This is a genomic window from Streptomyces sp. NPDC002619, assembly GCF_042889305.1.
In the GTDB taxonomy this organism is placed as follows: domain Bacteria; phylum Actinomycetota; class Actinomycetes; order Streptomycetales; family Streptomycetaceae; genus Streptomyces.
The window spans coordinates 5,377-119,191 of the sequence record NZ_JBIAQV010000005.1 but is presented as its reverse complement, the minus strand read 5'-3'; the positions used below and the strand labels follow the sequence as shown (position 1 = coordinate 119,191).

106 protein-coding genes and 1 pseudogene (1 of these 107 cut by a window edge) are annotated in these 113,815 nt (G+C 70.2%); 68 read left to right on the top strand and 39 right to left on the bottom strand.

Annotated elements, in window-relative coordinates:
- A protein-coding gene (locus ACFYXB_RS11610; RefSeq protein WP_389580485.1) for an FdhF/YdeP family oxidoreductase crosses the window boundary here: on the bottom strand, positions 1-231 show its beginning. 2,049 nt of this gene lie to the left of the window's left edge; 231 of the gene's 2,280 nt are visible here — the first part of the coding sequence; its start codon is at positions 229-231; its stop codon lies off the left edge, out of view.
- Positions 232-465: 234 nt separating this feature from the next.
- On the opposite strand from ACFYXB_RS11610, the gene polA reads away from it, so the two are divergent.
- A complete protein-coding gene (gene polA / locus ACFYXB_RS11605; protein WP_389580482.1) occupies positions 466-3,192 on the top strand; it encodes a DNA polymerase I in 2,727 nt (908 codons plus the stop codon).
- A 244-nt stretch (positions 3,193-3,436) separates the two neighbouring features.
- A complete protein-coding gene (locus ACFYXB_RS11600; RefSeq protein ID WP_389580480.1) occupies positions 3,437-3,844 on the top strand; it encodes a hypothetical protein in 408 nt (135 codons plus the stop codon).
- Here ACFYXB_RS11600 and ACFYXB_RS11595 read toward each other — a convergent pair.
- Positions 3,765-4,616, bottom strand: a complete 852-nt coding sequence (locus ACFYXB_RS11595; protein WP_389580478.1) for a DUF4184 family protein — start codon at positions 4,614-4,616, stop codon at positions 3,765-3,767. The two genes, ACFYXB_RS11600 and ACFYXB_RS11595, sit on opposite strands and share 80 nt — an antisense overlap.
- A 308-nt stretch (positions 4,617-4,924) precedes the next feature.
- Here ACFYXB_RS11595 and ACFYXB_RS11590 point away from each other — a divergent pair, with 308 nt between their 5' ends.
- The 3 genes from ACFYXB_RS11590 to ACFYXB_RS11580 all read left to right on the top strand — a co-directional run bounded on the left by ACFYXB_RS11590 (position 4,925) and on the right by ACFYXB_RS11580 (position 7,934).
- Entirely contained in the window at positions 4,925-6,625 is a 1,701-nt protein-coding gene (locus ACFYXB_RS11590; RefSeq protein WP_389580476.1) for a lytic transglycosylase domain-containing protein, read from the top strand.
- 156 nt (positions 6,626-6,781) lie between these two features.
- Positions 6,782-6,916 carry an SPW_0924 family protein gene (locus ACFYXB_RS11585; protein WP_389580474.1) on the top strand — a complete coding sequence of 45 codons (135 nt, stop codon included), beginning with the start codon at positions 6,782-6,784 and terminating at the stop codon, positions 6,914-6,916.
- Positions 6,917-6,941: 25 nt separating this feature from the next.
- Complete coding sequence (locus tag ACFYXB_RS11580; protein ID WP_389580471.1) at positions 6,942-7,934, top strand: DUF3068 domain-containing protein; 993 nt, start codon at positions 6,942-6,944, stop codon at positions 7,932-7,934.
- Here the strand turns inward: ACFYXB_RS11580 and hrpB are convergent.
- Positions 7,924-10,464 carry an ATP-dependent helicase HrpB gene (gene hrpB, locus ACFYXB_RS11575; protein WP_389580468.1) on the bottom strand — a complete coding sequence of 847 codons (2,541 nt, stop codon included), beginning with the start codon at positions 10,462-10,464 and terminating at the stop codon, positions 7,924-7,926. The two genes, ACFYXB_RS11580 and hrpB, sit on opposite strands and share 11 nt — an antisense overlap.
- 57 nt (positions 10,465-10,521) lie before the next feature.
- A complete protein-coding gene (locus ACFYXB_RS11570) occupies positions 10,522-11,331 on the bottom strand; it encodes a class I SAM-dependent methyltransferase (protein WP_389580926.1) in 810 nt (269 codons plus the stop codon).
- 369 nt (positions 11,332-11,700) lie between these two features.
- Here ACFYXB_RS11570 and rpsA point away from each other — a divergent pair, with 369 nt between their 5' ends.
- The 5 genes from rpsA (at position 11,701) to ACFYXB_RS11545 (ending at position 17,209) form a co-directional block, all read left to right on the top strand.
- Positions 11,701-13,194, top strand: a complete 1,494-nt coding sequence (gene rpsA, locus ACFYXB_RS11565) for a 30S ribosomal protein S1 (protein ID WP_351347025.1) — start codon at positions 11,701-11,703, stop codon at positions 13,192-13,194.
- A 198-nt stretch (positions 13,195-13,392) separates the two neighbouring features.
- On the top strand, positions 13,393-15,009 hold the full coding sequence (locus ACFYXB_RS11560) for an NAD(P)/FAD-dependent oxidoreductase (protein ID WP_389580465.1): 1,617 nt from the start codon (positions 13,393-13,395) through the stop codon (positions 15,007-15,009).
- A 134-nt stretch (positions 15,010-15,143) separates the two neighbouring features.
- Complete coding sequence (locus tag ACFYXB_RS11555; RefSeq protein WP_351347022.1) at positions 15,144-16,082, top strand: PAC2 family protein; 939 nt, start codon at positions 15,144-15,146, stop codon at positions 16,080-16,082.
- Between the two features lie 60 nt (positions 16,083-16,142).
- Positions 16,143-16,778 (top strand): dephospho-CoA kinase, encoded by a 636-nt coding sequence (gene coaE, locus ACFYXB_RS11550; RefSeq protein WP_389580462.1) that lies wholly within the window; start codon positions 16,143-16,145, stop codon positions 16,776-16,778.
- Positions 16,779-16,828: 50 nt separating this feature from the next.
- Entirely contained in the window at positions 16,829-17,209 is a 381-nt protein-coding gene (locus ACFYXB_RS11545; protein ID WP_351347018.1) for a tetratricopeptide repeat protein, read from the top strand.
- Positions 17,210-17,320: 111 nt separating this feature from the next.
- Here ACFYXB_RS11545 and ACFYXB_RS11540 read toward each other — a convergent pair.
- Positions 17,321-17,581: pseudogene (locus ACFYXB_RS11540) on the bottom strand (DUF6343 family protein); the annotation flags it as partial.
- Between the two features lie 86 nt (positions 17,582-17,667).
- Between ACFYXB_RS11540 and ACFYXB_RS11535 the strand changes: the two are divergent.
- The 3 genes from ACFYXB_RS11535 to ACFYXB_RS11525 all read left to right on the top strand — a co-directional run bounded on the left by ACFYXB_RS11535 (position 17,668) and on the right by ACFYXB_RS11525 (position 19,843).
- Entirely contained in the window at positions 17,668-18,531 is an 864-nt protein-coding gene (locus ACFYXB_RS11535; protein WP_389580458.1) for an acyltransferase domain-containing protein, read from the top strand.
- A 77-nt stretch (positions 18,532-18,608) separates the two neighbouring features.
- Positions 18,609-19,289 carry a class I SAM-dependent methyltransferase gene (locus tag ACFYXB_RS11530; protein ID WP_389580923.1) on the top strand — a complete coding sequence of 227 codons (681 nt, stop codon included), beginning with the start codon at positions 18,609-18,611 and terminating at the stop codon, positions 19,287-19,289.
- 107 nt (positions 19,290-19,396) lie between these two features.
- Complete coding sequence (locus ACFYXB_RS11525; protein WP_388496696.1) at positions 19,397-19,843, top strand: DoxX family protein; 447 nt, start codon at positions 19,397-19,399, stop codon at positions 19,841-19,843.
- Between the two features lie 88 nt (positions 19,844-19,931).
- On the opposite strand, the gene ACFYXB_RS11520 is transcribed toward ACFYXB_RS11525, so the two are convergent.
- The gene (locus ACFYXB_RS11520; protein ID WP_389580456.1) at positions 19,932-20,519 is read right to left on the bottom strand and encodes an RNA-binding S4 domain-containing protein; all 588 of its coding nucleotides are present in this window, start codon (positions 20,517-20,519) and stop codon (positions 19,932-19,934) included.
- Positions 20,520-20,614: 95 nt separating this feature from the next.
- Here ACFYXB_RS11520 and ACFYXB_RS11515 point away from each other — a divergent pair, with 95 nt between their 5' ends.
- Positions 20,615-21,316 carry a uracil-DNA glycosylase gene (locus ACFYXB_RS11515; RefSeq protein ID WP_389580453.1) on the top strand — a complete coding sequence of 234 codons (702 nt, stop codon included), beginning with the start codon at positions 20,615-20,617 and terminating at the stop codon, positions 21,314-21,316.
- Between the two features lie 25 nt (positions 21,317-21,341).
- Here ACFYXB_RS11515 and ACFYXB_RS11510 read toward each other — a convergent pair whose 3' ends face one another.
- Positions 21,342-21,824 carry a GNAT family N-acetyltransferase gene (locus tag ACFYXB_RS11510; protein ID WP_389580452.1) on the bottom strand — a complete coding sequence of 161 codons (483 nt, stop codon included), beginning with the start codon at positions 21,822-21,824 and terminating at the stop codon, positions 21,342-21,344.
- Entirely contained in the window at positions 21,821-22,234 is a 414-nt protein-coding gene (locus tag ACFYXB_RS11505; protein WP_389580450.1) for a RidA family protein, read from the bottom strand. Before ACFYXB_RS11505 ends, ACFYXB_RS11510 begins: the two co-directional genes overlap by 4 nt.
- Positions 22,235-22,626: 392 nt before the next feature.
- On the opposite strand from ACFYXB_RS11505, the gene ACFYXB_RS11500 reads away from it, so the two are divergent.
- A complete protein-coding gene (locus ACFYXB_RS11500; RefSeq protein WP_389580448.1) occupies positions 22,627-23,106 on the top strand; it encodes a hypothetical protein in 480 nt (159 codons plus the stop codon).
- Positions 23,107-23,110: 4 nt separating this feature from the next.
- Positions 23,111-24,331, top strand: coding sequence for a hypothetical protein (locus tag ACFYXB_RS11495; protein ID WP_389580445.1), 1,221 nt, complete (start codon positions 23,111-23,113; stop codon positions 24,329-24,331).
- 409 nt (positions 24,332-24,740) lie between these two features.
- Here ACFYXB_RS11495 and ACFYXB_RS11490 read toward each other — a convergent pair whose 3' ends face one another.
- Complete coding sequence (locus tag ACFYXB_RS11490) at positions 24,741-25,586, bottom strand: transporter substrate-binding domain-containing protein (RefSeq protein ID WP_389580443.1); 846 nt, start codon at positions 25,584-25,586, stop codon at positions 24,741-24,743.
- A gap of 373 nt (positions 25,587-25,959) precedes the next feature.
- Entirely contained in the window at positions 25,960-26,130 is a 171-nt protein-coding gene (locus ACFYXB_RS11485; protein WP_389580441.1) for an MbtH family protein, read from the bottom strand.
- A gap of 121 nt (positions 26,131-26,251) precedes the next feature.
- Here ACFYXB_RS11485 and ACFYXB_RS11480 point away from each other — a divergent pair, with 121 nt between their 5' ends.
- The 6 genes from ACFYXB_RS11480 to ACFYXB_RS11455 all read left to right on the top strand — a co-directional run bounded on the left by ACFYXB_RS11480 (position 26,252) and on the right by ACFYXB_RS11455 (position 32,897).
- Positions 26,252-26,383 carry a hypothetical protein gene (locus ACFYXB_RS11480; protein WP_389580438.1) on the top strand — a complete coding sequence of 44 codons (132 nt, stop codon included), beginning with the start codon at positions 26,252-26,254 and terminating at the stop codon, positions 26,381-26,383.
- 85 nt (positions 26,384-26,468) lie between these two features.
- Entirely contained in the window at positions 26,469-26,777 is a 309-nt protein-coding gene (locus tag ACFYXB_RS11475) for a trypco2 family protein (RefSeq protein ID WP_351346990.1), read from the top strand.
- Positions 26,778-26,792: 15 nt separating this feature from the next.
- Positions 26,793-30,761, top strand: coding sequence for a trypsin-like peptidase domain-containing protein (locus ACFYXB_RS11470; RefSeq protein WP_389580435.1), 3,969 nt, complete (start codon positions 26,793-26,795; stop codon positions 30,759-30,761).
- Positions 30,762-30,774: 13 nt separating this feature from the next.
- Entirely contained in the window at positions 30,775-31,230 is a 456-nt protein-coding gene (locus ACFYXB_RS11465; protein WP_389580432.1) for a DUF4913 domain-containing protein, read from the top strand.
- A gap of 41 nt (positions 31,231-31,271) precedes the next feature.
- Positions 31,272-32,015, top strand: a complete 744-nt coding sequence (locus ACFYXB_RS11460; RefSeq protein WP_389580430.1) for a hypothetical protein — start codon at positions 31,272-31,274, stop codon at positions 32,013-32,015.
- A 519-nt stretch (positions 32,016-32,534) separates the two neighbouring features.
- A complete protein-coding gene (locus tag ACFYXB_RS11455) occupies positions 32,535-32,897 on the top strand; it encodes a hypothetical protein (protein ID WP_389580428.1) in 363 nt (120 codons plus the stop codon).
- 6 nt (positions 32,898-32,903) lie between these two features.
- Here ACFYXB_RS11455 and ACFYXB_RS11450 read toward each other — a convergent pair whose 3' ends face one another.
- Positions 32,904-33,854, bottom strand: a complete 951-nt coding sequence (locus tag ACFYXB_RS11450; protein ID WP_389580426.1) for an endonuclease/exonuclease/phosphatase family protein — start codon at positions 33,852-33,854, stop codon at positions 32,904-32,906.
- A gap of 184 nt (positions 33,855-34,038) precedes the next feature.
- On the opposite strand from ACFYXB_RS11450, the gene ACFYXB_RS11445 reads away from it, so the two are divergent.
- The 3 genes from ACFYXB_RS11445 to ACFYXB_RS11435 all read left to right on the top strand — a co-directional run bounded on the left by ACFYXB_RS11445 (position 34,039) and on the right by ACFYXB_RS11435 (position 36,505).
- Positions 34,039-35,391, top strand: coding sequence for an amidohydrolase (locus ACFYXB_RS11445; RefSeq protein WP_389580423.1), 1,353 nt, complete (start codon positions 34,039-34,041; stop codon positions 35,389-35,391).
- A 118-nt stretch (positions 35,392-35,509) separates the two neighbouring features.
- The gene (locus ACFYXB_RS11440; RefSeq protein WP_389580420.1) at positions 35,510-36,154 is read left to right on the top strand and encodes a DUF899 domain-containing protein; all 645 of its coding nucleotides are present in this window, start codon (positions 35,510-35,512) and stop codon (positions 36,152-36,154) included.
- Positions 36,155-36,328: 174 nt separating this feature from the next.
- The gene (locus ACFYXB_RS11435) at positions 36,329-36,505 is read left to right on the top strand and encodes a hypothetical protein (RefSeq protein ID WP_351346975.1); all 177 of its coding nucleotides are present in this window, start codon (positions 36,329-36,331) and stop codon (positions 36,503-36,505) included.
- 6 nt (positions 36,506-36,511) lie between these two features.
- Here the strand turns inward: ACFYXB_RS11435 and ACFYXB_RS11430 are convergent, their stop codons facing one another.
- From ACFYXB_RS11430 to ACFYXB_RS11420, 3 genes are all read right to left on the bottom strand, one after another.
- Positions 36,512-38,458 (bottom strand): ABC transporter ATP-binding protein, encoded by a 1,947-nt coding sequence (locus tag ACFYXB_RS11430; RefSeq protein ID WP_388496670.1) that lies wholly within the window; start codon positions 38,456-38,458, stop codon positions 36,512-36,514.
- 208 nt (positions 38,459-38,666) lie between these two features.
- Positions 38,667-39,101: a hypothetical protein gene (locus ACFYXB_RS11425; RefSeq protein ID WP_351346971.1), complete on the bottom strand. Its 435-nt coding sequence runs from the start codon at positions 39,099-39,101 to the stop codon at positions 38,667-38,669.
- Positions 39,092-39,760, bottom strand: a complete 669-nt coding sequence (locus ACFYXB_RS11420) for an ATP-binding protein (protein ID WP_389580416.1) — start codon at positions 39,758-39,760, stop codon at positions 39,092-39,094. The genes ACFYXB_RS11425 and ACFYXB_RS11420 overlap by 10 nt, the downstream gene beginning before the upstream one ends.
- 372 nt (positions 39,761-40,132) lie before the next feature.
- Between ACFYXB_RS11420 and ACFYXB_RS11415 the strand changes: the two genes are divergently transcribed.
- The 3 genes from ACFYXB_RS11415 (at position 40,133) to ACFYXB_RS11405 (ending at position 42,181) form a co-directional block, all read left to right on the top strand.
- Positions 40,133-40,993 (top strand): helix-turn-helix transcriptional regulator, encoded by an 861-nt coding sequence (locus ACFYXB_RS11415; protein ID WP_351346967.1) that lies wholly within the window; start codon positions 40,133-40,135, stop codon positions 40,991-40,993.
- The gene (locus tag ACFYXB_RS11410) at positions 40,994-41,269 is read left to right on the top strand and encodes a DUF397 domain-containing protein (protein ID WP_351346965.1); all 276 of its coding nucleotides are present in this window, start codon (positions 40,994-40,996) and stop codon (positions 41,267-41,269) included. It begins immediately after the preceding gene.
- 99 nt (positions 41,270-41,368) lie between these two features.
- Complete coding sequence (locus ACFYXB_RS11405; protein WP_389580413.1) at positions 41,369-42,181, top strand: SAM-dependent methyltransferase; 813 nt, start codon at positions 41,369-41,371, stop codon at positions 42,179-42,181.
- Between the two features lie 27 nt (positions 42,182-42,208).
- Here the strand turns inward: ACFYXB_RS11405 and ACFYXB_RS11400 are convergent, their stop codons facing one another.
- Positions 42,209-43,645, bottom strand: coding sequence for a PLP-dependent aminotransferase family protein (locus tag ACFYXB_RS11400; protein WP_389580410.1), 1,437 nt, complete (start codon positions 43,643-43,645; stop codon positions 42,209-42,211).
- 41 nt (positions 43,646-43,686) lie between these two features.
- Here ACFYXB_RS11400 and ACFYXB_RS11395 point away from each other — a divergent pair, with 41 nt between their 5' ends.
- Complete coding sequence (locus ACFYXB_RS11395) at positions 43,687-44,169, top strand: carboxymuconolactone decarboxylase family protein (RefSeq protein ID WP_389580407.1); 483 nt, start codon at positions 43,687-43,689, stop codon at positions 44,167-44,169.
- Positions 44,170-44,233: 64 nt separating this feature from the next.
- Here ACFYXB_RS11395 and ACFYXB_RS11390 read toward each other — a convergent pair whose 3' ends face one another.
- The 3 genes from ACFYXB_RS11390 to ACFYXB_RS11380 all read right to left on the bottom strand — a co-directional run bounded on the left by ACFYXB_RS11390 (position 44,234) and on the right by ACFYXB_RS11380 (position 47,183).
- On the bottom strand, positions 44,234-45,721 hold the full coding sequence (locus ACFYXB_RS11390; RefSeq protein ID WP_351346957.1) for a glutamate synthase subunit beta: 1,488 nt from the start codon (positions 45,719-45,721) through the stop codon (positions 44,234-44,236).
- Between the two features lie 136 nt (positions 45,722-45,857).
- The gene (locus ACFYXB_RS11385) at positions 45,858-46,337 is read right to left on the bottom strand and encodes a DUF1772 domain-containing protein (protein ID WP_389580920.1); all 480 of its coding nucleotides are present in this window, start codon (positions 46,335-46,337) and stop codon (positions 45,858-45,860) included.
- A gap of 147 nt (positions 46,338-46,484) precedes the next feature.
- Positions 46,485-47,183, bottom strand: a complete 699-nt coding sequence (locus ACFYXB_RS11380) for a DUF2293 domain-containing protein (RefSeq protein ID WP_389580403.1) — start codon at positions 47,181-47,183, stop codon at positions 46,485-46,487.
- 403 nt (positions 47,184-47,586) lie between these two features.
- Here ACFYXB_RS11380 and ACFYXB_RS11375 point away from each other — a divergent pair, with 403 nt between their 5' ends.
- The 3 genes from ACFYXB_RS11375 to ACFYXB_RS11365 all read left to right on the top strand — a co-directional run bounded on the left by ACFYXB_RS11375 (position 47,587) and on the right by ACFYXB_RS11365 (position 49,270).
- Positions 47,587-48,219, top strand: a complete 633-nt coding sequence (locus ACFYXB_RS11375) for a uridine kinase (protein WP_389580400.1) — start codon at positions 47,587-47,589, stop codon at positions 48,217-48,219.
- Positions 48,220-48,301: 82 nt separating this feature from the next.
- The gene (locus ACFYXB_RS11370; protein WP_389580397.1) at positions 48,302-48,736 is read left to right on the top strand and encodes a PPOX class F420-dependent oxidoreductase; all 435 of its coding nucleotides are present in this window, start codon (positions 48,302-48,304) and stop codon (positions 48,734-48,736) included.
- A gap of 99 nt (positions 48,737-48,835) precedes the next feature.
- Positions 48,836-49,270, top strand: coding sequence for a CBS domain-containing protein (locus tag ACFYXB_RS11365; RefSeq protein ID WP_389580394.1), 435 nt, complete (start codon positions 48,836-48,838; stop codon positions 49,268-49,270).
- A 39-nt stretch (positions 49,271-49,309) separates the two neighbouring features.
- On the opposite strand, the gene ACFYXB_RS11360 is transcribed toward ACFYXB_RS11365, so the two are convergent.
- Positions 49,310-50,437, bottom strand: a complete 1,128-nt coding sequence (locus ACFYXB_RS11360) for a magnesium and cobalt transport protein CorA (protein WP_389580391.1) — start codon at positions 50,435-50,437, stop codon at positions 49,310-49,312.
- Between the two features lie 216 nt (positions 50,438-50,653).
- Between ACFYXB_RS11360 and ACFYXB_RS11355 the strand changes: the two genes are divergently transcribed.
- Positions 50,654-51,448, top strand: a complete 795-nt coding sequence (locus ACFYXB_RS11355; RefSeq protein ID WP_389580390.1) for a methyltransferase — start codon at positions 50,654-50,656, stop codon at positions 51,446-51,448.
- A 160-nt stretch (positions 51,449-51,608) separates the two neighbouring features.
- Here the strand turns inward: ACFYXB_RS11355 and ACFYXB_RS11350 are convergent, their stop codons facing one another.
- The 4 genes from ACFYXB_RS11350 to ACFYXB_RS11335 form a co-directional block, all read right to left on the bottom strand.
- The gene (locus ACFYXB_RS11350; RefSeq protein ID WP_389580387.1) at positions 51,609-52,565 is read right to left on the bottom strand and encodes a carbohydrate kinase family protein; all 957 of its coding nucleotides are present in this window, start codon (positions 52,563-52,565) and stop codon (positions 51,609-51,611) included.
- Positions 52,550-53,458 (bottom strand): pseudouridine-5'-phosphate glycosidase, encoded by a 909-nt coding sequence (locus tag ACFYXB_RS11345; protein WP_389580383.1) that lies wholly within the window; start codon positions 53,456-53,458, stop codon positions 52,550-52,552. The genes ACFYXB_RS11350 and ACFYXB_RS11345 overlap by 16 nt, the downstream gene beginning before the upstream one ends.
- Before the next feature lie 92 nt (positions 53,459-53,550).
- The gene (locus ACFYXB_RS11340; protein ID WP_351346940.1) at positions 53,551-54,105 is read right to left on the bottom strand and encodes a methylated-DNA--[protein]-cysteine S-methyltransferase; all 555 of its coding nucleotides are present in this window, start codon (positions 54,103-54,105) and stop codon (positions 53,551-53,553) included.
- A gap of 123 nt (positions 54,106-54,228) precedes the next feature.
- Complete coding sequence (locus tag ACFYXB_RS11335; RefSeq protein ID WP_351346938.1) at positions 54,229-55,101, bottom strand: glycerophosphodiester phosphodiesterase family protein; 873 nt, start codon at positions 55,099-55,101, stop codon at positions 54,229-54,231.
- A 277-nt stretch (positions 55,102-55,378) separates the two neighbouring features.
- On the opposite strand from ACFYXB_RS11335, the gene ACFYXB_RS11330 reads away from it, so the two are divergent.
- The 7 genes from ACFYXB_RS11330 to ACFYXB_RS11300 all read left to right on the top strand — a co-directional run bounded on the left by ACFYXB_RS11330 (position 55,379) and on the right by ACFYXB_RS11300 (position 64,097).
- Positions 55,379-56,227, top strand: a complete 849-nt coding sequence (locus ACFYXB_RS11330; protein WP_389580379.1) for an MHYT domain-containing protein — start codon at positions 55,379-55,381, stop codon at positions 56,225-56,227.
- Positions 56,228-56,276: 49 nt separating this feature from the next.
- On the top strand, positions 56,277-58,412 hold the full coding sequence (gene uvrB, locus ACFYXB_RS11325) for an excinuclease ABC subunit UvrB (RefSeq protein ID WP_351346934.1): 2,136 nt from the start codon (positions 56,277-56,279) through the stop codon (positions 58,410-58,412).
- Positions 58,413-58,570: 158 nt separating this feature from the next.
- Complete coding sequence (locus tag ACFYXB_RS11320; protein WP_351346933.1) at positions 58,571-59,149, top strand: TerD family protein; 579 nt, start codon at positions 58,571-58,573, stop codon at positions 59,147-59,149.
- Positions 59,150-59,205: 56 nt separating this feature from the next.
- Positions 59,206-61,215 carry a TerD family protein gene (locus tag ACFYXB_RS11315; RefSeq protein WP_389580375.1) on the top strand — a complete coding sequence of 670 codons (2,010 nt, stop codon included), beginning with the start codon at positions 59,206-59,208 and terminating at the stop codon, positions 61,213-61,215.
- A gap of 221 nt (positions 61,216-61,436) precedes the next feature.
- Positions 61,437-62,444: a TerC family protein gene (locus tag ACFYXB_RS11310; RefSeq protein WP_351346929.1), complete on the top strand. Its 1,008-nt coding sequence runs from the start codon at positions 61,437-61,439 to the stop codon at positions 62,442-62,444.
- A gap of 127 nt (positions 62,445-62,571) precedes the next feature.
- Positions 62,572-62,886, top strand: a complete 315-nt coding sequence (locus ACFYXB_RS11305; RefSeq protein WP_389580372.1) for a hypothetical protein — start codon at positions 62,572-62,574, stop codon at positions 62,884-62,886.
- 110 nt (positions 62,887-62,996) lie between these two features.
- Entirely contained in the window at positions 62,997-64,097 is a 1,101-nt protein-coding gene (locus ACFYXB_RS11300; RefSeq protein ID WP_389580370.1) for a calcium:proton antiporter, read from the top strand.
- Positions 64,098-64,126: 29 nt separating this feature from the next.
- Here the strand turns inward: ACFYXB_RS11300 and ACFYXB_RS11295 are convergent, their stop codons facing one another.
- Positions 64,127-65,431: an MFS transporter gene (locus tag ACFYXB_RS11295; RefSeq protein WP_389580368.1), complete on the bottom strand. Its 1,305-nt coding sequence runs from the start codon at positions 65,429-65,431 to the stop codon at positions 64,127-64,129.
- Positions 65,432-65,491: 60 nt separating this feature from the next.
- Complete coding sequence (locus ACFYXB_RS11290) at positions 65,492-66,538, bottom strand: S66 peptidase family protein (protein ID WP_389580365.1); 1,047 nt, start codon at positions 66,536-66,538, stop codon at positions 65,492-65,494.
- A 99-nt stretch (positions 66,539-66,637) separates the two neighbouring features.
- Here ACFYXB_RS11290 and aroQ point away from each other — a divergent pair, with 99 nt between their 5' ends.
- Entirely contained in the window at positions 66,638-67,111 is a 474-nt protein-coding gene (gene aroQ, locus ACFYXB_RS11285) for a type II 3-dehydroquinate dehydratase (RefSeq protein WP_351346921.1), read from the top strand.
- A gap of 643 nt (positions 67,112-67,754) precedes the next feature.
- Here the strand turns inward: aroQ and ACFYXB_RS11280 are convergent.
- Positions 67,755-68,411 (bottom strand): MBL fold metallo-hydrolase, encoded by a 657-nt coding sequence (locus ACFYXB_RS11280; protein ID WP_389580363.1) that lies wholly within the window; start codon positions 68,409-68,411, stop codon positions 67,755-67,757.
- Positions 68,412-68,456: 45 nt separating this feature from the next.
- A complete protein-coding gene (locus ACFYXB_RS11275) occupies positions 68,457-69,146 on the bottom strand; it encodes a maleylpyruvate isomerase family mycothiol-dependent enzyme (protein ID WP_351346917.1) in 690 nt (229 codons plus the stop codon).
- A gap of 223 nt (positions 69,147-69,369) precedes the next feature.
- Here ACFYXB_RS11275 and uvrA point away from each other — a divergent pair, with 223 nt between their 5' ends.
- Complete coding sequence (gene uvrA / locus ACFYXB_RS11270; RefSeq protein WP_389580359.1) at positions 69,370-72,408, top strand: excinuclease ABC subunit UvrA; 3,039 nt, start codon at positions 69,370-69,372, stop codon at positions 72,406-72,408.
- 212 nt (positions 72,409-72,620) lie between these two features.
- Here uvrA and ACFYXB_RS11265 read toward each other — a convergent pair whose 3' ends face one another.
- Together ACFYXB_RS11265 and ACFYXB_RS11260 are read right to left on the bottom strand one after the other, a co-directional pair.
- A complete protein-coding gene (locus tag ACFYXB_RS11265) occupies positions 72,621-73,532 on the bottom strand; it encodes a carbohydrate kinase (RefSeq protein ID WP_389580356.1) in 912 nt (303 codons plus the stop codon).
- Complete coding sequence (locus ACFYXB_RS11260) at positions 73,513-74,727, bottom strand: LacI family DNA-binding transcriptional regulator (RefSeq protein WP_389580354.1); 1,215 nt, start codon at positions 74,725-74,727, stop codon at positions 73,513-73,515. The genes ACFYXB_RS11265 and ACFYXB_RS11260 overlap by 20 nt, the downstream gene beginning before the upstream one ends.
- A gap of 278 nt (positions 74,728-75,005) precedes the next feature.
- Here ACFYXB_RS11260 and ACFYXB_RS11255 point away from each other — a divergent pair, with 278 nt between their 5' ends.
- Complete coding sequence (locus ACFYXB_RS11255; RefSeq protein ID WP_389580352.1) at positions 75,006-75,437, top strand: Rieske (2Fe-2S) protein; 432 nt, start codon at positions 75,006-75,008, stop codon at positions 75,435-75,437.
- Between the two features lie 25 nt (positions 75,438-75,462).
- Here ACFYXB_RS11255 and ACFYXB_RS11250 read toward each other — a convergent pair whose 3' ends face one another.
- Positions 75,463-76,416: a hypothetical protein gene (locus ACFYXB_RS11250; RefSeq protein ID WP_389580349.1), complete on the bottom strand. Its 954-nt coding sequence runs from the start codon at positions 76,414-76,416 to the stop codon at positions 75,463-75,465.
- A 318-nt stretch (positions 76,417-76,734) separates the two neighbouring features.
- Between ACFYXB_RS11250 and ACFYXB_RS11245 the strand changes: the two genes are divergently transcribed.
- The 14 genes from ACFYXB_RS11245 to ACFYXB_RS11180 all read left to right on the top strand — a co-directional run bounded on the left by ACFYXB_RS11245 (position 76,735) and on the right by ACFYXB_RS11180 (position 93,607).
- Positions 76,735-77,109, top strand: a complete 375-nt coding sequence (locus ACFYXB_RS11245; RefSeq protein WP_389580347.1) for a hypothetical protein — start codon at positions 76,735-76,737, stop codon at positions 77,107-77,109.
- Between the two features lie 67 nt (positions 77,110-77,176).
- Positions 77,177-79,225, top strand: a complete 2,049-nt coding sequence (gene uvrC, locus ACFYXB_RS11240; RefSeq protein WP_389580345.1) for an excinuclease ABC subunit UvrC — start codon at positions 77,177-77,179, stop codon at positions 79,223-79,225.
- Positions 79,222-80,220 carry an RNase adapter RapZ gene (gene rapZ / locus ACFYXB_RS11235; protein WP_389580342.1) on the top strand — a complete coding sequence of 333 codons (999 nt, stop codon included), beginning with the start codon at positions 79,222-79,224 and terminating at the stop codon, positions 80,218-80,220. Before uvrC ends, rapZ begins: the two co-directional genes overlap by 4 nt.
- Positions 80,217-81,308 carry a uridine diphosphate-N-acetylglucosamine-binding protein YvcK gene (yvcK, locus tag ACFYXB_RS11230; RefSeq protein WP_351346899.1) on the top strand — a complete coding sequence of 364 codons (1,092 nt, stop codon included), beginning with the start codon at positions 80,217-80,219 and terminating at the stop codon, positions 81,306-81,308. Before rapZ ends, yvcK begins: the two co-directional genes overlap by 4 nt.
- Positions 81,299-82,288 (top strand): DNA-binding protein WhiA, encoded by a 990-nt coding sequence (gene whiA, locus ACFYXB_RS11225; RefSeq protein ID WP_351326300.1) that lies wholly within the window; start codon positions 81,299-81,301, stop codon positions 82,286-82,288. The genes yvcK and whiA overlap by 10 nt, the downstream gene beginning before the upstream one ends.
- A gap of 149 nt (positions 82,289-82,437) precedes the next feature.
- A complete protein-coding gene (locus ACFYXB_RS11220; protein ID WP_389580338.1) occupies positions 82,438-85,392 on the top strand; it encodes a M14 family zinc carboxypeptidase in 2,955 nt (984 codons plus the stop codon).
- Positions 85,393-85,642: 250 nt separating this feature from the next.
- On the top strand, positions 85,643-86,650 hold the full coding sequence (gap, locus tag ACFYXB_RS11215) for a type I glyceraldehyde-3-phosphate dehydrogenase (RefSeq protein ID WP_389580335.1): 1,008 nt from the start codon (positions 85,643-85,645) through the stop codon (positions 86,648-86,650).
- Between the two features lie 138 nt (positions 86,651-86,788).
- Complete coding sequence (locus ACFYXB_RS11210; RefSeq protein WP_389580332.1) at positions 86,789-88,000, top strand: phosphoglycerate kinase; 1,212 nt, start codon at positions 86,789-86,791, stop codon at positions 87,998-88,000.
- Between the two features lie 5 nt (positions 88,001-88,005).
- On the top strand, positions 88,006-88,782 hold the full coding sequence (gene tpiA / locus ACFYXB_RS11205; RefSeq protein ID WP_389580329.1) for a triose-phosphate isomerase: 777 nt from the start codon (positions 88,006-88,008) through the stop codon (positions 88,780-88,782).
- A gap of 99 nt (positions 88,783-88,881) precedes the next feature.
- Positions 88,882-89,118: a preprotein translocase subunit SecG gene (secG, locus tag ACFYXB_RS11200; RefSeq protein WP_351346887.1), complete on the top strand. Its 237-nt coding sequence runs from the start codon at positions 88,882-88,884 to the stop codon at positions 89,116-89,118.
- 227 nt (positions 89,119-89,345) lie between these two features.
- On the top strand, positions 89,346-89,681 hold the full coding sequence (locus ACFYXB_RS11195) for an RNA polymerase-binding protein RbpA (protein WP_003957010.1): 336 nt from the start codon (positions 89,346-89,348) through the stop codon (positions 89,679-89,681).
- Between the two features lie 121 nt (positions 89,682-89,802).
- Positions 89,803-91,071, top strand: coding sequence for an MFS transporter (locus ACFYXB_RS11190; RefSeq protein WP_389580324.1), 1,269 nt, complete (start codon positions 89,803-89,805; stop codon positions 91,069-91,071).
- A 73-nt stretch (positions 91,072-91,144) separates the two neighbouring features.
- Positions 91,145-92,800, top strand: coding sequence for a glucose-6-phosphate isomerase (gene pgi, locus ACFYXB_RS11185; protein ID WP_389580321.1), 1,656 nt, complete (start codon positions 91,145-91,147; stop codon positions 92,798-92,800).
- 48 nt (positions 92,801-92,848) lie between these two features.
- On the top strand, positions 92,849-93,607 hold the full coding sequence (locus ACFYXB_RS11180; RefSeq protein WP_389580318.1) for a thioredoxin domain-containing protein: 759 nt from the start codon (positions 92,849-92,851) through the stop codon (positions 93,605-93,607).
- 58 nt (positions 93,608-93,665) lie between these two features.
- Here ACFYXB_RS11180 and pgl read toward each other — a convergent pair whose 3' ends face one another.
- Genes pgl through tkt form a run of 5 tightly spaced genes read right to left on the bottom strand, consistent with a single transcriptional unit; the run spans position 93,666 to position 100,247 of the window.
- Positions 93,666-94,448, bottom strand: coding sequence for a 6-phosphogluconolactonase (pgl, locus tag ACFYXB_RS11175; protein ID WP_351346880.1), 783 nt, complete (start codon positions 94,446-94,448; stop codon positions 93,666-93,668).
- Complete coding sequence (gene opcA, locus ACFYXB_RS11170; protein WP_389580315.1) at positions 94,445-95,467, bottom strand: glucose-6-phosphate dehydrogenase assembly protein OpcA; 1,023 nt, start codon at positions 95,465-95,467, stop codon at positions 94,445-94,447. Before opcA ends, pgl begins: the two co-directional genes overlap by 4 nt.
- Positions 95,464-96,987 carry a glucose-6-phosphate dehydrogenase gene (gene zwf, locus ACFYXB_RS11165; RefSeq protein ID WP_351346877.1) on the bottom strand — a complete coding sequence of 508 codons (1,524 nt, stop codon included), beginning with the start codon at positions 96,985-96,987 and terminating at the stop codon, positions 95,464-95,466. The genes opcA and zwf overlap by 4 nt, the downstream gene beginning before the upstream one ends.
- Before the next feature lie 4 nt (positions 96,988-96,991).
- A complete protein-coding gene (gene tal, locus ACFYXB_RS11160) occupies positions 96,992-98,110 on the bottom strand; it encodes a transaldolase (protein WP_351346875.1) in 1,119 nt (372 codons plus the stop codon).
- 34 nt (positions 98,111-98,144) lie between these two features.
- Entirely contained in the window at positions 98,145-100,247 is a 2,103-nt protein-coding gene (gene tkt / locus ACFYXB_RS11155) for a transketolase (protein ID WP_389580310.1), read from the bottom strand.
- Positions 100,248-100,595: 348 nt separating this feature from the next.
- Between tkt and ACFYXB_RS11150 the strand changes: the two genes are divergently transcribed.
- The 3 genes from ACFYXB_RS11150 (at position 100,596) to ACFYXB_RS11140 (ending at position 103,235) form a co-directional block, all read left to right on the top strand.
- Positions 100,596-101,549 (top strand): heme o synthase, encoded by a 954-nt coding sequence (locus ACFYXB_RS11150; RefSeq protein WP_351347062.1) that lies wholly within the window; start codon positions 100,596-100,598, stop codon positions 101,547-101,549.
- Between the two features lie 58 nt (positions 101,550-101,607).
- Positions 101,608-101,928: a hypothetical protein gene (locus tag ACFYXB_RS11145; RefSeq protein WP_351346871.1), complete on the top strand. Its 321-nt coding sequence runs from the start codon at positions 101,608-101,610 to the stop codon at positions 101,926-101,928.
- Positions 101,929-102,128: 200 nt separating this feature from the next.
- Positions 102,129-103,235: an amidohydrolase family protein gene (locus ACFYXB_RS11140; protein ID WP_389580307.1), complete on the top strand. Its 1,107-nt coding sequence runs from the start codon at positions 102,129-102,131 to the stop codon at positions 103,233-103,235.
- 40 nt (positions 103,236-103,275) lie between these two features.
- Here ACFYXB_RS11140 and ACFYXB_RS11135 read toward each other — a convergent pair whose 3' ends face one another.
- The 4 genes from ACFYXB_RS11135 to ACFYXB_RS11120 all read right to left on the bottom strand — a co-directional run bounded on the left by ACFYXB_RS11135 (position 103,276) and on the right by ACFYXB_RS11120 (position 106,892).
- The gene (locus ACFYXB_RS11135; protein ID WP_389580304.1) at positions 103,276-104,286 is read right to left on the bottom strand and encodes a heme A synthase; all 1,011 of its coding nucleotides are present in this window, start codon (positions 104,284-104,286) and stop codon (positions 103,276-103,278) included.
- Positions 104,287-104,333: 47 nt separating this feature from the next.
- Entirely contained in the window at positions 104,334-105,050 is a 717-nt protein-coding gene (locus ACFYXB_RS11130; protein ID WP_389580917.1) for an ABC transporter permease, read from the bottom strand.
- Positions 105,051-105,121: 71 nt separating this feature from the next.
- The gene (locus ACFYXB_RS11125; protein WP_389580302.1) at positions 105,122-106,045 is read right to left on the bottom strand and encodes an ABC transporter ATP-binding protein; all 924 of its coding nucleotides are present in this window, start codon (positions 106,043-106,045) and stop codon (positions 105,122-105,124) included.
- Positions 106,046-106,076: 31 nt separating this feature from the next.
- Entirely contained in the window at positions 106,077-106,892 is an 816-nt protein-coding gene (locus tag ACFYXB_RS11120) for an aminoglycoside N(3)-acetyltransferase (RefSeq protein WP_389580299.1), read from the bottom strand.
- A 172-nt stretch (positions 106,893-107,064) separates the two neighbouring features.
- On the opposite strand from ACFYXB_RS11120, the gene ACFYXB_RS11115 reads away from it, so the two are divergent.
- Genes ACFYXB_RS11115 through ACFYXB_RS11080 form a run of 8 tightly spaced genes read left to right on the top strand, consistent with a single transcriptional unit; the run spans position 107,065 to position 113,680 of the window.
- Positions 107,065-107,808 carry a helix-turn-helix transcriptional regulator gene (locus ACFYXB_RS11115; RefSeq protein WP_389580296.1) on the top strand — a complete coding sequence of 248 codons (744 nt, stop codon included), beginning with the start codon at positions 107,065-107,067 and terminating at the stop codon, positions 107,806-107,808.
- Complete coding sequence (sufB, locus tag ACFYXB_RS11110; protein WP_351346860.1) at positions 107,805-109,226, top strand: Fe-S cluster assembly protein SufB; 1,422 nt, start codon at positions 107,805-107,807, stop codon at positions 109,224-109,226. The genes ACFYXB_RS11115 and sufB overlap by 4 nt, the downstream gene beginning before the upstream one ends.
- Positions 109,227-109,284: 58 nt before the next feature.
- Positions 109,285-110,505 carry a Fe-S cluster assembly protein SufD gene (gene sufD, locus ACFYXB_RS11105; RefSeq protein ID WP_351346858.1) on the top strand — a complete coding sequence of 407 codons (1,221 nt, stop codon included), beginning with the start codon at positions 109,285-109,287 and terminating at the stop codon, positions 110,503-110,505.
- Complete coding sequence (locus tag ACFYXB_RS11100) at positions 110,502-110,837, top strand: non-heme iron oxygenase ferredoxin subunit (RefSeq protein WP_351346856.1); 336 nt, start codon at positions 110,502-110,504, stop codon at positions 110,835-110,837. The genes sufD and ACFYXB_RS11100 overlap by 4 nt, the downstream gene beginning before the upstream one ends.
- Positions 110,838-110,844: 7 nt before the next feature.
- A complete protein-coding gene (gene sufC, locus ACFYXB_RS11095) occupies positions 110,845-111,609 on the top strand; it encodes a Fe-S cluster assembly ATPase SufC (RefSeq protein ID WP_351346854.1) in 765 nt (254 codons plus the stop codon).
- Positions 111,606-112,862 (top strand): cysteine desulfurase, encoded by a 1,257-nt coding sequence (locus tag ACFYXB_RS11090; protein ID WP_389580291.1) that lies wholly within the window; start codon positions 111,606-111,608, stop codon positions 112,860-112,862. The genes sufC and ACFYXB_RS11090 overlap by 4 nt, the downstream gene beginning before the upstream one ends.
- An 18-nt stretch (positions 112,863-112,880) precedes the next feature.
- Positions 112,881-113,348, top strand: coding sequence for a Fe-S cluster assembly sulfur transfer protein SufU (gene sufU, locus ACFYXB_RS11085; RefSeq protein WP_351346850.1), 468 nt, complete (start codon positions 112,881-112,883; stop codon positions 113,346-113,348).
- A complete protein-coding gene (locus ACFYXB_RS11080; protein ID WP_351346848.1) occupies positions 113,345-113,680 on the top strand; it encodes a metal-sulfur cluster assembly factor in 336 nt (111 codons plus the stop codon). Before sufU ends, ACFYXB_RS11080 begins: the two co-directional genes overlap by 4 nt.
- Positions 113,681-113,815: the final 135 nt, after the last annotated feature.

Genomic DNA, 113,815 nt, shown 5'->3' with positions numbered 1-113,815 from the left:
GAACTCCGCCGTGTGCCGGTGGTCCGGCTCCGGCCAGGCGCAGCCCGGGCAGTCGAAGCCGTCCTTCTGGTTGACGCTCAGCAGTGTCAGCATGGTCCGCTTCACGCCCATCTGCTGCTGGGCCATGCGCAGCGTGTGACCGATCGCGGGCAGTCCCGCGGCAGCGTGCTTCGGCTCCGCGACCTGCGGCGCGTCCTGAACCGGATCGCCCTTGGGCGCCTTGCTGGCCATCGCCCGCTCTCCTTACGACGGCGTGTGTGAACTACATCGCCGATCCTCGCACGCGCAGGTGACAACCCTCGAAGACGGCCAGTCGATCTTCGCTCTCGGCCTTGAAAATCTCTCCTCCGCAACGGCGATCAACCACGACGGCGCTGCCCGGCGGTGCCGAACCGACCGCACTGCAAACAGCGGCCAAGCCGCCGGAGGCATCCGCTGTCAGTGGTCCGTGGCAGGATCGGGGACGTGGCAGAGACAGCAGCGAAGAAGACCGACAAGACCCCCGGCGGGACCCGTCCCCGGCTGATGCTCATGGACGGGCACTCCCTGGCCTACCGCGCGTTCTTCGCGCTGCCCGCGGAGAACTTCACGACCGCGACGGGCCAGCCGACGAACGCGATCTACGGCTTCGCGTCGATGCTGGCCAACACGCTGCGCGACGAGGCACCCACGCACTTCGCGGTGGCCTTCGACGTCTCCCGCAAGACCTGGCGCTCCGAGGAGTTCACCGAGTACAAGGCGAACCGCTCCAAGACCCCGGACGAGTTCAAGGGCCAGGTCGAGCTGATCGGCGAGCTGCTCGACGCGATGCACGCCCCGCGCTTCGCCGTCGAGGGCTTCGAGGCGGACGACATCATCGCCACGCTCGCCACCCAGGCCGAGGCCGAGGGCTTCGAGGTGCTGATCGTCACCGGCGACCGCGACTCCTTCCAGCTGGTCACCGAGAACACCACGGTGCTCTACCCGACGAAGGGCGTCTCCGAGCTGACCCGCTTCACCCCGGAGAAGGTGTTCGAGAAGTACGGCCTGACGCCCGCCCAGTACCCCGACTTCGCGGCGCTGCGCGGCGACCCGTCGGACAATCTTCCGGGCATTCCCGGTGTCGGTGAGAAGACCGCCGCGAAGTGGATCAACCAGTTCGGTTCGTTCGCGGAGCTGGTCGAGCGTGCCGACGAGGTCAAGGGCAAGGCCGGGCAGAACCTCCGCGACCACCTGGAGGCCGTCAAGCTCAACCGCCGGCTCACCGAGCTGGAGCGCCGGGTGGAGCTGCCCAGGGCGGTCGCCGACCTGGGGCGGGCGCCGTACGACCGCAAGACCGTCGCGATGGTCCTCGACACCCTGGAGATCCGCAATCCGTCCCTGCGTGAGCGGCTCTTCGCGGTCGACCCCGGCGCCGAGGAGGCCGAGACCACCCCGGTCGCGGCGGACGGCGTGGAGCTGGACGGCACCGTGCTCGGCACGGGCGAGCTGACCGCCTGGCTCGCCGAGCACGGCACCGAGGTGCTGGGCGTCGCCACCGTCGACACCTGGGCGCTCGGTACCGGCTCGGTCGCCGAGGTCGCGCTCGCCGCGTCCGACGGGGCGGCGGCCTGGTTCGACCCGTCGGAGCTGGACGAGTCCGACGAGAACGCGTTCGCGGCGTGGCTCGCCGACGTGGACCGGCCGAAGGTGTTCCACAACGCCAAGGGCGCCATGCGGGTCTTCGCCGAGCACGGCTGGCGCATCGAGGGCGTCGCCATGGACACGGCACTCGCCGCCTATCTGGTCAAGCCGGGCCGCCGCTCCTTCGACCTGGACGCCCTGTCGCTGGAGTACCTGCACCGCGAACTGGCCCCCGCCGCGGCGGCCGACGGACAGCTGGCGTTCGGCGCGGACGACGGCGCCGAGGCCGAGGTCCTGATGATCCAGGCCCGGGCGATCCTCGACCTGGGGGAGGCCTTCGAGGGCCGCCTGGCGGAAGTGGGCGCCGCGGACCTGCTGCGGGACGTGGAGCTGCCCACCTCCGCGCTGCTGGCCCGCATGGAGCGGCACGGCATCGCCGCCGACCGGGCCCACCTGGAGGCCATGGAGCAGATGTTCGCGGGCGCCGTGCAGCAGGCCGTGAAGGAGGCGCACGCGGCGGCCGGGCACGAGTTCAACCTGGGCTCGCCCAAGCAGCTTCAGGAGGTCCTCTTCGGCGAGCTGGCCCTGCCGAAGACGAAGAAGACCAAGACGGGCTACACGACCGACGCCGACGCTCTCGCCTGGCTCGCCACCCAGACCGACAACGAACTGCCGGTCATCATGCTCCGCCACCGCGAGCAGGCGAAGCTGCGCGTCACGGTCGAGGGCCTGATCAAGACGGTCGCCGGGGACGGCCGTATCCACACCACGTTCAACCAGACGGTGGCGGCGACCGGCCGGCTCTCCTCCACGGACCCGAACCTGCAGAACATCCCGGTCCGCACGGACGAGGGCCGCGCGATCCGCCGCGGGTTCGTCGTCGGCGAGGGCTTCGAGTCGCTGATGACCGCCGACTACAGCCAGATCGAACTGCGCGTGATGGCCCACCTCTCCGAGGACGAGGGCCTGATCGAGGCGTTCAACTCCGGCGAGGACCTGCACAACACGGTCGCCTCACACGTGTTCTCCGTCGAGCACTCCGCCGTGGACGCGGAGATGCGCCGCAAGATCAAGGCGATGTCGTACGGCCTGGCGTACGGACTGTCGGCCTTCGGTCTCTCCCAGCAGCTGAACATCGAGGCGGCCGAGGCCCGCGGTCTGATGGACACGTACTTCGAGCGGTTCGGCGGCGTACGGGACTATCTGCGCCGGGCGGTCGACGAGGCACGGGCGACGGGCTACACCGCGACGCTCTTCGGGCGCCGCCGCTATCTCCCCGACCTCAACAGCGACAACCGGCAGCGCCGCGAGGCGGCCGAGCGCATGGCCCTCAACGCCCCGATCCAGGGGACGGCGGCCGACATCGTCAAGATCGCCATGCTGAACGTCGACCGGGCGCTGCGGGAGGCGGACCTCAGGTCCCGGATGCTCCTCCAGGTCCACGACGAAATCGTCCTGGAGATCGCCCCCGGCGAGCGCGACGCGACGGAGGAGATCGTCCGCCGCGAAATGGCGAACGCGGTCTCCCTGAGCGCCCCCTTGGATGTGTCGGTGGGCGTGGGCCCGGACTGGGAGTCGGCGGCCCACTGACGCTTCGCCGCAACGGCTGCCGATCCCGGCAAAAACATCTTCGCCGCAACGGCGAGCAACCACCACGGCGCATCTGGGGGTCCCTCCACGCCCTTGAAGCAGTGGGGGAGGTGCCGAACCGGCCGAAACCATTGGCCCCCGGCACCGCCGCCCCCCCCGTGCCGAACCGGCCCAAAGCCTGAACGCCAGCCAAATGGCCCCCGCCAAAACGCCCCCGGCGCTCCCCAGGGGCAAGGATGCGGGCATGGGTATACGCATGCTCCACCACCGGACGGCCCAGGCACGGACCACCGCACCGGCGGACACCGCCGCGGCCCCGTCCCTGTCGTCCCCGCTGGTCCCGGCCCTCGCGGCCGACGCAAGCACCGCCCGCATCCCCACCGACCCGGCGACGACGGTGCGCACAACCATGGCGGGCCTCGGCCGACGCCTCACCGGCCACGTCACCCGACCCGGCCTGGCCCGCGCCTACCGGCACTGGGCGGAACTCGGCCGCAGCTATCTCGCGCTGCTGCTCACCCTGGTCCCGCGCTCACGCCCGCAGCGCACCATCACCGTGTTCACGGTGACCCTCACCGAGCGACCGGACGGCTCCGCAAGGCCTCGTCCTGGCCGTTATGGGCAGGGACCGGGGCCGGGCGCCACACCCTGACACCCACGGTGTACCCGAGCAGCCCCAGCAGCAGCCCCGCGCCCGCCCCGAAGCACACCGTCGGCGCCAGCTCCCAGGGCTTCGCGTCGGCTCCCCGGTACGCCCACCAGCGCGCCACCCGCTGCGCGGCCCCGACCGCCACGCAGCCGCCGATCACCGCACCGGCCCACCAGCGGTCCCGGACGGACGGCGCAGGCACCGCCACCGTCCGCGCGGGCGCCCGCCGCACCGCGTAGACCAGGAACGCGATGATCACGACGGCGGCGACCGCCGAGCCGCCGTACTGCAGGTACCAGTACAGCGGCGAGCCCGCCACCTCCCGGCCCAGGACCGGGAACAGCCGCATCCCCCAGCGGTCGAAGTGGGTGAACGCGTCCCACACGATGTGCGTCAGCGCGCCGAGGGCGGCCGAGACGTACCACCGGGCCATCGCACCGAGCCGTACACGCGCGCGTGGTGCCCCGCACCGCGTGAGGGCCGCGATCCGCCCCCGCCGGCCGCGTGGCAGCAGCGCCACCAGTGGTTCGCGCACCAGCAGCCACAGCCCGACCAGCGCCCAGGCGATCGCCACGTCGACGGTGAAGACACCGGCGAACGAGTGCGTGATCGTCCCGAACTCCATCGCGACCGGCAGAACACTTGCCGCGTAGTAGGTCATGTCGGGGGAGAACGAACCCGCGACGAGCACCGCGGGCACCAGCCGCCCCCGGCCGGACCCGTCGCCGCGCACGGCGGGCAGCACGGCGGCAGCGTGGCTGAGGGTGAACGGCAACTGGCCTCCATGGAACGGCTGTCGGCCGTGCCGCCGACCCGGTGATCGCGTCCGTCAAGTATGGGGTACGGATCGGGACGACAACGGGACATGGCCAATCGGTGAAAACCGGGCGGCAACGGGTGTCCGTGCAAAGCAAGTTGTCGTAGGGTCGCCTGGGTCACCGGGCCCGGGGCGCGGTCGAACACAAGACCGTACGACTCGAAAGACGCAACGGGGGCAACCGCCGTTACGGGTCCATCGTCACAACAGGACGAGGCAGGCAGACGGAGACGGGCGCCACGGCGTCCAGGGGAGGGATTCACTCTATGGCGGCGCATTTCGGCAGGCGGCTGCGCAACGGAGCGGCGACGACCGCCCTGGCCGCGGCAGCGGTCGCGGCTCTCTCCGCGTCCCAGGCCCCAAGCCTCACGTCCGACGGCCACCACGGCACACCGGCCACCGCCGGTGCCGGCACCACGTCGCCGGAGCCCGGCACCGAGGGCAGCGCCACCGGCAACTCGCCGTACTTCACGGACCTGCCGCCGCTGAACAGCCCCAACCCCAGCCCGTCGACGAGCATCGGCACCCCCGTCTCCCAGGGCGCCGCCGAGGCGGGCATACCGGCCACCGTGCTGGACGCGTACAAGAAGGCCGAGGCGGAGTTGCGCGACTCCAAGCCGGAGTGCAACCTGCCCTGGCAACTCCTCGCCGCCATCGGCAAGGTCGAGTCGGGCCAGGCCCGCGGCGGCCGCGTCGACGCCAACGGCACCACGATCAGCCCGATCCTCGGTCCGGAGCTCGACGGCAACGGCTTCGCGCTCATCAAGGACACCGACAACGGCCAGTACGACGGCAACACCGCGTACGACCAGGCGGTCGGGCCCATGCAGTTCATCCCGTCCACCTGGGCCTGGGCCGGCCGCGACGGCAACGGCGACGGTCTGCGGGACCCCAACAACGTCTACGACGCCGCACTCGCCGCCGGGCACTACCTGTGCCGTTACGGCTGGGACCTGTCCACCGAGAGCGACCTGCACAGCGCGATCCTCAGCTACAACAACTCGCAGGACTACCTGAACCTGGTCCTGTCGTGGCTGGAGTACTACCGCAAGGGCACCCACTCGATCCCGGACGGCACGGGCACGCTGCCGCGCAACCGCAGCGACCACCACGGCGGTGCCTCTCCGTCGCCGAAGCCGCCGCACCCGGCGAAGCCGAGCCCCGAGCCGGGCACGAACTCGCCGAGCCCCGGCTCGCCCGGGTCACTCCCGCCGAGCACGCAGAACCCCAGCACGCCCACCGACACGGTGGACCACCTGGCGGACGCGGGTACCACTGGGCTCACCGCGATGGCGGGCGACGCGTTCACCCAGCAGATCAGCACGCGCGCCGAGACCAAGGCGGACAAGGCCGTCGGCAAGGTCCGGGTCCGGTTCACCGTCGTCGGCGACACGGACGCCACCTTCACGGGTGGCGAGACCGTCGCCACGGTCCTCACGGACAGCACGGGCGTGGCCGTCGCGCCGACGCTCCAGGCGGGCGAGAAGACCGGCGACTTCACGGTCCGCGCCACCGTCGTGGGCCGCACGCTCCCGGGCCTCGACTACACGGTGAGCGTCACCCCGCGCTCCGCCGACGCCCTCGCCCGCACCAGCACCACGGCGCTCACCTGCACGCCGGGCGGCGAGTTCGCCGACCAGGTCGAGGTGAAGGCGACGTACGAGGGCGCGGTCGCGGACAAGGTCGCGGCCACCGCCACGCTCATCAAGTCGGCGGACGACACGACCGAGAACGACAAGGGCCCCTACTTCAAGGACGCCGACGGCAATGCCGTACGCACCCTGACCGGCCTCGTGACGGACGCGAACGGCCTGCTCCAGCTGCCCAAGCTGTACGCGGACGACACCACCGGCACCTTCCTGCTCCGCATCACCACCACCGGCGGCGCGACGCTGACCGTCGAGCTGAACGTCGCCGCGGCCGACTCCTCGGCCAGTCCGTCGCCGAGCTCTTCCCCGACGGCGTAACGGCACCTGCGACGACGCTCCGACGAGGGCGCCCCTCCGCTTCGGCGGACGGGCGCCCTCGTCCGTGTGTGCAACGTGTTCTCATCTCGCCCGCCCGTTGCTACGGTGCCGGACCTGACGATGCATCAGTTCCCGACCGTCGGGGGGAGGTCTCGTATGCGTGCCCTGATCGCCGCCGCCATCGGCCTCGCCGTCGCGCTCGCCCTGGTCCTCACCATCACCGCCATGGGCTCGCCGGCCGGCAGCACGTCCCCGAAACCACTGCTGACGACCGTGCCCGCACACCCGTAACCGCCCGTCCGGGAGGGAGGCCGAGATGCGCCGCAAGGCCGGCCTGATCCTGCTCGCCCTCGCCGTGTTCTTCGCGGCGCTGTCCCCGCTGCTGCGCTGGTACGCCTTTCCGTGCCTGGCCAAGGTCCCCCCGAACACGTACCAGGCCATGGTTCTGGAGGCGAAGGACGCCACCCTCCTCGACTACGGCACGATGACGGCGAAGAAGGTCCCCAAGGTCACCATCGTGCAGACCCTCAAGGGCAACGTGCAGGCCTCGGAGAAGATCGAGCGGACGGCGGGCCGCGACGTGGTCGTCTGGGACGGCCTGTCCTATGTGCAGGGACCAGACGGCAAGATGGTCTCCGAGATCCCCGAGCGCTACATCTTCGACGCCCACAGCCAGGAACCCGTCCACGCCACCGGCGAGATCGTCGACGGCGACCCGGTCTCGCGCGACGGCATCGAGTTCAAGTGGCCGTTCCTGACTCAGAAGCGGGACTACGAGTACTTCGACGCACAGGCCCGCACCACCAGCCCCATCCACTACAAGGGCACCCAGGACTTCCGCGGCGTGAAGGTCTACTACTTCGAACAGACCGTCCCCTGGACCAAGGTCCCCTTCCCCAAGGCCATGCCCGTCCAGGGGATCACCCCCGAATCGGTCGCCAGGACGGGCACGACCCGCTGGTACACCACGGTCCGCAGGTTCTGGGTCGAGCCCGTCACCGGGGCGCCCGTCTACGGCGAGGAGATCCACAAGGAGGAACTGCGCGGCGGCACCCTGCTGGGCGGCCGGGACAAGGTGACGGCGTTCGCGGGCCACGTGAAGATGCGGGAGGACTACATCGAGCACACCGTGAACCTCGTCAAGTCCCAGCGCCAGCTCGTCCTCCTGATGACGTCGTACCTTCCGTGGGGCTTCCTGATCCTGGCCGTCCTGCTGCTGTCGCTCGCCCTGTACCTGGAGGCACGCGGCAGGCGGCCGGGCGACCCGGCACCGGCCCGTGCCGCCGAACCCGAGCCGGTCAGCGCCTGAGCCGGGCGTTGGTGTGCCGGGTGGGCTCGGCCGTGGCCGGGTCCTCGGGCCACGGATGCTTCGGATAGCGGCCGCGCAGCTCCGCCCGTACGCCCTTGTAGCCGTCCTGCCAGAAGGAGGCGAGGTCGGCGGTGACGGCGGCGGGCCGGCCGGCGGGGGAGAGGAGATGCACGAGCAGCGGCACGCCCGCCACTGTGGGCGACTCCCGCAGGCCGAACATCTCCTGCAACTTGACGGCGAGAACGGGCTGCTCCGGGTTCCCGTAGTCGATCCGGATTCTGGACCCACTCGGTACGGCGATCCGCTCGGGCGCGAGTTCGTCGAGCCGGGCGGCGTCGCCACTGGCCCAGGGCAGCAGCCGCGCGAGCGCCTGCCCGGCGTCGATCCGGCCGAGATCGGCCCGCCGGCGGGCCCGCCCGAGCTCCGGTTCCAGCCACTCGTCCACGCGCGCGTGGAGGGCCTCGTCCGACGCGTCCGGCCAGGGCTCACCGAGCCGCGTCCGCAAAAACGCCAGCCGCTGCCGCAGGACGCCCGCCTCCGCCGACCACCGCAACAGCCCGAACCCCTCCTGCCGCAGCCCTTCGAGCAGCGCGTCACGCACGGCACCGGGATCGGCGTCCTTCAACGGCCGCACCGCCAACTCGACGGCCCCGAGCCGCGAGACGCGCCGCGCGACGACGTCACCTTCGGCCCAGCGGACCTCGTCCTGCTCCTCGTACAGGGATCCTGCTGCGACCCGGGCAAGCCCCTCGTCGACCACGGCACCGAGCCGTACGCGCGCGTGCCCCTTGCCGAGCGGCCGGTCGGCCACGGCGACGGCGATCCAGCCGGCCCCGCGCAACGGCGAGCCGTCGGGAAGCTCGGCCCGCGTCCCGGAAACCATGCGGTACGACCCACCGTCCAGCCTGGCGACCCGCTCCGGGAAGGCGAGAGCGGCGACGAGCCCGGCGACCTTGTCGTCTCGGGTGGCTGGTCCCACTTCGACGCTCACTGTTGGCTGAGAGTCACGGATGGGCGGATGGGAAACATCGGCGACGACCGCCTGTAGTCGGCGTACTTCCGCGAGCCACCGTTTGGCGTAGGCGTCACCCCCACGCCGGGCAGCCCGCAACGCACCAGCAAGGTCATCGCCGTACTCCCGCGGAACTTCCTCACTGAGCAGCGCAACGACCTCGGCCGCCCCTTCGGAGGAAGCCGCGTCGAGCAGCGCCCGCCCCAGCCGGGGGTGCAACCCCAACCGAGCCAGACGCACACCCCGCGACGTGGCCGAACCGACGGAGTCCACCGCTCCGACGGCCGTCAAGACGTCCCGTGCCGCCGCCATCGCCCCACCCGGCGGCGGATCGAGCAACGCCAGCCCGGACGCGTCCGGATCGCCCCAGCACGCCACCTGGAGCGCGAACGCCGTCAGATCGGCGACCTTGATCTCCGGGGACGGGAAGCGCGGCAGTACCACGTCCTCCGCCTGAGACCAGCACCGGTACACCGCCCCCGGCGCCTCACGCCCGGCCCGCCCCGCCCGCTGCGCTCCCGCCGCCCGCGAGGCCCGTACCGTCGTCAGTGCGCTCAGCCCGCGCGCGTGATCCACCCGAGGCTCCCGCGCCAGCCCCGCGTCGACCACCACCCGTGTCCCGGGAACCGTCAGCGACGACTCCGCGACGGACGTGGCAAGCACCACCCGGCGCCGCCGCCCGGGTGCCAGCACCGCGTCCTGTACGGCGGCCGGCGCCCGCCCGTGCACCTGGAGCACGTCGACATCGCCGAGATGGCTCAGATCCCCCAGCTGTCCGGCCACCCGCGCGATCTCGCCCACGCCCGGAAGGAAACACAGCACGTCCCCCGGCCGCTCGGCCAGCGCCCGCCGGACCACCGACGCCACGTGCGCCAGCAGCGCCGGATCGACCCACATGCCGTGCGACGGCCGTACCGGACGCGCGGGCGGAGCCCAGACCACCTCGACCCCGTGGGCGGCACCCCGGGCCTCGACCACCGGCGCCCCGCCCAGCAGCCGCGCCCATCCCTCGGCGTCCGTTGTCGCCGACGCGGCCACCAGCCGCAGCTCCGGCCGCAGGGTCTCCCGTACGTCCCACAGGAACGCCGCCACCGTGTCCGCGTCCAGATGGCGCTCGTGACACTCGTCGAGCACGACGACGTCGACGCCGGTCAGCTCCTGGTCCCGCTGGAGCCGCTGCAGCAGCACGCCGGTCGTGACGACCTCCACGCGCGTGTGCCGGCCCACGACCCGCTCTCCGCGCACGGTGTAGCCGACGCTCTGGCCGACCTTCTCACCCAGCAGCCACGCGATCCGCCGGGCCGCCGCCCGCGCCGCGATCCGCCGGGGCTCGGCCACGACCACCCGCCGCGCCGGCCCCTCGCCCAGCAGCCCGGCCAGCGCCGGCGGCACCAGCGTCGTCTTGCCGGTGCCGGGCGGCGCCACGAGGACGGCGGTGCCGTGTCCCTCCAGGGCGTCGGTCAGCGCGGGCAGGGCACCGCGTACGGGCAGCGCGTCCAGGGCGTCGTAACGGATCACGCCCCTAGTGTCGTACGGCCCCCCGAACCGCCCTCACGCGCGCGTGCCCGACCGGCCTCAGTCCCGCTCGCACACGAAGATCGCCGTTCCCGGGATCAGATTCCCGCGCAGCGGTGACCAGCCGCCCCACTCGGCGGTGTTCCAGGCCGGCCACTGCGGTTCCACCAGGTCCACAAGGCGGAAGCCCGACGCGACCACGTCTCGCACGCGGTCACCGATGGTCCGGTGGTGCTCGACGTACACCGCCCGGCCGTCCTCGTCCTGCTCGACGTACGGCGTGCGGTCGAAGTACGAGGCCGAGACGCTCAGCCCCTCCGGGCCGGGTTCGTCGGGGAACGCCCAGCGGATCGGGTGCGTCACCGAGAACACGAACCGGCCGCCCGGCCGCAGCACGCGCCGCACCTCCCGCAGTACCAGCACCGGGTCCGCCACGAACGGCAGCGCTCCGTACGCCGAACACGCCAGGTCGAAGGAGGCGTCCGCGAAAGGCAGCGCACCGGCGTCGGCACAGACAAGGGGAAACGATCCGCCGATGCGCAGCGCGTGCTGCAGCTGACGGTGGGAGAGGTCCAGGGCCACCGGACGGGCGCCCTGCGCGGCCAGCCAGCGCGCGCACTGGGCCGCGCCGGCGCCGATCTCCAGGGCGTTCCTGCCCTTCAGCTCCTCCACCGGGCCGAGCAGTTCCGCCTCCACCTCGTCGAGGCCCTCGGGGCCCCATACGAAACGGTCGTCGCCGAGGAACGTGCCGTGCTCGGTCTGGTACTCGTCCGCGTTCCGGTCCCACCAGCCCCGATTGGCCCGCGAGCTCTCCGTGACATCGGCGTCACGCCGGGTGGCTTCCGGTTCGAACGGCTCTGGCTCTTGGATGATCGGCTCCCTCGTCGTACTCTTCCGTGCAACCCGTTCAGGGGAGTGTCACGAATGGGGTCCCTCAGGCCTGCGTGGCCTGGTGGGACGGTTCTTGTGCCGGGTATGCGACGATCCGCCCCGGCTGTGCGCCTTCGCGCATTGACCCTGTCCGGCTGCCCCCGTATGCTACAAGTTGCGCTGCGGGCCTGCGCACCTCAGACGTAGCAGGCTGCGCTCGCATCTGTTGTATGTCCCCTCGGTTCTCGAGGCGCCAACACCAGTCACTGGTGGGGCGCTTCCTTGGCTGTCCGGCTTCATCAGAGCGATACGGGCTCCCGGCGTAGCAGTACCTACGACTTCAATGTCCGTACCGGAGCCCTTTCCCACATGACGAGCAGCACCGAGACCACCGCCACCACCCCGCAGGTTGCGGTCAACGACATCGGTAACGAGGAAGCCTTCCTCGCCGCTATCGACGAGACGATCAAGTACTTCAACGATGGTGACATCGTCGACGGCGTCATCGTCAAGGTTGACCGGGACGAGGTTCTCCTCGACATCGGTTACAAGACCGAAGGTGTCATTCCGAGCCGCGAGCTCTCGATCAAGCACGACGTCGACCCGAACGAGGTCGTCGCCGTCGGTGACGAGATCGAAGCCCTTGTTCTCCAGAAGGAGGACAAGGAAGGCCGCCTGATCCTCTCGAAGAAGCGCGCCCAGTACGAGCGTGCCTGGGGCACCATCGAGAAGATCAAGGAAGAGGACGGCATCGTCACCGGTACCGTCATCGAGGTCGTCAAGGGTGGTCTCATCCTCGACATCGGCCTCCGCGGCTTCCTCCCGGCCTCCCTGGTCGAGATGCGCCGTGTTCGCGACCTCCAGCCCTACGTGGGCAAGGAGCTCGAGGCCAAGATCATCGAGCTGGACAAGAACCGCAACAACGTGGTTCTGTCCCGCCGTGCCTGGCTGGAGCAGACCCAGTCCGAGGTCCGCCAGACGTTCCTCACGACCCTGCAGAAGGGTCAGGTCCGCTCCGGTGTGGTCTCCTCGATCGTCAACTTCGGTGCCTTCGTGGACCTGGGTGGCGTCGACGGTCTGGTCCACGTCTCCGAGCTGTCCTGGAAGCACATCGACCACCCCTCCGAGGTCGTCGAGGTCGGCCAGGAGGTCACGGTCGAGGTCCTGGACGTCGACATGGACCGCGAGCGTGTCTCCCTGTCGCTGAAGGCGACCCAGGAAGACCCGTGGCAGCAGTTCGCCCGCACCCACCAGATCGGCCAGGTCGTGCCCGGCAAGGTCACGAAGCTGGTTCCGTTCGGTGCGTTCGTCCGCGTGGACGAGGGCATCGAGGGTCTGGTCCACATCTCCGAGCTGGCCGAGCGCCACGTGGAGATCCCGGAGCAGGTCGTCCAGGTCAACGACGAGATCTTCGTCAAGGTCATCGACATCGATCTCGAGCGCCGTCGCATCAGCCTCTCGCTGAAGCAGGCCAACGAGTCCTTCGGTGCCGACCCGGCCTCGGTCGAGTTCGACCCGACCCTGTACGGCATGGCCGCGTCGTACGACGACCAGGGCAACTACATCTACCCCGAGGGCTTCGACCCCGAGACCAACGACTGGCTCGAGGGCTACGAGAAGCAGCGCGAGGAGTGGGAGCGCCAGTACGCCGAGGCGCAGACCCGCTTCGAGCAGCACCAGCAGCAGGTCATCAAGTCCCGCGAGGCCGACGCGGCTGCTGCCGCCGAGGGTGGCGAGGCTGCGGCTCCGGCCGCGACCGGTGGCGGTTCGTACTCCTCCGAGGGCCCGGACAACTCCGGCGCGCTGGCCTCGGACGAGGCGCTCGCCGCGCTGCGGGAGAAGCTGGCCGGTGGCCAGAGCTGACGTTCGCCTCAATAACTGGGGTTAGTTAGCAGCTGAGGGACCGCACCTTTCCAGGTGCGGTCCCTTGGTGTTTTGGGGGGTGTGCGCTGCAGCTGAGGTTGTAGAAACGTGTGGGTTACACCAATAACCGATGGGCCGTAACCGGCCATTGGGAGGCTTCCCCGGTCTTCGTTCAAGATCGGAAGGGGAGCCCATCTCATGGCACAGCCTCAGTACGGGTCGGGAACGAGCCGGCGGGTATTCCTCCGTAACGTCGGTATCGCTGGCGGCGCCGGAGCCATGTTCGCCACCATGGGGGCCCTCGGGCTCGCGCCCACGGCCGCCTACGCGGCGGAGAAGGAGGCGCCCTTCCAGGCGCCCCGTCGCAGCGACTTCACCCTTCAGGGACGCGGCCGCAAGCCCGCCGACGTGGTCATCATCGGAGGCGGCCTCGCCGGCCTCACGTCCGCGTTCGAACTGGGCAAGGCGGGCTACGACTGTACGGTCCTCGAGGCCCGGGACCGCGTCGGCGGCCGAAACCTCACCATCCGCGGCGGCGACAGCCTCACGGACATCAACGGTGTCGGCCAGACGGCGAGATTCAGCAAGGGCCAGTACATGAACGCGGGCCCGGCCCGCCTCGCCCAGTGGATGGTCACCCTCGACTACTGCCGCGAACTCGGCGTCCCGATCGAGGTGTTCACCAACACCAATGCCAGTGCGCTCATCTACAACCCGGGCAAGGGCATGACGAAGCCGGTCCAGTACCGGACCGCGAAGGCCGACGTCTACGGCTATGTCTCCGAGCTGCTCTCCAAGGCCACCAACTCCGGTGCCCTCGACGGCGAGTTGACGGCCGACGACAAGGAGCGGCTGCTCACCTTCCTCAAGAGCTACGGCTCCCTCGGCTCGGACTACACGTACACCGGCACCGAACACCGCGGCTTCACGAGCGACCCCGGGGCCGCCGGCACGCCCGGTGAGGAACTCGGCCTCGTTCCCTCCCTGTCCGACGTCTTCGCCTCCAACGTCGGTCGCTACTTCTCCTTCGAATTCGGCTACGACCAGGCCATGCTGATGTTCCAGCCGGTCGGCGGCATGGACCAGATACCCAAGGCCTTCGCGCGCGCCATCGGCCAGGAGAAGATCCGCACCGGCGCGGCCGTGACCGACATCAAGAACACCGGCGACGGCGTCGTCGTGAGGTACACCCAGGACGGCCGCACCCGGGTGATCACGGCCGACTACTGCATCGCCACCCTGGCACCACACCTCCTCGCCAGGACCCCGCACAACCTCGGTTCCGAGGTGCAGAAGGCGCTCCTCGCCGTGAAGCCCTCGTACGCCTCCAAGATCGGCCTCGAGTACAAGAGCCGCTGGTGGGAGAAGGACTTCAAGATATTCGGCGGCATCACCGAGACCGACATGGACCTGGACCACATCTGGTACCCGTCCTACGGCCACCTCGGCGACCGCGGTCTCCTCATCGGGTACTACAACACCGGCGCCCACTCCGACGTGTACTCGGCGCTCACCCCGGCCGAACGCCTGGAGCGCGCCGTGGCCCAGGGCGTCATGATCCATGGCGACAAGTACCGCACCGAACTGGCCGCTTCCTTCTCCCACCAGTGGAAGCTCGCCCCGTACCTCGAGGGCGCCTGGCACTCCATGCCCGGTGGCCCCGACGCGCCGGCGTACGCGCCGCTCAACACGGCGCAGGGCAACGTGTACTTCGCCGGTGACTACCTCAGCTACCTGGACGCCTGGCAGCACGGGGCCATCACCTCCGCGCGCAAGATCGTCACGGAGCTCCACGCGCGCGTGCTCGCTTCCTGACACCAGGTGTGACCCCGGCGGTTCAGCCGAGCCCCAGTGACGCTCGGGTGCCGTCGTGGACGGTCCCGGGGGAGCGGGAATGCCCACGTCCCCCGGGGCGTTCATCAAGGGGAACACGAGGAGGAGCGGTCACAGTGCTTGATCCGCAGGGTTTGTACGCATGGGAGCCGAAGGGGCTGGCCGTCGTCGACATGGCGCTCGCCCAGGAATCGGCCGGACTAGTCATGCTCTACCACTTCGACGGATACATCGACGCGGGCGAGACCGGCGACCAGATCGTCGAGCGGCTTCTCGACTCGCTTCCCCACCAGGTCGTGGCCCGTTTCGACCACGACCGGCTCGTGGACTACCGGGCCCGCCGCCCGCTGCTGACGTTCAAGCGCGACCGCTGGACGGAGTACGAGGAGCCCACCATCGAGGTGCGCCTCGTCCAGGACGCCACCGGAGCACCCTTCCTGCTGCTGTCCGGCCCCGAACCGGACGTGGAGTGGGAGCGATTCGCCGCCGCCGTACGGCAGATCATCGAGCGGCTCGGCGTCCGCCTCTCCGTGACCTTCCACGGCATCCCCATGGGCGTCCCGCACACCCGCCCCGTGGGTGTCACCCCGCACGGCAACCGCACCGACCTCGTCCCGGGTCACACCAGCCCCTTCGACGAGGCGCAGGTGCCCGGCAGCGCCGAGGCGCTCCTCGAGTACCGCCTCATGGAGTCCGGGCACGACGTGCTGGGCGTCGCCGCGCACGTTCCGCACTACATCGCCCGCTCCCCGTACCCGGACGCGGCGCTGACCGTCCTGGAGGCCATCACGGCCGCCACCGGGCTGGTCCTCCCCGGCATCGCGCACGCTCTGCGCACGGACGCGCACCGCACGCAGACCGAGATCGACCGGCAGATCCAGGAGGGCGACGAGGAGCTCACCGCCCTCGTCCAGGGCCTCGAGCACCAGTACGACGCCGTTGCGGGCGCCGAGACCCGGGGCAACATGCTCGCCGAACCGGTCGACATCCCGTCGGCGGACGAGATCGGCCGCGAATTCGAACGCTTCCTGGCGGAGCGCGAGGGCGACAACTAGAACCCGGGGGGTTGCAGGCCGCCGGGCGCCTCGTCGGCGGCAGGGCCTAGGCTGGCGCCCATGCTGAAAGTTGGTCTCACCGGCGGGATCGGCGCCGGCAAGAGCGAGGTGTCGCGGCTGCTCGTGGAACGCGGTGCCGTCCTGATCGACGCGGACCGGATCGCGCGCGAGGTCGTGGCGCCGGGCACTGCCGGTCTCGCGGCGGTGGTCGAGGCCTTCGGCAAGGGGATCCTCGCCCGGGACGGCAGTCTCGACCGGCCGAAACTGGGCTCGATCGTCTTCGCCGACCCGGAGAAGCTGGCCGTCCTGAACTCGATCGTCCACCCCCTGGTGGGCGCCCGCTCCCGTGAACTGGAGAGCGCGGCGGCCGACGACTCCGTGGTGATCCACGACGTCCCTCTCCTCGCCGAGAACGGCCTCGCGCCGCTCTACGACCTCGTGGTGGTCGTCGACGCGAGCCCCGAGACCCAGATCGACCGGCTCGTACGGCTGCGGGGCATGGCCGAGGAGGACGCACGCGCGCGTATGGCCGCGCAGGCGACCCGGGAGAAGCGGCTCGAGATCGCCGACGTCGTCATCGACAACGACGTACTCCTGGACGCCCTGGAACGGCGCGTGGACGACGTATGGGCCGACCTGGTGCGCAGGGCGCGCTCGGCGACCCAGAAGGCGTCGCAGGAGGTGTCCCAGGAATAGCGGGCCTTCGACGGGGCGTTGAACGGGTTCATGGAGGGAAGGATTTCCCCGTGCCCGAGATCAGTGGTTCGAACGGACGTACGCCGGAGACGCATGTCATCGACTTCCGTGCCGCCGAGCAACTGCTCAACGCACGGGACCCGAGGGGCGCGGTGAAATTGCTCGACGGAGTCATCGCCGCGCATCCCGAGAACACCGCAGCCCGGCTGCTACGCGCGCGTGCCTTCTTCGCGGCCGCGCAACTGCGGCCCGCCGAGCTGGAGTTCACCATCGTCCTGGAACGCGAGCCGGACAACGCGTTCGCGCACTTCGCGCTCGCCCGCACCTACGAGCGCCAGGGACGTCACGATCAGGCCAAGCGTCACTTCCGCCTGGCGGCCGCACTGGACCCGAACCCGCAGTACCTGAAGGCGGCGCGGTTCGACTCCTGAGCGCCGGCCCGGTGGACCGGTGGGGCAGCACGGACGGCGTTCGGTTGGTCACGGGTGCCGGTGCCGTGGCGGGAAACGATGCGGCGGGCGGGTCCCCGGTGGGCGGTAGGGCGGACGGCCGTCCGGCGGGGAGTACGGCGGGACGTCCCGGCCCGGCTGGTAGTGCGGGCCCTGCCGGATGTGTCTGAGGATCATGGTCATGTCGATGGTGGCCACCAGCCACAGCGCCCCGCAGGCGGCCGCCCAGCCCGGCCGTCCGACCAGCGCGAACGCCGCCGTGCCGAAGATCGCCCAGACCAGCCCCCACAGGCTCAGCCAGAACCGGGCGCGCAGTGCACTGCGCGCCGTCGACGGCTCACTGCCCGTACGCATCGGGATCACTACTCCTCCCTGCAACGTACTCTTCGACGGAGCCGTTCACCAAAGGGTTCAGCCGCTCATCGAAGGGGGACCGCGCCGTGCTGCCCGACGCCGACGACCTGCCCGAACTGCTTCTCGACCTCGCCATACCCCACGACGACATCAACGAACTCGTCGCCCTGCGGCGCGCGGTGACCGGCGACCCCGGCACTTCCCGGCTCCTGGCGGAGTGCGTCGAGGAGCTGGTCAGGGACCTGGGAGAGCCCGGCCGGGACTCCCACCTCGCGGCTCGGGCCGCGGAGGCTCCGGCCGCGCTCGGCGCCTACTTCGCCGTGTACGTCTTCGTGGCCGCGCTTCCGTGCACGCGCGCTTACCACGACGAGCGCGGCATCCCGGCCGAGGTCTCCCGGCGCACCCTCGCCGACCTGGGCCGCAACATGGCCGTGTACCGCAGACGGCACGGCGCGGGCGGCATCCAGGCGGTGCGCTGGCTCACCCACCACTTCCGTGGGGAGCTGTACCAGCTGGGCCGGCTGCAGTTCGAGCGGGCGCGGCCGGGGGAGCGTTCGCCTGGTCTGAACCTGCACATTCCCGATTTCCACGGACCGCTGACACCGAGCGCCTGTGACCGGTCCCTGGCCCTGGCACGGGAGTTCTTCGCGCGGCACTTTCCCGAGGAGCGGTACGAGACCGCCGTCTGCCACTCCTGGCTGCTCGATCCGCAGCTGAAGCAATACCTGTCCACGGACTCCAACATCGTGCGGTTCCAGGAGCGGTTCCGCGTTGTTCGCGAGGACACGGAACCCACCGACAGCGAGCCCGTGCAGTTCGTGTTCGGGGATCCCGAGTTGGCGGTGGCGGACCTGCCGCGGCGCACGTCCGTAGAGCGGGCCGTGGGGGACCATCTGCGGGCGGGCGGCCACTGGTACATCGGGCACGGGTGGTTTCCGTTCGGGGAGTAATTACTCGAACGAGTGAACCGCTGCGATGGGGGAACGGCCGTGCGGAGGCGGGCCGTTGTTCGGGCATGACGGTTGAAATGCGTGAGGGGTACGAGGGGACAGGACCCGGTGCGATCACACCGGACGGCTGCGCGGTGGAGCTGTACTCGCGGTTGCCGGTGCGGGACGAGCCGGAGGTCATCGCGGCGGCAGTGCCGGCCGGTGCGCACGTCCTGGAGCTGGGCAGCGGAGTGGGGCGGGTGACCCACCCTCTGCTGGAGCGCGGGTTCAGGGTCACGGCGGTGGACGAGTCGGCCGAGATGCTGGAGCGCGTCCGAGGGGCGCGCACGATATGCAGCCCGATCGAGGATCTCGACCTGGGCGAGACCTTCGACGTGGTGATGCTTGCGTCGTTCCTGGTGCACGCAGGGGACGTCGAGGTGCGGCGGGGGCTGCTGCGCACCTGCGCCCGGCATGTCGCTGACGGCGGCTGTGTGCTGATCCAGCGGGAGGGCGAGGACTACCACACGAACCTGCCGCGCGAGCGTGTCGACCCGAGCGGCTTCACCCTGCGGATGGTGTCCGCGGAGCCGGTCGGGGACGGGGTGAACTCGGTGCGTGCGGAGTATGTGTTCCCGGACGCGGTCTGGACACAGACGTTCCTGGCCCGGCCCCTGACGAAGGAGGAGTTCGAGGAGGCGCTGGCGGAGGCGGGGCTGGAGGTGGACGAGTATCTGACACCGGACCGGGTGTGGGTGCGGGCGCTGCGGGCGGCGTGACAAATCCCGACGGCATCACAAATCCCGGCGGACGGCGATGAGTTCTCGGGCAGGGACCGGTCTACCTCTGTGACAGCAACAGGGACCGCCTCACCCAGGAGAACCCCATGTCCGAGACCACCGCTCCCGTCACCTCCGCCGCCTCCGTCGCCGAGTCCGCGACCGCCCGTGGCCGTCGTGCCCGCATCGCCCTGCGCGGCCTGCAGGTGCTGCTCGCCCTCTTCTACGGGATCGCGAGCGCGCTGCCCAAGCTGATCGCGCACTCTTCCGCCGTCGAGTCCTTCGACAAGATCGGCTGGGGCAGTGCGGGCATGTACACCATCGGCGCGCTCGAACTCGCCGGTGCGGTCGCCCTGTTGGTGCCGCGCCTGCAGTCGGTGGCGGCGATCGCGCTGAGCGCGCTGATGGTGGGGGCGTTCATCGTGCAGCTCGCCGTGTTCGACGGCCAGTACGCGGCGACGCCGCTCATCCTTATCGTCCCGCTGGCCCTGATCGCCTGGGCCCGGCGCGGACAGAACGTGGAGCTGCTGCGACTGGTGCGACGGCGGCCGTGACCCACAGGACGCGGAGACGTCCGGCGGGCCACGGGGGGCCGGCCGGGCGTTTCCGCTGCACGTTCGCGGGCGCCGAGGCCGGTGTGGGTCACCTGCTCCTGGGGCGCCCGTCCGGGCCGAGCCCGCGCAGGGCCCGGAGGCGTTCCAGCTCACGGCGGTCACGCTTGGTGGGGCGGCCGGTGCCGCGGTCACGGAGGCCGGCGGGGGCCACGTTCTCGCGGGGCGGGGGCGGCGGGGAGTTGTCGATGTAGCACTGGACGGCCACGGGGGCGCCGACGCGCTTGCGGATGAGGCGTTTGACGATGACGACCCGCTCCCGGCCCTCGTGCCGCAGGCGCACCTCGTCACCTACGCGCACGGAGTACGCGGCCTTCACGCGCTCCCCGTTCACGTGCACGTGCCCGCCACGGCAGGCGGTGGCACCGAGGGACCGGGTCTTGATCAGCCGCACGGCCCAGATCCAGCTGTCGATGCGGACGGTCCCCCCGCTCCCCGGCCCGGCGGCTTCGGCGGCAGCAACGGCAGCGGCGACCTTCGGGTCCACGGCGTCGGAGGCGTCGGCGGTTCCGACGGTCTCGCCGTCGGACGCCCGCTCCCGGAGTGCGTCGGCCCGCTCCGGGGGCGCCGGGGTGCCGGTTCCGCGGTTGCCGTGCTCGTCCGTGTCATCCGAAGCCATGTCTTCGACCTTAGCTCTCCGAGCCGGGTGACCCGGAGGAGTTTTCGGCGCCCACCGCCCCCGGACGCGTCCCCGCCCGGGCATACCGTGGGGCCATGAACAGCCGCAGTGGCCTCGCCGAGCTCGACCGGTGTGTCGCCGGGTGCCGGGCCTGTCCGCGGCTGGTGGCCTGGCGGGAGGAGGTGGCCCGTACCAAGCGGGGCGCCTTCGCCGACTGGACCTACTGGGGTCGCCCAGTGCCCGGCTTCGGCCCGCCCGACGCACCCCTGCTGATCATCGGCCTCGCCCCGGCCGCGCACGGCGGCAACCGCACGGGCCGTATGTTCACCGGTGACCGGTCGGGGGACGTGCTGTACCGGGCGATGTACGACGTCGGACTCGCCTCGCAGCCCACGTCCGTCAGCGAGGGCGACGGGCTGGAACTGTACGGGGTGCGTGTCACCTCGCCCGTGCACTGCGCGCCGCCCGACAACAAACCGACCCCCGGGGAGCGCGACACCTGTCGCCCCTGGCTGGTGCGGGAGCTGGAGCTGCTGCGCCCGACCCTCCGGGCCGCCGTCGTGCTCGGTGCCTTCGGCTGGCAGGCCGCGCTCCCTGCGTTCGCCGAGGCGGGCTGGCCGGTCCCGCGCCCCCGGCCCGCCTTCGCCCACGGAGCCCGGGTGTCCCTTGGCGACGACCTCACCCTCTTCGGCTGCTTCCACGTCAGCCAGCGCAACACCTTCACCGGCAAGCTGACTCCCGAGATGCTGAGGGAGGTCCTGTGGACGGCGGCGGAGACGGCGGGACTGGGGAAATGACGGCGAGGACGCCGTCGTACGGACGTTACGGTGCTCCGGTGTCCTGTGCTGAGGGCCGCCACACGTACCGGACGTCCGGCTCCCGCTCCTCGTTTCCGCTGCCGTCCGTGAACTCGGCGGCGACGAAGCCGTGTCGTTCGTAGAAGCGGTGGGCGGGCTTGTTGACCTGGAAGGTCCACAGGGTGAGGCCTTCCGGGCTGCGCTCCTTGGCCAGGGCGACGAAGCGGCCGCCGATGCCGCGGCCGCGCCAGTCCGGGGCGAGGTAGAGCTGGGAGAGCAGATCGCCGTTGAGGACCATCAGTCCTACGACCCCGGCTCCGCCGGCCGCGTCGGCCACCCAGGCCTCCCGGTGCGGCACCACCACGTCCCGGATGTAGTCACGTACCTCGTCGTCGGTCCGTGGCCGTACGACCGTGGGCAACGCGGCGGCGAAAGACCGAAGATAGACGTCGGCGACGCGGGCGGCGTCGGAGGCGACCGCGCGACGGAGGGCTATGGCGGCGCTCATGACCCCGACTCCTCGGGGACGACCGCCGTTGCGGTGATCTCCACCAGCTGGCCGGTGTACCCGAGACAGGCCACCCCGAGCAGTGTCGAGGCGTGCGGCCCGGTACTGAGCCCGGACGCCTCCACCACCTCCCACACCTCGGAGAGCACGGCGGGATCACTGCTCACGACGTACACGTCCGTCGTCAGGACATCCGCCAAGTCGCTTCCCACGGCCTTGAGTTGCTCGCCCAGATTCGCGAGCACCTGCTCGGTCTGCCGCACCGGGTCCCCCGGCCCGACGATCTCCCCCTTCGCGTCCAGCGGCACGGCCCCGGCCAGGAACGCGAGCTTCGTGCCCGCCTCCACCACGGAGGCGTGGGAGTAGGTCGGGGGCGGGAAGAGGGCGGGAGCGGTGACGCGCTGGATCACGGGGACTCCTGGCGTGGACGGCGGGCAACCCACCGATCATCCGGGCCGTCGCTTCCGCCCGCATCCCTATTTCCACTTCCGCCCGCATCTCCGATTGCTACGAGCGCGTCGCGGCGACAAACAGCAGGGACCCGGAAGATCCCGCTCTCCGGGCGCCCGAGGAACAGCTCCAGGGCGAGGCGGGTGTCGGAGTCGGTGAGGGCGCAGGTCGTCGTGACGTACTGCGTCGGACTGCCGCGCACCTGCACGGCGGCCGGGGTGGTGATCAGCGAGTTGTCCGGAAGCAGGGAATCCGGCTGAAGCGGGAGGATCCCGGCGATACACTCCCGTGCGTCCGGCGCAGCGCGCCGAGGGGGCCGACACGCGCGCGATGCGCGTGACAAGGGGGGACCATGCACAGCTCGAACGCCATTGATGTCGAACGGATCCTCGCCATGGTCGACGCGTCGGCCGCCGTGGTGGCTCCGGAGGACCGGGAGGACCTGTTCGAGGAATTCGCCGAGGACCTGCGGGAGACCGGCCGTGTTCCGGGGGACGAGTCGGCCCCGCTCGACGACGCCGATGCCGGCATCGCCGACACCCATGTGTTCCTCGGGATCGGGCTCACCCTCCTTGGACAGCTCGCGGTCAAAGTCGTGTCCGTGGTCACCGACATGGCTGTCGAGCGCGGTATCAGGGAGGCCGTGGCCTTCGTGGTGAAGCTGCTCCGCGGGGACGAGCCGGGGCAGCCCTCCGTGGACGACGTCGCCGACGCGATCGCGCCTCGGCTGCCCGCGTCGGCCGCACTCGACGAGGAGACGCTGCGCGTCATCGTGCGGTCCCAACTGGAGGCGTGGGCCAGGGCCGAGAGCCGTCAGACCGACCAGGCGTAGGAGCATGGAGACGGCAGCCGGCCGCACCACTGGTGCGATCGGACCGGTCGCCCATGGCCGGTCGCGCCAGGCGCGCTCGCTCACTCACGCTCTCCGCCTGCTGTGGGCAGTTCTGTTCGCACCCTTCGTACTCTTCGCCCTGGCCGTGGTGACCATCGGCCAGGAGGACGATCACCCGGTCTCCAACCGCTTCGCTGTCCTGCTGTACGGCATCGCGGCCGGCTTCCTGCCCGTTGCGGTCGTGCTGCTGGGGATGCTCCAGGCCTGGGCCAGGCATTCGTACAACCATCGCTTCAGTGGCACGAAATACCGCCCCGTGGTGTGGTCCGATCCGGGATGGGCGCGGGTGCGCGCCGTGTTCGTCTCGGCCGGGCTGGATCCGGAGCGCCTGCGTGCCGTGAGTGTCTGGGACCCGAAGGGGAACCTGCGGGCGCGTCATATAGCCCGCCCGGCACCGGGACGGATGGGCCGGATGAACGACTGGACCGTCCCTCGCTACAGGGTGCTGTTCGCTGTGGGCGGCGTCGCCGGGATCGCCCTGGCGGTCTTCCAGGACAGGATCTCGGAGTTCACCGACACCGCGGTGTTCACCGTGTTCCTCGTCTGTGCCGTGATCGCCATGCTCCCCTTCGCCTGGATACACGGTTCCCGGCAGGTCCGGCTGAATCTGCGGGACCCGGACACCGTCGTGGTCATTCCCATGGAATGGCGGCCACGGCTGCGCCGCGACCCGAAGACCACGGTCCGGCTGCTGCACGAGGTCTCGCATGTACGGCACGACGACCCGGGCAAACGGCGTGTCCTGGCCATATGCCCGGGTGTCGGGCAGTGCTTGGCGTTCCTCAATGTCGCGCCGGTCTCCTCGCTGGTGGGGAACCTGCTGGTCGTCGGCGTCAGCGCCATCGGCGTCGTCACACTGGGGGTCATGAGCGTACGGCGTGCGGCACGGCTCATCCCGCTCGTTCAGGAGCTGCGCGCGGATGCCGAGGCGTGCGGGGACGCCGAAACCACCTCTCATATGGCGGAGTTTCTCCAGGACTTGCAGGCCAAGCACCCGAGCGAGGAGAAGCGGCTCCGGCTCGCGTCACTCGCCGACGACTCGCTGGTTCTTCCACTGAAACGGCGGCTGATACGTACGACCGTGATGGCGGCGGGCTACGTTCTGCCCGTCGTCGTCACTGCGGTCTGTGAATTGGCGGGCGTTTTGACGATTTCGATTCAGTAGGGCTGCGGGGTCGGGTGTTTTTCGGTGCGGGCGCCGTCCGGTCGGCCCTGCGCGGCTGGCATCACCCCGAAGTACTGGCCGCAAGCCCCCTGGCCGCCTTCGTCACTGGCACCGCCCCGTCCGACCGCGGGGACGCGTTGCGGCGCGCACTGCTGGACGTACTGGAGTCACTGGGCGGCGACCTCACCACCCTCAAGTATCAGCGGGCACTGACCGCCACCTGCACCGACGACCGGCCCGGCACCCAACGCGGCGCCACGCCCGGCTCGGAGTCCCCTTCAGCACCTACCGTCGCCACCTGGACCAGGGCACCGCCGAGGTCACCGCCCGGCTCCGCCGGACCCTGGGCGCGGGGGAGTCCACGGCTTCGGGCGGCGGCTGAAGCTCATGCGGAAGCGGGCGCGGACGGTCAGTCGAAGGGCTTGTCGGTCGGGGTGTCGAACAGGGTCTTGTTCTCCGTGGTCAGGGGCAGGCCGACCGGGGTGTTCCTCGGCGGGACGGGGTGCTCGAACCACTTCTCGTACAGGCTGGCCATCGTGCCGTCGGTCTGCGCGGTCGCGACCGTCTCGTTGACGAGGGCCGCGAACGCGTCGTCCTCCTTGCGCAGCATGAACGCGTGCGCCACCCGCCGCAGGGGCTTCTCGACGACCACCCAGTCCGCGGGCTTCCTGACCCTCGTGGCGCGGAGCGCCTCCAGGACCATGCCGTCCTCCACGTGGGCCGCCGCCCGGCCCAGCTCCAGCATCTGGCAGGCCTCGCCCACGTCCTGCGCGACGATGACGTTGATGCCGAGCTGCTGCTCGGCGTTGGCTGCCTTCACCAGCCGTTCGGCGACGGTGCCGGCGGTGACCACCACGTTCCGGCCCGTCAGATCAGCGATCGCTCCGCCCGCACCGGGCGAGCCCGCCTTGGCCATCACGCGTACGTCGTCCAGGAGCAGGGTGGTCGAGAATCCGGCCTGACTGGCGTGATCCGAGGTGTGCGCGGTGGTGCCGCACTCCAGATCGACCGTCCCGTTCTGGACCAGCGTGATGCGGCTCTGCGGCGTCACCGCCGCGTACCTGACGGTCAGATCGGGCAAGCCCAGGCGGGTCTTCACCGCCTCGACGACCAGCAGCCCCACCTCGTGCGAGAAGCCCACCGGCCGTCCCGAGCCGTCCGCGACGTACGAGAACGGCACCGAACTGCTGCGATGCCCCAGAACGATGATGCCCGTCTCCCTGGCCTTCCGCAGCGTTCCCGTGAGTTCGGTCATCGCTCCCTCTCCTCATCGACTACCAAGTGTGTTTACCTGATTACGTAATGTGAGTATACCTGTGTGTGATCACTCCTGGGGGTTCGGCTGCGCGAGCGGCTTGTCCGGCGAGTCGGCGGGGGTGAAGTCGACCGGCTCCTGGAGCTGGCGGACGAAATGTTCGCGTAGAACGAGCCGGTCGAGTGAGGTGCCGGTCTTCTCGACCGGGTGCGGATCCCACCCTTGAAGTCGAGCGTCACGACGCCCACCCCGTCGATCTCGGCGGGGGCGTCGACGGCGTAGCCGACGAGTGGGACGGAAGCGTGATCATCGCCCGAAGTGGTGAATCGGCGCACGTCGGGGTTTGGCCGTGACCACGGCGGAGCCAGCGGACCTACGCCGGCCCCTCCAGTTGGCGGCGCACGCTGGGTGGCCGCATGTCCGTCCAGACCTTCCTGATGTACTCCATGCACTCCTCCTTGGTGCCCGTCTTCCCCTCGTCCCGCCAACCGAGCGCGTTCTCCCGGTCGTTCGGCCAGATCGAGTACTGCTCCTCGTCGTTCACGACGACCGCTTACGCCAAGGCCAACCGCGCCCCGCACGGCCGCCTCACCGAGGTCGCCGGAGCGCTGGCGGTGGCCGCCGCGGAGCCCGCCCACGCAGTGCTCGCGGCACGTGGGGAGTGGGTGACGAACGAGAAACTGCTGCTGCAGCGGGCCGGGTTGCGGCAGATCGACACGGTCATCGGGGGGCTGTCGGCCCGACCGGAAGCGTTGATCCGTGGTGTGTCGGAGGCGGAGAGACTCTTCGACTTCTGATCACCCAAGCGCTGTGCACGAGCGGGTGCCGCGGGTGACAATGAAGCGCGTTGGGATCATTCCCTTGGGCAACGGAGGCTGGGGCATGGCGCGCGGGGGCAACGACGAGGACTGGCTGGACCTGGCCGATGCCATCGACGTGCTGCGAGACCAGCTGTCCGAGGCGCAGCGTCGGGGCCAGGACTCCCAACTGCGCTTCGTGCTGGGCGAGATCACCGCGGAGTTCGAGATCGAGCTGGTGCGGACGCGGAACGGCGGCGGGGCGCTGCGGTTCGGCGTCGTGGAGGCCAACGCCCGCGGGGAGCGCTCGGTACGGTCGGCTCAGCGCGTGACCCTGCGCCTGAACCCGGAGCAACGCGGGGGCGGGAACGTGGCCGTGGGCGACGTCGAGTAGTCCGGGGGCTGGCTGATGGAGGAGAAGCGGGTCGTCCAGGTTCGCGGCGCGAGCTTCGGCAGCGGGTATCTGATCGCGCCGCGGCTGGTCCTGACCGCCGCGCATCTGCTGCCGGAGCCCGACACACCGGGGGAGATCACCGTCGCGTTACCGGAGTCGGCCGCGCGTTTCCCCGTCGTGGAGCGGTGGCGACGCCTCGACAAGACCGTGGACGCCGCCCTGTTGGAGATCCCGGCCGAGGTCCGGGACTGGGAGGCGCCCGAGACGCTGCGCGGTGCCCGAGGCCGCCGCCCGCAGCGCTGGGGTCGCTGTGTGACGAGCGGGGCCGAAGTGCCGGTCGCCGCCGTGGGATTCCCGCGGCAGCAGCGGACGGAGACCGGCCAGGGCCCGGAGAAGGAGATCAGCCGGGGCAGGGTGAAGCTGACCGGCCGGGTCAGGCCGCACGGTGGTCGTGAGGCCTTCGAGATCCTCGACAACGCCGGCCTGCTGGCGTACGACACCACGGGGCTCGACCCCGAGACCGCCCGGAACACCACCCACTGGTCCGGGATGTCGGGCGCCGCCGTCCTCCTGGCCGACGAGAAGCTGCTGCTCGGCGTGGTCTGGGAGGACCGTCGACCGGACGTGGGCACGCGGTTGACGTACACCCGCAGCGAGGACCTGCTGGCCTGCCCCGAATTCCGTGCGGTGGTCCGCGAGGCGACCTCCGCCGACCCGCAGCCCGAACCCGCCGAACTCGTCCGCCTGTTGGAGCCCGCGCCGCCCAAGCGGGAGCTGACCTCCCCCACCATGCTGCTGCGGGCCGACGCCGAGGTGGTGTCGTTCCACGGAAGGGAGGACACCCTTGCCGAGCTGGAGCGGTGGTGCCTGACGGATCCGGACGGTGCCCCCTCGGCCCGCGTGCTGACCGCCCCCGGCGGTCAGGGCAAGACCCGGCTGGCGCGGCAGCTGATGGCGCGGATGCGGGACCAGGGCTGGGTGGCCGGTCAGGTGCTCCGCAAACCGGAGGGCCTGCGCGCGCTGCGCATGGTCCAGCATCCGCTGCTGCTCGTCGTCGACTATGCCGAGACCCGGCCCGAACTGGTCAGGGAGCTGCGGGAGCAGACCGAGGAGTCCGGGTATCCGGTGCGTCTGTTGCTGCTCGCCCGCTCGCTCGGCTCCTGGGGAATCAGGGCGACCGGCGCCCTCCCCGAGATCAGGCTGCACGCGCTCAGCCCCGGCGCCGACGGCCGGGAGCGGGCGTTCCGGGCGGCGGCCCGGGATCTCTCCCGCCGCCTCGCGGAGGTGACCGGCGATTCGGACATCGACTGGCCCGGGCTCGTGGATGCCCTTCCGTCCGCCCAGCCCAGGGAGGGCTCGAGGGGCGAGACGGCGCTGACCGTGCAGATGGCGGCCCTGGCCGCGCTGCTGCGCCACGTCCGGATCCCCGAGCGGGACGAGGACGCGCTGGAGGCCAAACTCCTGAAGCACGAGGAGACGTACTGGCTGGACACCGCCGGTGGGCGGGGCATGGGGGCTCGGGAGCAGGAACTGCTCGACGCGGTGGCGGCGGCCGTGCTGTGTCCCGCGCGGGACGAGCGGGAGGCGCGGGCGACCATCGACCGGCTGCTGCCCGACGGGCCGCCGCGGCTGGTCGCGGACGTCGTCGCCTGGCTGCGCGACCTGTATCCACCGCCCGAGGGCCGTTACTGGGGCCGGCTCGAGCCGGACCGGCTGGCGGAGTTCCACGCCTCCGAACAGATCATCAGCGAGACGGGGCCGCTCGGGCGACTGTTCGCTCTGGCCCCGGATCACCAGCGGGTGCAGACCCTCACCGTGCTGGCCCGGTCCGCCGTGGCACACGCCAACGAGAACCGCAAGGACAAAGCGCGCGACGTGGTCGACAGGCTGCGCGAGGCCCTGCGCACGGTCCCCGCCGAGGCGCCGCTGACCGCCGCCATGCTCCGCGCACACTCCGACGCGCTGCCCGAACAGACCCATGTGCTGCGCGAGTACGCACTCGACGTCGCCCGCGAACTGAGCCGGCTGTGCCACGCCACCGGCGACGACTCGCAGGCGCTCCGCGACCGCGCGTGGGCACTGCACAACCTCGCCGAGCGACAACTGGCGGTCGGCGGCTGGGCGGACGCCAGGGCGGCGGCCGGGGAAGCGGCGGCGATCCGGCAACGGCTGGCGGACGACGGGTCGGTGACCCACCGCACGGAGTGGGCCGACTCGCTGCTGACTCTGTCGTACGCCTCGCGCATGACCGGGCGCCTGACGGACGCGCACGAGTCCGGCCGGCGGGCGCTGGACCTCTTCCGCGCGCTGGCGGACGCGGACGGTGAGGAGTGGGAGAAACGCGAGCGCGGCTTGGTGCGAGCACTCGTCAACCTGTCACGGGTGGTCTGGTGGCTCGATCCGAGCACGATCCGCTTCGACCAGGTTGCCAAGTCCGACGAGTACACGGACGAGGCCCTCCAGCGTGCCCGCAAGCTGGCCGCCGACCACCCCGATCTGGACCCGATCCTGCTCACCGCGGCGCTGACGGAGCGGGGCACGAGCCTCTGGCGCCTTCAGCGCCACGCGGAGGCGTTGCCGCTGAGCGAGGAGGCGGTCGAGGCGTCTCGCCGGTTGGCGATGGAGAACCAGGACGCCTACGCCGCGGACCTCGCGCAGGCACTGAAGGGCCTGGAGGTCGAACTCAGCAACGCCTCCGCACCTGTCGGCGCGTCGATGGCTTTGGCACAGGAGGCCATAGCCCTGATGCGCCCGCTGGCCGAGGAGCTTCCCGAGGTCCACCGCTCCAACCTGGCTCAGCTGCTGCACAACCTGGCCTGGGAGCAGTTCGACGACGGTGATCACGAGGCTGCGCTGGAATCCATCGAGGAGGCCATCGGGCATCGCAGGGCTCTGGCGCGCGATCCGTACGGGATCACCGTGCCCAGCCTGGCCGATTCGGTGAGCACGCTCGCCACGTTCCAGGCGCGTGCCGGACACGACCGGGCAGCGGCGGAGGGATACGAGGAGGCCCTTCGGATCTACGCGGGCTCCGAACTGCCGCTCAATGCAAGGGACTTGAACTCCCAGTCCGGAATTGCCCTCAAACTCGCCCAGTCCTACGACGCCTTGGGCCGCTCGGCGGACGCGCTCGCCGCCCTGAACCAGGCCCTCGCCATCCGGAGCCGACTCAGCAGGTACGCCCCCAGCCTCTACTCGGAGAGCCATGCGTTCGGCCTCCACGACGGCTCCGACCTGTACCAGAGGCACGACCGTCAGGTCGCGGCGCGCATCCTGCTGCGTCAGGCTCTGCCCGAGTACCGCCGACGGTCCCGCGTCAACGCGGAAGGGCGCGAGGGGCTGGCCTACTGCCTGCACGACCTGGGCGCCAGCTACCTGAGGTCCCGGTCGACGGTCTACCGGGCGGTTCCCGTGCTCCGGGAGGCGTACGAACTGCGTGTGGAGCTGTCGGCCGGCGACGCGAGACATGAGGCGGGACTGGCCGACACTTGTGCGGAATTGTGCCGTGCGTTGCTGCAGACGAGCAGCTACCGCGACGCCGTCCGCATCGCGGAGCACGAGGTGCCCCTTCGGCGCCGACTGCTCGGCACGGACCGGGAAGAGCAGGTGCGCTACCTCTGCTTCGCTCTCCTGCGACTGGCCGACGGGCGGGCGATGGCAGGGGAGACGGCCGCGGCCTGGCGCACCGCGCTCGAGGCGGAGGAGCTCTGCCGGACGCTGACCGGGCGCCCCGGCGAAGCGCCGGACCGGAGCGCCTACCTCCTCTCCCGACTGGCCGGAACGCTGAGCCTGAGTGCTCGGCACGATGTGCGCCGGGGCGCCCGAGCGGTGGGGCCCGCGCGCCGGGCCGTCCGCCTCTATCAGGACGTGGTGGACCGGGATCCGAGCAGGCAGGCCAACCTGAGATGGGCTGTCACCAGGCTCGCGATGGTTCTGGACCGCATCGGCCACCACGCCGAGGCCGATGACTTACGACTGCGATGAGGAGCATGACGCCATGACATCACCACTCCACGAGGAGGAGCGGGACGAGTCGGTGGAGGACATCCGACGGGACGAGGAGAGCGCCGCCCGCCCGTCGGAATTGTTCTATCCGAATGTCGCCGAATTCGTCGAGGACCGGTTCATCTATTTCGTCCCGAGTCCCACTCCCCAATCCGGGCGAGTGTGGTGCACGGAGTGGTACCGCCACGCCGAGGCGCTCTCTCGGCTGGACTCCGTATGGCGGGCCTGGGAGGCGTTGCGCTGGGACGCGGGACTGGGTATGTCGAACTGGTGGACCCACCACGTCGATCCGCATGTGCGTGCCCTGATGGACCCGATCACCGGACCGTTCGCCCGATGCGCCGACGGCCACCAGGGCCACGAGCCCCTGCCGATCGAGCAACCGCCGGAGGGGCTTTTCTCCGACCAGAGGCAGACACTGCCCGGGGACCCGTTCACCCTCGAATAATCCTTCGGGACAAGGCGGTTACCGCTGCTACGGTCCTTGTCGTGGCGAAACTCAATCAGATCATCGCAGTCGAGAAGGGCATCAAGTCCAAGGCTCATCAGGACCTGACGGCGGCCCATCACGGTCTGCAGAAGCCCGCGTTGCTGGCCGGTATCTCGCGGACCTACCAGCCGAAGGACGAGGAGGGCGAGCAGTTGCCGCCCGAGTCCACGCGGGTGCAGGTCAAGGCCGAGGACGTGCTGCGGGACACCGCGGCGACGCTGACGCGGCTGTTCGACGTGACCGCCACGAAGGACTGGGCCAACTGCACCGCGCGGGCCGACGTGAAGGTGGACGGCCGGGTGCTCGTGGCCGAAGTGCCCGTGTCCTACCTGCTGTTCCTCGAGAAGCAGCTCGTCGACCTCCACACCTTCGTGCGGAAGCTGCCGATCCTCGACGCCTCCGAGTCCTGGATGCAGGACCCCTCCACCGACGCGTGGAAGACGGAGCCGGTGCGGACGGTGCGGACCAAGAAGGTGCCGCGCAACCATGTGAAGGCCGAGGCGACCGAGAAGCACCCGGCGCAGGTCGATGTCTACTACGAGGACATCCCGGTGGGGCACTGGACCACCGTGAAGTTCTCCGGCTCCCTCCCCGCCCGCCGTGTCAACGAACTCCTCGACCGCGTCGAGAAGTTGCAGCAGGCCGTGAAGTTCGCCCGCGAGGAGGCGAACGGCGCGGATGTCGTCGACCAGCGGGTCGGTGACACCGTGTTCGGGTACCTCTTCGGACAGCGGGGCGCGTAGCGTTCACGTGCCCTTACAGACTCCCCGGCCCTGGTGACCGGGGTGCGCGAGGAGCGCAAGCTGAAGCTGAAGCTTGTCGTGATGAGCGGCCGTACCCACCAAGGAAGTACGGGACGGACCGCGGTGAATCTCAGACTCTCGCTCCAGACTCAGCATTCGCCGCCGATCGCCGGATCGACCGGGCTCGGGCCCCAGCACGTCGAAATGCAGGTTCAAGTCCTGCCCGCGCAGCTCGATGCGCGGTGGTCCAAAGGCAGGACGCGACGACTTCATGACTGACCCGGGTCCTCAAGCGCGCCGGCGTGTGAAGATGGGTGGCATTCCAGGACCCGGGGGCAGGCTACGCCCTCGGGTCCGCTCGCGTTCACCGTGAACATAAAGAACGTGTATCTCCCGCCGACTGTCACGCCACGGAAATACGCCCGCCGCGTCCCCTCCGCACAACTCGCCTACGCTGGAACACGACCCCGGCCACCATCGCCCGAAGGCATACCTCGCCCTCGTCCGGACAGGAGCCCCGTGTCCCGCGCCCTCCCTGCACCACCCCCCTGGTTCGCCCACGCCCTACGCGCCCAGCGCTCCGGCGACCGGGCCGAGCGGTGGGCCCTGCGCCGTGAGGCCTACAGCACGCTCGCCGCCGCCCGAGCCGCCATCGCCCTCTCCGCCGCCGAACTACCCAACCTCGCCCGGCACACCGAGGGCACGGACACCGTCGCGGCCACCCTCGAACGCCTCGTCGACACGACCACGGCCTGCGCGGTCCACCTCGACGACACGGGCCGCCTCACCGCGCGCCACACCCGGCAACTTGAGGAATTGATCGGGAAATTGGAGCTGGAGAGGGAGCGGCTCGGGCTCAGCGTGCTGCCGGTCTCGGTGTGAGGACCGTCACCCGATCCGCACCCACACCGGCGCATGATCCGACCCCGGTGCCCCGCGCCGGGCCGCCGGGTCCGCCCCCACGGACGGCAACGCCGGCGCGCCCGCCCCCGGCAGCCCGGTGCCCGCCTCCGTCACCCTGTGCGCCAGGTGGTGGCTGACCATTACGTGGTCGATGAGTTCGCGGCGCCCGGAGTTGACGCGGGAGTAACGCTCGGCTGCCGGTATCAGCAGGGCCGCGTCCCACAGCCGTACCGCGTCGCCCTGGTCCGGGCGGTCGTAGCCGGGGGTGCCGAATTCGGAGCCGGGTGAGCCGAGCAGGATCTGGGTGGTCGCGGCCTGCACCTCGTCGTTGAGGTCGCCGAGGACGGCCACGTCCCGCGAACGGCCCTCCTCGTCGAGCAGATCGTCCGCGAGCGCCCGCAGCGCCGTCGCCTCTGCGGCCCGCCGATAGAGGGCGTACGCCCCGAAGCGCGCCCGCTCGCCCTCGTCGCGCGGCACGAAGCGGTCGCCCGGGTACGACAGCAGCTTGGACTTGAGGTGCGCCACGGCCACTGTCAGCGGTCCGGCAGGGGTTTCCGTGGCTACCGCCAGGAAGCCGCGCCCAGCCTGCGCCACCGCCTGCCCCGAGTCGTCCGCCTGCACAGGCCGCAGCTTCGCCGGGAACGCTGCCGTGTCGGACGCCACCCGCAGCTCCGACCGGGAGAGGAAGCCGACCCTTATGCCCCGGCCGTCGGGATGTTCCGACAGCGCCAGATGCCAGGTCCCGTTCAGCAGGCCGGCCAGGTCCTCGAGGGCGCCGGGCTCGCCGACCTCCTGGACGCCGAGCAGCGCCGGGTCGAGCTCGGTGATCACGCCGGCGAGGTCGGCGAGCTTCGTCTCGTACGCGGCCTTGTCCTTGGGGCCGTACGGGCCACCGGGACGGTAGAGGTTCTCGAGGTTCCAGGTGCCGACGATCATGCCGGGCTCCTTCCCGAAGTTCCCGAAGCCGGACGGAAGTTCCCGAAGCGGGACCGAAGTTCCGAAGCCGGACGCGGGCTGTGGTGTGCCCAGAGTGCTCGCCCGGACCGGCCTCGCGACAGAGCCAGGGCCGGATGCGCGGTTCGGCTCACGCGGCCTGCCGACACTGCCGTACGTTGGCGCAATGAGTCCCGCTCCCGCCGATCTCATCATCACGGGGTGCACCGCCCTTGTGCACGACGATCAAGAACGCATCGGATTCCGAGAGGACGCGGCGATCGTCGTACGGGACGGTGCCGTCGAGTCCGTGACCGATACCGAGGCCGTACGGGAACTGCCCGCCGTCGACCGTATCGACGCCCGGGGACAGGTCGCGATGCCCGGCCTGATCAACTGCCACACGCACGCGCCGATGGTCGCCCTGCGCGGTCTCGCCGAGGACCTGCCGACCGAGGAGTGGTTCAACGACGTCGTCTGGCCCGTCGAGTCCAACCTCACCGAGAAGGACGTCGAGTTGGGCGCGCGACTCGCCTGTGCCGAGATGATCCGGGGTGGCGTCACCTGCTTCGCCGACCACTACTTCGCGATGGACGCGGTCGCCGCCGTCGTCGCCGAGTGCGGGATCCGGGCACACCTCGGCCAGGCCTACTTCTCCTCGCAGGGACCCCAAGGGCGGGAAAAATCACTGGAGTTCGCGCTGCGCCACCGGGGCGGCGCCGACGGCCGCATCACCACCGCCCTCGCCCCGCACGCCCCCTACACCGTCACCGACGCCGACCTCACCGCCACCGCCGAACTCGCCCGCGAGCACGGACTGCCCGTGCATCTCCACGCCGCCGAGAACCGCGACCAGACCGACACCAGCCTCGCCCGGCACGGCGTCACCCCGATCGAGGTCCTGGACCGCACCGGGCTCCTGGACACCGACCTGCTCATCGCCCACGGCGCCGGCATTCTCGACCGCGACCTGCCGCTCCTGGCCCGCACGGGCGGCCGTACGGCGGTGGCGACCGCGCCCCGCGGCTACCTCAAGTTCGCCTGGCCCACAACGACTCCGATCCGGGCGCTGCGCGACGCCGGCGTGCCCGTCGGACTCGCCACGGACGGCGCCGCCTCCAACAACTCCCTCGACGTGTGGGAGTCGATGGCCCTGACCTCCCTCGTCCAGAAGGCAGTCGCAGGCGACCCCCGCTGGCTGACGTCCCGTCAAGCGCTGCACCACGCCGGCCTGCAGAGCGCGCGGGCAATCGGTCTCCGCGGCCGGATCGGCGCCCTCGCTCCCGGACACCGGGCCGACATCGTCCTCGTCGACCTCACCGGGCCCCACACCCGGCCCGTCCACGACCTGGCCGCCACACTCGTCCACAGCGCCCGCTCCTCCGACGTGCGCACCACCGTCGTCGACGGCCGCATCCTGATGCGCGACCGCGAACTGCTGACCATCGATGTGCCCGATGTCGTAGGGGAGTTGGAGTCACGGCTGCCCGCGCTCGTCGACCGGAGCCACGGCCGGCGAATCCAGGAGTACGACACCTGAGCCGACGCACGCTCTGTGGCCTCGCGAAAAAAAATCTACCTCCCGACCGATGACTTCCCCCCTCGCCCTCGGTCACCACCCACAACGTGTCGCCGTGACCGCCGTACAGGAGGGACCCATGCCGCAACCGGAGATCGTCTCGCGTGAACAGTGGCGCGCCGCACGCGCGGAACTGCTCGTCAAGGAGGAGGCGGTCAGGCACGCGCGTGACGTGCTCGACGAGGAGCGGCGCCGGCTGCCCATGGTCGAGGTCGACACGGAGTACGTCTTCGAGGGCGGCGACGGGAAGGCCGGCCTGCTGGACCTCTTCGAGGGACGCAGCCAACTCGTCGTCTACCACTTCATGTTCGCGCCCGAGTGGGAAGCCGGGTGCCCCAACTGCTCGGCGTTCCTGGACCAGATCGGACACCTCGCGCACCTGTATGCGCGCGACACGTCCTTCGCGGCCGTCTCCCGGGCGCCGTTCACGAAGATCCTGCCGTTCAAGGCGCGCATGGGCTGGACGGTGCCCTGGCTCTCGTCGTACGACAACGACTTCAACCGCGACTTCGAGGTGACCCTCGAGCAGGACGGGCGACTCGTCGAGCGGCCGGGCCTCAGCTGCTTCCTGCGCGAACACGACCGCGTGTTCCACACGTACTCGGCGTCCGAGGGCGTACTCGAAGGGCTCGGTTCCATCGGCGGGCTGCTGGACCTGACGGCACTGGGGCGCACGCCGGACGGCAGTGACCGCGTGCGCTATCACGACGAGTACGAATACTGACACGGCGAGTACGAGTACTGACACGGACGGTTCCCGAAGTGTCGGAAAGTCAACAGACTCTCACCCTCCGCGTCGAGTCGATGTCGACTAGGTCTCAGTCCCGTGACCGGGCGAGGCGTTTTTCCCCTCCAGAGCGTTAACTCCTACAAGAACGACGCTTACTGGAGGAGGAGGATGGTGTACGGGCGAACGGTGCTCGAGCGCTTTCCCGCCGGTGGACCGCGAGGCTCGTGGCCGGCCGAGGAGTTCGCGCACGCGCGACGCCTCGAAGGCCTGCCCGCCGAGGTCGTGATGGACCTCGCGACGGACACGTTTCTGGTGATAGTCCGGGGTGGCGACGTCAGTGACTGAGACGGCTCAACTTGCCTTCGGTTCGGGGAGCTTCGTCGTGAACTGTTCCGCCTGGAGGGCGTACAGCTCCGCGTAGACGCCACCCGTGGCCAGGAGTTCGTCCGGGGTGCCGGACTCCACCAGGTGGCCGTGCTCCAGGACATGTACCAGATCGGCATGACGCACCGAAGCCAGCCGGTGCGTGATCAGGACGACCGTCTGCCCGCTGCCCGCCAGCGCGCGGATCTTCTCGAAGACCTCCAGCTCGGCCCGCGCGTCCAGGGCCGCTGTCGGCTCGTCCACGATCAGGATGCGCCCGCGCCGGTACGCGGCGCGCGCAATGCCGAGGCGCTGCCACTGGCCGCCGGACAGCTCGTGCCCGCCGCTGAAGTTGCGGGCCAGCAGCGTGTCCAGACCGCGCGGCAGATCCGCGACCACCCCCTCCGCGCCGGCCTCCGAGACCGACGCGGCCAGCCGTTCCTCGGTCAGCGGCGCCGAGGAGCGGCCCACGGCCACATTGACGCGCGCGGTGAACGGCCAGCGCTTGAAGTCCTGCGCCACCATCGCGATCCGCTCGGCCAGCGCGTGCCGGTCCGCGGTCGCCGCGTCGACGCCGTCCCACAGGATCCGGCCCCGGTCTGGCTTGTAGAGGCCCGCGAGCAGCTTGACCAGGGTCGTCTTGCCCGAGCCGTTCTCACCGACCAGCGCCACGATCCGGCCCAGCGGCAGGGTGAGCGTGACGTCGTCGAGCGCGGGGCGGGCGGCCTCGCCCGGATAGCTGAACGTGACGTTCTCGAACCGGATCTCCCGCGGATCCGCCGGCAGCGGCTCCCCGCCGACCGGGATCGCCCGCTCGGCCGCCTCCACGTACAGCCGCTCCAGATCGCCCACGAACAGGGCCTCCTCGTGCAGCTGGTTGATCTCCAGGACGAGCGTGTCCAGGCTGGCGGAACCGGTGCGGATCGCGATCACCGCCGTACCGGCCACGGACAGGGCCATCGCCCCCGACAGCAGCAGCGCGCCCAGCGTCGCGTACGTCGCCACGGTCGCGAGCCCCGACCAGGCAGCCGCGATCAGTCCCGTGCGCGCCGCGAGCCGGGCCAGCCGCGCCTGCTCCGCCTCCGCGGTCTCCGACATGGCCCGGAAGTGCCGGAGCAGGAACGGGCCGACGCCATGCACCCGGATCTCCGGGGCGGCCTCGGGCTCGGTCAGCAGGCTGCCGATCAGGTGTCCGGCGCGGGCGTGCTGCACCCAGGTGTGGAACGACTCATAGCGGCGCCGCGCGTTGGTCAGGGCGCCCCAGGCGCTGGGCAGCGTCATGGTCAGCAGGAGCGGGAGCAGCGCCGGGTGCAGCACGGTGAGCACACCGGCCGCCGCGACCAGCGAGATCACCGCGTTCACCACGCGCGTGCCATACATGATCATGCGGCGGGCGGACATGGCGCCGTACTGGGCGGTGTCGAGGAGCTTGTGGAAGGCGTGGTCCTCGATCGCGGCCAGCTCCACGGCGGCGGCCCGCTCCAGATACAGCTCGGTCGCCACGCGCTCCACCTTGGGCTCCAGGCGTCCCGTGGCGTACGTCGACGCGGCCCGCAGCAGCGCGTTCACCAGCATCAGGGCGGCCATCGCGACCAGGGCGGGCGCGGCGCCGCGCATCCGATCCTCGATCGCACCGCTGCCGATCAGTCGCCCCAGCACGCTGTTCACGGCCAGCAGGCTCACCGCCTGGGCGACGCCCCGGCCCGTCTCGGCGATCAACACGGTCCGCGCGGCCCCCGCGTCGGCCTTCCGGGCGAGCCGGAAGCTGGAGGCCAGCATGCCGGGCAACCGCGTCACCATGGCCCGGAAGTCCAACTCCAGGAAGGCCTCCCTGTGCTGGTTCCACCCCATGTCGTAGCGCAGGGCCCCACCGAACAGCAGTTGCTCCGACTCGGACACCTCGGGCGTGACCCGACCGCGCCTCTTCCCCACCATCGACCTCCCCCGGACATGGACGGACGGCCACTATCGCGGGGCGGCCGGGCGTGAGGCAGGGCGCGTACGGAGGCGTGGGGGGCGGTGGGGCGTACGCCGGGGGTACGGCGGTGCGTGTCTACGGCCGTGCGCTGCACGGGGGAGGCGCGGTCACCTCCCTGCTTCAGCCTGCGTCGGTCCAGGAACCCCCGACCAGAGCCCGCAGGGATCACGCGCTGATGGGCCGCGACCAGTCCGGCGTCGTACCGGTGACCCGGCACAGGGCCAGATAGAGCGGGATCGGCGGGGTGTACGGAACCGTGCCGTCCGGCCGGTTGATCAGACGTGCGGCCGTGGGGACGGGGGCGCCGGCGGCATAGTGGGCCGGGGCGGGCCAGGAGAGGGCGTAGTCCGAGTCGGACGGAACGATCCACCACCAGTGCGACGCGTCGGCGTACAGGCAGCCCACGCGGGGGAGCCGCGGCAGCAGCAGTCGTCCGAAGTGGGCCGGCACCGCCACGGCGTCACAGCCCAGCGGGGCGGTCATGCCATCGGGGAGAGGGAGGGGCCGGGGCGCGCCCGGGGTGCGCTGTCCGCGCTGCATCCGCACCAAGGTGTCCAGTCCGAGTACATGGCCGAGGCCGGGAGCGCCGCTCACAGCCATTCGGGCCTCGCCGGGTGTCGTGTCTCCGCCGTTTCTGCAGTCCTCGCCTCAGGTATCGCCCGGCGTTGCCGCTGCCCCCGTTCCTCCTCGCCAGGGCCCCGGGACTGCCCGGGCTTGGGGCGGGCACCCCAGCCCAGGTCGTTGCGCGGCTCGCCCCCGTCGCGGACGGCGTCGTCCTCGCGCGGCAGTTCGGCCCAGACCAGCAGACCGGGACCGTGCTCCTGCGCACCCCAGCTCTGGCACAGGGCGTCGACGAGAAGCAGTCCCCTCCCGTGCTCCTCCTCGGGCTGCTGCGGGGACGGGTGGGGCTCGCCGGGGGCGCAGCCCTCATCGCGCACGGCTATGCGCACCGTGTCGTCGTGGTCGTGCAGTTCGCACACCACACGGCTGCTCGCCGTGTGCACGATCGCGTTGGTGACCAGCTCGGATATGACCAGGACCGCTGTGTCGGTGGTGCCCGCGCAGACCGACCAGTCGGTCAGCCGGGCACGCGTCAGGCGTCTCGCCTGAGCGGGAGAACCCGGATGTGCGGCCAGTTCGAACCGGAACCGGCGCGCGGGAGACACCCCACCAGGGGTCTTTCCCGCTGCGGCACCGAGACCGGGGCGGTCTGCGGCGGCGTCTGTTCCTAAGGGCGCGGACGGAATCACGCTTGCCACTATCGCCCCGCCGTGAACACTTGGCAAGTAGCACTCTGAAAAATGCAGAGTGCTGTGTGACGCGGTGAGGGGCCGTGGCACACTGCTCGCAACAGCACATCCCGCGGCGCCAGTTGGGATCATCGAAGATCCGCAAGTCTTCGAATGAATCTTCGAATGGCGCCGCAGGGCTGTCAGGATTCGGACGGTGTTCGGTCACTATGTGGTCGATACACGGTTGGTTTCCGACCCCTTTTTGTTCGGGGTTCGGTTCGGTGTCCGGTTCAGCATGCAGTTCGGTGGCTGGGTCGGTGTCTGGTTCGACATCGAGCCGGCATCCAGTTGATGTCTGGTTCGGCATCCAGTTCGGAATTCACTCGTGGAGGTGGGAGCGTGAGCGAGCCGCGGTCCGCGCCGACCGTGGGCCAGGTGGTCCTCGGCCGACGCCTGCTGGACCTCCGGGAACGCGCCGGGCTCAAGCGCGAGGAGGCCGCCCGTATCCTCCGTGTCGCCCCTGCCACCGTCCGCCGTATGGAGATGGCCGAGGTCACGCTCAAGATCCCGTACCTCCAGCTGCTCCTGAAGGCCTACGGCGTCTCCGAAGACGAGGCCGACCTCTTCGTGCAGTTGGCCGAGGACGCCAACAAGCCCGGCTGGTGGCAGCGCTTCCACGACATCCTGCCGGGCTGGTTCTCGATGTACGTCAGCCTGGAGGGCGCGGCCGCCCTCATCCGCTCGTACGAGCCGCACTTCGTACCCGGGCTGCTGCAGACCGAGGACTACGCGCGCGGGGTTCTGAAGTCGGGCGCCATCGGCCAGACCAGCCCCGAGGACATCGAGCGCCATGTCCAGCTGCGCATGCAGCGCCAGGACCTGCTCACCCGCCCCGACGCCCCCCGCTTCTGGGCCGTGATGGACGAGACGGCGCTGCGCCGTCCGGTCGGCGGCCCCGAGGTGATGCGCGAGCAGCTCGACAAGCTGCTCGAGGCCACGAAGATGCCCAACGTGACGCTCCAGGTCGCCCCGTTCGCCGACGGGCCGCACCCCGGGACGTACGGGCCCTTCGTGCTGTTCCGATTTGCCGTGTCCGAACTGCCGGACATGGTCTACAGCGAGTACCTGACCGGCGCCGTCTACCTGGACGCGCGCTCTGAGGTGGCGACCCACCTCGAGGTCATGGACCGCATGGCGGCTCAGGCCGCTACGGCACATCGCACGAAGGAGATCCTCCGGGATCTCCGCAAGGAGTTGTGAATGGATCGCATCAAGTCCCAGCCCAGGCCGCTGCTCGGCGGACAGCGGATCTACAACGGCATGCCCGCGCGGGAGCTGGGCAGCGAGGGCTGGCACAAGCCGTGGAGCGGTGGCAACGGGGGCAACTGCCTGGAGGCGATGAAGTTGGCCGACGGCCGCATCGCCGTCCGTCAGTCGACCGACCCCGACGGACCGGCGCTGATCTACACCCCGGCCGAGATGACGGCCTTCATCGAAGGAGCGAAGGCGGGAGAGGCGGACTTCCTGGTGTCCTGAACTGTCCAGAACCGGCCCATTGATTTTGTGTCTAACTCAACTTCCCTAAATTGGTACTGACTTGATCATCAACTGCGTCCGACACTTACGGAGTGCCGCATGACCGGGCAGGACAGCACGGCCGCCCTCGAGATCGACACCAGCAGGCCGCACCCCGCGCGCATGTACGACTGGTATCTCGGAGGCAAGGACAACTACCCCGTCGACGAGGAGATGGGCCGGCAGATGCTGGCCCTCGAGCCCAGGGTGCCGGTGATGGCCCGGGTCAACCGTGCGTTCATGCACCGGGCCACGCGCTGGCTGACAGGGCAGGGCGTACGGCAGTTCCTGGACATCGGCACCGGCATACCCACCGAGCCGAACCTGCACCAGGTCGCCCAGTCGGTGGCACCCGACGCCCGCGTCGTCTACTGCGACAACGACCCGATCGTGCTGGCCCACGCGGCGGCCCTGCTGCGCAGTACGTCCGAGGGCGTCACGGAGTACCTCCAGGCCGACGTGCGTGATCCGGACGCGATCATCGAGGGCGCCAGGCGCGTCCTGGACTTCGACCGTCCGATCGCGCTCTCGATGATCGCGCTGCTTCACTTCATCTCCGACGAGGACGGCGCGCACGAGCTGGTCGACCGGCTGCTGTCCGAACTCCCCGCCGGCAGCCACCTGATGATGACCCACGCCACCGCCGACTTCACCCCGGAGGAGTCGGCGGCGGCCACGGCCAAGCTGAAGGCGGCGGGCGTCACCCTGGCCCTCCGCTCCCGCGAGGAGTTCACCCGCTTCTTCGACGGGCTCGAACTGGTGGCCCCGGGCGTCGAAGGGGTCCACCGCTGGCACCCCGAACTGGGCGATCCGGTTCCCGGTCAGGACGACGGGGTCATACCGGGGTACGGGGCGGTGGGGCGGAAGGGGTAGTCGCGTCGGTACTGAGGGTAGTGCCGCTCAGCGCGGCGGCATTGTGGCGCACAGTGCGTCCAGTGCCGCCGCGTACGCGTGCTCCGGGGGTGTGGCGTAGCCGACCACCAGGCCGTCGGGTATTCCCTCCGCCGACTCTGCGTCCGGGTGCCGGAATTCGGCCAGTCCGTCGAGGGCGACGCCGTGCCAGGTGGCCGCCTTGACGGCGGAGCGCTCGGTTCCGGGCGGGAGCCGGAGCACCGCGTGCAGCCCGGCCGCGATACCGGTCACCTCGATGTGCGGCGCGTGTGCGGCGAGCGCCTCGACGAGCCGGTCACGGCGGCGCCGGTAGCGCTGCCGCATACGCCGCACATGACGGTCGTACGACCCGGAGACCACGAAGTCGGCGAGGGCCAGCTGATCCAGGACGCTCGCCCACGCCTCCCGCTCGCCCTTGGCTGCGAGGACGGCGCCGACGTACTGCTCCGGAAGGACCATCCAGCCCAGCCGCAGCGCCGGTGACAGGCTCTTGCTGACCGAGCCGAGATAGATCACCCGGTCGGGGCCGAGGCCCTGGAGCGCCCCGACGGGCTTGCGGTCGTACCGGAACTCCCCGTCGTAGTCGTCCTCCAGAACCACCCCGCCACGCGCGCGTGCCCAGTCGATCACGGCGGCCCGGCGCTCGGAGTGCAGCGGTCCGCCCGTCGGGAACTGGTGCGCGGGCGTGAGCAGCACCGCCCGCTGACGCCCCAACCGGTCGACCCTTGCCCCGTGTTCGTCCAATGGGAGCGGCACCGTCCGCACCCCGGCCGCCAAGAGCAGTTCCCGGTGGAAGCCGAGCCCGTACGCCTCCACGGCCAGCGGACCACGCAGCACCCCGCCGCCGAAGAGCAGCCGAAGTGCGTGCGCGAACCCGGAGCAGATCACGATCCGCCCCGGTTCCGTACGCACGCCACGCACGCGTGCCAGGTACTCCGTGAGCGCCTCCCGCAGTTCGACGCGCCCGGCGGGATCACCCGGCCCGAACGCCTCGTTGGGCGCCGCCTGGAGCGCCCGCCGGTACGACGCCGCCCAGGCCGTCCGCGGGAACGCCGACGCGTCCGGAGTGCCCTGCCTCAGGTCGTGGCGTGGCCCACGCGCGCGTGGAGGTGTCTTTGTGGGCACGCGTACGGCGTGTCGCAACGGCTCGCACCGCTCGGCCCGATCGCGTCGCTCGGTGACCCGGGTGCCCGAGCCCTGCCGGGCGGTCAGCCAGCCCTCCGCGACAAGCTCGGTGTACGCGTCGGCGACCGTGTTGCGGGCGACTCCGAGGTCGGCGGCGAGCGAGCGGTACGGCGGCAGCCGGGTCCCGGGAGCCAGCCGCCCACTGCGCACGGCCTCCCGCAGCGCCCGGATCAGCGCGGCACGCCGCCCGCCCGTGCCCGACAGTTCCAGATGCAGATCGACACCGATCCGCTCCGCGGAATTGACCCACGATTCCGTCATGAAAATGCACCCTACAGCCGGTCTTTCCCGCCCGTAGGTTGATGCACATGACGACGCAAACAACCACGCACAGCACGCGCCTCGACTTCGCGAAGACCGCCCCGAAGGTCTTCCGCACCCTCATCGGCTTCGACGCCGCCGCCCGCGAGGGCCTCGACCCGGCCTTGGTCGAGCTGATCCAGATCCGCGCCTCGCACCTCAACCACTGCGCCTACTGCCTGCACATGCACACCAACGACGCCCGCAAGGCCGGCGAGAGCGAGGACCGCCTGCACATGGTCGCCGTGTGGCGCGAGGCCCGGCACTTCTTCACCCCGAAGGAACAGTCGGCCCTGGCCCTGACGGAGGCGGTCACCCTGGTGGCCGACGCCGGCGTCCCGGACGCGGTCTACACCGAGGCCGCGAGCCACTTCGACGACCGGGAACTGGCCCAGGTCCTGTCCCTGATCTTCACGATCAACACGTGGAACCGGCTGGCACTGTCGACGGGCAAGGTGGCGGGCACGGACGACCGCCGGGGCTGATTCGCGTCTTGGCAGCGCTGCTCATCCAGCTCACCACCCCCCGGCCCGTCCCTCCCCGGGCCCGTCACACCGCCATCGGCCGGTCGTACGGCGATATCGGCTGCGGCAGTTGGGAACTCCCCGTCAGATAGCGGTCGACCGAAGCCGCCACCGCCCGCCCCTCCGCGATCGCCCACACGATCAGCGACTGCCCGCGCGCCGCGTCGCCCGCCGCGAACACGCCAGGCACGTTCGTCGCGAACTCCCGGTCCCGGGCGATCGTGCCACGCGGCTGCAACGCCACCCCGAGCTGGTCGACGATCCCGTCCTCGAGGTCGGGACCGGAGAAGCCGAGGGCGAGCAGCACGAGGTCGGCCGGGAGTGTCCGCCCGGTACCCGACAACGGCCGCCGCCGCTCGTCCACCTCGACCAGGTGCAGCGACCGCACGTGCCCACTCTCGTCCCCGATGAAGCGGAGCGTCGACGCCGCGAACAGCCGGGCGTCGGCGTCCGCAGCCGGCGCCGTCTCCAGGTCACGCGCCTCCTCGTGCGCACCGGACAGCCGGTAGATCTTCGGGTACGTCGGCCACGGCTCGGTGTCGTCGTCCCGCTCGGCGCCCGGCTGGGCGTAGATGTCCAGCTGGGTCACGGACGCCGCGCGGTCCCGCACCGCCGTGCCCAGACAGTCCGCCCCGGTGTCGCCGCCGCCCACGATCACGACGTGCTTCCCGGTGGCGGACATCGGTGACACCTCCAGGTCTCCCTCGCACACCCGGTTGGCCAGCGGCAGATACTCCATCGCCTGGTGTATTCCGATCAACTCCCGCCCAGGAAGGTGTAGTTCCCGCCACGCCGTCGCTCCCGTGGCGATCACCACGGCGTCGTACCGCGCCCGCAGTTCGGTCGCCTCGACGTCCCGCCCAACCACTGTGGACGTGCGGAACTTGGTTCCCTCCGCGCGCATCTGCCCCAGGCGCCGCTCCAGATGCCGCTTCTCCATCTTGAACTCGGGGATGCCGTACCGCATCAGCCCGCCGATCCGGTCGTCCTTCTCGTACACGGCGACGGTGTGCCCCGCCCGGGTCAGCTGCTGCGCGGCGGCGAGCCCCGTGGGTCCCGAGCCGATCACCGCGACGGTACGCCCGGAGAGCCGGTCCGGCGGCCGGGGCGGCACGAAGCCGTCCGTCCAGGCCCGGTCGGCGATCGCGCACTCGACGTTCTTGATGGTCACCGCCGGCTGGTTGATCGCGAGCACGCACCCCGCCTCGCACGGCGCCGGGCACAACCGCCCCGTGAACTCCGGGAAGTTGTTCGTTGCGTGCAGCCGGTCGCTCGCGGCCCGCCAGTCCTCGCGCGACACCAGGTCGTTCCACTCGGGTATCAGATTGCCCAGCGGACACGAGTCGTGACAGAACGGAATGCCGCAGTCCATGCAGCGGTCGGCCTGCTTGCTGATGATGGGCAGCAGCGCCCCGGGGACGTACACCTCGTGCCAGTCCTGCACCCGCTCCGCGACAGGCCGGCGCGGCCACTCCTCGCGGGGCGTGGTCATGAAACCCTTGGGATCGGCCATGGTCGTCTTCCTTGCGTACGCGACACGACGGGCCGTGTGCCATCGAGGGGCACCCTTCCGGCCACGATACGTCTCCCCGGCCACCCCCGCAGAGCGGTCGACAGCGCTCCCCACGAGGCCTTTCTCGGGGTCGCCCTCAGGTGAGTGCCAACACGTACACCAGCGCGGCGGCGGCCGAGGCAAGCGTGCGGACGTGGTTCCACAGGGTCCACTCGCGCACATACGTCGGCCAGTACGCGGCGGCATCCGCCGTGCCAGGTTCCAGCCGGGCCAGCGAGTCGTTGCGCGGCACGTTCGCCGCCATGGTCAGTCCGAACGAACCGAACAGGTACAGCGCGCTGCCCAGCAGCAGCTCCACCTTCCCGTCGTCGGGCCACAGAACGAACGTCACCACCGCGATCATCGCGCACACCACCGCCGACCCCGCGAACAGCAGCATGAAGGCGGGTGTCACCGCGGCCACGTTGATCGCGTTCATCGCCGCGACGCCCTGCGCGGTCGGCAACGCGGCCAGCCCGCGCATCACGAACGTCGAGAACCCGCAGAACACCCCGGCCACCAGCCCCGTCCCGAGCGCCCCCAGCAGGATCAGTACGAAGTACGGCCCCTCGATCATGTCCACACCCACCACCGTCGCTGTCACCGTCACCTCAAGTGAATTCCCACGCGAGAACAGTGACCATCGCCAAGGCCCGCAGAAACATACGCGAACGTCCAGCTTCCGCACCGACGCCACCGCCTCCGGCCCGGAAACAGCTCCGCCTCAACCGGCCTCCGCGCCCACTGACCGCCAGCCGCGCAGCACCGTCTCCACACCCGCCGCGATCCGCCTCCGCGCCTCGTACCGGGGCACTCCGCTCATCAGCAGTTGGTCGTACGGGGTGTCCACATGCCGTACGGCGGCCACGACCGCATACGTCAGGGCCCTCTGGGTCAGCGCACGCCCAGCCGCGCTCCGCCCCACCCGGCCGCTGCCCCGTACCGACGCGTGCGCGGCGATCGCCCGCGCCCGGTCGTCCGGGCAGCCGGGAAACAGCCGCCGGATCTCCGCCGCGAACGCGTCCGCGAAGCGCACGTCCTCCGCCGCCCTGCGCCGCGCGTCGCGCGCCCGGCGCCGTCGCCGCGCCTCCGCGTCGGCCAGGCACCGCTCCTCGGCCCGGGCCAGGGCCGCCTCCTCGACGAGCACGCCCTGCCGCTCGTAACGGCCCTTGCGCCGGTTGAACCGCACCACGACCGCCGACAGCGAGCTCTCCTCCCGCGACCTCCGGGTCAGCGCCGTGTCGCCACGTGGCAGAAACACCAGATGGCCGAGGTCGACGCAGTCCAGACAGCGCGGCGCACCGTCTTCGACGACCAGCAGCGACAACGGCCCCCGCCGGCACGCGCAGCACTGCTTCTCCCGCCGAACCGGCTGAATCACCAGAAGTCCCCCGGCCGACGGGGGAGTTGCGAGGCCTGCCACACGTGGTTCCTTCCCCGCCCGCCCCGTTTCTCCCCGTCGACCAGCGCCATCCCGAGCCCACACGGAAGCTCGCGCAGCCATCAACACTGCTCGCGCAGCCGCCGCCACAGCTCGGAACGTCAACGGCCTGATACGGACACGCTTGTCACCGCACATATGCTCCCGCGCCCTCGCCCGGTCGCCGCGTTTTCCCCAGGTCCCCGCTCGGTTCTCGTGTCCTCGCCGGGTCGTGGGTCCTCGCCTGATCCCCGCATCCCCGCCCGTCCTCGAGCCCTCGTCGGGTCCTCGTGCCCTCGCCCGGTCCCCGCGTCCCCGCCCGGGGTCCCCGCACCCCACCCGGTATCCGCGCCTCCCCGCTCCCCGCCCACCGGCCCATCCGCCGCTGCGCGGCATCATGGGGCCTGTGCGACTCGAAGCGATCACCTGGGACCGGCTTGCCGAACTGCTGGCCGAGCGGCTGCTTTCTCTGAAGGCCGCCGATGGCAGCCCCTGGCCCCGGGTCGCCTTCGACGGTGCGCCGGCCGCCCGCCCGGGTGACCTCGCGGAGCGCGTCGCGGAGGCGCTGCGCGTGCGCGGGCGTCCCTCGCTCGTCGTGGGCGCCGAGGGTTTCCTGCGCCCCGCCTCGCTCCGGCTGGAGCACGGCCGCCGGGACGTCGAGTCGTACTACAGCGGCTGGTTCGACACCGCCGCCCTGTGGCGCGAGGTCTTCGGACCACTCGAACCCGGCGCCGACGGCCGCGTCCTGCCCGACCTCTGGGACCCCGACACCGACCGGGCCACCCGCAGCGCCTACGTCCAACTCCCGCCAGACGGACTCCTCTTGATGCACGGCCCCCTCCTCCTCCGGCACTGGTTCCCCTTCGATCTGACCGTCCACGTCCTCCTCTCGCCGGGCGCCCTGCGCCGCCGCACACCCGAGGCCGACCACTGGACCCTCCCCGCCTTCGAGCGGTACGAGGACGAGACCGACCCCGCCTCGACGGCCGACGTCCTGGTACGCGCCGATGACCCTCGCCACCCGGCCTGGAACGGCTGATCCGGCGCACCGCGGATCCCTCGCAACTCCGCGCAACCCGACTCCTTTTATATGCGCATGCATTTAACTAGGGTGTGCTGTCATGTCGACCTCCTCCAGTGATCCCGCCTCCTTCGGGGACGAACCCGTCTCCTTCGACGACTCGGTCCGCGCCCTCCTCGACGCCAAGAACTTCGCCGGTGTCGCCACCCTCGGCCCCGACGGCGCCCCACAGAACTCGGTGGTCTGGATCAAACGCGAGGGCGACACCGTGCTCTTCTCCTCCGTCGAGGCCCGCCAGAAGGTCCGCAACCTCCGCCGCGACCCCCGCATCAGCCTCTCGGTCTTCGACCTGGCCAACCCCTACGCCTCGGTCGAGATCCGCGGCACCGCCGAGATCCTTCCCGACGATGCCAAGCGGCTCCCGTGCGAGCTCTCGCACAAATACCTCGGCATCGATCCGCCCGCGGAGAAGGAGGACGAGGTCCGTGCGATCGTCCGCGTCGTCCCGCGCAAAGTCGTGGCCTTCACGCCCTGAGGGTGCGGACACCCGGCGGCGCGCGCGAGAATGAAGGGCGCCGGGACACTGCGGTGCGTCCCGCGCCGCACCGGCCCGTCCGGCATCGGGAGGTACCTCATGACCACCGCCGGAGACATCATGCACAGTGGCGCCCAGTGGATCCCCGCCCACGAGACCCTGGACCGCGCCGCCCAGCTCATGCGCGAACTGAACGTCGGGGCGCTGCCGATCAGCGACCAGAACGAACGCCTCATAGGGATCCTCACCGACCGGGACATCGTCATCGGCTGCGTGGCCATCGGCCACGATCCGGCCAAGGTGACCGCCGGTGAGATGGCCCAGGGCACGCCCCGGTGGATCGAGGCGAGCGCCGACGTGGGCGAGGTGCTCCAGGAGATGCGGGAGCATCAGATCCGCCGGCTCCCCGTGATCGAGAACAAGCGCCTGGTCGGCATGATCAGCGAGGCCGATCTGGCCGAGCACCTGGGCGAAGATCAGATCGCTTCCTTCGCCGAGAGCGTCTACGCCAGGACCGCCCCGACCGCCCACTGACCGGTAGCCATACCGCCCCTGGGCCGTTCCCCGGGCCGGTCAGAGCCAGCCGTTGCGCCTGAAGCCCCGGTGCAGGGCCAGACACGCGGCGGATATCACGCCGATGACCAGCGGGTAGCCGAACCGCCAGTGGACCTCCGGCATGTGATCGAAGTTCATGCCGTAGACCCCGCACACCATCGTCGGTACGGCGATCACCGCAGCCCACGCCGTGATCTTCCGCATGTCCTCGTTCTGCGCGACCGTCACCTGCGCAAGGTGCGCCTGCAGAATCGAGTTGAGCAGTTCGTCGAAGGACGCGATCTGCTCCTTGGCCCTCATCAGGTGGTCGAGCACGTCCCTGAAGTAGGCCTGTATCTCCGGGTCGACCACCCGTATCGGCCGTGTGGCGAGATCCTCGACCGGGCGGGCCAGCGGTACCACCGCCCGCTTCAGCTCCAGGAGTTCACGCTTGAGCTGGTAGATCCGTCCGGGGTCGGCCCGTGCGCCGTTCTCCGCGAACACATCCGTCTCGACCTGGTCGATGTCGGCTTGGACCGCGTCCGTGACGTTCAGATAGTCGTCGACCACATGGTCCGCGATCGCGTGCAGCACCGCTGCCGGCCCCTTGGACAGCTGCTTCGGATCGGACTCCAGCTCCTCACGCAGCGGGCCCAGGGAGCCGTGCCGTCCGTGTCGCACGGTGATCACGAAGTCCTGGCCGATGAACGCCATGATCTCGCCGGTGTTCACCACTTCGCTCGTCGACGTCAACTGCTCGTGCTCGACGTAGCAGACCGTCTTGAACACCGCGAACAGCGTCTCGCCGTACCGCTCCAGCTTCGGGCGCTGATGGGCCTCGACCGCGTCCTCCACGGCCAGCGGATGCAGGTCGAACAGCTCGGCGATGCCCGCGAACTCGCGGTCCGTCGGCTCGTGCAGCCCCAGCCAGACGAATCCGTCGCGGTGCTTGCGTACCTGCTCCACGGCGTCCACCAGATCACTGCCCCCGGGCACCCGGGCACCGTCCCGGTACGTCACGCAGTTGACCACCGAGGAGCCCAACGGTGACCGGGCGGGATGACTCAGATCGACCCGCGGCGCTCGCCGGGCCAGCCGCGCCACCGTGCGCAGCCCGCCGACCCTGCCGAGCTCCCGGACCTTCCACAAATTCCCTGCCATGGACATCTGGATTCCCCTCGCGTGCAACTCCCCGCGCCGTGCTGTCGCGCCTTCGCGGGAAAGTCTGCCAGCCCCGCGAGATTCGCGGGCAAGCCTGTGGGAACAGGCCATTCCGCTTTGCTCCCGCCTGTGGACAGAGCATGCCCGGCCGCGAGGGGGTCACCCCGCCGTACCGGAGCGTCGACCGGCCCGGACATGCGCGGCAACTGGGATGATCGCCGTATGACGCGATCCGACGGGTATCTCCTGGACAACCGGCAGGCCGAGGCGGGCCAACGCTTCGATGCCTTCGCCACACTCTTCGACCCCACCACATTCCGGCACCTCGAAGGGTTCGGCCTGGGACCCGGCTGGCGCTGCTGGGAGGTAGGGGCCGGCGGCACCTCCGTCGTGTCCTGGCTGGCCAAGAAAGTCGGGCCGACCGGCAAGGTCGTGGCGACCGACATCAACACCTCTCTGCTCACCTCGGTGGCCCGCCCGCCGGTCGAGGTGCGCGTTCACGACGTGGGCACGGAGGAGCCGCCCGCGGAGGGCTTCGACCTCGTGCACGCCAGGCTCGTCCTCGTCCATGTCCCTGATCGTGACAGGGCGCTGCGGTCGATGATCAAGGCACTGCGCCATGGCGGACGACTCCTGATCGAGGACGCCGATCCCGCTCTCCAACCTCTGCTCTGCCCCGACGAGTACGGCCCCGAGCAGCAACTCGCCAACCGGCTGCGGAACGGCTTCCGCACCCTGCTGGCAGGCCGCGGCGCCGACCTGTCCTACGGCCGCAAACTCCCGCGTCTGCTCCGCGAGGCAGGACTGCGCCGCGTGGAGGCCGACGCGTACTTCCCGGTCACCTCGCCCGCCTGTGCGGCCCTGGAGGCCGCCACGGTCCGGCAGATCCGCGACCAGCTCGTCACCGCGGGCCTGGCCACCGACGAGGACATCGACCAGCACCTGGCCAACGTAGCGTCCGGCAGCATGGACCTCGCCACGGCACCGATGATCTCGGCGTGGGGCCGCAAGGCATAGCCGACTCGGACCCTGCGGCGCGTGGTCCCAGGACCCGGGCGAACGCTCCCGGCCTCGCGCCGCCCGGCCAGCGGGGGAGGCGGTATACGCCGGCAGACGACATAGGGGGTCAGCCGACATACGGGGCCAATCGGCATACGCGGTCAGCCGACATACGGGGTCAGCCGGCAGCGGGCTCGCCGCCTTCCGGCGCGGTAGGCGCGGGAGGCCTGCCCCCCACCCCCTCCACCGCCAGCGAACCGGCCCGGCAGCCCTCCGCCGCCGCGACCGCAGGCCCAGCCCTGGCGAGCAGCGCGGCGAGGAACGCTCCGGTGAAGGCGTCACCAGCGCCCGTGGTGTCCCGGGGGGTCGCCGCCGCAGCGGGTACGCGCGTAAGCACGACGCCGGACCGCGCCACCACCGCGCCGTCCTCACCCAGCTTGGCCACCACCAGCGGAACCTGGCGGCTCAGCTCGGCCGCCGCGTCCGCGGGATCCGGCAGCCCCGTCAGCAGGCACGCCTCGTCGCGGCTGGGCAGCAGGACGTCCAGCCCTTCCGCGAACTCCAGGAAGCGGTCCACTCCCAGGTCCATCAGGAAGCCCGCGGACGCCGGGTCCAGGCTGACCGGCACACCACGTGCGCGTGCCGCTCCCAGGGCCACCGTCGCCAGGGCTCGGCTCGATTCGGAGAACAGCAGGTAGCCGGACAGATGCAGCCGGGCGACCCCGTCGAGCAGATCATCCGACCAGTCGGCCGGTTCCAGCCGCAGCGAGGCGCCACTGTCCGTGAGGAACGTGCGCTCGGCCGAGGCCCCCGCGTCGACGAGGCAGATCACCGTCCCGGTCGCCACCGCGGCGTCGACCACTAGCCGCGGGCGCACCCCTGCCGCGATCAGCTCCCGCTCGTGCCACTGCGCCGCATCCGCGCCGACCCGCCCCAGCAGCCGTACGTCCGCACAGCCCGCGTGGGCGGCCCAGCAAGCCACGTTGGCACCGGCGCCGCCGGGCAGCGTCCGGATCGCGGCGGCCGTGTCGGTACCGGCCGCGAGCGGCCCCCGGTGCCGGGCGACGACATCCGTGATGACGTCCCCGACGACCAGCAGCGCCCCGCTCCGGACCGTCGTCACCCCCGGGCCCACGCCGCCGCGATCCGCGAAGCCAGCCGCACATTGCCGCGCACCGCCGCCAGGTTGGCACTCAGCGAGGCCCCGTCCGTGTGCCGGACGAGGTAGTCGAGCAGGAACGGCGTGACCGCCTGACCCGTCACCCCCTCCTCCCCGCACGCGTGCAGCGCCTCCGCCAGCACGCGCGCGTGCAGCTCGGGATCGAGCTGCTCCTCCTCGGGGACGGGATTGGCGACGATCAGCGCCGACTCCGGTCCACCGAGGGCGTCCTGCGCCCTCATGACCTCCGCCGCCTGCTGAGGACTCTCCAGCACCCAGTCGACCGGGTGCCCCGAGTCGGACAGATAGAAGCCGGGGAAGCGATCCGTGCCGTATCCGGCGACGGCCACACCCAGCGTCTCCAGGCGCTGCAGCGTGGCCGGCACGTCCAGGATCGACTTCACTCCCGCGCACACCACCGTGATCCGCGTGCGGGCCAGCAGGCCCAGGTCCGCGGACTCGTCCTGCGTCACCGTCCACTCCCGGTGCACACCACCCAGCCCGCCCGTCGCGAACACCCGCACACCTGCCAGCGCCGCCAGCAGCGCGGTCGCCGACACCGTGGTCGCCCCGCTCGCCCCTGCCGCCACCGCGAGCGGCAGATCCCGGTGTCCCAGCTTGCGGATCCCGTCCTCGTTCGCGACCCGCTCCAACTGCTCCTTGTCCAGGCCGACATGGGGCTGCCCGTCCAGCACCGCGATGGTCGCGGGTACGGCACCCTCCCGCCGTACGACCTCCTCCAGCTCCAGCGCCACCTGGAGATTGCGCGGGCGCGGCAGCCCGTGCGCGATGATCGTGGACTCCAGGGCCACCACGGGGCGACGCGCGCCGATCGCGTCCCGCACTTCCTCCGACACCACCAGCACCACGCGCCCGCCTCCTGTCAGTCGGTCCTCCCTCATCTCTGGCGGCCGGCCCGGACTCCTAAACGCTCGCGGCCCCTGAGGACGGCAACGGGGGGTCAGAACAGCGGCTCGGGCAGCACGCCCTCCAGAGCCAGCAGCTTCCGCTTGGCCTCCAGACCGCCCCCGAACCCGCCGATGCCGCCGTCGCTCTCCACGACCCGGTGACAGGGCACGACGACCGGCAGCGGATTGGCACCCATGGCCGCGCCGACCGCCTGCGCCGCCCCCGGCTGGCCGACCCGCCCGGCCAGGTCCCCGTACCCGACGACCGTGCCGTACGGCACGCCGGAAGCAAGCTCGCGCAGCACCTGACGGTTGAAGCCGGAGATCAGCGACCAGTCCAGCGGCAGTTCGAAGTCGTGCCGTTCCCCCGCGAAATACGCCTCGACCTGGCGTATCGCCTCGGTCAGCAACGGCGAACCGGGTGCCTCGACAGGCTCGGTGCCCAGCCGGGCCGCCAGTTGTCCGAGCGCCCGGTCGCGCACCGCGTCGGTCGCGTGGAACACGACGTTGACCAGGCCGTCACGCGTCGCCGCCAGCAACAGCGGACCGATGCCCGTGCCCACGACGGCCCACACGACCTGATGCTCGTACTGCCCATGGCTGTCCATGCGCCCCACCGTACGACCCGCCACTGACAACGCCCGCCCGGCGCCGGTCCGATCCGGTCCTGGCGCCGGAAGCAGCCCCCGCGCGACCCGCTGCCCGGCCCCGGCTCGCTTCCCGTCCGCGGTTCAGGACGCGCTCAGCGCCTCCCGCACCACGTCGGGCTTGTTCGTGATGACCCCGTCGACGCCGTACCGTGCGACGGTCCGGGCCGTGGCCCCGTCGTTCACGGTCCAGGTGAACACCCCCAGCGGCCTGCCGTGCGGTCCGTCGTACGCGTGCACCGCGGTGACGTAGCCGCGGGAGATGGACCCGAACGACGGGTTGATCAGATCCGTGAAGCGCGCGTAGGCGTGCAGGTCCGCCACCGAGGGCGTACCGAGGTAGCCGGTCGTGAGTCCGGGCCTCAGATCGTGGACGATGCGCAGACTGTCGGCGCTGAAGCTCTGCACGATCAGCCGGTCCAGATGGCCGTGGTCCAGCCAGCCCTCGTTGCTGAGGAGCTTGAGGGTCTGCTGCTCGATGCCCGGATACAGTTCGGGGTTCTTGATCTCCAGGAGCAGCTTCTCGTGGTTGTGCTCGACGCGGCGCATGTACTGCTTCAGCGTCGGCACGCGCGTGCCCGCGTACGCGTGGCCGAACCAGCTGCCCGCGTCCAGCCGGGCGATCTCGGCCGCGGTGAAGTCCTTCACCTTCCACGGCGCCCGGCCGGGGAAGACCTCCTCGGCGTTCGTCGTGCGCTCGAGCGTGTCGTCGTGGATGACGACCAGTTCGCCGTCCTTGGTGCGCTGGACGTCGTTCTCGACCCAGGAGAAGCCCAGCCGGGCCGCCTCGTCGATGGCCGGCAGTGTGTTCTCCGGCGCGTGGGCCGAGGCGCCCCGGTGGGCGACGACCGTGGGCGGCTGTCCGGTGTCGCCCGCCCTGGCGTCGGTGCCGGGCGCCAGCAGCGTGGCCGTCCCCAGCAGCGCGGTGGTCGTGGCGGCAACTGCGCGCGCGTGCATGCGCACTCCTCGCGTCGAGCGAATACGGACAGCACCAGAGTGGCAGCAGACAGTCAACGGGGGATGTGTGCAGGAAGGCCTCAGATTGAATGGGGTTGCCGAAGTCCGCTCACTGATGCCGCACAACTGGGGCAAGGGCGTGTTTCTTTGCCGGATAATCGTTCGACCATTCCGGTGGGGGTCATACTCTCTGCGACAACCCTGACCGCCCGAGCGGTCCTGGGACGGGGCGCATATCGGATATTCTGGGGCACGAGAGGGTGGAGGGCAGCCGCGCATGCAGGGCACGGTCGACGGATTCGGCTACGGGGCCGTCACCCCGTTGGTGGCCTATCTGATGGCCTGCCTGGGTGGGGCCCTAGGCCTGCGGTGCACGACGAGATCCCTGCTGGTCACGCACTCCCGCCGCCCCGCCTGGCTCGCCCTCGGATCGGCAGCGATCGGCTCCGGGATCTGGACCATGCACTTCGTCGCCATGATGGGGTTCAGCGTCGAGGGCGCCACGATCCACTACGACACACCCATCATGTTCGCGAGCCTCGGCATCGCGATCGTCATGGTAGGCGTGGGGATCTTCATGGTCGGCTACCGGGGCGCCACGGGAACGGCACTGTTCACCGGCGGAACGGTCACCGGTCTGGGCATCGCCTCGATGCACTACCTCGGCATGGCGGGCATGCGCGTCGACGGAACGTTCACGTACAACACGCTCACCGTGGCCGCCTCTGTGGTGATCGCGGTCGTGGCCGCCATCACCGCCCTGTGGGCGGCCGGACGGGTACGGGGCTTCCTGTGGAGCGTGGGCGCCAGCCTCGTCATGGGCCTCGCCGCCAGCGGCATGCACTACACCGGCATGGCCGCCCTCAGCGTCCACCTCCACGACACCGCTCCCACCCCCGGCGCCTCGCCTCCGGCCCTCCTCGCGCCCCTGCTGATCGGCCCTCTCGCCTTTCTCGTCATCGCCGGCGTCATCGTGATGTTCGACCCCCTGATGGTCATCGGCAAGCCCGTCCGCAACCGTGTCGAGCACAAGCCGGGCATCCCCGCCCACCCCGTCGGCGCGTACCGGGAGGCAGCACGGCAACCGGCCTGGCAGTCGGATCACCACAGCTCACGCACCCCGTAGAACCGCTGACCCGGACCCGTTGTCAGTGGCGGGTCGTACGGTGGATGGCATGCGGCCCGTTTCCCAGATCGAACGCACGGTGGCGCCCTTCGAGGTCGTCAGCCCCTACCAGCCCAGCGGCGACCAGCCGGCGGCCATCGCCGAGCTGGCCAAGCGCATCGAGGCCGGTGAGAAGGACGTTGTCCTGCTCGGCGCGACCGGCACCGGCAAGTCCGCCACCACCGCGTGGATGATCGAAAAGCTCCAGCGTCCCACGCTCGTGATGGCGCCGAACAAGACGCTGGCCGCCCAGCTGGCGAACGAGTTCCGCGAGCTGCTCCCCAACAACGCGGTCGAATACTTCGTCTCGTACTACGACTACTACCAGCCCGAGGCGTACGTCCCGCAGTCGGACACCTACATCGAGAAGGACTCCTCGATCAACGAGGAGGTCGAGCGGCTGCGCCACTCCGCGACCAACTCGCTGCTCACCCGCCGCGACGTCGTCGTGGTCGCCTCGGTCTCCTGCATCTACGGCCTCGGTACTCCGCAGGAGTACGTGGACCGCATGGTCCCCCTCCGCGTCGGCGACGAGATCGACCGCGACGACCTGCTGCGCCGCTTCGTCGACATCCAGTACACGCGCAATGACCTGGCGTTCGCGCGCGGCACCTTCCGCGTCCGCGGCGACACCATCGAGATCTTCCCGGTCTACGAGGAGCTCGCCGTCCGCATCGAGATGTTCGGCGACGAGATCGAGGCCCTGTCCACGCTCCACCCGCTCACCGGCGAGATCATCAGCGACGACGAGCAGCTGTACGTCTTCCCGGCCTCCCACTACGTCGCCGGCCCCGAGCGCATGGAGCGGGCCGTCAACGACATCGAGAAGGAGCTCGGGGAGCGCCTGGCCGACCTGGAGAAGCAGGGCAAGCTCCTGGAGGCCCAGCGCCTGCGCATGCGTACGACGTACGACCTCGAGATGCTCCGCCAGATCGGCAGCTGCTCCGGTGTCGAGAACTACTCGATGCACTTTGACGGCCGCCTGCCCGGCTCCCCGCCCAACACGCTGCTCGACTACTTCCCGGACGACTTCCTGCTCGTCATCGACGAGTCGCACGTCACCGTGCCGCAGATCGGCGCCATGTACGAGGGCGACGCCTCCCGCAAGCGCACTCTCGTCGACCACGGCTTCCGGCTGCCGTCCGCCCTGGACAACCGCCCTTTGAAGTGGGAGGAGTTCCAGGAGCGGATCGGCCAGGCCGTCTACCTGTCGGCGACCCCCGGCAAGTACGAGCTCTCGCGTGGGGACGGCGTCGTGGAGCAGATCATCCGCCCCACCGGTCTCGTCGACCCGGAGGTCGTCGTCAAGCCCACCGAGGGCCAGATCGACGACCTGGTGCACGAGATCCGCAAGCGGACCGAGAAGGACGAGCGCGTCCTGGTCACCACGCTCACCAAGAAGATGGCCGAGGACCTCACCGACTACTTCCTGGAACTCGGCATCCAGGTGCGCTACCTGCACAGCGACGTCGACACCCTGCGCCGCGTCGAGCTGCTGCGCGAGCTGCGCTCCGGCGAGTTCGACGTCCTGGTCGGCATCAACCTCCTGCGTGAGGGCCTCGACCTGCCCGAAGTGTCCCTGGTGGCGATCCTCGACGCCGACAAGGAGGGCTTCCTGCGCTCCGGCACCTCGCTGATCCAGACCATCGGCCGCGCGGCGCGCAACGTCTCCGGTCAGGTCCATATGTACGCCGACAAGATGACGCCCGCGATGGAGCGGGCCATCGACGAGACCAACCGCCGCCGAGAGAAGCAGGTCGCCTACAACAAGGCCAACGGCATCGATCCGCAGCCGCTCCGCAAGAAGATCAACGACATCGTCGCGCAGATCGCCCGCGAGGATGTCGACACCGAGCAGTTGCTCGGCTCGGGCTACCGCAAGTCGAAGGACGGCCGAGCAGCCAAGGCCCCCGTCCCGTCCCTGGGCGCCAAGGGCGCGAAGGGCAAGTCCGCCAAGGGCAAGGCGAAGGACACGGTGCCGACGGACCGGCCGGCGACCGAACTCGCCGAGCAGATCGAGGAGATGACGGAGCGCATGCGCGCCGCCGCCGCAGACCTCCAGTTCGAGATCGCGGCCCGGCTGCGCGACGAGGTCTCCGAAATGAAGAAGGAACTGCGGCAGATGAGGGAGGCGGGCCTGGCCTGACCCGCCCGGCCCCCGGCCGGACCTCGGCATATGCGCGGAGTGTTGCAACACCGACACAAAGCGCGGGCCGGGGTTCGGCACTGTCAGTGCCCGTGCGTAGGGTTCTTGGCAACCGCGGGCTCCGCGGCAACAGGGGAAACCAGAGAGGGGACACCGCCGTGACCGTCAACATGACCAAGGGTCAGGCCATCAGCCTGGAGAAGAAGGACGGGGGCTCCCTGACCTCGGTCCGTATGGGTCTCGGCTGGCAGGCGGCTCCCCGGCGCGGCCTGTTCGGCTCGCGCACCAGGGAGATCGACCTGGACGCCTCCGCGGTGCTGTTCGCCGACAAGCAGCCGGTCGACGTCGTCTTCTTCCGCCACCTCGTGAGCGACGACGGCTCCGTGCGCCACACCGGCGACAACCTCGTCGGCGGCGTGGGCCAGGGCGGCGACGACGAGAGCATCATCGTCGACCTCCAGCGCGTCCCGGTCCACATCGACCAGATCGTCTTCACCGTGAACTCCTTCACGGGCCAGACCTTCCAGGAAGTGCAGAACGCGTTCTGCCGACTGGTCGACGAGACCAACGGCCAGGAGCTCGCCCGCTACACGCTCGCGGGCGGCGGCCAGTACACCGCCCAGATCATGGCGAAGGTGCACCGGGCCGGCCCTGGCTGGACGATGACCGCTCTGGGCTCCCCGGCCAACGGCCGTACGTTCCAGGACCTGATGCCGGCGATCCTGCCGCACCTGTAGGCCCGGCCGGCGGCAGGCTCCTGCGCACGACGACACGACACAGGGGGACGAAGGCGATGACGGCCGAGCTGGTGCGGGGGCAGAACCACCCGCTCTCCCAGGTCCGGCTCGAGATCCGGATCTCGGCCGGTGTGCCGGTCGTGGCGGCGGCCACGCTCAGCGACGAGAACGGCAAGGCCCGCGGCCTCGAGTGGGTGGCTCACCCCGGAGCACCCACGCTGCCCGGGCTCGAGGTCTCCCGCCAGGTCGCCGCCGAGCACCGTCTCGCGGTGGACCTGGCCGCCATGCCTGAGGCCGTGCACCGCGTCAACGTCCTGCTCGCCCTCCCCGCCGGGGCGGGCGGCCCACTCCGCTTCGGCGCGCTCGACGCCCCCTCCGTCACGGTCACCGGCCTCGACGGCACCGGGGTCGCCCGCTACACCATCGCCGGCCTCGACGCCGAATCGGCCGTCGTCGCCCTGGAGTTGTACCGCAGACAGGACACATGGAAGGTGCGCGCCGTCGGACAGGGCTACGCGGGCGGCCTCGCCGCGCTCCTCAACGACCAGGGACTGCCCCAGGCCGCGGAACTCGCGGGCAGCATCCAGGAAGCGGTGACCCGAGGCCTGGCCCGCTCGGTCTCGGCACCGCCACCGCGCACCCCGGACAGCGACCGCACCCGCCAGACGGCGACCCCGGTGTCCGGCGCCGACCAGCCCGGTCCCACGCCCCAGGGCGCCCCCGATCCCGTACCACCACGACCCGCGTCTCCGTACGACGGCCGGAACCCGTACGGCGACCCGAACCCTGGGGGCGCGACGACGGCGGGCCCCTCCACCGCCGGGGCGTCTGCTCCCGCCGCGGGCGGGGGGATCGACTACACCCACCCGAACCGTCGCCACACGGCTGCGCCGTCTCCTCCGCCGCAGGCACCTCCGGCTCCGACGGGGCAGCCCGCGCAGCCGGTGGCGGGGGACGCGGCGGGCTGGTCCATGGACGAGCGGCTGTACAACCAGGTCTGGGGCATGTTCGAGGACCTGGCGCGTACGACGGCCGCGTACCGCAGTGCCGTCGACTTCGCTGACTCCCGCCTGGAGAAGGAACTCGACCAGATCCTGTCCGATCCGCGCAGGAGACTCGGCTCGACGGGCGACGCCGCTCGCGAGGCGGCCGCTGCCAAGCACGCCCAACTGGTCGACCAGGCCAGGGCGATCATGGACCGGGATCTCGCCCAGCTCACCGCCGAGGCCGAGGTCGTCGAACCGGCGCTCCCACCTGCCTACGCGAGCTGGGACAACCCCGTCTGGCACGGCTACCGCGTGCCCACGGACCCCCCGATGGCCCTGCGGCTGGGCGACCTCCACCTGCCCGAGAGCGCCCCGCTGCGCATACCGCTGCTGGTCCGGCTGCCGCTGGAGCGGGGGCTGTGGGTCGACAGCGGCGCCGTGACAGGCCTCGACGGCTCGTTCCCGGACTCCGCCGAGCTGCGGCACCTCGCGATGGAGACGGCGGTAGCGCTCGCGGCCCGGCTGCTGGCCGCCCATCCGGTGGGGGAGTTCGCCGTGCAGGTGATCGATCCGGCCGGTTCCGGCTCGGCGGCGCTCATGCCGCTGGTGCGCAGCGGCGTGCTCGCGGCACCGCCCGCGGCCGGCGCCGCGCGAGTGGCGGACGTCTTGGGGCGGCTCACGCAGCGCGTCGACCTGGTGCAGATGGCGGTGCGCGGGGACGCGGCCGCGTCGCTGCCGGCCGACTTCGACATGACCCGGCAGCTCCTGATCGTCAACGACTTCCCGCATGGTTTCGACGACCGTGGAGTGACCCACCTGCGCTATCTCGCCGACGAGGGCCCGTCCGTCGGCGTCCATCTGCTGATGGTCGCGGGCCGCGAGGACGCCGCGGCGTACGGACCTTTGCTCGACCCGCTGTGGCGTTCACTCATGCGACTCACGCCGGTGCCCGACGACCACCTCGCCGACCCCTGGGTCGGTCATGCGTGGACGTACGAACCGTCACTCGTCCCGCCCGGCAGCCAGGTGCTCCAGTACGTCCTCACACAGGTTGCCGAGGCTCGCACCAAGCGTAAGTAAAGTCGTCCGACCAGGGAATTTGGTCTTTCTTTTGCCAGCTACTTTACCAATCCTTGGTGATTGAGGTACTGTCGTTCACACGGAGGGGAGTACTCCCTGTCTGCTGCGGCGTACCCGTCAATACGGATCGGACCAGATCCCGGGGCGTCGGCCCGTCCCGGGTGGAAGAGACCTCCGGCAGTGACGACGTGATTCTTTGCCGTTTACGTACCGGAGGACTGGTGGACGTTTCCCTGACCCTGTGGGTCCTGACCATTGCGGGGCTCGCCGCCCTGATCGCGGTCGACTTCTTCATCGGCCGCAAACCGCATGACGTGTCGATCAAGGAAGCCGGCATCTGGACGGTCGTCTGGATCGCCCTGGCCGGACTCTTCGGCCTCGGTCTGCTCATCTTCGGCGGCGGGCAGCCGTCGGGTGAGTTCTTCGCCGGCTTCATCACCGAGAAGTCGCTGAGCGTCGACAACCTCTTCGTCTTCGTCCTCATCATGGCGAAGTTCGCGGTGCCCTCGCAGTACCAGCAGCGGGTGCTCCTCTTCGGCGTGCTCATAGCCCTGGTCCTGCGGGCCGTCTTCATCGTCGCGGGCGCAGCGATCCTCGCCAGCTTCTCCTGGGTCTTCTACCTCTTCGGAGCCTTCCTGATCTACACCGCGTGGAAGCTGATCCGGGAAGCCCGGGCCGAGGAGGAGGACGAGGAGTACGAGGAGAACCGCCTGCTGAAGGCCGCCGAGCGCAGGTTCGGCGTGGCCGACCGCTATCACGGCACCAAGCTGTGGATCCAGCGGAACGGCAAGCGCGTCATGACGCCGATGCTGGTCGTGATGCTCGCGATCGGTACGACGGACGTGCTGTTCGCACTGGACTCCATCCCCGCGATCTTCGGCCTGACGCAGGACCCGTACATCGTCTTCACCGCCAACGCCTTCGCGCTCATGGGCCTCCGGCAGCTGTACTTCCTCATAGGCGGCCTGCTCAAGAAGCTGGTCCACCTGTCGTACGGCCTGTCCGTCATCCTCGGCTTCATCGGCGTCAAGCTGGTGCTGCACGCCCTGCACGAGTCCGGTGTGCACGTCCCGGAGATCAGCATCCCGGTCTCGCTCGGCGTGATCTGCGCGGTCCTGATCGTCACCACGATCACCAGCCTGATGGCGACCAGGAAGCAGGCGGCGGCCGAAGTCACGCAGGCGCAGTCGGCGAGTGAAAGCGCTCCGAAGAACAGCATCGACGTCTGACTGTGCCGGACGTAGGAACAACCAGCACGGGAGCGGTGCGCAGCGAATTGCCGACCGCCGCTCCCGGTGCTTCGTTGAGGGCTGGGCGTTCCCGCCCCTGGGGGCGCCCCGGCCGGGTGGAGGAACCGTGGACACACCGACGAAGTACGTGCAGATCGTCGACTTCGAGACCGACCGCATCGACGAGATGAAGGCGCTGTCCGATGACATGGCGAAGCGCTCCGCGGGCCGCGAGAACGGCCCCACGCGCCGCCTGATCCTCAAGGACCGCACCCAGTCGGGCCGCTATCTCGCGGTGCTCGAGTTCGACTCCTACGAGGAGGCCATGCGCAACAACGAGGACGCCGAGACGGGCAAGTTCGCCGAGCAGATGGCGGCGCTGTGCACGCGACCGCCGTCCTTCACCGACTGCGACGTCCTGGAGATGACCGAACTCAAGTAACCAGGGCTCGAAATCCCGCCCCACCGGGGGTCCGGGCCGCGCCGGCGCCGGACCCCGGCCACCGAAAGGATCGGAATGCGAACCCCGTACGCCTCTGTCACGATCACTGCATGATCGCTCGGCTCAGGTCGCTCACCACCCAGTGGACGCTCCTCGTGCCGGTGCTCGCGGTCGTCCTTCTCGTCCTCACCTGGGGACGTGATCTTCCTGGCGCGGTTGTCGCGCTGGTGACCGTGGTCCTCGCCGGGTCAGTCCTCGCCGCCGTCCACCACGCCGAGGTGATCGCGCACCGGGTCGGAGAACCTTTCGGCTCCCTCGTCCTCGCCGTCGCCGTCACGGTCATCGAGGTCGCGCTAATCGTCACCCTCATGGTCGACGGCGGCGACAAGAGCGCAACCCTCGCCCGGGACACGGTCTTCGCGGCGGTGATGATCACCTGCAACGGCGTGGTCGGCCTGTGCCTCCTCGTCGCCTCGCTCCGCCACGGCACCGCGGTCTTCAATCCCGAGGGCACCGGAGCGGCTCTGGCGACCGTGGCGACCCTGGCCACGCTCAGCCTGGTGCTGCCGACCTTCACCACCAGCAAGCCGGGCCCCGAGTTCTCCGGGGTGCAACTGACCTTCGCCGCGTTGTCCTCGCTGATCCTGTACGGCCTCTTCGTGGCCACGCAGACCGTACGGCACCGGGACTACTTCCTGCCCATCACCCGGCAGGGCGAGGTCATCACGGTGGACGACCACGCGGCGGTGCCCTCGGCGCGCACCGCCTGGTTCAGTCTCGGCCTGCTGGGCCTCGCCCTGATCGGCGTGGTCGGCCTGGCCAAGGGCGTGTCGCCGACCATCGAGTCCGGTGTGGAGGCGGCAGGTCTGCATCAAGCCGTCGTCGGTGTGATCATCGCCCTGCTCGTCCTGCTTCCCGAGACGATCGCCGCGCTCCGTTCCGCGCGTCGCGACCGCGTTCAGACCAGCCTCAACCTCGCCCTCGGCTCGGCGATGGCCAGCATCGGCCTCACCATCCCCGCCGTCGCTCTCGCCTCCGTCTGGCTCTCCGGGCGCCTCGTCCTGGGCCTCGGCGCCACCCACATGCTGCTGCTGGCTCTGACCGTGGTGGTCAGCTCCCTGACGGTGGTGCCGGGGCGCGCCACACCACTGCAAGGAGGAGTGCATCTGGTGATCTTCGCGGCGTATCTGGAGCTGGCGATCAACCCGTAGCGAAAGGCGGCCGCCGCCGCGGGAAGCGGTCACCCGGCAACCGGCTCCACCGTCGTCACCGGCGCCGGACGCGTCTCCGGCAACAATGCGAAGCACCCCAGGCTGAGCAGCGCGACCCCCGTCAGATAGGCGCCCACACCCCACGGGACGCGCCCTCCGTGCTCAGCGAGCGCGGTCGCCACGATCGGTGTGAGCGCACCACCGAGGACGCCGCCGAGGTTGTAGCCGACCGCCGCGCCGGTGCAGCGCACGCGCGGCTCGTACAGCTCCGGCAGATACGCGGCGATCACCGCGAACATGGTGATGAACGCGATCAGTGCCACCAGGAAGCCGAGGAACATCAGCAGCGGCTCGCCGGTCGCCAGGAGCGCGACCAGCGGGAACATCCACAGGGCACAGGCCGTGCAGCCCGCCAGACACAGGGGTCGCCGGCCGTAGCGGTCGCCGAGCAGCGCCATCAATGGCGTGAGCGCCCCCTTCACCGCCACGGCGGCCATGATGCAGGTCAGCATGACGGTACGGCTCACTCCCAGCCGCTCCGTCGCATACGCCAGCGACCAGGTGGTCACCGCGTAGAACACGGCGTACCCGACCGCCAGCGCCCCGGCCGTCAGCAACACCAGCCGCCAGTGGCGCCGTACGACCTCGGAGAGCGGCACGCGCGCGTGGTCGTCGATCTCCAGGAACTGGGGACTCTCGGCGAGCGAGGAGCGCAGCCAAAGTCCGGCCAAGGCCAGGGTTCCCGCCGCCCAGAACGGCACACGCCAGCCCCACTGCGCGAACTGCGCCTCGGACAGCGTCGCCGACAGGGCCAGCATCACCCCGTTGGCGAGCACGAAGCCGACGGCGGGCCCGATCTGCGGAAAGCTCGACCACAGGGCGCGCCGCCCGGCGGGCGCGTGCTCCGCGGTGAGCAGTACCGCCCCGCCCCACTCCCCGCCGAGCCCCAGCCCCTGCAGGAAGCGCAGTGCGAGCAGCAGTACGGGAGCGGCCACGCCGATCGAGTCGTAGGCCGGCACGCACCCGACCGCGACCGTCGAAGCGCCCGTCAGCAGCAGCGAGGCGACGAGGACCGGCCGCCGCCCGCGCCGGTCCCCGATGTGTCCGAACAGCATTGACCCGAGGGGCCGGGCCACGAACCCCACGCCGAACGTCCCGAACGCCGCCAGCGTCCCCGCAACCGGCGAGAACGTCGGGAAGAACAGCGGCCCCAGGACGAGCGCCGCCGCCGTCCCGTAGACGAAGAAGTCGTAGAACTCGATCGAGGTCCCGGCGAGCGAGGCGGCCGCGAGCCGCAGCATGGAGGGTGCCCTTACGGAGCGTACGTCGTGCATGCCGCGTCAACTACCCACGGTCACTGTGGGTTACGGGGGCGCGCGGAGGTGAACGGGTCCTCAGTAGGTGACGGTGATGCGCCGGGCCGGGCCGTCGACGCGGATCGTGCCGCCGTACGGGATGACGAGTTGGGGATCGGTGTGGCCGAAGTCCACGTCGAAGACCACCGGCATGTCGGGGGCATACACGGTCAGCGCGCGCTGTACGGCTGCGCGCTGCTCCGCCGCGTAACGCGCCGCCTCCACCGGGCTGTTGGGCCGCTCGAAGGACCGGGTCTTGGCGCGGCCCATGAGCAGCGCGGAGAAACGTCGCAGCAGACCGCGCTCGCCGAAGTTGCGCAGGATCCGGAAGACCTCCGTACCGCTCGGCAGCTCCTCCGAGGTCTCCAGGAGCAGCGCGCCTCCGTCGTACACCGCGAGGTCGTGCGAGATCTCCCGGTCGGCCATCAGCAACCAGCCGAGGATCTCCAGGTTGCCGCCCCAACCGCGGCCCTCGACCACTTGGTCGGCATTCAGCCAGGTCCATCCGGCGCCGGGACGGGTCGTCGGCTCCGAGTCGAAGGTGGCCGGATCGGCCCAGTCCCGGGTGACGTCGTTCCAGTGCTCGGCGGGCCGCAGTTCGTACGCACCTGAGGTGAACAGCGCCGCCCGGAGCGACTCGGCCGTCTGCGGGTGCATGGCGCCGGGTCGGCCCAGCTCGACCATCACCGACGCCCCGTGGTAGCCGACGATTCCGGTGCTGTACAGGAAGGCCAGCAGGTTCGTGTTGTCGCTCATCCCGAAGAACGGTTTCGGGTTCGCACGGATCAACTCCCGGTCCAGCAACGGCAGTACCGTGATCTGGTCATCGCCGCCGATCGAGGCGATGACCGCCTTGACCTCCGGGTCGGCGAACGCCGCGTGGATGTCGTCGGCCCGCTCCTGGGGTGTCGTCCCCATCTTGCGGGTCGTCGGATACTCGACCGGTTCGAGCTCGAATTCCTCGCGCAGCCGCTGCAGACCCAGTTCGTACGGGCGCGGAAAGAGCTCCGGCAGTCCCGCGGACGGCGAGATGACGGCTATACGGTCACCGGGCGAGGGCTTCGGCGGGTACATGATCGACGTCATTCCAGGAGAGTACGGCCGGCCGTCACTTCCGCGCAGCGTGATAAACCGGGTCTGAGCAGCGGTCGCCGGCCGACCGCCCTTGAATGGACCGGAGGAACCGTGCCCCGCACCCTGGCCAACGCCCCGATCATGATCCTCAACGGGCCCAACCTGAACCTGCTCGGCCAGCGCCAGCCCGAGATCTACGGCTCCGACACGCTCGCCGACGTCGAGGCCCTGTGCGTCAAGGCGGCGGCCGCGCACGGCGGCACGGTGGACTTCCGGCAGTCCAACCACGAGGGTGAGTTGGTCGACTGGATCCACGAGGCACGGCTCAATCACTGCGGGATCGTCATCAACCCGGGCGCCTACTCGCACACGTCAGTCGCGATTCTGGACGCACTCAATACCTGCGACGGCATGCCCGTTCTGGAGGTCCACATCTCCAACATCCACCAGCGCGAGTCGTTCCGGCACCACTCCTACATCTCCCTGCGCGCCGACGGCGTCATCGCGGGATGTGGGGTGCAGGGGTACGTGTTCGGCGTGGAGCGGGTGGTCGCGCTGCTGGGCGCGACACAGGGCGACGCGTAGCGGGCACGTGCCTCGTGTGAATCCCTGTGCGGTCTTCTGCTCAAGCCCGTACGCCTGGGCCGCCGGCCGAGGGCGGGGATCGAAAGACCGGCGGCCCATACCGCGCAGGAGCCGTCATCCTGTGCGGGGCTGCTTCCAGTTGACTGCGCAACAGCGCAACCCGGGAGCGCGCACTGGGCACCGGCGCGTGCGAACTATTCACGCGGGGCGCGCGTCATGGCCCGTGCGCGGGGCGCACGCAACGGGACGCGCGCCGAGCGCGGTGGTGGGGCCTGTGCGCCGAACGTGAGGCGGGGTGTCTGGGCCAGGCGTGCGGGTTGCGCGTGCGGAGCGGGGCTTGTGCGCCAGGCGCGTTTCGAGGAGTGCGCGCCGGGCGCGCGCAGGGCTGATTGCGCCAGGCGCGTGCACCGGTCGTCGCGCGGGGCGTGTGCTCGCTTGTCCGTGCCGGGCGTCTGCAGGGAGGTTTACGCCGGGCGCACGCGCCGACTCTTGCGCCGGGCGTGCGCGCCCATGGCTCGCGCCCCGCTCACACCCAACACCACGGCGCGCACGCCGACTTCCGCGCGTACCCGCCACAACCCGCGCCCCGGCGCGCGTCCTCCGCAACCGCGCGGGGCACGCCGCCCGCCTTCACTACCCGCGCTCACCACCCGCGCGCGTGCCACTCCGGAAGATGGGGCCGCTCCGCGCCCAGCGTGGTGTCGTTGCCGTGGCCCGGGTAGACCCAGGTCTCGTCCGGCAGCACGTCGAAGATCTTGGTCTCGACGTCGTGGATCAGGCTGGCGAACGCCTTCGAGTCCTTGCGCGTGTTGCCGACGCCGCCCGGGAAGAGGCAGTCCCCGGTGAAGACGTGCGGGTGACCGTGCGGGTCGTCGTAGACCAGTGCGATCGATCCCGGGGTGTGCCCGACCAGGTGGCGAGCGGTGAGTTCCACCTGTCCCACGTGGATGACGGCGCCGTCGTCGACCAGAACGTCCGTCGGTACGGGGATCCCCGCGGCGTCGTCGCGGCCCGCGTACGTACGCGCGCGCGTGGCCGCCACGACCTCGGCGAGCGCCTGCCAGTGGTCGCCGTGCTGGTGGGTGGTGACGACTGACGCGATGCCGTCGTCACCGATCATGCCGAGCAGGGTCTCCGCCTCGTTGGCGGCATCGATCAGGAGCTGCTCGTCCGTGGCCCGGCAGCGCAGGAGATAGGCGTTGTTGTCCATCGGACCGACCGCGATCTTGGTGATCATCAGGTCCTTGAGTTCGTGCACGTCCGCCGGTCCGCCGACCGTGACCTCGCCGCTGTACGTCATGGCGGCCAGCCTATAGCGGGGAGAGGCCCGGGGACCGCGCACGGACTACAGAGGGGGAAGCGACGGCAGTGCGCCGCCCTTCACCGTCAGCCCGGAGCCGTCACGGCGGCCGGCGAGCCAGCCGAGCAGATCCGCGGCCGTTCCCTCGACCGAGACCGGATCGCCCACGGCGCCGCCGCCGGTGGTCCAGATCCGGCCGCCCTCGGCGGCCAGTGCGGTCGAGGGCACGTCCGCGTGTCCGCCGAAGCGCTGGGCGAGGAAGTCGATCTCCCGCTCCACGAAATCCGTCGGAAGATCCTCCAGTTCGTGGCCGATCCCGAGGTCCACATGGTGCAGCTCCACCTCGGCCCACCGCCGGAACGGCACCCGGGACGCGGAGTCGGTGACGCCGTTGCGCAGCTCCACCGTGCGCGCCCAGTCCGCCGGCGCGGCACCTGTCTCCTGGAAGCGGGCGGCGCTCTCACGCAGGTCGGTGAGCTGGGCGTCGAGGGGGCGCGGGGCGTCCCGCTCGATGTCGGCGTCGCGGGCGTCGCCGGAGACGTACATGGGACGGCCCTCGAGGACGTTCACGAGTGCGTCCGCGTTGCGGGCCAGGTGGGCGAGGATGTGGCCGCGGGTCCAGCCGGGCAGCCGTGACGGCCGGGTCACGGCCGCGTTGTCCAGTGCGGCGACTGCGGTGAGGAGCCGTTCGGACGCGTCACGTACAGACGCCAGGTCGTGGGCGTGATCAATCATGGCGCCGACCCTAGTCCCGCCACTCCTTCGGGTGAAGGTGTCGGACCGGCCCCGCAAATCGAATGCACGTGCTATATCGTCGGGGGCGGCGTCGGGCATGCTGGATGGTCGGGGATTGTTATGCAACCGGGAATCCGACCGGCGTTGTCAGTGGCTCCCCCTAGTCTGAAGAAGGACGGGGGCCTCGCCCCTGTCACTTCTCTCAAGAAAGGTGCGGACCGGCGTGGCCGACCGTCTCATCGTCCGTGGCGCGCGCGAGCACAACCTGAAGAATGTCTCGCTCGACCTGCCGCGCGACTCGCTCATCGTCTTTACGGGCCTGTCAGGGTCGGGCAAGTCCTCGCTGGCCTTCGACACGATCTTCGCCGAGGGACAGCGGCGCTACGTGGAGTCGCTCTCCTCGTACGCCCGGCAGTTCCTCGGTCAGATGGACAAGCCGGACGTCGACTTCATCGAGGGCCTGTCGCCGGCGGTCTCCATCGACCAGAAGTCGACCTCGCGCAACCCGCGCTCGACGGTCGGCACGATCACCGAGGTCTACGACTACCTGCGTCTGCTCTTCGCGCGCATCGGCAAGCCGCACTGCCCCCAGTGCGGCCGCCCGATCTCGCGCCAGTCGCCGCAGGCCATCGTCGACAAGGTCCTGGAGCTGCCGGAGGGGAGCCGCTTCCAGGTGCTGTCGCCGCTGGTGCGCGAGCGCAAGGGCGAGTTCGTCGACCTGTTCGCGGACCTCCAGACCAAGGGCTACTCACGCGCGCGGGTGGACGGCGAGACCGTCCAGCTTTCCGACCCGCCCACGCTGAAGAAGCAGGAGAAGCACACCATCGAGGTCGTCATCGACCGCCTCACCGTGAAGGACTCCGCCAAGCGCCGTCTCACCGACTCCGTGGAGACCGCCCTAGGGCTCTCCGGCGGCATGGTCGTGCTCGACTTCGTCGACCTCCCCGAGGACGACCCCGAACGCGAGCGCATGTTCTCGGAGCACCTGTACTGCCCGTACGACGACCTGTCCTTCGAAGAGCTCGAGCCCCGCTCCTTCTCCTTCAACTCGCCCTTCGGCGCCTGCCCCGACTGCACCGGTATCGGTACGCGCATGGAGGTCGACCCGGAGCTGATCGTCCCGGACGAGGAGAAGTCCCTCGACGAGGGCGCCATTCACCCGTGGTCGCACGGACACACCAAGGACTACTTCGACCGACAGGTCGGCGCCCTGGCCGACGCGCTCGGATTCCGTACGGACATCCCGTTCGCTGGCCTGCCGCAACGCGCCAAGAAGGCCCTGCTCTACGGCCACCGGACGCAGATCGAGATCCGCTACCGCAACCGGTACGGACGTGAGCGCGTGTACATGGCGTCCTTCGAGGGCGCTGTCAACTTCGTCAAGCGCCGGCACAGCGAGGCGGAGAGCGACGCCAGCCGTGAGCGCTTCGAGGGCTATATGCGCGAGGTGCCCTGTCCCACCTGTCACGGCACGCGCCTGAAGCCGCTCATCCTCGCGGTCACGATCATGGAGAAGTCCATCGCCGAGGTCTCCGCGATGTCCATCAGCGACTGCGCGGACTTCCTGGGCGAGTTGAAGCTCAACGCGCGCGACAAGAAGATCGCCGAGCGGGTGCTCAAGGAGGTCAACGAGCGGCTGCGATTCCTGGTCGACGTCGGCCTCGACTACCTCTCGCTCAACCGCGCTGCCGGCACGCTCTCCGGCGGCGAGGCCCAGCGCATCCGGCTCGCGACCCAGATCGGCTCCGGACTCGTAGGCGTCCTCTACGTCCTCGACGAGCCGTCCATCGGTCTGCACCAGCGCGACAACCACCGGTTGATCGAGACCCTGGTCCGGCTGCGCGACATGGGAAACACCCTCATCGTCGTCGAGCACGACGAGGACACCATCAAGGTCGCCGACTGGGTCGTCGACATCGGCCCCGGCGCGGGCGAGCACGGCGGCAACGTCGTGCACAGCGGCTCCCTGAAGGAACTGCTGGCCAACGCCGAGTCGCAGACCGGCCAGTATCTGTCGGGCAAGAAGTCGATTCCGCTGCCCGACATCCGGCGCCCCCAGGACCCGTCCCGCCGGCTCACGGTGCACGGCGCCCGTGAGAACAACCTCCAGGACATCGACGTGTCCTTCCCACTGGGCGTGTTCACGGCGGTCACCGGCGTGTCCGGGTCCGGCAAGTCGACGCTGGTCAACGACATCCTCTACACGCACCTGGCCCGCGAGCTGAACGGCGCGCGGAACGTGCCGGGGCGGCACACACGCGTGGACGGCGACGACCTCGTCGACAAGGTCGTGCACGTCGACCAGTCGCCCATCGGCCGCACACCGCGATCGAACCCGGCGACGTACACCGGCGTCTTCGACCACATCCGCAAGCTGTTCGCCGAGACGACCGAGGCGAAGGTCCGCGGTTACCTGCCAGGCCGCTTCTCCTTCAACGTCAAGGGCGGCCGCTGTGAGAACTGTGCGGGCGACGGCACCATCAAGATCGAGATGAACTTCCTCCCGGACGTGTACGTCCCGTGCGAGGTCTGCCACGGTGCCCGGTACAACCGGGAGACCCTGGAGGTCCACTACAAGGGCAAGTCCATCGCCGAGGTCCTGAACATGCCGATCGAGGAGGCGACGGAGTTCTTCGAGGCCGTTCCCTCGATCGCCCGACACCTCAACACGCTCAAGGACGTCGGCCTCGGATACGTCCGGCTCGGCCAGTCCGCCACCACCCTGTCCGGCGGTGAGGCGCAGCGCGTCAAGCTCGCCAGCGAACTGCAGCGCCGTTCCACGGGACGCACCGTCTACGTCCTGGACGAGCCGACCACCGGTCTGCACTTCGAGGACATCAGCAAGCTCCTGACGGTCCTGTCCGGTCTGGTCGACAAGGGCAACACGGTCATCGTCATCGAGCACAACCTCGACGTGATCAAGACCGCCGACTGGGTCGTCGACATGGGCCCGGAGGGTGGCGCCGGCGGTGGCCTCGTCGTCGCCGAGGGCACACCGGAGGAGGTCGCCGGAGTCCCGGCCAGTCACACCGGCAAGTTCCTGCGCGAGGTCCTCGGCGCCGACCGGATCAGCGACGCCGCGTCGGTGAAGGCCCCGCGCAAGGCGGTGGCGAGGCAGACGGTCGCGGCCAGGTCGACAGCGAAGAAGACGGCCACGGCCCGCACGATCAAGACGGCCAACAACACGGCGGCCAAGAAGGCCGCCGGCGTCACCAAGAAGGCAGCCCCCGCGAAGAAGACGACGCGGGCACGCAAGGACTGAACCGCCCAGGATCCAAGTCCTGACAAGTCATCAAAAAATCGGCGCCCCGTGGGAACTCCCCGCGGGGCGCCGCTCGTTCCACCATCAGCCACCCTGGCCCTGCGGTTCGATCGCCTTCACGAACTGCATGTCCAGCCGAGCCTTGACAACACCACAGAGAAGCCCGACCCCGAAGCCCAGGCCGAAGTCACCGCGCCGCACGACCGGTCCCGCTAGAAGTCCCCCAACTCAGTGGCATACGGCGGCTCCGCCCCCGCCCGTGAGCAGGTGATCGCCGCAGCACGCGCGGCGAACCGCAGCAACCGCGCCCAGCCGTCGGCTCCCAGACCGGCGAGCGCCTCGGGGGACAGGGCGTCCCGTGCGGCCAGGCCGTGCAGCAGGGCCGCGTTCACCGTGTCGCCGGCGCCGATCGTGTCCACGACGTCGACCTTCTCTCCCGGCACGGAATACTCGGCGCCGTCCCGGGTGAAGACCGTCAGTCCCTCGACGCCCCGGGTGACCACCACGGCCGACGGGCCCACGGCCAGCCATTCGCGCGGGGTGCCGCCCAGCCACTCGGCGTCCTCCTCGGAGAGCTTCAACAGAGTCACCGACGGCAGCCAGTTCCTGAAGCGCTCCCGGTAGGCGTCTGCGTCGGGGATCAGCCCGGCCCGGATGTTCGGGTCGAGCGCGGTGAACAAGCCCTGCCCGGCCGCGGTCCGCAGCAACTCCTCGTAGGCACTCGCCCCCGGTTCCAGGACGAGAGAGCAGGTGCCGAAGGACACCGCCCGTGCCGTGGCCGGGAGAGCGGCGGGGGCCGTGAAGAGGCGGTCGGCTGTGCCCTCGACGTAGAAGGAGTAGGCGGCCGACCCGTTGCCATCGACGGTGGCGACCGCGAGGGTGGTCGGCTCCGCACCGCGCTGCACACCCGAGAGGTCCACGCCCGCCCCACGCAACCCGTCGAGCAGGGCCTCACCGAAGGCGTCGTACGAAGTGCGGGAGCAGAACGCCGTGGGGGAGCCGAGGCGGCCGAGGGCCAAGGCCGTGTTGTACGGGCCGCCGCCGAGCGCCGGCTGCAGCCCCGCGAGGGCGCCAGTGCCCTGCGGTACCAGGTCGATCAGTGCCTCACCGGCGACGACGATCACGAGACGCTTCCTTTCCCGGGGTGCGGGGCCTGGGTTGCTCGGGCTGGTCCGGCTGCTGCCCGGACCGCTCGATGTGCTGGGGCTGGTCGGAGAGCGCGGACTGCCCGTCGCGCGCGGACGCCCCGGCCACGGAGAGGCGAGACGGTTCACATCGCGCGCCCCCTGCCGACGGCTCCACACACCCGCAGGACGTCCGATGGACGAACGTGCAGGGGAGCCGCACGGTCTGGGCCGGGCGGTCCGGGGCTGCCAGGCGCTCCAGCAGCACGCGGACGGCCTGCGCGCCGATCTCCCTGCTGGGCTGGGCGATCGTGGTGAGCCGGGGCGAGAACAGATCCGCCCAGGCGAAGTCGTCGAAGCAGCACAGGGCGATGTCGTCGGGCACGGACAGGCCGTGGTCACGCAGGGCACGCAGGGTGCCGATGGTCATCGCGTTGTTGGCGGTGATGAGTGCCGTGGGAGGGTCGGTGAGCGACAGCAGGGCCGTGGTGGCTTGTTCGGCGCCGGTGGACTCGGAGTTGCCGGGTACTACGAGTCGGTCGTCGTGGGGCAGCCCGGCGGTGGCGAGGCCGTCCCGGTAGCCGGTGATCCGCTCGTCGGTGGTGCTGAGCCCGGGCAGGCCCGCGACCAGGCCGATCCGGCGGTGGCCCAGGCCGGCGAGGTGGGTGACGAGCCGGGCCATGGGTTCGGTGTTCTCGGCGCAGACCTGATCGAAGCGCGGGGTGCCGGCGGCCTGGCCGGCGGGGTCGGCGACCGACCGGTCCAGGAACACGGTGGGTACGGCATGGCGGCCGAGGTAGGCGACGAGTTCGCGCGGGTCCGCGGAGGGGGCGACGATCATGCCGTCCACGCGTCGCTCGTGCAGCAGCTGGACGACCTTGCGTTCGTGCTCGGGGTCGTCGTGCGGGTCGGCGATCAGCAGGCTGTAGCCCTGTTCCAGGGCGCCGGCCTCGACGCCCTGGAGGATCTCCGTGAAGTACGGGTTGCTGATCGCCGACACCGCGAGCCCGATGGAGCGGGTGCGGGAGGTCACCAGGGAGCGGGCGAGGGTGTTGGGCGTGTAGCCGAGTTCGTCGATGGCGTCCAGGACGGCCTGGCGGGTGTGGGGCAGCACGGGGCGCGTGCCGTTCAGCACGTGGGAGACGGTCGCCACGGAGACACCGGCGCTCCGTGCGACGTCGGCCATCGTGGGCATCGCGCTCCCTCCCGGGGCGGCATCGCCTGTCTCGTAGTGTCGGCGGCTTCTGGCCGGGAAGGTATCCCATCCGCCGCCTCGCGTAAACGCTTGCGCAAGCGTTTACGCCCCCAATCGGACCCACTAGGCCCCCGGCCCCCGAGCACATCCGAGTCCCCCGGCCCCCCGGCCCCCACGCCCACGCGAACCCACCCGGTCCCACCCCGACCCACCAGAATCCGGGACGATCCCCCCGGGTAAGGTCGGCCTGCACCGCCCCTTGACCAGTGGAGAGCCCCATGTCCGCCCACCCCTCCGCGAGCCGCCGTACCGTCCTTCGTGGCGCCGCCGTCACTCCGATCGCCGGGCTCGGCATCGCTGCCTGTTCGGCCCCCGGGGGCGGTGTCACGGCGGACGCGACGCCGACCGCGCCGGTCGAGCTCGGAGCCGAGAGCGAGGTCGGCAAGGGGAGCGCCAGGCTGTACCGGGATCACAACGTGGTGGTCAGCCGGGACGCGGAGGGCACCCTCAAGGCGTACAGCACGGTCTGCACGCACGCGGGGTGCGCCATCAACAAGCTTCAGGGGACGACGCTGATCTGCCCGTGTCATGGGAGCGAGTTCGACGCCCTGACCGGGAAGGTCGTTCAGTCGCCGGCCACCGTGCCGCTGAACGAGCTGCCGGTGAAGGCCGCGAACGGCAAGATCGTTGCAGGGCCCGGCGCCGCCTGAGCGATGGGGGAGCGCGGAGTACCGGTCACTCCCAGTCCCAGCCGATCCCCACAAGGCCCGGCCGCGCCCGTGGCTCGACCAGGTGCACCGAGCGGTGCAGCCCGCTGAAGGGCAGGCCCTGGTGGCCGCTGCGCGGCGCCGCCGCAGAGTGCTGGGCGAAGCGGTGGCAGCGCGCCGGGAGTGCGTTCGCGTCGAAGCGCACCTGGAGCGCGTACTGGCCGCCGGGAAAGGCGAAACCACGGACGTACTCGCGTGAGGCCCCGGCCGTGCCGTCCTCGACGGCGTACCGGAACATGAAGGTGTCGCCGGAGTGCAGCCGGGTGCCGAAGAGCAGCTCGGCGACCAGTACGCCGGTCTCCTGGTCCACCCGGACGCGTCCCGTGCGGCAGTTCTCCAGGGCGTGGACCGTCATGTGCTGCGGTGCGCAGCCCGGGTCGCCGTGGTGGACGGCGACGAAGCGGTCCACGCCGTCGCGGTGGGCCCGCACGATGTGGTGCGACTCCAGGCCGGCCAGCTCACGGCGCGCTCCGATGCGTATGCGCTCGTGGTGCCCGAGTGTGTGCAGCCCACCGTCGAGGGCCCAGCCCAGGTCGGCCTGGAGCCGGTCGAGGACGCCGGTGGCCTCGACCAGGGAGCGGTACGAGCGGGCGGCCGAGCCTCGGGCGGTCGTGCCGTCGTCGGTCTCGGCGAGCAGCCGGATCAGCGACTCGTCCGGCAGTTGCAGGATCTCCTCCAGTGCGCGTACCGCCCGCAGCGACTCGGGGCGCTGGGGGCGCCGGGCGCCTTGCTGCCAGTAACTCAGGCTCGTGACGCCCACCTTGACCCCGTACCGCGACAGATGGTGCTGGACGCGCTGGAGCGGCAGCCCGCGGGCGGCGATCGCGGCGCGCAGCGCGACGTGGAAGGGCCCGCCGCGCAGGGCGGTGTCCAGTTCCGGTTCCTCGGTGGCGACGTCCGTGTGCTGTGTGGCGTGCCGCATGCACAGGGGCCTTTCTGTGAATGTCCACGGTTGGTCAGACCGTTCGCGCTGGTCTTCGGGTCCACCCCGTCGGCGCCGGGGCGTCTGCACAGCCGTACGCCGTATGCGGACGCCGTCGTTCACGGCCCCGAGTTCCCCCGCATTGAAGCGTGTTGACCAACCGCCGACAACACCTCGGGGCCAACCCCGGCCCGCGTGTGGCCGAGCCGTGCCCTCCCGGGCAGGCGCCCGGCGGGAGCGTCGCACCGCGGTCCGGGCCGGGACCGGCACCCCATGAGCGCTTTCCACAGCCTCGCCCGGCGGTGGCAAGATCGCGGCATGACCGAGTCCTGGACCCTGGACGGCGACGGTGTGGCGGTGGCCGCCGCCGACGCGGTCGAACTGCTCCGGCGGAGGATCGCCGAGGTCCGCCTCGAAACATGGCTGAAGAGCTCCGCCGGCCGGTCCCTGGCCGTGGTGAGCAACACCGAGCGTGCACTGGTGATGCTCCTCGACGGGGACGGCGACTCCGCAGGACACGCTGTCGACCCCGCGGCCCGGGGGACGAGCGGCGGCTTCGTGCTCGGGAACGGGCAGTGCGACGCGTACGCCGACCGGGATACGGTGCCGCTCGCCGAGGCGCTCCGGATCGTGCGGTACGTGCTCGGCACGGGGGCGCCGCCCGCCGACGTCGTATGGGCCGCCGACGGGTGAGCAGAGGCGGGGCGGCGTTGTCCACAGGCCCGCCGGACTGTCACCCCCCGACAGTAGGGTGTGAGACATGGCCGACCCCTCCAGCTACCGCCCCAGGCCGGGTGAGATCCCGGACTCTCCCGGGGTCTACAAGTTCCGCGACGAGCACCGCCGGGTGATCTACGTCGGAAAGGCGAAGAGTCTGCGCCAGCGCCTGGCGAACTACTTCCAGGACCTGGCGAACCTCCACCCCCGCACCCGGACCATGGTCACCACGGCCGCGTCCGTGGAGTGGACCGTGGTGTCCACGGAGGTCGAGGCGCTGCAGCTGGAGTACTCCTGGATCAAGGAGTTCGACCCCCGGTTCAACGTCAAGTATCGCGACGACAAGAGCTATCCCTACCTCGCGGTGACGATGAACGAGGAGTTCCCGCGCGTGCAGGTGATGCGCGGTCACAAGAAGAAGGGCGTCAGGTACTTCGGGCCGTACGGGCACGCGTGGGCCATCCGCGACACCGTCGACCTGCTGCTGCGCGTCTTCCCGGTGCGCACCTGCTCGGCTGGCGTCTTCAAGAACGCCGCCCGCACCGGCCGCCCCTGTCTGCTGGGCTACATCGGCAAGTGCTCCGCCCCCTGCGTCGGCCGGATCTCCCCCGAGGACCATCGCGAACTGGCCGAGGAGTTCAGCGACTTCATGGCCGGCCGGACGGGCACATATCTGCGCCGCCTCGAGAAGCAGATGGTGCAGGCGGCCGACGAGATGGAGTACGAGCGGGCCGCCCGCCTGCGCGACGACATCGAGGCCCTGAAGAAGGCCATGGAGAAGAATGCGGTCGTGCTCGCCGACGCGACCGACGCCGACCTCATCGCCGTCGCCGAGGACGAGCTGGAGGCCGCCGTCCAGATCTTCCACGTCCGCGGCGGGCGCGTCCGCGGCCAGCGCGGCTGGGTGACAGACAAGGTCGAGGAGGTCACCACCGCCGCCCTCGTCGAGCACGCCCTCCAGCAGCTGTACGGCGAGGAGACTGGCGACAGCGTCCCCAAGGAGGTCCTGGTCCCGGCGCTGCCCGACCCGGTGGAGCCCGTCCAGGAATGGCTGACCGACCGCCGCGGTTCCAACGTGTCGCTGCGCATCCCGCAGCGCGGCGACAAGAAGGCCCTCATGGAGACCGTGCAGCGCAACGCCCAGCAGGCGCTCGCCCTGCACAAGACCAAGCGCGCCTCCGACCTGACCACGCGCTCGCGCGCCCTGGAGGAGATCGCCGACGCCCTCGACCTGGACAGCGCCCCGCTCAGGATCGAGTGCTACGACATCTCCCACCTCCAGGGCGACGACGTCGTGGCCTCGATGGTCGTCTTCGAGGACGGCCTGCAGCGCAAGAGCGAGTACCGCCGCTTCCAGATCAAGGGCTTCGCGGGCCAGGACGACGTCCGCTCCATGCACGAGGTGATCACCCGCCGCTTCAGGCGCTACCTCGCCGAGAAGGAGAAGACCGGCGAGTGGGTGGACGAGGACGGGAACAGCCTCAAGGACGAGGACGGCCGCCCCAGGAAGTTCGCGTACCCGCCCCAGCTCGTGGTCGTCGACGGCGGACAGCCACAGGTCGCGGCCGCCAAACGGGCCCTGGACGAGCTGGGCATCGACGACATCGCCGTCTGCGGCCTCGCCAAGCGTCTGGAGGAGGTCTGGCTGCCGGACGACGACGACCCGGTGGTCCTGCCCCGCACCAGCGAGGGCCTCTATCTGCTGCAGCGCGTCCGTGACGAGGCCCACCGCTTCGCGATCACCTACCAGCGCACCAAGCGGGCCAAGCGCTTCCGCGCCGGCCCCCTGGACGACGTCCCGGGCCTGGGCGAGACACGCAAACAGGCGTTGATCAAGCATTTCGGTTCGGTGAAGAGGCTGCGGTCCGCCACAATCGACCAGATCCAGGAGGTGCCCGGGATAGGCCGCAAAACGGCCGAAACCATCGCCGCGGCCCTCGCCGCGGCGGCCCCGGCCGCACCCGCCGTCAATACGGCGACCGGAGAGATCATGGATGACATGGAAGACGAGGCACCCGACACGACGGCGGGTGCCTCGGGGGAGCCCGTGCCCGCGGGCGCCCCGGACGAACGACGGGGGCAGGAGACATGACCGAGCACGAGGCAAGGCCCACAGCGGACCGAGATCCCGCGCCCAGGGAAACCGGCGAGGATCAGCAGCAAGAGGTCCAGGAAAACGGAGAACAGGTGAGTACGGACGCCACGACGGCCGGGGTCCTTGACGCGGCCATCCCCGAGCTGGTGATCATCTCCGGCATGTCCGGAGCGGGCCGGTCGACGGCGGCCAAATGTCTGGAGGACCTCGGCTGGTTCGTCGTCGACAACCTGCCGCCCGCGCTGATCCCCACGATGGTGGAGCTCGGCGCCCGCTCGCAGGGCAACGTGGCGCGGATCGCGGTCGTCGTCGACGTGCGCGGCCGCCGCTTCTTCGACAACCTGCGCGAGTCCCTCGCCGACCTGGCGTCGAAGAACGTCACTCGGCGGATCGTCTTCCTGGAGTCCTCCGACGAGGCCCTGGTGCGCCGCTTCGAGTCGGTGCGCCGCCCGCATCCGCTCCAGGGCGACGGCCGCATCGTCGACGGCATCGCCGCAGAGCGCGAGCTGCTGCGCGAGCTGCGCGGCGACGCCGACCTGGTGATCGACACCTCCAGCCTCAATGTGCACGAGCTGCGCGCCAAGATGGACGCCCAGTTCGCCGGCGAGGAGGAGCCCGAGCTGCGGGCCACCGTGATGTCCTTCGGCTTCAAGTACGGCCTCCCGGTCGACGCCGACCTGGTCGCCGACATGCGGTTCCTGCCCAACCCGCACTGGGTTCCGGAGCTGCGCCCGTACACAGGCCTCAACGAGGAGGTCGCGGCCTACGTCTTCAACCAGCCCGGTGCCAAGGAGTTCCTCGACCGGTACGCCGAGCTGCTGCGGCTCATCGCGGCCGGCTACCGCCGCGAGGGCAAGCGCTACGTGACCATCGCCATCGGCTGTACCGGCGGCAAGCACCGCTCGGTGGCCATGTCGGAGAAGCTCGCCGCGCGACTCGCGGCCGAAGGCGTGGAGACGGTGGTCGTACACCGGGACATGGGACGCGAATGACGGAACGTACACCGCGGCTGAGCAGGCTGCGCCGGGTGGTGCCCGAAGCCCGCGCCAGCCGCTCCACCGAGGCGCGCGCCGGACGGCCGGCCGAGGCCCGTGGCGGCCGGCCGCGCCGCCGCGGCGCCCAGCCCAAGGTCGTCGCCCTCGGCGGCGGCATGGGCCTGTCCGCCTCGCTCGCCGCGCTGCGCCGGATCACCGGCGACCTCACCGCCGTGGTCACCGTGGCCGACGACGGCGGCTCCAGCGGGCGTCTGCGCGACGAACTGGGTGTGCTTCCCCCAGGCGACCTGCGCAAGGCCCTCGCCGCGCTGTGCGGCGACGACGACTGGGGCCAGACCTGGGCCGGGGTCATCCAGCACCGCTTCCAGTCCCAGGGCGACCTGCACGACCACGCGGTCGGCAACCTGCTGATCGTCGCCCTGTGGGAGCAGCTCGGCGACCACGTCCAGGCCCTGGATCTGGTCGGCAAGCTGCTGGGCGCGCACGGCCGCGTGCTGCCCATGTCCGCTGTGCCGCTGGAGCTCCAGGCCCTGGTCAAGGGGCACGACCCGGCCCGCCCCGAGCAGGTGGACACCGTACGGGGGCAGGCGACCGTCGCCCTCACACCCGGCGAGGTGCAGTCCGTGCACCTTGTGCCGCACGACCCGCCCGCCGTCCCCGAGGCCGTGGCCGCGGTCCTGGACGCGGACTGGGTGGTGCTCGGTCCCGGCTCCTGGTTCTCCTCGGTCATTCCGCATCTGCTCGTCCCCGAGCTCCTGGACGCCCTCACCCAGACCAAGGCGCGCCGGGTACTCTCACTGAACCTCGCCCCGCAGCCCGGAGAAACAGACGGCTTCTCCCCGCAGCGTCATTTGGAGGTTTTGGGGCGACACGCCCCTAAACTCGCCCTGGACGTGGTGCTGGCCGACGAGGCCGCCGTGCCCGACCGCGACTCGCTCACCGAGGCCGCCAAGCGGCTCGGAGCCGCGGTCGAGCTGGCGCCGGTGGCCCGGACCGACGGTACCCCCCGGCACGATCCGGAGCTGTTGGCCGCCGCGTACGACCGTATTTTTCGGATGCATGGAAGGATCGGCCCATGGCGATGACGGCAGCGGTGAAGGACGAGATCTCCCGGCTCCCCGTCACCCGGACCTGCTGCAGGAAGGCGGAGGTCTCGGCCATCCTGCGGTTCGCCGGCGGCCTTCACCTGGTGAGCGGGCGCATCGTGATCGAGGCGGAGCTGGACACCGCGATGGCCGCCCGGCGGCTCAAGCGCGACATCCTGGAGATCTTCGGCCACAGCTCCGAGCTGATCGTGATGGCACCCGGCGGGCTGCGCCGCGGTTCGCGGTACGTGGTGCGCGTCGTGGCGGGCGGCGACCAGCTGGCCCGGCAGACCGGCCTCGTCGACGGCCGTGGGCGCCCGATCCGTGGCCTGCCCCCGCAGGTGGTCTCCGGGGCCACCTGTGACGCGGAGGCGGCCTGGCGCGGGGCGTTCCTGGCGCACGGCTCGCTGACCGAGCCCGGCCGTTCCTCCTCCCTGGAGGTGACCTGCCCCGGCCCCGAGGCGGCGCTCGCGCTGGTCGGCGCCGCCCGCCGGCTGTCGATCGCCGCGAAGGCCCGTGAGGTGCGCGGCGTGGACCGGGTGGTCGTCCGTGACGGCGACGCGATCGGCGCCCTGCTCACCCGCCTCGGCGCGCACGAGTCGGTGCTGGCCTGGGAGGAGCGCAGGATGCGCCGCGAGGTGCGGGCCACCGCCAACCGGCTCGCCAACTTCGACGACGCCAACCTGCGCCGCTCGGCCCGCGCCGCCGTCGCCGCCGGAGCCCGTGTGCAGCGTGCCCTGGAGATCCTCGCCGACGAGGTCCCCGAGCACCTCGCGGCCGCCGGCCGGCTGCGCATGGAGCACAAGCAGGCCTCGCTGGAGGAGCTGGGCGCGCTCGCCGACCCGCCACTGACCAAGGACGCCGTCGCCGGCCGTATCCGCCGGTTGCTGGCGATGGCCGACAAGCGCGCCTCGGACCTGGGTATCCCGGGCACGGAGGCCAACCTCAGCGACGAGCTGGCCGACAACCTCGCGGGGTAGTGACGATCGCTCAACTCGCCGGTGCCGACGCCCTCCTGGGCCGTCGGCACCGGCATTTACCTGTCCATGAGGCGCCCTTGACTCGATCATGAACTGTCATGAGCCTGGCAGAAGTCCGCCGCCGTGGCGGACCACCGCTAGGGGGGTTCATGAGACACAGAGCGAGATCGATCCTCGCTGTCGGCGCGCTCCTGATCGGCGGAGCGAGCCTCGCGCCCATCGCCCAGGCACAGAGCGGAAGTCCCACCCGGCCCGACCCGGACGAGGTCAAGGTCTTCCGCGCCGAGGTCACCCAGCAGCAGATACCTCTGCTCCTCAAGGCAGGCCAGGACGCCCACGAACTCGGCCAGCAGGTCACCAAAACCGGCCGCAGCGCCGTCGAGGTCTACCTCACCGACCGGCAGGCCGAAAAGCTCGAGAAGCAGGGCGTAGACCTCACCGAGCACACACTTTCGGCCAAGTCGGAAGCCCACGTCGAGGACGCGGCCCAGGGCGTGTTCCGCCCGTACAGCGGAAGCGGCGGCCTCGCCGAGGAGATCGTCAGGACGGCACAGGCCCACCCCGACCTCACCAAGGTCGAGTCCATAGGCAAGACGCTCAACGGCCAGGACATCCTCGCGGTCAAGCTCACCAAGAACGCGAAGAAGTCGAAGGACGGCTCGAAACCCTCCGTGCTGTACATGTCCAACCAGCACGCGCGCGAGTGGATCACCCCCGAGATGACGCGGCGGCTGCTCCACCACTACCTGGACCACTACAAGACGGACGAGCGCATCAAGAAGATCGTCGACTCGACCGAACTGTGGTTCGTCCTCTCGGCCAACCCCGACGGCTACGACTACACCTTCAAGGACTCCGAAACCCGCCTGTGGCGCAAGAACCTGCGGGACGTCAACGGCGACGGCGCCATCTCCACCGGAGACGGTGTCGACCTCAACCGCAACTTCGCCTACAAGTGGGGTTACGACGACGAGGGTTCGTCCCCCAACCCCACCAGCGAGACCTACCGCGGCGCCGGCCCCGGCTCCGAGCCCGAGACGAAGGCACTGGACGCGTTCGAGAAGCGCGTCGACTTCACGTACGGCATCAACTACCACTCCGCCGCCGAACTCCTGCTCTACGGCGTCGGCTGGCAGGTGGCCACCCCAACCCCGGACGACGTCCTGTACAAGGCGCTCGCGGGCACCCCGGACAACCCGGCGATACCCGGCTACCGTTCGCAGGTCTCCTCGGAGCTCTACACCACCAACGGCGAGGCGGACGGCCACGCGTCGAACGTCAACGGCATGGCGATGTTCACCCCCGAGATGTCGACCTGCCAGACCGCGTCGGCCGTCGACCCGAACGACGCCTGGAACGCCGCCGACTGCCAGTCGGTCTTCAACTTCCCCGACGACGAGAAACTGATCCAGCAGGAGTTCGAGAAGAACGTCCCGTTCGCGCTCTCCGTCGCCGAGACCGCCGCCCACCCCGACCGGCCGTCGTCCTCGGTCGGCCTGAGCGCCGCCGACTTCACCCCGGCCGCGTTCTCCACGTCATACGCGCGCGGGGCGGACCAGGAGGTCTCGGTCGTCGTACGCAAGTCCGTGCGCGACAAGGAGCTCAAGTACCGCGTCAACGGCGGGCGTACGCGGGACCAGGCGCTGCGGCCCTGGCAGGGCGGCGCGACCTACGGCGGCGAGGACGACCTCTACTTCGACGAGTACCGGGCCAAGGTCCAGGACGGCGACGTCGGCGACAAGGTCGAGGTGTGGTTCACCGGCGAGACGAAGAGCGGCAAGAAGGTCTCCGGCCCGCACTTCACCTACACCGTGGCCGAGCGGCCCAGGGCCGACACCCTCGTCGTCGCCGAGGAGGGCGCGGCCGCCACACAGGCGCAGAAGTACGTCGACGCCCTGAAGGCCAACGGGCGCAGGGCGCTCGTCTGGGACGTCGCCACGCAGGGCGCGCCCGACGCGCTCGGCGTGCTGAAGCACTTCGGGACCGTCGTGCACTACTCGGGCACGAGCGGCCCGGGCAACGCCACCCAGCTCCAGCTGCGCGCCTACCTCAACGAGGGCGGCCGGCTGATCGAGGCGGGCGAACTGGCAGGCGGCAGCGTGGACCTCGGCGACGGCACCCGGTCGAACGACTTCAGCCAGTACTACCTGGGCGCCTACTCCCGTACGTCGACCCCCGGGGCCACCGGCTTCACGGGCACCGGCAAGCTCGACGGCGTCGCCGGGGCCCTCGGCGACGCGCCCGGCAACCCGCTCGACAAGTCCGGCACGTACGGCGTCACCTCGGACGAGCTGTCCCCCGACACCTACCCGCAGTTCGCCAGTGCGGGCGCGGGCCGGTTCGCCGGGACCGTCAACCCGTACGGGCCGTACACGGGCTCCTACATGGCCGCCGCGGTACACACCGACGACGCCTACAAGCGTCTGACCCGCACCATCGACCTCACCGGGGTGAGCGCGGCCGACAAGCCGGCTCTGAGCACCCGGCTCCTGTGGGACACCGAACCCGGTTACGACAACGCGGTGATCGAGGCCCACACCGTCGGCGCAGACGACTGGACCACGCTGCCCGAGACCGGCGGGGCCACCCGCACCGCCGTACCGACGGAGTGCGGGGCCGGCTTCTACATCAACGAGCACCCGTGGCTCAGGCACTATCTGACGCTCACGGACGGCGCCTGCACGGCGACCGGCACCAGCGGCTCCTGGAACAGCCTCACCGGCAGTTCCAGCGGCTGGCAGCAGGTCGGGTTCGACCTGAGCGCCTACGCCGGCAAGTCCGTCGAGGTCTCGATCAGCTACGTCACCGACCCCGGCAGCGGCGGTCACGGCGTCCTCGCCGACGACGCCTCGCTCGTCGTCGGCGGCGCGGCGAGGGACACCGAGGGCTTCGAGACGTCCCTGGGCGCCTGGAGTGTGACCGGACCGCCCGCGGGCAGTCCTGCGGTCCTGAAGGACTGGACGCGCAGCGGAGCGCTGTTCCAGACGTACGCAGCGGTCACCACGGACGACACCGTGCTGCTGGGCTTCGGCCTGGAGCAGGTCACCGCGGCGGCCGACCGGGCGGCGCTGGTCGGAAGGGCACTCGCGGCACTCGACAAGTGAGCCGACCCGCTCACGAACGAGTGACAACAGCGCCCGTCCCGGGCGGCATTCCGTGACACAACAGTGCAGTTCGGCACCCGGCCCATGGTGGTCCGTACCCCTACTGGCGGGTACGGACCACCGTGCCTTGTATGGGGCATCTGGATGTCACTCCGGAGGCCTCAGGGAGGTAGGGTCGTGGGTGGTCGGGGACATCCCAAATAGAGCTCGCCGGCGACGAAAGCCGGCGTACCAACGAGGAGATCGGTTCGTGACGATCCGCGTAGGCATCAACGGCTTCGGCCGCATCGGACGTAACTACTTCCGCGCGCTGCTGGAGCAGGGTGCGGACATCGAGGTTGTGGCCGTCAACGACCTGGGTGACACCGCGACCACCGCGCACCTGCTGAAGTACGACACCATCCTGGGTCGTCTCAAGCAGGAGGTCTCCCACACCGCCGACACCATCACGGTCGACGGCCACACCATCAAGGTGCTCTCCGAGCGCAACCCGGCCGACATCCCCTGGGGCGAGCTGGGCATCGACATCGTCATCGAGTCGACCGGCATCTTCACCAAGAAGGAAGACGCCGAGAAGCACATCGCGGGCGGCGCCAAGAAGGTCCTCATCTCGGCTCCGGCCAAGAACGAGGACATCACCATCGTGATGGGCGTCAACCAGGAGAAGTACGACCCGGCGAACCACCACGTCATCTCCAACGCCTCCTGCACCACCAACTGTGTGGCCCCGATGGCGAAGGTCCTCGACGAGAACTTCGGCATCGTCAAGGGTCTGATGACGACGGTGCACGCGTACACGAACGACCAGCGCATCCTTGACTTCCCGCACAAGGACCTGCGCCGCGCCCGTGCCGCCGCCGAGAACATCATCCCGACCACCACCGGTGCCGCCAAGGCCACCGCCCTGGTCCTGCCGCAGCTCAAGGGCAAGCTGGACGGCCTCGCCATGCGCGTCCCGGTCCCGACCGGCTCGGTCACCGACCTCGTCGTCGAGCTCTCCCGCGAAGTCACCAAGGAAGAGGTCAACGCCGCCTTCCAGAAGGCCTCCGAGGGCGAGTTGAAGGGCCTCGTCGACTACACCGAGGACCAGATCGTCTCCTCCGACATCGTTCACTCCCCGGCGTCCTGCACGTTCGACTCCTCCCTGACCATGGTCCAGGACGGCAACAACGTGAAGGTCATCGGCTGGTACGACAACGAGTGGGGCTACTCCAACCGCCTCGTCGACCTGACGGTCTTCGTCGGCAACCAGCTCTGATCGGCGGAGCAGGCACCTGATGCGACAGCAGGGCTCGGGCAGCGGTCACGTTGCCCGAGCCCTGACGCACGTACAGGTCGACCGCACATGGTTCGATCAGCCCTCGTACGATCAAGAGCCCTCCTCAGGAGTCCCCTCATGAAGACCATCGACGAACTGCTCGCCGAAGGCGTGGACGGGAAGCGGGTTTTCGTCCGCGCCGACCTCAACGTCCCGCTGGCCGACGGCCTCATCACCGACGACGGCCGCATCCGCGCCGTCCTGCCCACCGTCAAGGCCCTCGCCGAGGCGGGCGCCAAGGTGGTCGTCGCCTCGCACCTGGGCCGTCCCAAGGGCGCCCCGGACCTGGCCTTCTCGCTGCTGCCCGCCGCCGAGCGCCTCGCCGAACTCCTCGGCGTCCCTATCGCGTTCGCCCAGGACACCGTCGGCCCGGCCGCCCACGACGCGGTCAACGGCCTTCAGCCGGGCCAGGTCGCGGTCATCGAGAACCTGCGCTTCAACCCGGGCGAGACGTCCAAGGACGACACCGAGCGCGGCGAGTTCGCCGACCAGCTGGCCGCCCTCGCGGACGTGTACGTCGGCGACGGCTTCGGTGCTGTACACCGCAAGCACGCGTCCGTGTACGACCTCCCGGCCCGGCTGCCGCACTACGCCGGCTACCTCATCGCCACCGAGGTCGGTGTCCTGAAGAAGCTCACCGAGGACCTCAAGCGCCCCTACGCCGTCGTCCTCGGCGGCGCCAAGGTCTCCGACAAGCTCGCCGTCATCGACGAGCTGCTCGGCAAGGCCGACCGCATCCTCATCGGCGGCGGCATGGCGTTCACCTTCCTCAAGGCCAAGGGCTACGAGGTCGGCATCTCCCTCCTCCAGGAGGACCAGATCCCGGCCGTCACCGAGTACCTGGAGCGCGCGGAGAAGCAGGGCGTCGAACTGCTGCTCCCCGTCGACGTCGTGGTCGCCCCGGCGTTCCCGGACCTGAAGAGCAAGGCCCCCAGCGAGCACACCGTGGTCGACGCGGACAAGATGCCCGCCGACCAGCTGGGCCTGGACATCGGCCCGAAGACCGGCGAGCTGTACGCCGCGAAGCTCGCCGACGCCGAGACCGTCTTCTGGAACGGTCCCATGGGCGTCTTCGAGCACCCCGACTACGCCGAAGGCACGAAGGCCGTCGCCCAGGCTCTCGTCGAGACGAACGGCTTCACCGTCGTAGGCGGCGGCGACTCCGCCGCCGCGGTGCGTACGCTCGGCTTCGACGAGAATGCTTTCGGCCACATCTCGACCGGTGGCGGCGCCTCCCTCGAATACCTCGAGGGCAAGACGCTCCCCGGCCTCGCCGCACTGGAGGACTGACCCCGATGAGCACGCGCACGCCGATCATGGCGGGCAACTGGAAGATGAACCTCAACCACCTCGAGGCCATCGCGCACGTCCAGAAGCTCGCCTTCGCCCTGGCCGACAAGGACTACGACGCCGTCGAGGTCGCCGTCCTGCCGCCCTTCACCGACCTGCGCTCCGTGCAGACCCTGGTCGACGGCGACAAGCTCAAGATCAAGTACGGCGCCCAGGACGTCTCGGCGCACGACTCCGGTGCCTACACCGGCGAGATCTCGGGCCCGATGCTGGCGAAGCTGAAGTGCACGTACGTGGTCATCGGCCACTCCGAGCGCCGCCAGTACCACAACGAGACCGACGAGCTGATCAACGCCAAGGTCAAGGCCGCCTTCAAGCACGGCGTCACCCCGATCCTGTGTGTCGGCGAGGAACTGGACATCCGCGAGGCCGGTGACCACGTCCCCCACACCCTCGCCCAGCTCGAAGGCGCGCTGAAGGAACTCCAGGCTGCCCAGGTCGAGACGATCGTGGTCGCCTACGAGCCCGTCTGGGCCATCGGCACCGGCAAGGTCTGCGGTGCCGCGGACGCGCAGGAGGTCTGCTCCGCCGTCCGCGCCAAGATCGCCGAGCTGTACTCGCAGGACGTGGCCGACAAGGTCCGCATCCAGTACGGCGGCTCCGTGAAGGCCGGCAACGTGGCCGAGATCATGGCCGAGGCCGACATCGACGGCGCCCTGGTCGGCGGCGCCTCGCTGGACACGGACGAGTTCGTCAAGATCGTGCGCTTCCGCGATCAGTGAGTATGCGGTAGCGAGGATCCGTCGTACCCTTGCGGGGGCATGGTAGGTCGCTACCGTGCCCCCCGTCGTTCATCCGAATCCGAGAGAGTTGGTCCAGCCGTGGTTTTGGGGTTCTCGATCGCCCTGATCGTCTTCAGCCTGCTGCTGATGCTGCTGGTGCTGATGCACAAGGGGAAGGGCGGCGGCCTCTCCGACATGTTCGGTGGCGGCATGCAGTCGTCCGTCGGCGGCTCCTCGGTCGCCGAGCGCAACCTCGACCGCATCACCCTGGTGGTCGGTCTGCTCTGGTTCGCCTCCATCATTGTCCTCGGCCTCCTGATGAAGACGAACAGTTGACGTCGCGAACAATCGTACGCGCGCGGAAAGAGCGCACATTCCGTACGTAGGGCCCCATGTTCGGTACGCGCTCCTGAGCGCGGCCTATCATGGGGCTTGCGTCTAGGAGCGGGAGCCTTGTAACTCCAATCACTGGACGCGCGTTGGGCCTTACGTAGACTGAGGCGCTCGCAGCGAAGCGAAACGCCGACTCGCTTCGCGGCACCATCACGCAGGGAGTTACGACCGTGGCAAGTGGCAACGCGATCCGAGGAAGCCGGGTCGGGGCGGGGCCGATGGGCGAGGCCGAGCGCGGCGAGTCCGCGCCGCGTCTGCGCATCTCCTTCTGGTGCTCCAACGGGCACGAGACGCAGCCGAGCTTCGCCAGCGACGCGCAGGTTCCCGACACCTGGGACTGCCCGCGCTGCGGCTTCCCGGCCGGACAGGACCGGGACAACCCGCCGGACCCGCCGCGCACCGAGCCGTACAAGACGCACCTCGCGTACGTACGGGAGCGGCGCAGCGACGCGGACGGCGAGGCGATCCTCGCCGAGGCGCTCGCCAAACTGCGGGGCGAGATCTAGGAGTTGACACCGGCCGGGTGCCCGAGGGTACCTGGCCGGAGGCGTATCGGCCGCCCGCCGCGGGCCGATTGTCAGTGGCGCCCTCTACGGTTTGTGACTGAGCGAACCGCGAGGGGGAGTCGTGACGACGGTCGAGCAGGCAGAGATGCGCGCACCCGCGTGGCGCGGGGGGTTCGGGAGGCTGTGGAGCGCCGCGGTCCTCTCCAGCTTCGGAGACGCGCTGCGTACGGCCGCGCTGCCCCTGCTGGCCGTCTCGCTGACCGGTGAACCGCTGCTCGTCGCCTCGGTGACCGCGTGCGGTTATCTGCCCTGGATCGTCTTCGGGCTGCTCGGCGGCGCCGTCGCCGACCGGGTGGACCAGCGGCGTGCGATGTGGACGGTGGACGCGGTGCGGGGGCTGCTGGTCGCGGGCTTCGCGCTCGCCGTGGCCCTGGGCCATGCCTCGATCGCCCTGCTGATCGCGCTGGCCTTCACCCTCACCACGCTCCAGACGCTCTTCGACAACGCCTCCACGGCCCTGCTGCCCGCCCTGGTGCGCAGCGAGGCCCTCGGCAGCGCGAACGCCCGCCTCATGACCGGACAGCGGATCGCGGGCGGCCTCCTCGGCGCCCCCGCCGTCCCGCTGCTCATGGCAGCCGGCACCGGCGTCCCTTTCGCCGCGGACGCGGCCACCTTCCTGCTGGCGGCCGCCCTGGTCGCCTCCCTGCGGACTGCCGCGCCCGAGTGCGCCCCGAGAACGCCGGGCAGCACCCTGCGCCACGAGATCGCCGACGGACTGCGCACCCTGTGGCACGACCGGGCCCTGCGCCGCCTGTGCGCCGCCACCGCCCTGGGCAACATCGGCGTGGGAGCGCTCATCGCCACCTTGGTGCTCCTGGTGACCGGTTGGCTGCACGCCGGCACCACGGGATACGCCGCCTCGGCCATCGCGTACACCCTCGGCAACCTGGCCGGAGGCGCGGCGGGTGGCCGGCTCGTCGCCCGGGTGGGGCGGATACGGGCGGTGCTGCTGGCCGGGACCGTGCAGACCGGCGCGCTCGTCGTGATGGGCTCGGTGCGCAGCCTGGCCGCCTTGGTGGCCGCCATGGCCGTCTTCGGGTTCATGGGCATGGTGTGGAACGTCAACACGACGACCCTGATGCAGCAACGCAGCCCCACCGGGATGCTCGGGCGTGTCTCGGCCGCCTTCCGCACCCTCGGGGTCGCAGGCGCACCCCTGGGCGCGCTGCTCGGCGGCGCCGTCGCCGACGCCTGGGGCCTCAACACGCCGGCGCTGCTCGCCGCCGCATTCTTCGTCCTGTCGGTCACCGCACTGATACCCGAGCGCAAGCCGGACGTACTAGTTGTTGCACCGCAGGACGGCGGGACGACCGCTCATCCCACGCGCTGATCAATTAGGTTGGGAACGGCAGCGGGGCAAGGTACGCAGCAGGGACAGGCAGGAAAGAAGGCTGAAGTCGGATATGAACGCAGACGGCCGTACCAGGCTCAATCAGACGCCCGAGTGGACCGCACTGGCCAAGCACCGCGAGGAACTCGCCGGCACCCATCTGAGGGACCTGTTCGCCGCCGATCCGGCGCGCGGCGCGGGCTACACGCTCCAGGTCGGTGACTTGCACGTCGACTACTCGAAGCACCTGGTCACCGACGAGACGCTGCGGCTGCTGCGTGAGTTGGCCGCCGCCACCGACGTCTTCGGCCTGCGGGACGCCATGTTCCGCGGCGAGAAGATCAACACGACCGAGGACCGGGCCGTGCTGCACACCGCGCTGCGCGCCCCGCGGGACGCGGTGATCGAGGTCGACGGCGAGAACGTCGTCCCGGCCGTGCACGCCGTACTCGACAAGATGGCGGACTTCGCCGAGCGGGTCCGCTCCGGCGCCTGGACCGGGCACACTGGCAAGCGCATCAAGAACGTGATCAACGTCGGCATCGGCGGCTCCGATCTGGGCCCGGCGATGGCGTACGAGGTGCTGCGCAGCTTCACCGACCGCGACCTCACGGTCCGCTTCGTGTCGAACGTGGACGGCGCCGACCTGCACGAGGCCACCCGTGACCTGGACGCGGCCGAGACGCTGTTCGTGATCGCCTCGAAGACCTTCACCACGATCGAGACGATCACCAACGCGACCTCCGCACGCGACTGGCTGCTCACTGAGCTGAAGGCCGGTCAGGACGCCGTCGCCAAGCACTTCGTGGCCCTGTCGACGAACGCCGAGAAGGTCGCCGAGTTCGGCATCGACACGGTCAACATGTTCGAGTTCTGGGACTGGGTCGGCGGCCGCTACTCCTACGACTCGGCGATCGGTCTGTCCCTGATGATCGCCATCGGCCCGGACCGCTTCCGGGAGATGCTCGACGGCTTCCGCCTCGTCGACGAGCACTTCAGGACCGCGCCTCCCGAGTCCAACGTGCCGCTTCTGCTGGGCCTGCTGGGCATCTGGTACGACAACTTCCACGACGCCCAGTCGCACGCGGTGCTGCCGTACTCGCACTACCTGTCCAAGTTCACCGCCTACCTGCAGCAGCTGGACATGGAGTCCAACGGCAAGCACGTGGCGCGGGACGGGCAAGAGGTGGACTGGCAGACCGGCCCCGTCGTCTGGGGCACGCCCGGCACCAACGGGCAGCACGCGTACTACCAACTGATCCACCAGGGCACCAAGTTGATCCCGGCCGACTTCATCGGGTTCGCGCGGCCCGTCGCCGACCTCCAGCCGGGCCTGATCGCCCAGCACGACCTGTTGATGGCCAACTTCTTCGCCCAGACCCAGGCGCTGGGCTTCGGCAAGACCGCCGACGAGGTGCGCGCGGAGGGTGTGCCGGAGGAGCTGGTGGCGCACAAGACGTTCGAGGGCAACCGGCCGACGACCACGATCCTCGCCCGCGCGCTGACCCCGTCCGTGCTGGGCCAGCTCGTCGCGCTCTACGAGCACAAGGTGTTCGTGCAGGGCGCGGTGTGGAACATCGACTCCTTCGACCAGTGGGGTGTCGAACTCGGCAAGGTCCTCGCCAAGCGCGTCGAGCCGGCCCTCACGGAGGGCGCGGAGGTCGAGGGTCTGGATGCGTCCACCAAGGCCCTGGTCGCGAAATACCGGGAGCTGCGCGGACGGCAGTGACCGTACCCTGTGGCTTCACTGATTCAGGGGAATCAGGGGAGGACAGGCGTGCGCAAGGTGCGTGGGGGGTTCGTCGCTGTCGTGGCGGCGACGGTGGCCGTGTCGGCTGTGGCACTCACGGGGTGCGGCAGCCGGACGGCTGCGGCAAAGGGGGATACCAAGAAGGACACGAAGGCTGCGGCTACCTACGACAGCCTTGAGGAACTGCCCGAGAAGCTGGGCAACGACGGCACGACCATCGTCGTGGGCGATCAGTCCGCGCCGGTGGTCGTGCATCTGTACGAGGATCCGCGGTGCCCTGTCTGTGAGCAATTCGAGTCCACCGGTGGCGGACTGTCCGTGCAGGGGACGATGATGCAGGGGCAGACCAGGACGGAGTACACCTTCGCCTCTTTCCTGGACGACCGGCTCGGCGGCAGCGGCTCGAAGAAAGCGGTCAACGCACTGCGGGCCGCGCTGGACGCCGGAAAGTTCGCCGAGTACCACCACGTGCTCTACGCGAACCAGCCGGAGGAGTCCGTCGACGGATTCACCACCGCCCGCCTCCTCGAACTCGCCCGTGAGGTCGACGGGTTGCGCTCACCCGCCTTCGACTCCGCCGTCAGGACGATGAAGTACCGCGACTTCGTCAGCGCGTCCGAGGACGCCTACGAACGCGCCGAGGTCCCGGGCACGCCCACCGCCGAGATCAACGGCGTGCAACTGGGGTACAGAATGCAGGCCGCGCTGTTCGACCCGGAAATGTTCCGCTTGCTCGTGGGCGAGATCGCGGCCGACCCTGAGCGGTGGCAGAAGCAGCCGTTCTGAACGACGGAGGGCGGCGGGGTGCACACGCCGCCGCCCTCCGCGTCACAGCGTCACGCCGTCACGGCGAAGCCGGTGGATACAGCGACCGCGGCAGCTGCGAGGCCGCCGCCGCGTCCAGGAGCCACAGGGTGCGTTGCCGGCCGTACGCGCCCGCCGCCGGCGCCTGGATCTCGCCCGCGCCCGAGAGGGCGATGGCCGCGGCCTGGGCCTTGTCCTCGCCGGCCGCCAGGAGCCACACCTCACGGGCCGCCCGGATCGCCGGCAGGGTGAGGGAGACCCGGGTCGGCGGCGGCTTGGGTGCGCCGTGCACACCGACCACCGTGCGCTCCGTCTCCCGGACGCCGGGCAGCTCGGGGAAGAGCGAGGCCACGTGCGTGTCCGGGCCGACGCCCAGCATCAGGACGTCGAAGGTCGGCACGGAACCGTGGTTCTCGGGCCCGGCGGCCAGGGCCAGCTCCTCCGCGTAGGCGGCCGCGGCCGCGTCCGCATCGGCGCCGTAGGGACCGTCCGACGCGGGCATGGCATGCACGCGCTTCGGATCCAGCGGTACGGCGTCCAGCAGGGCCTCGCGGGCCTGGGTGACGTTGCGCTCCGGGTCGCCCTCGGGGAGGAACCGCTCGTCGCCCCACCAGAGGTCGAGCCGGCCCCAGTCGATGGCGTCCCGGGCCGGGGCCGCCGCCAGCGCGGCCAGCAGGCCGTTGCCGTTGCGGCCGCCGGTGAGGACCACCGACGCGAAGCCGCGCGAGGACTGCGCGTCCACGACCTTGGTGATCAGCCGAGCCGCCGCGGCCTGCGCCATCAGCTCCTTGTCGTGGTGCACGACCAGCTGCGGGGTGCTCACTTCGCCGCCGCCTTCTTCGCGGGGGCCCGCTTGGCGGCGGCCTTCTTCGCGGGTTCCGCCACCTGGGCCTCGACCTGTTGCGCCGCCGTGGACGAGGCGTGCAGCCGGTCCACGCCGTAGCGCAGCGCCGACGCGTACGTGTCGTCCGGGTCGAGCCGCCGCAGCTCCTCCGCGATCAGCTCGGCCGTCTCACGGCGCTTGAGCGCCACCGCGCGGTCCGGCTGGCCCTGGATGGACAGGGTGGCCAGTGAGCCGTCCGCGCGGTCCAGCGCGATCGCGCCGCAGTCGGTGTCCAGACGCACCGCGGTCAGGCCGGGTCCGGACGACAGCGCGCGCTTGACGGGCACGTCCAGCCGGTCCGCGAGCCACATCGCCAGCAGCTCGCAGCTCGGGTTGAACTCCTCGCCCTCCACCTCGACGGCCTTGACGTCGCAGGTGACCTGGTCGAGGGCCGCCGCCAGCATCGAGCGCCAGGGCGTGATGCGCGTCCAGGAGAGGTCCGTGTCGCCGGGCGTGTAGGCGTCGGCGCGGGCGGACAGCTCCCGCACCGGCTGCTCGGCGGCGTAGGTGTCGGTGACCCGGCGCTGGGCGAGGGCACCCAGCGGGTCCTTGGCCGGGTCGAGCGGCGCGTTCACCGGCCACCACACGACGACGGGCGCATCCGGCAGCAGCAGCGGCAGGACGACCGAGTCGGCGTGGTCGACGACCTCGCCGTAAAGACGCAGCACCACCGTCTCGCCGGTGCCCGCCTCCGCGCCCACCCGCACCTCGGCGTCCAGGCGCGAGGACGTGCGGTCGCGGGGGGTGCGGGAGACGCGCTTGATGACCACGAGCGTGCGCGAGGGGTGCTCCCGCGACGCGTCGCCCGCGGCCTTCAGGGCGTCGTACGCGTTCTCCTCGTCCGTGACGATGACCAGGGTCAGCACCATGCCCACGGCGGGCGTGCCGATCGCACGGCGCCCCTGCACCAGCGCCTTGTTGACCTTGCCGGCCGTCGTGTCCGTGAGGTCGATCTTCATGGCCGACGCCAGCTCCGTCCGTCTCGTGCGAGCATCTCGTCGGCCTCCGCGGGGCCCCACGTGCCCGACGGGTACTGCGCGGGCTTGCCGTGCTTGTCCCAGTACTGCTCGATCGGGTCGAGGATCTTCCAGGACAGCTCGACCTCCTCCGTGCGCGGGAAGAGGTTGGCGTCGCCTAGCAGCACGTCCAGGATCAGCCGCTCGTACGCCTCCGGGCTCGACTCCGTGAACGACTCGCCGTACGCGAAGTCCATGGACACATCCCGGATCTCCATCGACGTGCCCGGCACCTTGGAGCCGAAGCGGACCGTGATGCCCTCGTCGGGCTGGACGCGGATGACGACCGCGTTCTGGCCCAGCTCCTCCGTCGCCGTGTGGTCGAAGGGGGAGTGCGGGGCGCGCTGGAAGACCACCGCGATCTCGGTGACGCGGCGGCCGAGGCGCTTGCCGGTGCGCAGGTAGAAGGGGACGCCCGCCCAGCGGCGGTTGTCGATCTCGACCTTGATCGCGGCGTAGGTGTCGGTCTTCGACTTGGGGTCGATGCCGTCTTCCTGCAGATAGCCGATGACCTTCTCGCCGCCCTGCCAGCCCGCCGCGTACTGCCCGCGGACCGAGTTGTGGCCCAGGTCCTTCGGCACCCGTACCGCACCGAGCACCTTGGTCTTCTCGGCGGCCAGCGCGTCCGCGTCGAAGGAGGCGGGCTCCTCCATGGCGGTCAGGGCCATGAGCTGGAGCAGGTGGTTCTGGATGACGTCACGGGCGGCGCCGATGCCGTCGTAGTAGCCGGCGCGGCCGCCGATGCCGATGTCCTCGGCCATGGTGATCTGCACGTGGTCCACGAAGGACCGGTTCCAGATCGGCTCGAACATCGTGTTGGCGAAGCGCAGCGCCAGGATGTTCTGGACGGTCTCCTTGCCGAGGTAGTGGTCGATCCGGAACACCTGGTCCGGCTCGAACACCTCGTGCACGACCTTGTTGAGCTCCTCGGCCGACTTCAGGTCGTGGCCGAACGGCTTCTCGATGACGGCGCGCCGCCAGGAGCCGCCCTCCTGGTCGGCCAGGCCGTGCTTCTTCAGCTGCTGGATGACCACAGGGAAGGAGCGCGGCGGCACCGACAGGTAGAAGGCGAAGTTGCCGCCCGTCCCCTGGGCCTTGTCCAGCTCCTCGATGGTCGAGCGCAGCCGTTCGAACGCGTCGTCGTCGTCGAAGGTGCCCTGGACGAAGCGCATCCCCTGGATGAGCTGCTGCCAGACCTCCTCACGGAACGGCGTACGAGCGTGTTCCTTGACGGCGTCGTGGACCTCCTGCGCGAAGTCCTCGTTCTGCCACTCGCGGCGGGCGAAGCCCACCAGCGAGAAACCCGGCGGAAGCAGACCACGGTTGGCGAGGTCGTACACGGCGGGCATCAGCTTTTTACGTGACAAATCGCCCGTGACGCCGAAAATCACCAGACCCGACGGCCCCGCGATACGCGGGAGCCGTCGGTCTGCGGGGTCACGCAGCGGGTTGCTGCTTGACAAGATGTCAGCCCTCCGAGGGCGTGAGGCGCTCGAGGACCGCCTCGGTCGACTTCAGCAGGTCGTTCCAGGACGCCGCGAACTTCTCGACGCCCTCGTCCTCCAGGACCTGGACCACGTCGTCGTACGAGATCCCGAGCTTCTCGACCGCGTCGAGGTCGGCGCGGGCCTGCTCGTACGTGCCGGCGATGGAGTTGCCGGTGATCTCGCCGTGCTCCTCGGTGGCCTGAAGGGTGGCCTCCGGCATGGTGTTCACCGTGTTCGGCGCCACCAGGTCGTCGACATACAGGGTGGGCTTGTACGCCGGGTCCTTCACACCCGTCGAGGCCCACAGCGGACGCTGCTTGCGGGCGCCCGCCTTCTCCAGCGCGCTCCAGCGGTCGGAGGAGAAGACCTCCTCGTACGCCTGGTAGGCGAGCCGGGCGTTGGCGACGGCGGCCTTGCCGCGGGCCGCCTTGGCCTCGGCGGTGCCCAGCGCGTCGAGCCGCTTGTCGATCTCGGTGTCCACACGGGACACGAAGAACGACGCCACCGAACGGATCAGCGACAGGTCCAGGCCGCGCTCCTTGGCCTTCTCCAGACCGGCCAGGTAGGCGTCCATGACCTCGCGGTAGCGCTCCAGCGAGAAGATCAGCGTCACGTTGACGCTGATGCCGCGGCCGATGACCTCGGTGATCGCCGGCAGACCCGCCTTGGTGGCCGGGATCTTGATGAGCGTGTTCGGGCGGTCGACCAGCCAGGCCAGCTGCTTGGCCTCCGCGATCGTCGCTTTCGTGTTGTGCGCCAGACGCGGGTCGACCTCGATCGATACCCGACCGTCCTGGCCGTCGGTCGCGTCGAACACGGGGCGGAGGATGTCGGCGGCGTCGCGGACGTCAGCCGTGGTGATCATGCGGACGGCCTCGTCCACGGTGACCTTGCGGGCGGCGAGGTCGGCGAGCTGCTGCTCGTAGCCGTCGCCGCTGCTGATCGCCTTCTGGAAGATCGTCGGGTTGGTGGTGACGCCCACGACGTGCTGCTGGTCGATCAGCTCGGCCAGGTTGCCGGACGTGATCCGCTTGCGCGACAGGTCGTCCAGCCAGATCGCGACGCCTTCCTCGGAGAGGCGCTTCAGTGCGTCTGTCATGGAAATTGCATCTCCTACGTGTCGTATATGAGCGTCAGCGCTGGGCGGCGGCGATGGATTCCCGCGCCTTGGCGGCCACGTTCTCGGCGGTGAAGCCGAACTCCCGGAAGAGCACCTTGCCGTCGGCGGAAGCGCCGAAGTGCTCCAGGGAAACGATGCGACCGGCGTCTCCCACGTACCGGTACCAGGTGAGACCGATACCGGCCTCCACAGCGACCCGCGCCTTCACCTGCGGCGGCAGGACGCTGTCCCGGTACCCCTGGTCCTGCTCCTCGAACCACTCCACGGACGGCATGGACACGACCCGCGTCGGCACACCCTCGGCCTGCAGCTGCTCGCGCGCCTCCACGGCGACGTGCACCTCGGAACCGGTCGCGATGAGAATGACCTGCGGCTCCGTGCTCTGCCCGTCGGCCCCTTCGGCCTCGAACATCACGTAACCGCCGCGCGCGGCATCCGAGTTGGGCTCGTACGTCGGCACGCCCTGACGGGTCAGCGCGAGGCCGTGCGGGGCGCCCTTGCCGAACTCCTTGGTGTAGCGCCCCAGGATCTCGCGCCAGGCGATGACGGTCTCGTTGGCGTCGGCCGGACGGACCACGTTCAGACCGGGGATCGCGCGCAGCGACGCCAGGTGCTCGACCGGCTGGTGCGTCGGGCCGTCCTCACCGAGGCCGATGGAGTCGTGCGTCCACACGTACGTCACCGGAAGGTGCATCAGGGCCGACAGCCGTACGGCGTTGCGCATGTAGTCGGAGAACACCAGGAACGTGCCGCCGTAGACCCGGGTGCCGCCGTGCAGGGTGATGCCGTTCATCTCCGCGGCCATGGAGAACTCGCGGATACCGAAGTGGATCGTGCGGCCGTACGGGTTCGCCTCCGGCAGCGGGTTGTCGGCCGGAAGGAACGAGCTGTTCGCGTCGAACGTGGTGTTGTTGGAACCGGCCAGGTCGGCCGAACCGCCCCACAGCTCGGGGATGATCGCGCCCAGGGCCTGGAGCGTCTTCCCGGAGGCGGCACGCGTCGCGAGGCTCTTGCCGGCCTCGAAGACCGGAAGCCCCTCGGCCCAGCCGGCCGGCAGCTCGCCCTGGCTGATGCGGTCGAACTCGATCGCGCGCTCGGCGTTGCCCGCGCGCCACTCCTCGAACTGCTTCTCCCACTCGGCCTTGGCCTGGCTGCCGCGCTCCAGCACTTGGCGGGTGTGGGTGATGACCTCGTCGGCCACCTCGAAGGACTTCTCCGGGTCGAAGCCGAGGACGCGCTTGGTGGCCGCGACCTCGTCCGCGCCCAGCGCGGAGCCGTGCGCGGCATGGCTGTTCTGCAGGTTCGGCGCGGGCCAGCCGATGATCGAGCGCATCGCGATGAAGGACGGCTTGTCCGTCACCTTCTTCGCGGCCTCGATCGCGTTGTAGAGGGCGTGCGGGTCCAGGTCGCCGTCCGGCTTCGGGGAGACGCGCTGCACATGCCAGCCGTACGCCTCGTAGCGCTTGACGGTGTCCTCGGAGATGGCCGTCTCGGTGTCGCCCTCGATCGAGATGTGGTTGTCGTCCCACAGCAGGATCAGGTTGCCGAGCTCCTGGTGGCCGGCCAGCGAGGACGTCTCCGCGGAGATGCCCTCCTCGAGGCAGCCGTCACCGGCGATGCAGTAGATGAAGTGGTCGAAGGGGGACTCGCCCTGCGCCGCGTCCGGGTCGAACAGCCCGCGCTCGTAGCGGGAGGCCATGGCCATGCCCACCGCGTTGGCGACACCCTGGCCGAGCGGACCGGTCGTCGTCTCGACACCCGAGGTGTGCCCGTACTCCGGGTGCCCCGGGGTCTTCGAGCCCCAGGTGCGCAGGGCTTCCAGGTCGCCCAACTCCAGGCCGAAACCAGCGAAGTAGAGCTGGATGTAGAGAGTCAGGGACGAGTGGCCCGCGGACAGCACGAAGCGGTCACGCGCGACCCAGTCGGGATCGGCAGGGTCGTGCCGCATCACCTTCTGGAAGAGGGTGTAGGCGGCCGGCGCCAGGCTCATCGCCGTACCGGGATGGCCGTTGCCGACCTTCTGTACGGCATCGGCGGCCAGGACGCGGGCGGTGTCCACGGCCCGCTGGTCCAACTCGGTCCACTCGAGGTCTGTGGTCGTCGGCTTGGTGCTCACCCTGGGTCAGGGCTCCTCTCCACATGTCGAATGCCGGTGCACTGGACGCCCACCGGCCGTTGTCGAGCCTACCCCTGTAAGTACGTGCGTTTTCGCCGCTCATTCCAGACTGCCGGGACTCTCGGAGTTCCGCCTCCCGACCGGGTTGTACGACGTTCGGCAACTGAATACGGACGTGCTCATCCGACTGCTCAATCGAGCCCTTGTGCGTACGTCGGGTCGGCCCTCCCAACACGACCCCACCCCCGCGAATACCGAGGTATGGGCAACGTCTACAGTGGCGTGGTACGCGCGAGCCTTATACCCGCACTTCACATGTGGGGGCTTGCTGGGATGTCTCTGTCAGGGGTGTGCGTGACGGCCGTCGAATCCCGTCCAGCGGGTGTACTCGGTGCGAGCCAGAGCCCGAGCCGCAGGCCGTTCGGGGCCAGGGTCAAGGCGTTCGTGGCGCTGACCAAGCCGCGGATCATCGAGCTGCTGCTGATCACCACCGTTCCGGTGATGTTCCTGGCGCAGCAGGGCGTGCCCGACCTGAAGCTGGTGCTCCTCACCTGTGTCGGCGGCTATCTCTCCGCGGGCGGCGCCAACGCGCTGAACATGTACATCGACCGCGACATCGACGCGCTGATGGACCGCACCTCGCAGCGCCCCCTCGTCACCGGCATGGTCAGCCCCCGGGAGTGCCTCGCCTTCGGCATCACGCTGGCGGTCGTCTCGACGCTGCTGTTCGGTTTCACCGTCAACTGGCTGTCCGCCTGGCTGTCGCTCGGGGCGCTCCTTTTCTACGTCGTCGTCTACACGATGATCCTCAAGCGGCGTACCTCCCAGAACATCGTCTGGGGCGGCATCGCGGGCTGTCTGCCGGTGCTCATCGGCTGGTCCGCGGTCACCAATTCCATGTCCTGGGCACCGATCGTCCTCTTCCTCGTCATGTTCTTCTGGACGCCGCCGCACTACTGGCCGCTGTCCATGAAGGTCAAGGAGGACTACGCGCGCGTGGGCGTGCCGATGCTCCCGGTCATCGCGTCCAACAAGGTGGTCGCCCGGCAGATCGTGATCTACAGCTGGGTGATGGTCGCCGTCTCCCTGCTGCTGACCCCGCTGGGCTATACGGGCTGGTTCTACACCCTGGTCGCGCTGCTTGCCGGCGGCTTCTGGCTGTGGGAGGCGCACGGTCTGCACAGCCGCGCGAAGGCGGAGGTGACGGGCGTCAAGCTCAAGGAGATGCGCCTGTTCCACTGGTCGATCACCTACGTCTCGATCCTCTTCGTCGCGGTCGCGATCGACCCTTTCCTGCGCTGACGTAGGTCACAGGGCCCTGCTCTCGCCAGTGGATCTACTCGTGAGTAGCATCCTGACCATGGCAGACACGCAGCAGGTTGACCCGAAGGCCGAGCGCAAGGTGGCGCGGCTGACCAAGCAGATCGACGCCTTCGCCAAGGCCCACGGCGGCGCCGAGGGCCAGGTGGCCTACATCGGCGAACGCGGCGCCCGCATCGTGCTCGTGGGCGAGGACGGCGGCTGGGGCGACCTGGTGGCCCCCACGTACGCCATCGCCGAGAAGGCGGTGGAGAAGTCCGGCATCACGGTCCACGAGTCCTTCGACGGCGAGTTCGCGGCGAAGGTGACGACGGGGCCGTACGAGTGGAAGAGGATGGCCGGCATCCAGCTCGGGGGGTGAGCAGCGCGCCCCGAAGGGGCGCGGGGCTGCATCGATATGCGGCTCCGCCGAGTGGGCGCGAGCAACCCGCGAGCAACCACAGACGACAGTCAGCCGCCGAACAACCTCCCGTACCGCTACGAACCGCCACCTGACACCCCGCTCACCCGTTAGTCCCGGCGAAGGCAGTGCAGCGCCGACGCCAAACACGGGGAGTCCGGATGATCGAAACGCCGTCCCTCGTGGACCAGTACTGCCACGGCGTACTGAGAACGGAGCTGGGCCTTGGCACCTTCGAGGCCCAGCTCGCCCGGACCGAGGGACCGCCCGCCCCCGGCACCACGCTCTTCGACACCCAGACGGGCTTCGCCGTACGTCGCTGGTGTCCCCCGCTGCTCGGACTGGAACCGCACTGCCCGCCCGCGCGCTATCTCGCCCGGCGTCGTGAACTCGGCGTACTGGAGGCGGGCCGCAGGCTGCTGCGCGGCAGTGGCATCACGACCTACCTGGTCGACACGGGGCTGCCCGGCGACCTCACCGGCCCCGCCGAGTTGGCCACGGCCGGCGAGGCCGAGGCCCGCGAGATCGTGCGCCTGGAGCTCCTCGCCGAGCAGGTCGCCGACACCTCCGGCACCGTCGAGTCCTTCCTCGCCAACCTCGCCGAGTCGGTCCACGGGGCCGCCTCGAACGCCGTCGCCTTCACCTCCGTGGCGGGCGTACGGCACGGACTGGCGCTGGCCCCCGAGCCGCCCGGGCCAGGGGAGGTGAGGGGCGCGGCGGGCCGCTGGCTGGCCGGCCGGCGCGTCGGCGGCGAGCTGAGCGACCCGGTGCTGTTAAGGCACCTGCTGTGGATCGCGGTCGCCTCGGGCCTGCCCCTCCAACTGCACGCCGGGCTCGGCGAACCGGGCTCGCGCATCGACCGTACGGACCCGGTGCTGCTCACGGACTTCGTCCGGGCCACCGCCGGTATGGGCACGGACCTGGTCCTGCTGCACGGCTACCCGTACCACCGCCATGCCGCCCATCTCGCCGGCGTCTTCCCGCACGTGTACGCCGACTCGGGCGCCGCGCTCGTGCGCACCGGCGCCCGCGCGGCCACCGTTCTCGCCGAGATCCTGGAGCTGGCCCCCTTCGGTAAGATCCTCTTCTCCAGCGGGGCCCACGGACTGCCGGAGCTCCACGTCGTCGGCGCACGGCTGTTCCGCGAGGCCCTCGGACGGGTGCTGGGCACCTGGGTCGCCGAGGGGTCGTGGTCGCTGACGGACGCACAGCGGGTGGCCCGGCTGATCGCGGCGGGCAACGCGCGGCGGGTGTACCGGCTGGGCTGACGGCCTGAGCGTGAACTGAACCTGAGCGTGAACTGAGCGTCTACGCGCGCGTGCCCACGACCGCCTCGGCCGACGAGCCGGGCAGGTCGGCCGTGACCAGGGGACGCTCGCGCAGCGACAGCAGTACGCGCAGCACCCAGATCCAGATCACGGCCGAGCCGAGCATGTGCGCGGCGACCAGGGCCTCGGGAAGATGCGTGAAGTACTGGACGTAGCCGATGACACCCTGCGCGAGGAGCACCAGGAAGAGTTCCCGGGTCCGGTCCAGCGGGCCCTTGGGCGCGTTGACCGCCTTGAGGACGAACCACAGGGCGAAGGTCAGCGTGATCACGATCCAGGCGAGCACGGCGTGCAGCTTGGTGACGGTCGCCCAGTCGATCGGGATCCGCTCGACCTCGCTGGAGTCACCGGCGTGCGGGCCGGCCCCGGTCACCACCGTGCCGACCGCGATGAGCAGGACGGCCGCGGCCACCAGGAACCACACCAGTTGCTGCACCGCCTTGCCGACCAGCGGCCGGGGCGCCCCGTCGCCCTCGCGGGTGCGCTGCCACATCACCGCGGCGACGGCGATGAGCGCGCAGGAGAGCAGGAAGTGGGCTGCCACCGTGTACGGGTTCAGGCCGACCAGGACCACGATGCCGCCGAGCACCGCGTTGCCCATGACTACCCAGAACTGCGCCCAGCCCAGCCGGGTGAGATGGCGCCGCCACGGCTTCTGCGAGCGCGCGGCGACGATCGCCCAGCCGACCGCCGCGCACAGCACGTACGTCAGCATGCGGTTGCCGAATTCGATGACCCCGTGGACGCCCATCGCCCTGGTGGTCGTGAGCGAGTCGTCGGTGCACGTCGGCCAGGTCGGGCAGCCGAGGCCCGAGCCGGTCAGCCGGACGGCACCGCCGGTGACCACGATGACCACCGACATGACGAGTGCGGCGAGTGCCGCCCGCTGGACCGTCCGGGGATGCGGGGTCCAGCGTGCGGCGATGAAGGCGAGCGGGTTGCGCAGGGCCGCAACGGCGTCGGCGCGGGTCAGCTTTGGCACGTGCACCATCGTAGGGCGCCGCTTGTGCACGCTTTCACGAGGGTCACCCGTCCCGCTCACTCCCAGCGGAAGAACGTCCCGGCAGCGGCCAGCCCCACGACCGCCCACACACCGAGAATCCCCAGGTCGCCCCAGGGCATCCCGGCGCCGTGCTGGAGCACATCACGCAGGCCGTCCGACAGCGCCGAGACGGGCAGCAGCCCGAGCACCTCCTGCGCGCCGGAGGGGAACTTGTCGAGCGGGACGATCACGCCGCCGCCGACGAGCAGCAGCAGGAAGACCAGGTTGGCGGCGGCCAGCGTCGCCTCGGCCTTCAGCGTGCCCGCTATCAGCAGGCCGAGCCCCGAGAAGGCGGCCGTGCCCAGCACCAGGAGGAGCAGGACGGCGACGGGGTTGCCGTGCGGCGACCAGCCGAGCGCGAAGGCGATCGCCGTCAGCAGGATCACCTGGAGGACCTCGGTGACCAGCACGGACGCAGTCTTGGCAGTCATCAGCCCCCAGCGCGGCAGCGGGGAGGACGCCAGCCGCTTCAGGACGCCGTAGCGCCGCTCGAAGCCCGTCCCGATGGCCTGCCCGGTGAACGCCGTCGACATCACGGCGAGCGCGAGGATGCCGGGGGCGAGGAAGTCGACCGCCTTGCCCGCTCCGGTGTCCACGATGTCCACGGTGCTGAAGAGCACCAGCAGCAGCGTGGGGATCACGACGGTCAGCAGCAGTTGCTCGCCGTTGCGCAGCAGCATCTTCGTCTCGAGCGCGGCCTGCGCGGTGATCATGCGGAAAAGAGGGGCTGCACCCGGCTTCGGAGCGTAGACGCCCGTCGTGGTGGTCGTGCTGGTGGTCGCGGTCACGAACGCAGCTCCTTGCCGGTCAGCTCGAGGAAGACGTCTTCGAGGGTGTGCCGTTCGACGGAGATCCGGTCCGGCATCACGCCGTGCTGCGCGCACCAGGAGGTGACCGTCGCGAGCAGCTGCGGGTCCACCTTGCCGGCCACCCGGTAGGAGCCCGGGGTCAGCTCGGCGGCCGTGCAGTCGGCCGGGAGCGCCTTGAGCAGGGAGCTGACGTCGAGCCCCGGGCGGCCGGTGAAGCGCAGCGTGTTCTCGGCGCCGCCCCGGCACAGCTCCTCAGGGGAACCCTGGGCGATCACCTTGCCGGCGTCGATGATCGCGACGTCGTCGGCGAGCTGCTCGGCCTCGTCCATGTAGTGGGTGGTGAGGATCACGGAGACGCCGTCGCCGCGCAGGTCCCGGACCAGGTCCCAGGTGGCCCGGCGGGCCTGCGGGTCGAGCCCCGCTGTCGGCTCGTCCAGGAACACCAGCTCGGGGCGCCCGACCACGGCCATGGCCAGCGCCAGCCGCTGCTGCTGGCCGCCGGACAGCCGGCGGTACGCCGTACGGCCGCAGCTGCCGAGGCCGAGCCGCTCCATGAGCGCGTCCACGTCGAGCGGGTGCGCGTGCAGCTTCGCCACGTGACGCAGCATCTCGTCGGCCCGCGCGCCCGAGTAGACGCCGCCGGACTGCAGCATCACACCGACGCGGGGACGCAGCTCGGCCGCCTGTCCCACCGGGTCGAGGCCCAGGACGCGCACCGTGCCGGCATCCGGCTTCCGGTACCCCTCGCAGGTCTCGACCGTGGTCGTCTTGCCCGCCCCGTTGGGGCCGAGTACGGCGGTCACACCCGCCTGGGCCACCAGGTCCAGCCCGTTCACCGCGGTCTTCGTGCCGTACCGCTTCACCAGGGCCTGGACCTGGACCACGGGCTCACTTCGCATGGGGCAAGAGTCTAGGGACGCTCACGGGGTCTCAGACCGGCGGGTGCAGGAACTCCTCGTCGCCGGGTCGGTGCAGCGGCAGCCACTTCTGCGCGTAGGCCACCGCGTCCGCCACCGGGAACAGCCGTGCGTCGGCCGCGCCGACCTTTCCGCGTACGACGGTCCGGTCCCGCTCGAAGTCGTGGCCGAGCTCGTCGAACCGCTCCGAGGTGATGGCCACTTCGCTCACGGTCTCCCAGCCGCCGCCGGGTGCCGGGCGGCCGACCGGGACGCGTGGGGCCGGTATCCGGTACTCGGCGAGATGGAAGCTGGTGCACGCGTCGTAGCCCGCGCCGAGGAGGAGGACCCGGGCGTCGAGCCGCTCCAGCCGGGCGAGCGGGCTGTGCTCGCCGAGCCGGCAGTCGGGGGCGTGGCCCTCGACGACCTCCGCCGCGCGCGGGCCGAGTGCCGCGAACGAGGTCTGGGGGTGTGCGCTGCGCCGGGCGCCCGGCCAGGTCCGTACGGTCTCCGGGATCACGCCGACCCCGCGCGTGGGCGTGGTCAGCGGGTCGTACTCGGGCATCGTGGCCCGGATCGTGTCCCACCACGCCTCGGGCACCGGAGGCCTGCTCCACAGCGCCGGGTCGGAGAGGCCTCCGGTCTGCGTGGGGACCACGAGTGTGCCGTCCGGGCCGAGGGCGTCCAGCAGGCCCTGGACGACCGCGACGGCGCCTCCGTTGACCCAGCCGAGCGAGCTGAGCGAGGAGTGCACGAGGAGGATCTCGCCGGGCTCGACGCCCAGCAGGCGCAGCGCGCCCGCGAGGGTGTCGCGGGTGACAAGTGGGCCGGTCGGAAGGGGTGCGGGCATGGTCGGGAGTGTTCCCGACGGGGGAGCGCGGCGCCACCCATTTGGCCTGCGGATGATCGATCAGAAGATCGTTTCCGCAGATCGGATTAGGTATGCCTAAGTGATGCAGCGCACTAGAGGTCGTCATGAACGCGGCTTGTCAGTCTCTGAGGAATTACGCAACAATGGCGTTGTGAAAAACGTCGACGAGGCTCGGGAGACCCCCACCGGGGCCCCTCAGGAGGAGCTCGCGGCAGGGCTGCGCACGGATCACTCCACGCGCAACCGGGTCGCGCGGTCCATCCTGGACCACGGGCCGTCGACCGTCGCCGAGCTGTCCGGGCGGCTGGGTCTCACCCAGGCGGCCGTACGGCGGCATCTGGACGCGCTCGTCGCCGACGACGTCGTGGAGGCACGCGAGCAGCGGGTGTACGGGGCGCGGACGCGCGGCCGCCCGGCCAAGGTCTTCGCGCTCACCGACTGCGGCCGCGACGCCTTCGACCAGTCGTACGACAAGCTGGCCGCGGACGCGCTCCGCTGGATCGCCGAGCGGGAGGGCGGCCAGGAGGCGGTCGCCGCCTTCGCCCGCGCCCGGATCACCGCGCAGGCGAGCGCGTACCGTAAGGCCGTCGAGAGTGTCACCCCCGACAAGCGCGCCGAAGCCCTGGCCAAGGCCCTGAGTGTCGACGGATACGCTGCCACGGCGCGCAGCGCACCGGTCGGCGAGCAGCTCTGCCAGCACCACTGCCCGGTCGCGCACGTCGCGGAGCAGTTCCCGCAGCTGTGCGAGGCGGAGACGGAGATCTTCGCCGACCTGCTCGGAACGCACGTCCAGCGACTCGCGACCATCGCCCACGGCGACGGCGTCTGTACGACGTTCATCCCCAAGACATCCACTGACGCATCTGCAAGCACGGCCGGGAGGAACCCCGCATGACTCTCCCCACGGAGACTGCCCACCCTGAGCTCGAGGGCCTGGGCACGTACGAATACGGCTGGGCCGACTCCGACGAGGCCGGTGCCGCAGCGAAGCGCGGCCTGAACGAGGACGTCGTCCGCGACATCTCCGGCAAGAAGTCGGAGCCGGAGTGGATGACGAAGCTGCGCCTCAAGGGTCTGAAGCTCTTCGAGAAGAAGCCCATGCCGAACTGGGGCTCGGACCTGTCGGGCATCGACTTCGACAACATCAAGTACTTCGTGCGCTCCACGGAGAAGCAGGCGGAGTCCTGGGAGGACCTGCCCGAGGACATCAGGAACACGTACGACAAGCTCGGCATCCCCGAGGCGGAGAAGCAGCGCCTCGTCGCCGGTGTCGCCGCGCAGTACGAGTCGGAGGTCGTCTACCACCAGATCCGCGAGGACCTGGAGGAGCAGGGCGTCATCTTCCTCGACACCGACACCGCGCTGAAGGAGCACCCGGAGCTCTTCAAGGAGTACTTCGGCACGGTCATCCCCGCCGGTGACAACAAGTTCGCGTCGCTGAACACCGCCGTGTGGTCGGGCGGCTCCTTCATCTACGTGCCGAAGGGCGTGCACGTCGAGATCCCGCTCCAGGCCTACTTCCGCATCAACACGGAGAACATGGGCCAGTTCGAGCGGACCCTGATCATCGTCGATGAGGGTGCCTATGTGCACTACGTCGAGGGTTGTACGGCCCCGATCTACAAGTCGGACTCGCTGCACAGCGCCGTCGTCGAGATCATCGTCAAGAAGAACGCCCGCTGCCGCTACACGACCATCCAGAACTGGTCGAACAACGTCTACAACCTGGTCACCAAGCGCGCCGTGGCCTACGAGGGCGCGACCATGGAGTGGATCGACGGCAACATCGGCTCCAAGGTGACGATGAAGTACCCGGCCGTCTACCTGATGGGCGAGCACGCCAAGGGCGAGACCCTCTCCATCGCCTTCGCGGGCGAGGGCCAGCACCAGGACGCCGGCTCCAAGATGGTCCACATGGCGCCGAACACCTCGTCCAACATCGTCTCGAAGTCCGTGGCGCGCGGTGGCGGCCGTACGTCCTACCGCGGTCTGGTCGAGATCGGCGAGGGTGCCCACGGCTCGAAGTCCAACGTGCTGTGCGACGCGCTGCTCGTCGACACCATCTCCCGCTCCGACACGTACCCGTACGTCGACGTCCGTGAGGACGACGTGTCCATGGGCCACGAGGCGACGGTCTCCAAGGTCTCCGAGGACCAGCTCTTCTACCTGATGAGCCGCGGTCTCTCCGAGTTCGAGGCGATGGCGATGATCGTGCGCGGCTTCGTCGAGCCGATCGCCAAGGAACTGCCCATGGAGTACGCGCTCGAACTCAACCGGCTGATCGAGCTCCAGATGGAAGGCGCGGTCGGCTAAACGCCAACTGCCGTGACCATCAAGCCACTTACGTAAGAAAGCGAGCAGACCGACAGCCATGGCTGAGGCTCAGAACTCCCCCACTCTCGAATCCGCTCGAGCGGGGGGACCCCCACCGTTGGGCTCCACCACCGCGGGCCAGATCGCGGTGGCCGCCGAGTCGACCGTCGCCACGCGCATGAGCGCGCCCCCGTCCTTCGACGTGGCGGACTTCCCGGTCCCCCACGGCCGCGAGGAGGAGTGGCGGTTCACCCCGCTGGAGCGGCTGCGCGGGCTGCACGACGGCACCGCCGTCGCGAACGGCGCGGGCGTGAAGGTCGCCGTCGAGGCCCCCGAGGGCGTCACCGTCGAGACCGTCGGCCGCGACGACGCGCGCCTCGGCAGGGCCGGCACCCCGGTGGACCGCGTCGCCGCCCAGGCGTACTCGGCGTTCGAGCAGGCCGGCGTGGTCACCGTCCCCAAGGAGACGGTGCTCACCGAGCCCATCCGCATCGCCGTGCGCGGCGAGGGCGGGGTCGCCTACGGCCACCAGATCATCGAGCTGGGCGCCTTCGCCGAGGCCGTCGTCGTCATCGACCACACCGGTGATGCCGTGCTCGCCGCGAACGTCGAATACCTCCTGGGCGACGGCGCCAAGCTCACCGTCGTCTCCGTCCAGGACTGGGACGACAAGGCCGTGCACGTGGGCCAGCACAACGCGCTGATCGGCCGGGACGCCACCTTCAAGTCGTTCGTGGTCACCTTCGGCGGCGACGTCGTACGCCTCCACCCGCGCGTCGCCTACGCAGGCACCGGCGGCGAGGCCGAGCTGTTCGGCCTGTACTTCACGGACGCGGGCCAGCACCAGGAGCACCGCCTCCTCGTCGACCACAACACCCCGCACTGCAAGTCGAACGTCGCCTACAAGGGCGCGCTCCAGGGCGAGGACGCGCACGCGGTGTGGATCGGCGACGTGCTCATCGAGGCCAAGGCCGAGGGCACGGACACGTACGAGATGAACCGCAACCTTGTCCTCACGGACGGCGCCCGCGTCGACTCCGTGCCGAACCTGGAGATCGAGACCGGCGAGATCGTCGGCGCCGGACACGCCTCCGCCACCGGCCGCTTCGACGACGAGCAGCTCTTCTACCTGATGGCCCGCGGCATCCCGGAGCACGAGGCCCGCCGCCTCGTGGTCCGCGGCTTCTTCGCCGAGCTCGTCCAGCAGATCGGTGTCGACGACATCGAGGAGCGTCTGCTCGCCAAGATCGAGCAGGAGCTGGAGGCCTCCGTCGCATGACGACCTTCGACCGTGCCCGTTTCATTCGGGCCTGTGGGCTGAGCGAGCTGGAGGACGACACCCCGAAGCGGGTGGAACTCGACGGCACGCCGGTCTCGGTCGTGAAGACCGAGGGTGAGGTGTTCGCCATCTACGACATCTGCTCCCACGCGAACGTCTCGCTCTCCGAGGGCGAGGTGGAGGACTGCCAGATCGAGTGCTGGCTGCACGGCTCCAGCTTCGACCTGCGCACCGGCAAGCCGTCCGGTCTTCCCGCGACGCGCCCCGTCCCCGTATACCCCGTAAAGATCGAAGGGGACGACGTGCTCGTCTCCCTCACCCAGGAGTCCTGAGGCACCCATGGCAACGCTTGAAATCCGAGACCTGCACGTCACCGTCGAGGCCGACAACGCCACGAAGGAGATCCTCAAGGGCGTCGACCTCACCGTGAAGCAGGGCGAGACGCACGCCATCATGGGCCCCAACGGCTCGGGCAAGTCGACCCTCGCCTACTCGCTCGCGGGTCACCCCAAGTACACGGTCACCCAGGGCACCGTCACCCTCGACGGCGAGGACGTCCTCGCGATGTCCGTCGACGAGCGCGCCCGCGCGGGCCTGTTCCTGGCGATGCAGTACCCGGTCGAGGTCCCCGGCGTCTCGGTCTCCAACTTCCTGCGCACCTCCGCCACCGCCGTCCGCGGCGAGGCCCCCAAGCTGCGCACCTGGGTGAAGGAGGTGAAGGAGGCCATGGAGCGCCTCAACATGGACCCCGCCTTCGCCGAGCGCAACGTCAACGAGGGCTTCTCCGGCGGTGAGAAGAAGCGCCACGAGATCCTCCAGCTGGAGCTGCTCAAGCCGAAGATCGCGATCCTCGACGAGACGGACTCCGGTCTCGACGTCGACGCCCTTCGCATCGTCTCCGAGGGCGTCAACCGTGTCCGCGAGACCGGCGAGGTCGGCACCCTGCTGATCACGCACTACACGCGCATCCTGCGCTACATCAAGCCCGACTACGTCCACGTCTTCTCGGCCGGTCGCATCGTCGAGTCCGGCGGCGCCGAGCTCGCCGACAAGCTGGAGGACGAGGGCTACGAGGCATACACGAAGGGTGGCGTATCCGCGTGACACAGCTGCCGGGCCTCCTCGACACCGAGGCGATCCGCAAGGACTTCCCCATCCTGGACCGACTGGTCCACGACGGCAAGAAGCTCGTGTACCTGGACAACGCGGCGACCTCGCAGAAGCCGCGTCAGGTGCTGGACGTCCTCGGGGAGTACTACGAGCGCTACAACGCCAACGTCCACCGCGGTGTGCATGTGCTCGCCGAGGAGGCCACGGCGCTGTACGAGGGCGCGCGCGACAAGGTCGCCGCGTTCATCAACGCGCCCAGCCGCGACGAGGTGATATTCACCAAGAACGCCTCGGAGTCGCTCAACCTCGTGGCGAACATGCTCGGTTGGGCCGACGAGCCCTACCGGGTGGACCACGAGACCGAGATCGTCATCACGGAGATGGAGCACCACTCCAACATCGTGCCGTGGCAGCTGCTGTCGCAGCGCACGGGCGCGAAGCTGAAGTGGTTCGGCCTGACCGACGACGGCCGACTCGACCTGTCCAACATCGACGAGATCATCACGGAGAAGACGAAGATCGTCTCCTTCGTTCTGGTCTCCAACATCCTGGGCACGGTCAACCCTGTCGAGGCGATAGTGCGCCGCGCCCAGGAGGTCGGCGCGCTCGTCTGCATCGACGCCTCCCAGGCCGCCCCGCACATGCCGCTGGACGTACAGGCCCTCCAGGCCGACTTCGTGGCCTTCACCGGCCACAAGATGTGCGGCCCGACCGGCATCGGTGTCCTCTGGGGCCGCCAGGAGCTGCTCGAGGACCTGCCGCCGTTCCTCGGCGGCGGCGAGATGATCGAGACGGTGTCGATGCACTCGTCGACGTACGCCCCGGCGCCGCACAAGTTCGAGGCGGGCACCCCGCCGATCGCACAGGCGGTCGGTCTGGGCGCGGCGATCGACTACCTCAACTCGATCGGCATGGACAGGATCCTCGCCCATGAGCACGCGCTCACCGAGTACGCGGTGAAGCGGCTGGCCGAGGTCCCCGACCTGCGGATCATCGGCCCGACGACGGCCGAGGACCGGGGCGCCGCCATCTCCTTCACACTCGGTGACATCCACCCGCACGACGTGGGCCAGGTCCTCGACGAGCAGGGCATCGCGGTCCGGGTCGGCCACCACTGCGCGCGGCCGGTCTGCCTGCGGTACGGAATTCCTGCGACCACGCGAGCGTCGTTCTATCTGTACTCCACGCCGGCCGAGATCGATGCTCTGGTCGAGGGCCTGGAGCACGTACGGAACTTCTTCGGCTGAAGGGCGTGAGCTGAAACCGTGAAGCTGGATTCGATGTACCAGGAAGTCATCCTGGACCACTACAAGAACCCGCACGGGCGTGGTCTGAGGGATGGCGACGCCGAGGTGCACCACGTGAACCCGACGTGCGGTGACGAGATCACCCTTCGTGTGAAGTACGACGGCTCGACGATCGAGGACGTCTCGTACGAGGGCCAGGGCTGCTCCATCAGCCAGGCGAGCGCGTCCGTGCTCAACGAGCTGCTCGTCGGCAAGGAGCTGGCCGAGGCGCAGAAGATCCAGGAGACCTTCCTGGAGCTGATGCAGTCCAAGGGCCGGATCGAGCCCGACGACGCCATGGAGGAGGTGCTGGAGGACGCGGTCGCGTTCGCCGGTGTCTCCAAGTACCCGGCACGGGTCAAGTGCGCCCTCCTCAGCTGGATGGCGTGGAAGGACGCAACGGCCCAGGCGCTGGGCGGAGCCGACGCCGAAAGGAAGACGGCATGAGCGACACCGTGGAGATGAAGCCGGTCTCGGAGGAGGAGCTCCGCGAGGCCCTGATGGACGTCGTCGATCCCGAGCTGGGCATCGACGTCGTCAACCTCGGCCTGATCTACGGCATCCACATCGACGACACGGCGAACATCGCCACCGTCGACATGACGCTGACGTCGGCGGCGTGTCCGCTGACGGACGTCATCGAGGACCAGGCCAGGTCCGCGACCGACGGTCTCGTGGGCGAGCTGCGGATCAACTGGGTCTGGATGCCACCGTGGGGGCCGGACAAGATCACGGACGACGGCCGCGAGCAGCTGCGGGCGTTGGGCTTCAACGTCTGAGGTCTCCCGCATGTGCGTGAGGCGGCGGCACCCCGGGGGGGGGCGCCCCCCCAGGTGTTATAAGGTGGGTCAGGGGGGGTTGGGCGCGAACAGCGGGGGGGGGTGGGGCGTCTGGTGGGAGAAAAACCGGTTGTT

What these genes read in the sequence shown, in the direction of transcription:
- ACFYXB_RS11600 (WP_389580480.1), top strand. Translation starts at nt 3,437, where the DNA reads ATGGGTATACGCATGCTCCACCACCGGACGGCCCAGGCACGGACCACC.
- ACFYXB_RS11590 (WP_389580476.1), top strand. Translation starts at nt 4,925, where the DNA reads ATGGCGGCGCATTTCGGCAGGCGGCTGCGCAACGGAGCGGCGACGACC.
- ACFYXB_RS11585 (WP_389580474.1), top strand. Translation starts at nt 6,782, where the DNA reads ATGCGTGCCCTGATCGCCGCCGCCATCGGCCTCGCCGTCGCGCTCGCC.
- ACFYXB_RS11580 (WP_389580471.1), top strand. Translation starts at nt 6,942, where the DNA reads ATGCGCCGCAAGGCCGGCCTGATCCTGCTCGCCCTCGCCGTGTTCTTC.
- rpsA (WP_351347025.1), top strand. Translation starts at nt 11,701, where the DNA reads ATGACGAGCAGCACCGAGACCACCGCCACCACCCCGCAGGTTGCGGTC.
- ACFYXB_RS11560 (WP_389580465.1), top strand. Translation starts at nt 13,393, where the DNA reads ATGGCACAGCCTCAGTACGGGTCGGGAACGAGCCGGCGGGTATTCCTC.
- coaE (WP_389580462.1), top strand. Translation starts at nt 16,143, where the DNA reads ATGCTGAAAGTTGGTCTCACCGGCGGGATCGGCGCCGGCAAGAGCGAG.
- ACFYXB_RS11530 (WP_389580923.1), top strand. Translation starts at nt 18,609, where the DNA reads ATGCGTGAGGGGTACGAGGGGACAGGACCCGGTGCGATCACACCGGAC.
- ACFYXB_RS11525 (WP_388496696.1), top strand. Translation starts at nt 19,397, where the DNA reads ATGTCCGAGACCACCGCTCCCGTCACCTCCGCCGCCTCCGTCGCCGAG.
- ACFYXB_RS11520 (WP_389580456.1), bottom strand. Translation starts at nt 20,519, where the DNA reads ATGGCTTCGGATGACACGGACGAGCACGGCAACCGCGGAACCGGCACC.
- ACFYXB_RS11515 (WP_389580453.1), top strand. Translation starts at nt 20,615, where the DNA reads ATGAACAGCCGCAGTGGCCTCGCCGAGCTCGACCGGTGTGTCGCCGGG.
- ACFYXB_RS11510 (WP_389580452.1), bottom strand. Translation starts at nt 21,824, where the DNA reads ATGAGCGCCGCCATAGCCCTCCGTCGCGCGGTCGCCTCCGACGCCGCC.
- ACFYXB_RS11500 (WP_389580448.1), top strand. Translation starts at nt 22,627, where the DNA reads ATGCACAGCTCGAACGCCATTGATGTCGAACGGATCCTCGCCATGGTC.
- ACFYXB_RS11495 (WP_389580445.1), top strand. Translation starts at nt 23,111, where the DNA reads ATGGAGACGGCAGCCGGCCGCACCACTGGTGCGATCGGACCGGTCGCC.
- ACFYXB_RS11490 (WP_389580443.1), bottom strand. Translation starts at nt 25,586, where the DNA reads ATGACCGAACTCACGGGAACGCTGCGGAAGGCCAGGGAGACGGGCATC.
- ACFYXB_RS11475 (WP_351346990.1), top strand. Translation starts at nt 26,469, where the DNA reads ATGGCGCGCGGGGGCAACGACGAGGACTGGCTGGACCTGGCCGATGCC.
- ACFYXB_RS11470 (WP_389580435.1), top strand. Translation starts at nt 26,793, where the DNA reads ATGGAGGAGAAGCGGGTCGTCCAGGTTCGCGGCGCGAGCTTCGGCAGC.
- ACFYXB_RS11465 (WP_389580432.1), top strand. Translation starts at nt 30,775, where the DNA reads ATGACATCACCACTCCACGAGGAGGAGCGGGACGAGTCGGTGGAGGAC.
- ACFYXB_RS11450 (WP_389580426.1), bottom strand. Translation starts at nt 33,854, where the DNA reads ATGATCGTCGGCACCTGGAACCTCGAGAACCTCTACCGTCCCGGTGGC.
- ACFYXB_RS11445 (WP_389580423.1), top strand. Translation starts at nt 34,039, where the DNA reads ATGAGTCCCGCTCCCGCCGATCTCATCATCACGGGGTGCACCGCCCTT.
- ACFYXB_RS11440 (WP_389580420.1), top strand. Translation starts at nt 35,510, where the DNA reads ATGCCGCAACCGGAGATCGTCTCGCGTGAACAGTGGCGCGCCGCACGC.
- ACFYXB_RS11435 (WP_351346975.1), top strand. Translation starts at nt 36,329, where the DNA reads ATGGTGTACGGGCGAACGGTGCTCGAGCGCTTTCCCGCCGGTGGACCG.
- ACFYXB_RS11430 (WP_388496670.1), bottom strand. Translation starts at nt 38,458, where the DNA reads ATGGTGGGGAAGAGGCGCGGTCGGGTCACGCCCGAGGTGTCCGAGTCG.
- ACFYXB_RS11425 (WP_351346971.1), bottom strand. Translation starts at nt 39,101, where the DNA reads ATGGCTGTGAGCGGCGCTCCCGGCCTCGGCCATGTACTCGGACTGGAC.
- ACFYXB_RS11410 (WP_351346965.1), top strand. Translation starts at nt 40,994, where the DNA reads ATGGATCGCATCAAGTCCCAGCCCAGGCCGCTGCTCGGCGGACAGCGG.
- ACFYXB_RS11405 (WP_389580413.1), top strand. Translation starts at nt 41,369, where the DNA reads ATGACCGGGCAGGACAGCACGGCCGCCCTCGAGATCGACACCAGCAGG.
- ACFYXB_RS11400 (WP_389580410.1), bottom strand. Translation starts at nt 43,645, where the DNA reads ATGACGGAATCGTGGGTCAATTCCGCGGAGCGGATCGGTGTCGATCTG.
- ACFYXB_RS11395 (WP_389580407.1), top strand. Translation starts at nt 43,687, where the DNA reads ATGCACATGACGACGCAAACAACCACGCACAGCACGCGCCTCGACTTC.
- ACFYXB_RS11390 (WP_351346957.1), bottom strand. Translation starts at nt 45,721, where the DNA reads ATGGCCGATCCCAAGGGTTTCATGACCACGCCCCGCGAGGAGTGGCCG.
- ACFYXB_RS11385 (WP_389580920.1), bottom strand. Translation starts at nt 46,337, where the DNA reads ATGATCGAGGGGCCGTACTTCGTACTGATCCTGCTGGGGGCGCTCGGG.
- ACFYXB_RS11370 (WP_389580397.1), top strand. Translation starts at nt 48,302, where the DNA reads ATGTCGACCTCCTCCAGTGATCCCGCCTCCTTCGGGGACGAACCCGTC.
- ACFYXB_RS11365 (WP_389580394.1), top strand. Translation starts at nt 48,836, where the DNA reads ATGACCACCGCCGGAGACATCATGCACAGTGGCGCCCAGTGGATCCCC.
- ACFYXB_RS11360 (WP_389580391.1), bottom strand. Translation starts at nt 50,437, where the DNA reads ATGTCCATGGCAGGGAATTTGTGGAAGGTCCGGGAGCTCGGCAGGGTC.
- ACFYXB_RS11355 (WP_389580390.1), top strand. Translation starts at nt 50,654, where the DNA reads ATGACGCGATCCGACGGGTATCTCCTGGACAACCGGCAGGCCGAGGCG.
- ACFYXB_RS11340 (WP_351346940.1), bottom strand. Translation starts at nt 54,105, where the DNA reads ATGGACAGCCATGGGCAGTACGAGCATCAGGTCGTGTGGGCCGTCGTG.
- ACFYXB_RS11335 (WP_351346938.1), bottom strand. Translation starts at nt 55,101, where the DNA reads ATGCACGCGCGCGCAGTTGCCGCCACGACCACCGCGCTGCTGGGGACG.
- ACFYXB_RS11330 (WP_389580379.1), top strand. Translation starts at nt 55,379, where the DNA reads ATGCAGGGCACGGTCGACGGATTCGGCTACGGGGCCGTCACCCCGTTG.
- uvrB (WP_351346934.1), top strand. Translation starts at nt 56,277, where the DNA reads ATGCGGCCCGTTTCCCAGATCGAACGCACGGTGGCGCCCTTCGAGGTC.
- ACFYXB_RS11315 (WP_389580375.1), top strand. Translation starts at nt 59,206, where the DNA reads ATGACGGCCGAGCTGGTGCGGGGGCAGAACCACCCGCTCTCCCAGGTC.
- ACFYXB_RS11300 (WP_389580370.1), top strand. Translation starts at nt 62,997, where the DNA reads ATGATCGCTCGGCTCAGGTCGCTCACCACCCAGTGGACGCTCCTCGTG.
- ACFYXB_RS11295 (WP_389580368.1), bottom strand. Translation starts at nt 65,431, where the DNA reads ATGCACGACGTACGCTCCGTAAGGGCACCCTCCATGCTGCGGCTCGCG.
- ACFYXB_RS11290 (WP_389580365.1), bottom strand. Translation starts at nt 66,538, where the DNA reads ATGACGTCGATCATGTACCCGCCGAAGCCCTCGCCCGGTGACCGTATA.
- ACFYXB_RS11280 (WP_389580363.1), bottom strand. Translation starts at nt 68,411, where the DNA reads ATGACGTACAGCGGCGAGGTCACGGTCGGCGGACCGGCGGACGTGCAC.
- ACFYXB_RS11275 (WP_351346917.1), bottom strand. Translation starts at nt 69,146, where the DNA reads ATGATTGATCACGCCCACGACCTGGCGTCTGTACGTGACGCGTCCGAA.
- ACFYXB_RS11260 (WP_389580354.1), bottom strand. Translation starts at nt 74,727, where the DNA reads ATGCCCACGATGGCCGACGTCGCACGGAGCGCCGGTGTCTCCGTGGCG.
- ACFYXB_RS11255 (WP_389580352.1), top strand. Translation starts at nt 75,006, where the DNA reads ATGTCCGCCCACCCCTCCGCGAGCCGCCGTACCGTCCTTCGTGGCGCC.
- ACFYXB_RS11250 (WP_389580349.1), bottom strand. Translation starts at nt 76,416, where the DNA reads ATGCGGCACGCCACACAGCACACGGACGTCGCCACCGAGGAACCGGAA.
- ACFYXB_RS11245 (WP_389580347.1), top strand. Translation starts at nt 76,735, where the DNA reads ATGACCGAGTCCTGGACCCTGGACGGCGACGGTGTGGCGGTGGCCGCC.
- uvrC (WP_389580345.1), top strand. Translation starts at nt 77,177, where the DNA reads ATGGCCGACCCCTCCAGCTACCGCCCCAGGCCGGGTGAGATCCCGGAC.
- rapZ (WP_389580342.1), top strand. Translation starts at nt 79,222, where the DNA reads ATGACCGAGCACGAGGCAAGGCCCACAGCGGACCGAGATCCCGCGCCC.
- yvcK (WP_351346899.1), top strand. Translation starts at nt 80,217, where the DNA reads ATGACGGAACGTACACCGCGGCTGAGCAGGCTGCGCCGGGTGGTGCCC.
- whiA (WP_351326300.1), top strand. Translation starts at nt 81,299, where the DNA reads ATGGCGATGACGGCAGCGGTGAAGGACGAGATCTCCCGGCTCCCCGTC.
- ACFYXB_RS11220 (WP_389580338.1), top strand. Translation starts at nt 82,438, where the DNA reads ATGAGACACAGAGCGAGATCGATCCTCGCTGTCGGCGCGCTCCTGATC.
- ACFYXB_RS11210 (WP_389580332.1), top strand. Translation starts at nt 86,789, where the DNA reads ATGAAGACCATCGACGAACTGCTCGCCGAAGGCGTGGACGGGAAGCGG.
- tpiA (WP_389580329.1), top strand. Translation starts at nt 88,006, where the DNA reads ATGAGCACGCGCACGCCGATCATGGCGGGCAACTGGAAGATGAACCTC.
- pgi (WP_389580321.1), top strand. Translation starts at nt 91,145, where the DNA reads ATGAACGCAGACGGCCGTACCAGGCTCAATCAGACGCCCGAGTGGACC.
- opcA (WP_389580315.1), bottom strand. Translation starts at nt 95,467, where the DNA reads ATGAAGATCGACCTCACGGACACGACGGCCGGCAAGGTCAACAAGGCG.
- tal (WP_351346875.1), bottom strand. Translation starts at nt 98,110, where the DNA reads ATGACAGACGCACTGAAGCGCCTCTCCGAGGAAGGCGTCGCGATCTGG.
- ACFYXB_RS11145 (WP_351346871.1), top strand. Translation starts at nt 101,608, where the DNA reads ATGGCAGACACGCAGCAGGTTGACCCGAAGGCCGAGCGCAAGGTGGCG.
- ACFYXB_RS11140 (WP_389580307.1), top strand. Translation starts at nt 102,129, where the DNA reads ATGATCGAAACGCCGTCCCTCGTGGACCAGTACTGCCACGGCGTACTG.
- ACFYXB_RS11135 (WP_389580304.1), bottom strand. Translation starts at nt 104,286, where the DNA reads ATGGTGCACGTGCCAAAGCTGACCCGCGCCGACGCCGTTGCGGCCCTG.
- ACFYXB_RS11130 (WP_389580917.1), bottom strand. Translation starts at nt 105,050, where the DNA reads ATGATCACCGCGCAGGCCGCGCTCGAGACGAAGATGCTGCTGCGCAAC.
- ACFYXB_RS11125 (WP_389580302.1), bottom strand. Translation starts at nt 106,045, where the DNA reads ATGCGAAGTGAGCCCGTGGTCCAGGTCCAGGCCCTGGTGAAGCGGTAC.
- ACFYXB_RS11120 (WP_389580299.1), bottom strand. Translation starts at nt 106,892, where the DNA reads ATGCCCGCACCCCTTCCGACCGGCCCACTTGTCACCCGCGACACCCTC.
- sufB (WP_351346860.1), top strand. Translation starts at nt 107,805, where the DNA reads ATGACTCTCCCCACGGAGACTGCCCACCCTGAGCTCGAGGGCCTGGGC.
- sufD (WP_351346858.1), top strand. Translation starts at nt 109,285, where the DNA reads ATGGCTGAGGCTCAGAACTCCCCCACTCTCGAATCCGCTCGAGCGGGG.
- ACFYXB_RS11100 (WP_351346856.1), top strand. Translation starts at nt 110,502, where the DNA reads ATGACGACCTTCGACCGTGCCCGTTTCATTCGGGCCTGTGGGCTGAGC.
- sufC (WP_351346854.1), top strand. Translation starts at nt 110,845, where the DNA reads ATGGCAACGCTTGAAATCCGAGACCTGCACGTCACCGTCGAGGCCGAC.
- ACFYXB_RS11080 (WP_351346848.1), top strand. Translation starts at nt 113,345, where the DNA reads ATGAGCGACACCGTGGAGATGAAGCCGGTCTCGGAGGAGGAGCTCCGC.